This is a genomic window from Allokutzneria oryzae (assembly GCF_042429765.1).
In the GTDB taxonomy this organism is placed as follows: domain Bacteria; phylum Actinomycetota; class Actinomycetes; order Mycobacteriales; family Pseudonocardiaceae; genus Allokutzneria; species Allokutzneria oryzae.
This window is the reverse complement of the sequence record NZ_JBHLZU010000027.1, coordinates 525134-609609: the sequence shown is the minus strand read 5'-3', so window position 1 is coordinate 609609 and position 84476 is coordinate 525134. Positions and strand designations below refer to the sequence as shown.

The following is an 84476-nucleotide window of genomic DNA, read 5'->3' as shown; positions in this document are numbered from 1 at the left end:
GGGGTGACACCACCTCACCACCCCTGGCGCCCTCACCCACGTGCCCCTCTTTTCGCGTTTTGTCACCTTGATGCGCAAGAGAGCGCTCTCATTTCGCATCAAGGTGACAAAACGCGAGAACACCGACCACGCCAGCCAGTCCGCGCGCACAGCGATGCCCCCGAGGCGGCGTGCCGCCTCGGGGGCATCGGACGACTTGCAGGACGGCGCTAGAGGTTCTCGCCCCAGCCGCCCTGGACCATCGTCTGGAACAACCACTTCCCGCCGACCTTGACCAGCAGGTCGGCGTAGCGGACGTCCTGCGCGCCCTCAACGGTGGTGAAGGTCGCCTCGGTGATCACCACGACCAGGTTCCCGGTCAGGAAGATCGGCGTCCGCACCGACTCCATCCGCACGTCACCGCCGTCGCCGACGACGTGCTTCATCGACTCGACGTAGGACTCCCGTGACCACTGCGCCGCCGCACCGCCGCCCTCGGAGTCACTGACCACGTTGAGCGGGTACATCGCCATGTCCGCCATCTTCTCGATCTCGCCCTTGGCGGCGTGGGCGTCGTACTCCGCGAACCACGCGTGCACGCTCGCCACGTCCTCCTCGCTCGGGCGGAACGCGCTGCTGCTCGCCACGGACTCCGGCACAGCCGACATCTGCTCTCCTCCTCGTTGCCGTACAACATACGGTACATCATACGACGAATACTGGGGGTGGTTTTGTTCCCCGAACGGGTTCCGGGGTTGTGATTGCGGCTCACGCCGACGAAGGACCCCGTGCAACCATGTGTGCTCCCCCGTGTTCGGTTCGCACCCAAGTGGAGGAGCGTTCGTGGTCCTGCCGACGGTGAGCGGCTCGCATCCGCTGAGCACAGCCCGCTGACGACGCCGAGACCACGTCCCGGGAAGGCAAGGCAATGCGCGAGCGACTCGGTTTCGACATCGAGGTCTCGCACAACGGGCACCTGCCGCCCGGGGCCCGCGAGCTGCACGCGGTGCTGTCGGTCACCGCGAGCCCGCTGCCCGACACCGGGGACACCGAGCTGCCACCACCGGCCGAAGTGATCATGTTCGACTGCTCCGCCGCTGGCCCCGGCATGATCAACCACATCAAACGGGGCGTCATGGCGGCCATCGACGCACTGCCGGACGGCGTGGAGTTCGCGGTGATCGCCGGGCGGGGCGGGGCGCGGATGGTCTTCCCGGTGGGTCGCCAGCTGTGCCCGTCGAGCCCGGAGAACCGCGCCGTGGCCAAGGCCGCGGTGTCCGTCGTGACGCCGAGCACGGGATCGACCACGCTGCGCGACTGGATCTCGTTGGCGGACCAGCTCTTCGTCGAACACCCCGGAACGGTGCGGCACGCGTTGCTCGTCACGGCCAGTGACAGCGGCGAGGACGTGCGCGAGCTGGAGAAGACGGCCGACTCCTGCGCCGGGCACTTCGTCTGCGACTGCGTCGGGGTGGGCGAGGGCGGCGACATCGGCGGACTCCGGGCCATCGCGGCGCGCCTCGGTGGCTCGGTGGAGCTGGTCGCCGACCCGGCCCGGTTGTCCACCAACCTGGTCAGCGCGGTCACCGGCGTCCTGGCCAAGTCGGTCACCGACACCGCGTTGCGGCTGTGGCTGCCGAAGGGCGTGCGGGTGCGCTTCCTGGAGCAGGTCTTCCCCGTGCGCGACGACCTCACGGAGCGGCGCGGCAAGCTCGGCTACCGCACCGACGCGTGGGGCGCGGAACGGCGCGACTACCACCTGTGCGTCGATCTGGAGCCCGGCGACGTCGGCCAGTCGATGATCGCCACCAGGGCCCGCCTCGTCCGGCCCGCCGCACTGGGCGAACCGGGTGAACTTGTCCCGCTGGCGGCAGGCCTGGTCACCGCGACCTGGACCGACGACGTCGCGCGCACGCTGCCGCTCGATCCCCGCGTCGCGAAGGTGCTAGGAAAGGCCGAACTGGCCGAAGCCGTGCACGCCGCGATGACCGCTCGCGGGGAAGGGAACTCAGTGGCCGCCAACGAGCAGTTCAGCGAGGCCGTCAGGCACGCGGCGGAGGCCAACGACGCCGAGACGCTGAGCCAGCTGGACCGAGTCGTGGAGTCAGACCCGGTCACCGGGGCGGTCCGGCTCAGGGAACAACCGGCGGCCAACGGCACGTCCGTGCTGCCCAAGCCGCCGAAGCCGGTCCGGCGCAGGCGCGCGGTGGTGGCGGCGATCGAGTCGGCCGCGCCGGCGCCGTCGAGCCCGCGCCCCCGGGGCAGGCACCGCCGCGACGACGAGGTCCTTGACGATCCCTCGCCCGAGCCCACCGGCGCGGAACCCGCTGTGGCGCAACCCTTTGCACCCGAGCAGCCGCCCGCCGACCAGAGCGCGCCGGAACCCGCCGAGCCGTTCGCCGCCGACCTGCCGATGACGTTCCTGCCGCCGAGCCTGGAGCCGGAGGGCTTCGACCTCGCTCCGGTACCTGATCCGTCCACAGTGGACGATGCCGGGGCCGCGCCGGTGCAGGAGCCCGTGCGGACGGCAGCGCCCCGGCCGGTGGCCGCCCGCGAGCCGGAGCCGACCCCCGAGGCGAGGCCGAGGCCGGAGCCACCGCGACAGCCGCTACCAGCCGAGCCCGTGCCGGTCCCGCTGCCAGTGTCGCTCCCGGAGCCGGTAGCGGAACCGGAACCAACGCCACAGCCGGTGTCGACGCCCGAGCCCGCTGCGGAGCCGACGCGTCAGCCGCTGCCCGTGTCACTCCCGGAGCCGGTGGCGGCGCCGGGGGACGCCGAGGAGCCAGCGCCGGGGGACGCGCCCGCCTCGCGCCGGGCGGCCGCCTCCTGGGGTGGCTGGCCGACCTTGCCCGCGGCCCCCAACGGTCGTGCTCCCCGGCCGGACAGCAACGGTCACGCCACCCGGCGCGAGGCGCCACCGGTCGTCCTGCCGACGATCGCCCTCACCCGGCAGCCCGCCGCGGCGTCGGAGACCACCGTCATCAAGCGCGGCGGCAAGCGGCGGCTGCCCACCGGGGAGACGCCCCGCATCAAGCCGGCGCGACCCGCACCGGAACCGTTACCGACGACGGTCCTGCGCCGCGAGGACCCGCCGACCTCCATCGCGCTCACCCCCGTCGCCGCCCGCAAGCCGGACGCGCCGCCGGAGCCACCGACCGCCATCGCCGGAGCGCCCGCGGCCGTCACCGGCACGGATGCTCCGGCGAACGGCTCGGGGTCGTTCCCCCGGCCGGTGGCGGTCGCGCAGCCCGCTCCCGCGCCGCCGCAGGGCACGCCGTCCCAGCCTGCCATCCCCCGCCCGGCGGTGCCGCAACACTCGGCGCCGCAACCCGTTCCGCCCACTGGCGCTCTGCGGTCCGGCCCCTGGCCCGCGCCGCACCCGCCCGCCGCGGTGCGCGCCGGGTTCGCGCTGGCCACCGACCCCCGCAAGGACCTGGACCCCGGACGTGGTGTCCCCGGCGCGCAGAACTTCTGGTTCTGGGTGGAGATCCCCGCGACCGCACCGGTCCCGGGTGCCGAGGACGCGGTGCTCACCGTGTCGCTGTTCGAGTTCCCCGGCGAGTTCGCGATCAAGCAGGACGCCGCGCTCGGGCAGATCCGGCTCGGCGCCGACGGCAGCTCCTCCGTGCTGCGCCAGCCGTCGATCGTGCAGGACGGGGCGCGGCTGTGCTTCCCGGTGACCACGCCGTACACGCTCGGCCCGGCGCGGTTGCGGTGCAACGTCTACTGGCGGCAGACGCTGGTGCAGTCGCTGCTGGTCGAGGTGCACGTCACCGACAAGCCGACCGCGCGACCGGGCTCGATCACCACCACGGTGGACTACCGGCTCACCGATCCGGCCGAGACGCTGGGGATGCCCCAGGTGCCCGAGCACTCCGCGAGCCTGATGCTCACCGGCGACGGCCGGGGCAGCCAGTCGGTCCGGCTGCTCACCTCCGACGGCAGGCAGCCCCTTCGCGCGGAGACCTCCCTCGGGGAGCACCAGCTGGCCGAGGAGATCCGGCTGGCGCGTGGCGCGCTCAACCGGGTCGCGTGGGCGAGCGCGGAACCCTGGCGCGAGGGCCTGGAGTACCGCTACGCCCAGCCGCCGACGGTGGAGCAGTTCACCCTCGACCTCGGTCTGCTCGCCACCCACGGCCGCAGGCTGCACCAGCTGCTGATGAGCGGTGTCCCGGAGCACGTCGGCGCGGCGCTGGCCAAGCCCGGCTTCGTGCAGATCCCGCTGACGGCGTCGGCCCGGCACGTGCTGCCCACCGCGATGATCTACGACCTGCCGCTGGACCTCGGCTCGCCCGTGCTGCGGCTGTGCGCCGACTTCCTCGGCGCGGTCCAGCGCGGCACCCTCTACGGCAGCCCGTGCTTCCTGCGCACCTGCGGCCACGCGCGCCACCCCGACCCGACGACGGTGTGCCCGGGTGGTTTCTGGGGCTTCCGCCACGCTCTCGGCCTGCCCGTCTCGCTCGGCCCGGGTCCCGCGCAGCCGCCGACGCTGCCCTCCGACGGCGGGGTGCGGCTGGCCGGAGGCCTCCACCGCGGCTTCCCCTCCGCGGACGAGCACAGCGCCGCGCTGCGCAGAATGCTTCCGTGGCGCGGTTTCCAGCTCGCCGAGGACCGCGCGGGCGCGCTGTCCGAACTGGAAGGTGATCCGCAGGTCGTCTACTTCTACGCGCACGGCGGCGTCGACGGCGACACCCCGTTCCTGCGCGTCGGGACCGAGGGTGACGAGCCGATCACCGCGGCGAGCCTGCGACAGCGGCGGCTGAGGTGGGAACGGAGCAGGCCGCTGGTGTTCCTCAACACCAGCAAGGTCACCGGGCCGATGCCGATGGGCCTCGTCTCCTACTTCGTCGCCGAGGCCATGGCCAGCGGGGTGATCGGCACCGAGACCACCGTCTTCGAGGAGCTGGCCGACGAGTTCGGTCAGGAGGTGCTGCGCTCCTTCCTGATCAACCGGGACGCCATCGGGGTGGCGGTGATGCGCGCCAGGATCTCCTTGCTCGCGAAGGGAAATCCGCTTGGCCTGGCCTATGTGCCGTTCGTCTCCCCCGCGATCGGACTCGCCGAGAGGTAGCCTCTGCCGATGCGACAGCAGGCCATCGGCAACCTCATCGGCGCGACGGGCGGGACCGCGTTCGTCCTGGCCAACGCGAACGAGCCGCTCAACACCACACTGGGCGCAGTGCTGAAGGTGCTCGCTGTGCTCGCGTTGGCCGCGCTGGTCGCGATAACGATTCGGCTGGGGAAGAAGCCCGCGGCGCAAGGGGATGGCACCGCGGGCGGCTTCACCAAGGGCTACTGGCTCGTGGTCGCGGGCGAGGTGGTCGCGCTGTTCGGCGGCTTCCAGGTGCTGCGCGCGCTGGACGCACCGGTGCAGGCGAACGTCGCGTGGATCGCCGTGGTGGTCGGCATCCACTTCATCGCGTTCGTCATGGTGTGGAAGACCTGGACCATCGCGATCCCCGGTGTGGTCATGACAGCGCTCGGCGCGATCGGGCTCGCCATGACGCCGACGTCGGCCCTCGCCTGGGTGCCGATCGTCAGCGGCATGCTCTCCGGCGTGACCCTGCTGGCGTGCAGCCTGTTCTTCACCGTGCGCGCACTGAGGTCCTGACCCCCGTCTCCGCGCGCTGGTGCGGCACGTCCACCCGCCCTTCGACCATCGACAGGTCGCCGTCGGTGATCGGCACCCGCAGCACGTCCTCCGGCAGCTCGAACGCGTCGAGCAGCAGTGAGAGATGCGGCGTCACCTGCTCGCACAAGCCGTTGAGCCGCAAAGGGATCGACCGGACCTGCTCAGCGGTTAGCAGCCCTTCGCAGAGGTACCAGGCCGCCGCGTCGTTGATCTCGTTCAGCGCGTGGATGCCGCACAACGGCTCCAGCGCGGCCGCCGCATCCGGATCCTCCACTGTGGACACAGCTTCGAGCAGGCTCTCCGTGATCAGCCTGCTGCCGTGCGCGGTGACGAGCTCGGCGGCCTCGGTGAGGTGGTCGTTCCAGACCTGGAACGCCCGCGAGTCCTTGGCTGTCGCCTTCCAGATCCTGTCCTTCAGGACGCGGTGGAGCTCGCGCTCGCGGGCGTGGGCCAGGCCGAGCCACAGGTCCCGGTCGAGCAGGTCCTGCCCGGCGGGCTCACCGGTCGGCGGGGTGTAGTGCACTCCGCCGACCATGGACTTCGCCGCGTCCAGGCACAGCATCAGGTTGTCGCCGCCCGCCGCGTTGGAGACGATCGCCAGGCCCTGGTAGTCCAGCAACCGGTTCACCGCGAACACCCCGCGCGCGCCGCAGCGCTGCCTGCACTCCGCCGTCAGGCGCTCGGTCGCCCAGACCGTGACCGCCTTGGTGAGCGACAGCGTCCTCGGCAGCGGGTCCAAAGCAGACGGTGGGACCGGGCGGTTGGTGGAGTTGTGGATCATCGCGTTCGCCTTGGCCGCCTTCGCGCGGTTGGCGTGGCAGGTGAGGGCGTAGGCCGTCGCGAGCGCTCCGTAGAGTGCCCGTTGCTGGCTGCGGTAGCGGATCACCGGGACCCACGGGCTGTGGTGTTCCATCGTCTGGCGCCGGAGGGAGTAGCGCAGGGCGATCTGGGCACTGGCCCTGGCGACCGACGCGAGCGCCGCCGTCTGGGCCGTGCGCACGCTCTGCGCGACCGTGAGGGAACGGGTCAGGCGTTGCACCGGGTCATCGATGGGGTCGTGGAAACCGTTGTCGGTGAAGGAAGCGCTGTCACGGAGCAGGCTGCGCATCGGCACCCGGACGTGGTCGAAGGAGATCACCGCGTAGTCCATCGGGACCTGGGTCGCCTCCGGCAGCTGGGTGATCGTCACGCCGGAGAGCAGCCCGTCGGCGTCGCGGAGCTGGACCACGAACAGGAACACCCCCCGGTCCTCACCGCCGATGTCGAGCTGGGCGGCGACCGTGGCGAGCTTCGGCACTCCCGGCAGGCCGACGTTGGGCATGAACTTGCGGGCGGCGGGGTCCGGCGTGTGCAGCACGAAGTCCTGCCGGTCCGGGTCATAGGTGGCCCTGGTGCGCATCGCCACGTGGCTGTTGCCGTAGCCGAGCTCGGTGATCAGCAGCGCGCCCGTCGTCGACATCTGCTCCAGCGCGGAGATGTACTCGGCGAGGTCCTCACGACCGGCTCCTAGCTCGCGGATCGCCGCGAGCGCACCGCAGTAGTGCGTGACCATCCCGATGAACAACGACGGGCTCACCACCGCCGACCACTCCAACAGCGCGAACAGCCGGAGCGGGTGCTCGACCAGTTCCTCCGGCCGGACCAGGTCGTTGGCGAAGCGCATCCGCTCGTAGGTCAGCCGCAGCTCTTCCTGGTACGTCAAGCCTTCGCGCGGCGCGAACAGCTCGTGCCGCAGCAGTTCGCGAAGCTCCTCGCGGAACTCCGGCTCGCAGTCACCGTGTACGAGACCCGCCAGCGCGTGCCGGGTCTGCTCCTCTACGCCCACCGGGTTCTCCTCGTCTCGTTTCCACTCCGGAGACCACCGCGAGTGTGGTCCCGTCCGCCGTGGTGGCGACCGCGGTGCCGGTCGTGCTCGCGGTGAGCACGACCCCGTTGCCGTACCGGGAAAGCAGCTCGACGTCGTTGTGTTCGGTGTGCAGCTCGATCCGGCCGATGCGGACCGGGACCTCGGCGCGTGGCAGCAAGGTCATCTGCACCAGCGCGTCCACGAGCAGGACCGGGATGCGGAAGCGCGAGAAGTCCTCCTCGTTCAGCTCCGGCCCGAACCGCGCCGTGGTGTGGCCCCCGGCAACGCGTACGTCACGCAGCGAGGCGAACGGACCACTGAGCTCGACCTCACCACCTGGCCGGTAGAACGAGGGGGTCAGCGGCTCCCCGACCGGCTCACGCGAATCCGCCGCCGGAGCCGTGAGCGGTCCAGAGTGGACAGTGCAGCTCATGTGCAGGCGGTCGGCGCGGAGCAGCCTGCCGTCCGGAGCAGTCAGGTCGCTGAGCACCCGCACACTGCCATCGACACCGTTCACCACGCGGTAGTCGAGATCGGAGCCCGGGAGGAACGCGACCGGCGCGTGGAACTCCAGATCGGTGATGACCGAGGCGCCCTGCCGCGCGGCCAGTTCGGCGAGCATCGCACCGGGAACGACGGCCTGGCCGCGAATGCGGTGATGGGCAAGGAAGTCACCCGAGGGCCGCCACCGCGTTCCGACCAGTTGGAGTTCGGCCGCGCCGAGGTAGGTGACCTCCGGACCACTGTCCACACCGGACAACTCGGCCTCGAACAGCGCAAGACCGTCGGCATCGGAGAGTCCGGTCAACGCGTTCTGCCGGAGCAGGAGGTCGCGAATGACCGGCTGGGAGGCGAAGCCCGACTCCGTCCACAGCGCCCAGGACAACGTGGTCTCGGTGGTGCCCGCGAAGTGCCGCTGCCAGGAGGCAGCCGCGTTGAGCACGTCGTTTCCCGAGCAGTAGTCCGCCTCCCCCGGCCAGCCCAGCACGGCGAGCAACGAGCCGAAGTTGAACCACCGCACCGGTTCCCTGCCCGCGAAGGCCCGCCGGAGGTTGAGGTAACCGAGCAGCTTGGTGTCGCGCACCGCCCGCGCCCGATCCAACGGCACCGAGCGGACGACGCCACCGTTGTGCAGCCCGGCCGCGTTGATCAGCAGGTCCACGCGGTCGTGCGCCGCGTGCACCTGGTCGATCGCGGCCAGCACCGCCGCCTCCTGGGTGACGTCGCACGGCACGTGGTGCACGCGGTCGGGGCCGCACAACGTGCTCAGCAAGTCGATCTCACGCCGGGCATGGGCCCCGGCGAGCACCCGGTCGAACTCGGCGGAAGCCTCCTTGAGGGTCCACTGTGGATTCGCCGAGATGAACTCCTGGCGCGTCCCGACCTCAGCGCGGCCCCCTGGCGCGGTGCGGCTCAGCACGTAGATCGTCGGCCGACGGGTCCGCGCCAGCCCAGCCAGCAACCGCGCGGTCAGCCCCCGCGCGCCCCCCACGGCGACGACCACCTGAGGGGCGTCGGGGCGGCCTGGCCGAACGGCCGTCGGCCGCAACACGTGCTCCCGTCGCCGTCCTCCGGAGTAGACCGCAACGGCCAGCTCACGCGCCAGGCCCGACTCCGCCGCCAGCAGATCGAGTCCTTTGTGGACATCTGAGTCCTCGGTCAGCACCGCGAACGCGAACCTCTCCCTGGCGAGACTCTTCACCAGGCCGGTGAACGGCGCGGTCGCCGGGTGGACCACCCCGTCCCGGACCGCGTCGACCAGCAGCACGGCGAACGAGCCCTCGTCCTCCCACCGCTGCGCGGCCAGGTACGCGAGGTCGTGCAGCCTTCGCAGGCGCCGCAAGGCGGACAGGTCATCCGGGTCGGTCGTGGAAGCGCCGACGTTGGCGATCACCCGGACGTGCCGGACCGGGCCACCGTTGGACAGGTCACGCTCCTCGGAGTCCTCGGTGATCACCAGCGCGCCGTCCGGGATCGCGGGCAGCTCGGGCCGCACGGAGCGCGCGGGCACCGGCACGAGCTGCCGCTCCATCCGCTCGACCTGGCCACGTGGCGTGGTCTTCGCTGCGACGACGACCTGCGGCCCCCACTCCTCCGCGCTGCCGATCCGGCAGTCCCGTTCAGCGGCGAGCGCGGACACCACGGCCAGCACCGGATCCGCGCCGAGGTAGGTCCTGCCGAGGCCCGCGAGCGGGCGCAGCGCCTGCGGCCTGGTCGCAGGGTCGGTCTCGCCCAGCTCGGTGCGCAGCGTGCCGAGGACGGGGAGGTCGTGCCGCTCGGCGGTGGCGCGACGGGCGAGGACCACCATGAACGCGCCCTCGGCGACGGGTGGCACACCGGTCAGCACCTCGGCGAGCTCCGGTCCGCTGTTGCCGCTGATGCCCGCGACCACGGCCACGTCGAGATCTCCGTGCCGCAGATACCTTTCCGCGCAGCGCAGCGCGTCGATACCGGCGTCGAAACCGGTGTCCACCGTGAGGTTCAGCCCGTGCCAGTCGGCCAGCGCGGACAGCCGGGCGGGGATCAGGTTGGGCATGATCCCGGGGAAGGCGTCCTCGGTGCTGGCCGGGACCGCCGCGCGGACCTCCCGCTCCAACTGGTCCAGCCCCGGGTCGTCGCCTAGGTGACCGCGCAGGTCGCCCAGGTAGCAGCGCAACGCGTACTGCACGGCGCGGCGCGTCGGCCCGGTGTGACCGACCACGACACCAGTGGAGTCCTTCAGCTCCTCGCACACGGCGCGCACCCGGTGATCGAGCTGGGCCGCGGCGCGCAGGATCATGATCTGGCCACGGTCCATGGTGCGCAGTGTGGCCGGAGGCAGCCGCACCTCGGTGAAGTCCGGCAGCGGGTAGTCCGCTCCGAAGCTGGGTTCCGGCGCGGCACGCCCACCACTGAGCCACGCCTCGGCCTCGGCACCGCTGAGCCCCGGCAGATGCGCCGACCAGCCGACGACGACCAGCTCGTCGTCGTTCACGGCGTCGTGCGGGGTACCGCTCGCCTGGCCGTCGGAGAGAACCAGATGCGCGTTGGTGCCGCCGAAACCGAACGACGAGACCGCGACGCGGCGGGTTTTCCCCTGCGGCAGCGGTGACTCCGTGGTCATGGGCCGGAACCGGCTGCCGTCGAGCGCTGGGATGGGGTTGCGCAGATACCGTTGGGCGGGAACAGATCCGCGCTCCAAACCGACCAGCGCCTGCACGAGCGACACAGCACCAGCGCTCCAGCCGGTGTGCCCGATGATCGGCTTGTTCGAGGACAGCAGCGCGGGCGGCCCCGACCCAGCGACGCGGTGCAGCGCGGCCAGCTCCGTGCTGTCGCCCGCCTGTGTCCCGGTCGCGTGGCCGATCACCCACTGCACGGAGTCGGGCTCGGTCGCCGCGCGGTCGTAGGCCCGGCGCAGCGCGAGCACCTGGCCCGCTTCGTTGGGGGCGTAGATCGCCTTGCCCCGCCCGTCGCAGGACAGGCCGACGCCCTCGATGACGCCGAGCACCCGGTCGCCGTCCGCTCGCGCCTTGTCCAGGAGCTTGAGCACCACGACACCAGCGCCGTCGGAGAACAGCACGCCGTCGGCGTCACGGTCGAAGGACCGCACCTGACCGGACCTGGACAGCCCGGAGAGCTTGGAGAACAGCACGAGATTCCTGGCGCTGTAAGCAAAAGTGCCACCGCAGACCGCGAGGTCGCACGTGCCGTCGCGCAACGCCTTCATCCCGAGGTCCACCGCGTACAGCGACGACGAGCACGCGGTGTCGACCACGACCAGCTCGGTCCGCTTCGGCAGCAGCCCGTCCACCGCGTTGCGGCCGATGCGGTGCGGGAGGTACTCCCCCGGCGCGCTCGACTCCTGTGTGTAGCGCGCACGCAGGAGGCTTTCCGCCTTGTCGCCCAAGAACTTCCTGGCACCCGCGTAGACCAGGTACTCCTCCAGTTCCTGGCTTCCGTCCGCGGTGGCGCCGATCGCGGCGAAGCACCGGTCCTCCGCCGTCCTGGCGACTCCGGTGAGCGCGGTGTGCAGGCTGTGCCGCAACCACAACGTGCTCCGCTCCGCGCCGAGGACCTTGCCGTCGGCGAGTTCGGCGGCGAGCAGGGGATGCGGCACGAAGCCGGTGACGAATCCCGAGCGCGAGGTGTAGGAACGGTCCTCGGTGTTCGGGTCCTTCGAGTGGAACGAGGAGATGTCGAACCGCTCCGGCTCGACGAAGACGTTGTGCTCGCCGGAGAGCACGCGCCACAGCTCGTCGGGGTCGTTGGCTCCCGGCGCGACCACGCCCATGCCCACGACGGCGATCGCCCCCCGAGCCGGTTCCCGCTCCCGGTCCGGCTCACGTTCACTGACCTGCGTGAGTGGCTTGGGGGACAACGCCATCGAGCCGAGGGAGAGCCCGCCGTCGGCCACGACGGTCTGGCCGGTGATCCACGACGCTGCCGGCGAGGCCAGGAACACCACCAGCTCCGCCAGCTCCCGCTCGGTGCCGAGGCGGTGTCCCAGCGGGGTCGCCGCCCGGACGCGGTCGGCGAGGGCGTCGGCCCCGGGGAACATCCCGGCGATGGCGTTGTCCAGCAGGCCGCCTGACGCCGTGTTCACCCTGATCCCGCGCCCGGCGAACTCCACAGCCAGGTAACGGGTCAGCGCTTCCACCGCGGCCTTCGTGGTCCCGACCGTGGCGTAGTCGCTGATCACCAGGTTGCTGCCGAGCGAGGACAGGTTGACGATCGCGGGATGCTCGCCCGTCATCAGCTCGGCGGCCCGCTGGGCGCACCACAGGCTACCGCGCAGGTTGGTGTCGAAGGCCCGCTGCCAGTGCGAATCGTCTACTTCGGACAGTGGGAGGAGCGCGCCGGACGCGGCGTTGTTGACCAGCACGTCCAGCCGCCCGTGGCGCGCGGCGATCTCGTCGAACATCGCGTCCACCTGGCCACGGCTGGCCACTGACGCCCTGATCAGCTCGACCGGAAACCCTTGCGCCGCAAGCTCGGCCTCGAACCCGACCGCCTCCTCCCGTGCGTGGAAGTAGTTGGCGATCAGCCGCGCGCCCCGGGTGGCGAAGGCGAGCGCGATCTCCCTGCCGAGCCCGCGCACGCCACCGGTGACCAGGACGAGGCGCCCGGCGAGCTCGCCGCTCACGACGGGACCCGCGCCGAGGACTCCAGCACGTGCCTGGCGATGGCGCCCAGCGACGGCAGCTCCCACACCCGCAGCTCGCCGGGCTGGTCGGGCAGGCCGAACTCCTCGACAACCCTGGACAACAGCGCGGTCTGCTTGAGCGAGTCCACCCCGAGCTCGGCTTCGAGCAGCGCCTGTTCGGTGAGCGCGTCCTCCGGGTACTCCAGCGCGGTGGAGTAGAGCGCGCGGAGCTTCGCCAGCACGGCCTCCTTGCCCAGCTCCGGCTCGCGCGCGGCCGGGATCTCCACGGGAGCGACGACCACGGAGGCGTTGTCCGCGCGCGGCTTCGGCGGGTCCGCCTGGCCGACGAGCGCGCGGCGCAGGCCACCGGTCTCGTCGGCGGGGTCGAGCAGCGGGGCGATCGTGCGCACTCCGGGAACCGTCAGCTCCACGCAGCGCGTGAGCGCGTTGAGCGCACCGGCCTCCACGAAGACCGTGGTGTCGGCCGCGTGCAGGTCACGAACGGCGTCGGTGAAGCGGACCGGCAGCACCATGCACTCCGCGACGGCCAGTTTGAGGTCGTCGGAGTCGCTGTACCAGCGACCGTGCACCGGCGAGTAGACCCTGTGCTCCAACGGTTTCTGCTCGATCCCGTCCATCAGCCCGAGGAAGCGCCCCACCGCGGCGCGGGCGCTGGGGTGGTGGGAGGCGTAGGGCAGGTGGAGCTTGGCGTAGAACAGGTCGAGGGCCTTCGCCGCGCGTCCGGCCCGCTCGATGGCCTCGACGGGACCGCTGATCACCGTCTGCTTCGGCGCGTTGAGGCAGCCGATCACCAGCTCCGGCTCGTCCAGCGCGCCGATCAGGTGCCCGGTCACCGCCTCGTTGGCGCCGATCGCGGCCATCGCGCCCTTGCCCTCCCAGTCGGCGAGCGCCTCGGCCCTCGCGCACACCAGCCGCACCCCGTCGGCGAGGGAGAACGCCCCCGCGGCCACCAGCGCGGCCATCTCCCCGAAGCTGTGGCCGAGCAACGCGTACGGCCGCAGCCCCGCCGCCGTGAGCACGCGGTGGGTGACCACCGACGCGCCGAAGATCGCCAACTGGAGGATCTCGGTGGGCAGCGACAGCATCTCCCGGATCGGCCGGGGCTCGCCGTGCAGGACCACCTGGGTGACCGAGGAGACACCGTGGTGCGCGGCGGCGCGGTCGATCTCGGCGAAGGTCTCGGCGACCTCCGGGTGCTCGCGGGCGGCCTGCCTGAGCATCCCGGTGGAGTACGCGCCGAGGCCGGGGAACAGCAACGCGGTCCGGTTCTTCGTCACGCTCATACCTCGATCCGTCCCATCGCGAGCAGGTCGACCAACGTGGGGCCGCCGATGGTGCTGGTCATGCCGCCGTCCAGGGTCAGACAGGAGCCGGTGGTCAGCTTCGCGGCGTCGGAGGCGAGGTAGACCGCCGCGCCGACGACGTCCTCGGGGTCTCCCCACCGCCCTGCGGGCACCGCGCGCAGCAGCCCGTCGGAGATCTCCTGCTGCCCCGACATCGCCTTGGTCAGCTCGGTGGTGATCCACCCTGGCACCACGCAGTTCACCCGGACCCCGCTCGCGGCCCACTCCGCTGCCAGCGACCTGGTCAACGACGCCGTCGCGGCCTTCACCGCCGCGTAGTGCGAGAGCATCGGCACGCCACCGACCCCGGACACCGAGCCGATGTTGATCACCGAGCCGCTGCCCTGGCGCACCATGACCCGGCCCGCCGCGCGGCAGAAGTAGACGACCGAGTCCAGGTTGAGCCGGATCGCCCGCGCCCAGTCCTCGGCGCGCAGGTCCAGGAACGGCCCTGCGAAGCCGAACCCGCCCGCGTTGTTGACCAGCACGTCGAGCCGCCCGAGCTGGGAGACGGTGTCGGCGACGGCGGCGCGGACCTGGTCCTCCTCGCCGACGTCGCAGGTGAGCACGACCGCCTGGCGGCCGAGCTTCTCGACCAGCTCGGCGACCTCGCGCAACGCGTCGGTGCTGCGCGCCAGCAGCGCGACGTCGGCGCCCGCCTCGGCGTAGGCCAGCGCGATGGCCCTGCCGATCCCTCGCGAGGCTCCGGTGACGAGGGCGGTTCTGCCCTCAAGACTGAACAACGACAACGGAACGGACATGACTGGGCCTTCCTCCTTCGACCGGGACCAGCGCAACCGCCTCAGACCTCGCCGAAGAGCGCGTTGCCCGGCGAGCCCGGATCGGTGCTGACGTAGAAGTCGCGGAGGGCGTCGAGGATCTCCTCGACCGAGAGCCTGCCGTCGCCGCTGGTGTCCAGCTGGTCGAAGATCCGCTCGGCCTCGGGCAGCGCCGCCGCGTTGAACAGCCCGAGCAGCCGGGCGAACTCCTCCCGGTCGAGCACGCCGTCGCCGTCGGCGTCGCACAGCTGGAGGTTCGTCCTGGCCAGCGGCTCGATCATGCGCGCGAACCCGGAGCGGTCCCCTGCCACCCTCGCCATGCCGGTGACGAACTCCTGTCGCGAGATCCGGCCGTCACCGTCGGCGTCGATCTCGCGCACCAGTGCCGCGTGCAGCTCCTGGTAGCCCTCGTGCACCCGGCGCGCGAGCGCCGAGTCCGGCTCGCCGCCGAGCGCGCCGACCAGCCGCGCCGCGAGCTGCTCGAAGTCCTCGGCTTCGAGCTGGCCGTTGCCGTCCACGTCGAACATGGCGAACCGCCGCGCGTACTTGCGGTCCAGCAGGCTCATCGTCTGAGAGGTCATGGCGAACACGTCCCATCGATTCCCGAAACGCGAAAATGAACGAGAAAATACGAAAGAATGGCGAGTCTCGACCAGCGGGCGGGAACATCGCCACAGCCGGGCCGACGCCGAATTGACGTTAGCCCCACCCCCGGTGCCACGTAAGTCGCCCATTGGGGAATCATCCGAGCGCCGCTTCGCCGAGCACTCCGACTACCGTCCGTCAGCCGGGAGAATGCATGCCCGAGTCATCCGATCCACCCCGTCCGCCCACCCGAAGTACTCGTTCTCCCCAGGAAATCGGTCACGCTCCGCGCACCCCGGCCCACCGGGAGGAGGCGGGGAGAACACGGTGATCTCAATCCGAACGGGAAATCATCACGACCCGCGAGAGAACGGGAACTAGCCCATACGGAAAGAGAGCTGGAGAACTTCGCGAGCGTTATTCAGCCTCCGGTGAAGCACTTCCGGACAACGACGATTTAGCCGATGTTGAGCGGCGGTCCCTACCCTGCCGCCTGTGAGATTCCGGGTACTCGGCGCGCTGGACGTGCGGGACGACCGCGGTGGGCCGCTCGTGCTCAACCGCCGCAAGCAGCGCGTGGTGCTGGCGATGCTGCTGATGCGGGCGAACCGGCCGATCAGGACGGCGGAGTTCGTCGAGCAGTTGTGGGGCGACCGTCCCCCGCAGTCCGCGGCCGCCAACCTCCAGTCCTATGTGGCCGGTCTGCGCAAGGCGCTCGGTGGCTCCGCGGAGTCACGGCTGCCCGCGAACCGCAGCGGGTACGTGCTGCGGGTGGAGCGGGACGAGCTGGACGTGGAGCGCTTCGAGCGGCTGGCCGTCGCCGGGCGGGCCGCGCTGGCGGCGGGCGACCCCGTGCGCGCGCTGGACCGGCTCACCGAGGCGCTGGGCCTGTGGCGCGGCGGCGTGCTGGAGGACCTCCCGCTGCCGGAGGCGCTGCACACCGAGGCGACCCGGCTCACCGAGGTCCGGCTCGACGCGCTGGAGGACCGCTACGCCGCGTGCCTGGCGCTGGGCAGGCACGACGTCGCCGCCGCCGAACTGCCGCAGCTCACCGGCGACCACCCGCTGCGGGAACGGTTGTGGGAGCTGGAGATGCTGGCGCTCTACCGGAGCGGGAGGCAGGCGGACGCGCTGGCCACCTACCGCCGCGCCCGGACGCTGCTGCACGCGGAGCTGGGCGTCGAGCCGGGCGCCGCGCTGCGCGACCTGCACCGCCGCATCCTCAACGGCGACCTGTCGCTGAGCCCCGCGCGGGCCAGCTCGGTGCTGCCCCGGCAGCTGCCGCTCGCGGTGCCGGACTTCGTGGGGCGGGCCGACGAGCTCGCCCGGCTGGACGGCGACCCCGGCCCGCTCACCGTGGTCACCGGCGGGGCCGGGGTCGGCAAGAGCGCGCTCGCCCTGCACTGGGCGCACCGCGCCGCGGAGCTGTTCCCCGACGGTCAGCTCTACGCGGACCTCGGCGGCGAGACCGCCCCGTTGGCCGTGCTGACCGCCTTCCTGGTCTCGCTCGGGGTCCCGGTGACGGAGGTGCCCACGACCGAGGAGGCGGCCGCCGCGCTGTACCGGTCGACGCTGGCCGACCGCAGGATGCTGATCCTGCTCGACGACGCGGCCGACGCGGCGCAGGTCCGGCCGTTGCTGCCGGGGACAGCGCCGAGCTCGGTCCTGGTGACCAGCCGCGACCGGCTCAACGGGCTGGTCGCCGCGCAGGGGGCCACGCGGGTGGAGCTCGGCCCGCTGCCGGTGGCCGACGCGGTGGCGCTGCTCGGCCGCGTCGCCGGTGAGCCGCTGGTGATGGCGGAGTACGGGGCGGCGGAGGAGCTGGCGCGGCTGTGCGGCGGGCTGCCGCTGGCGGTGCGGATCGCCGGCGTGAACCTGTGCGGCCAGTCGCTGCGCGAGTACGCCGACACCCTGGCCACGGCGGACCTGCTCGCCGCGCTGACCGTGCCCGGCGACGAGCGGGCATCGGTGCGGGCCGCCTTCATGCGCTCGTACGAGCGGCTTTCGGTTGCCGCGCAACGACTTCTGAACCTGCTCGGGCTGCTGCCGTACTCGTCGTTCACCACCGACGACGCGGCGGCGCTGTTGCGGACGTCGGCCCCGAACGCCAGGGGTCCGCTGGTCGAGCTGGTCACGCTCAACCTGGTGGACGCGTCAGCGGAGGGGTTCTCGATCCCCCCGCTGACCCGGCGGTTCGGGGCCTCGCTGATGGCGGAGCGGGGCGGGGTCCCCCACCCCGCCCCGTCGCTCAGCTGCTGGCGGCCTTGACGATCAGGTCCACGACCGCGCCGGGGTGGGAGATCCCGACGGAGTGCGAGGCGCCGCCGATCTCGGCGATCTGCCGCGCCTTCGCCCGCTCGGCCATGAACCGCTGCGCGGCGAGGGGGATGTTCCTGTCCGCGCCCGCCAGCAGGAACCAGGACGGGACCGACCGCCACGCCGGGTCGCCGGAGCCCTCGGCGAGTGCGGCGTCGCGGATCGGCCGCTGCGTCGCCGCGTTCAGCGCCGCATCGGCCGGGGACAGGTCGGCGGCGAACTGCTGCCGGAAGCGGTCCTGGCGGATGGAGAGGTCGGCGGTGCCGTCGCCGAGCGGGACCTGCTCCAGGGTCTCGCCGAGGGTGCTGCCGGGGAACTTCGAGGACAGCCCGAGCGCGGTCTCCCCCTTGTCCGGGGCGAAGGCCGCGACGAACACCAGCCCCTTGACGTTGGCGTTGCCCCTGGCGGCGTTGGAGATCACCGAGCCGCCGTAGGAGTGACCGGCGAGGACCACCGGGCCCTTGACGTTCTTGACGATCCTGGAGACGTGCTCGGAGTCGCTGGCCAGGCCGCGCAGCGGGTTGGCCGCCGCGATCACCGGATAGCCGCGCTTGTGCAGCCTGCTGACGACACCGCTCCAGCTGGCGGACTCGGCGAAGGCGCCGTGCACGAGCACGACGGTGGGCTTGGGCTCGGGCTCGGCGGCGGGAGCGGCGGTCGCGGCCACCCCGGTGACGGCGAGCAGGGCGGCGGCAGTGACGGCTGCGATGACGCGCATGACAACTCCCGAAGTAGGCAACTTGATTGTGTGCGATGAACCTAGCGAGAAACATCGTGCACAATCAAGTTGCCTACGTTGTTGCTGGGGTCACACCCCGGTGAGCGCCTCCGGCAACCCGAACGCGGCGAACAGCCGCGTGTCGAGGAAGGTCGCCGCGTGCGACACGCCCTCCGGCCCGATCGTCAGCACCTGGATGTTGAACGCGCGGAACTCCCCGGACTCGTCGCGCATGTAGGTGGCGAACCCGGGCTGCCCGTTGGCCCGCACCGGGACGAGCCGCAGCCCGTCCGGCTCTGCGGGGCACCGGTCCCGCAGGTGCCGCGCGATGTCGGCGCGCCCCTGGTACCAGGCGGTGAACGGCGGCATCTCCCACACCGCGTCCTTGGTGAACAGCTCGACGATCGCGGCGACGTCCTTCGCCTCGAACGCGCTCACGTAGCGGTCGAGCAGCCGCCGCTGCTCCCGCTGCTCGATGACCTGATCCTCTTGCGGGGCAACCTGTTCCAGCTGGGCACGGGCGCGCTGGAGCATGCTGTTGACGGCCGCGACGGAGACTTCGAGCGACTCGGCGACCTCGGCCGCGCGCCACTTCAGCACGTCCCGCAGCACGAGCACCGCGCGCTGCCGCGCGGGCAGGTGCTGCAACGCGGCGGCCAACGCCAGCCGCAGGCTCTCCCGCGCGGTGACGATCGCGGCGGGGTCGCTGTCGACCATGGTGTCCGGCAGGGGTTCCAGCCAGCTGATCTCCGGCGGGCTCTCCAGGTCCGCCGCCGGGTCGCAGCGCGGCCCACCGAGCCCGGTCGGCATCGGCCGCCGGTCCCGGCCCTCCAGCGCGGTCAGGCACACCCGCGTGGCGATCTGGTACAGCCAGGTCCGCAGCGACGACCGCTGCTCGAACTTGTCGAAGGACCGCCACGCCCGCAGGTAGGTCTCCTGCACCAGGTCCTCGGCGTCGTGCACGGACCCGACCATCCGGTAGCAGTGCGCGAGCAGCTCACGGCGGTACGGGTCGGCCAGCCGGGGGAAGTCCTCCACCACCGCGTTCCCAGTCATCACACGCCTCCTCCGCGCCCAGGAGGAGAAAGTAACCCGCAGGGCTGACAAAACCCGTCCCGCGAGCCGTCAACGGCCTACGCGAACACGTCGTGGAGCCAGGTCCGCCACGCCTCGACGTGGTCGGCGGCGGGGATCTCCGTGCCGTACAGGTGGTGGCCGACCGCGGCCACCATGCCCAGCGCCGACCTGCCGTGGAAGCGGTAGAGGCCGTCCGCCGTGCGCACGCCCACGAAGGTGGGGAGGAGGTAGTCGACCACGCCCTCCACCTTCGGCACCCCCGGCACGTCCAGGCTCACCTCGTCGCCCACCGCGGACACGCCCAGCACTGCCTCCAGCTTCGCCCACGCCTCCGGGGCGGCCGAGGACCGAGGGCCTTCGGCCTCCACGTAGGTGGCCGGGCGGCCGGGGAAGTGGGTCAGGTACTCCGCCAGCGTGTGCAGGTACATGGTCCAGCCCTGGGCGGTCATGTCCTCGTAGTCCTCGCTCCACTCGTCCGTCAGGACGCCGCTGTGCACGAAGCGCAGGACCGTGCTGCCCTCGCGGCCCTCGATCAGGTACTCGAAGGCGTGGAAGGAACCGTCCTCGGCGATCGGGGTCTTCGTCGCGAAGCGCTTCGGCGGGTCCCAGGCGGTCGCGTTCTCCGCGCCGATGTCGTCGACGGACATGAACCACGCCGCGTGGCCCTCCGGGGTGGCGACCGCCGCCCACACCTGCTCCGGGGTCGCCGGGAGCACGACCTCCTCGCGCACCTCGAACTCTCGGGACATCTCAGCTCTCCTTGACACTGGGGTGGACCGCGACGACGACGCGGTGGGAGCGGCCGCCTTCGGCCTTCTCGTCGTGGTACTTGCCGACCAGTGCGCGCACCGCGCCGCCCAGCTCCTCGGCGAAGGCGGCCCGGTCGGCGGCGGAGGCGAAGCGGACCTCGCCGTCGACCGCGAAGGTCGCCAGGCGCTTGCGGGCCCTGGTGGCTCCGGTGATCAGCGAGCCGACGTCGCGGACCAGGCGGGCCGCCACCGCGAGCAGCCAGCGGGCCGAGAGGTGGTCGGGCGCCCGCGCCGGGTCGGGCTGGACGGCGGCCAGCGCCGCGGGCGAGATCACGTAGGAGGTGGCCGTGGCGCGCAGCACGCGTTCGGTGAAGTTGCCCCGGGGCCGCTCCTCGACCAGCTCCACCAGACCGTGCCGCTCCAGGGCTCGGAGGTGGTAGTTCACCTTCTGCCGGGTCAACCCGACCTTGGCGGCCAGCGTGGTCGCGGAGCCGGGTTCGGCCAGCTCGGCGAGCAGGCGGGCGCGCACCGGGTCCAGGGACGCCTCGGCCGCCGCCGGGTCCTCGATCACCGCTACCTCGAACATGGGAACCAGGCTCACACTGACAAATAAAGTTGTCAAGGAAGGTTCATCTCGACGGACCCCCGTGAGAGCGCTTACCATCTTGCGCGACAACACTGTTGCGGATGGCTCCTGCCGCCGGTTCTCCTCCGCGATCCCGCCGCCAACGGGACAACGCCCAGCACCGAGAACCGAAAGGGACCCCTGCATGGCCACCACCATCCGGGGCAGGGTGACGCGTCTGCTCGCCCTGTTCGTCGCGTTCCTGTTCCTGACCACCCTGCCCGCACAGGCCGCTCCGCGCTTCAAGGTCCTCGCGCTCTACAGCGGGACCTGGGACGCCGCGCACATCAGCTTCGTCAAGGAGGCGAACGAGCGGTTCCCGCAGCTGGCCGCGCAGCACAACTTCTCCTACACCGCCTCCACGAACTGGAACCTGCTCAACGCCAACGACCTCGCGCAGTACCAGGTCGTGATGTTCCTGGACAACCTGCCGCAGACCGCGGCGCAGCGGTCGGCCTTCCAGCGCTACATGGACAACGGCGGCGGCTGGCTGGGCTTCCACGTCTCGGCGTTCACCACCGCGCCCAACGACTGGCCCTGGTACCACAACACGTTCCTCGGCACCGGCGCGTTCAAGTCCAACACGTGGGGACCGACGACCGCTGTGCTCAAGACCGAGGACCGCTCGCACCCGTCGACCACCAGGCTTCCCGCGACGTTCACCTCGGCGGTGAGCGAGTGGTACAGCTGGAACAACGACCTGCGGAACAACCCGAACATCAAGATCCTGGCCTCGGTGGACCAGTCCAGCTTCCCGCTGGGCACCGACCCGAACCAGACCTGGTACAGCGGCTACTACCCGATCATGTGGACGAACAAGAACTACAAGATGCTCTACGCCAACTTCGGCCACAACGCGATGGACTACCCGAACAACCGGCCGCTGTCCTCGACCTTCGCCAGCGAGGTGCAGAACCGCTTCCTGATCGACGGCCTGTCGTGGCTGGGCGGGGGCGGGACCACCACGCCGCCGGAGGACATCTCGCCGACCGCGTGGTACTCGATCACCAACCGCGCCAACGGGAAGTGCGTGGACGCCAAGGGCGCCGCCACGGCCAACGGAACCGTGGTCCAGCAGTACGGCTGCAACAGCTCACAGGCGCAGCAGTACCAGTTCCAGCCGACCAGCAACGGGTACTCCCGGATCAACAACCGCAACGACAGCGCGCAGGCGATCGACGTGAGCGACGTGTCCATGCAGGACAACGCCGGGCTCCAGCTGTGGAACTACACCGGCGGCACCAACCAGCAGTGGCAGGCGAGCTCCGAGGGCGGCGGGAACTTCCGCTTCATCAGCAGGCACAGCGGGAAGTGCCTCAGCGTCCCCGGTTCGTCCACTTCGGACAGTGTGCAGCTGGTGCAGGCGACCTGCGACGGCAGCGCCGCGCAGTCCTTCCGGCTGACCCAGCAGTAGGTGGAGGGCCCCACCCCGTGCGGGTGGGGCTCTTCCTCACCAGGCGACGCACGGCTACGCGAGCCGCAGCGGGGAACGCGAAGCGGCGAGGACTGCCGGGTCGCGGTTGGTCGCGCGCAGCGAGATGGTGACCGGATACCGCCGCTCCCCTGGGTGACCCGGCACGCAGCGGTGCCCCGCATCTGCACAGGATCTCCACAACTCCGCCCCACGGTCCGCACAGCAGCTGCCTAGAGTCGTTCGCATGCAGCGAGTGCTGGTCGTCGAGGACGACATGACCATCGCCACCTCGGTCGCGGACCGGCTCCGCGCCGAGGGTTTCGTGGTCGAGCTGGCGCACGACGGCCCGACCGCGGTGCGCCTGGCCGAGGCGAGCGAGCCGGACCTGGTGGTGCTCGACGTGATGCTGCCGGGCTTCGACGGCCTTGAGGTGTGCCGCCGCATCCAGGCGCGGCGGCCGGTCCCGGTGCTCATGCTCACCGCCCGCGACGAGGAGACCGACCTGCTGGTCGGCCTTGCCGTGGGCGCGGACGACTACCTCACCAAGCCGTTCTCCCTCCGAGAGCTGGTCGCACGCGTGCGCGTGCTGCTACGCCGGGTGGACCGCGCGGCCCAGCTGAGCGCGCGGGAGCTCGGCGACCTGGTCATCGACACCGTCGAGCGGCGGGTGCACCGGGCGGGGGCCGAGGTCCACCTGACACCGACGGAGTTCGACCTGCTGGCCTGCCTCGCGGAGCGGCCACGCGCGGTCCTGCCCCGCGAACAGCTGATGGGCGCGGTGTGGGGCTGGAGCGACCCCGCGGGCAGCCGCACCGTGGACAGCCACGTGAAAGCGTTGCGGCGCAAGCTCGGCGCCGACCTGATCCGCACCGTCCACGGTGTCGGCTACGCGCTGGAGGTGCCGAAGTGAGGCGGGTCCGCGCGTGGCTGGACGCGGTGCCGAGGCCGCTGGACCCGGTGCCGTCGATCAAGTTCAAGCTCGGCGTCGTCATGGTGGTCTCGACAACGGCCGCGCTGATGTTCTTCTGGTACCAGATCGGCTGGCTGCCGCCGAGGACCGCGGTGACGGCGGTGCTGATCGCGCTGGTCGCCTCGCAGGTGCTCGCGCACGGGATGACCCGGCCGCTGCGCGAGATGACCTCGGCGGCCACGGCGATGGCGCGCGGCGACTACGACCGCCGGGTGCGCGCCACCGCCCGCGACGAGGTCGGCAGGCTGGCAACGGCGTTCAACCGGATGGCGGGCGACCTCGCCGCCGCCGACCAGCAGCGCAGGGACCTGATCGCCAACGTCTCGCACGAGCTGCGGACGCCGATCACCGCGCTGCGGGCGGTGCTGGAGAACGTGGTCGACGGGGTCACCGAGCCGGACTCGGCGACCATGCGCACCGCACTCGCGCAGACCGAGCGGCTCGGGCTGCTGGTCACCGAGCTGCTCGACCTGTCCCGGATCGACGCGGGAGCGCACCGGCTGGACCGCGAGGTCTTCGAGATCGGACCGCTGCTGGCCGAGGTCGTCGCCGAGGCCGAGGTGATGACCTCGGGCATCCGCTTCACCACGACGGTGCGCCCGCCGGAGGCGACGGTGTTCGCCGACCGCGGCAGGCTGCACCAGGTCGTGGTGAACCTGCTGGACAACGCGGCCAGGCACGGTCCGCCGGGCGGCGAGGTCCGGCTGGTCGCGGAGCTGAGCGGGGACGACCTGGTCATCGAGGTGCACGACGAGGGCCCCGGCATCGCGCCGGAGGACCGCGACCGCGTCTTCGAGCGCTTCACCCGCGGCGAGCGCGCCGGGGGCGGCGGCACCGGCCTCGGCCTGGCCATCGCCCGCTGGGTGGTGGACCTGCACGGCGGCACGATCGCCGCGATGGGGAGCCACATCCGCATCACCCTGCCCGCGCGCTGAGCCCCCTCCCCCCCAGCCTTCGACCCGTTCCGGTCGCGGGCCGCTCACCCCTGCCAGGAAGAAGGAAGGTCCACTATGGACAGAGCTGGCCACCACGCCCCACCCGCCGTCCTCGCGGCCACCGGCGCCGCCGGACTCGTCGCCGCCACAGTGCTGCCCGCCGACCGTCCCGGTATCGGCTGGTTGGTCGCGGCGTTGTTCGCGGTGGCCGCGGTGATCACGACCGCGCGCCGGGTGGAGACTGTTGCCAGGAAACGAAACCTCGGCTGGGCGGTGCTTGCCGTGGCACTGGTCGCGGTCGGCGCGTTCCGGGACGCGCGGTGGCTGTTCACCCTGTGCGCGCTCACCGCGCTGCTCGCGGCCTCGCTCGCCGTCGCGGGTGGCCGCAGCACCGTCGAGATCGTGCGCGGAGCCCTCGAAGTCCCAGCGAACGCGGTGCGGCGACTCGGCTGGCTCACGGGCGGCGTACGCGCGATCCGGCCGCATGGCAACACGAGGACACTGGCGACGGTGGTCGTCTCCTTGGCGCTGCTTGTGCTCTTCGGCGCGCTCTTCGTCCAGGCCGACGCCACGTTCGCGGCCTTCGCCAGCTCCCTCGTGCCCACAGTGGACGGTGTTTCGACGTTCACCTCTTCGGCACTGTTCATCGTCATGAGCGCGTTGGTGTCGGGCGCGTTCTGGGTGCTGACGCGACCGCGGCCGGACTTCTCCTTGGAGCTGCCGCGGATCCGGTTGCGGCGGATCGAGTGGCTCATGCCGATCAGCGTGCTGGTGGTGTTGTTCGCGGTGTTCTCGTACTTCCAGCTACCCGTTCTGTTCGGACTCGTCGGCGACGTCCCGGTCACCACGGGACTGTCCTATGCGGAGTACGCGCGGCGAGGGTTCTGGCAGCTGCTGGCGGTCACGGTGCTCACCCTCGGCATCATCGCGGTCGTCTCCCGCCTGGCACCGAGGGACGACGTCGCCGACCGGACCTGGCTGCGCGCGTTGCTGGGCTCGCTGTCGGTGCTGTCCCTGGTCGTGGTCGCGGCGGCGGTCGCGAGGATGTGGCTCTACCAGCAGGAGTTCGGGTTCACGGTGCTGCGGCTGCTGGTGATGACGTGCGAGCTGTGGCTGGGCCTGGTCTACCTGCTCGTGCTGGCCGCCGGAGTACGGCTGCGCGGGACGTGGCTGCCGGGCACCGTGGTGGCGACCGCCATGGTCACGCTGCTGTTGCTTGCCGTGCTCAACCCGGAGCGCATGATCGCCGACGGCAACATCACCAGGTGGGAGCGGACCGGGAAGATCGACATGGGCTACCTCTACCCGATGTCCGCGGACGCCGTGCCCGCGCTGACGCGGATGCCCGAGCCGCGGCGCGCCTGCATGCTGAGCTGGATCACCAACAAGCTCGCCGACAACCCGGACGACTGGCGGGAGTGGAACCTGGCCCGTTCGACGGCACGTGCGGTCCTCGTCCGGCGTCCGACGCCCTGCCTGGGTGTCGTCATGCAACGGAATTGAGTGGCGGGTCGACCGGGACGCGGCGATCATCGGCGCATGCGGGTCTTCCTGGAGACGGACCGTCTGGTGCTGCGCCAGTTCACCGAGGCCGACGAGGACAACCTGGTCGCGCTCGACGGCGACGCCGAGGTCATGCGCTACCTCACCGGCGGTGCGCCCACTCCCCGCGCGGAGGTGCGCGAGCAGGTCCTGCCCCGTTTCCTCTGGTACTACGAGAACTTCCCCGGCTACGGCTTCTGGGCGGCCGAGAACCGCGAGAGTACCTTCCTCGGCTGGTTCCACTTCCGCCCGAACGACGGCGCCCCCGAGGGCGAGGTCGAGCTGGGCTACCGGCTGCACCGGGCCGCGTGGGGCAAGGGCTACGCCACGGAGGGCTCACGCGCGCTGATCGACAAGGGCTTCCGCGAGCTCGGCGTCCAGCGGGTCACCGCGAGCACCATGTTCGTCAACTCGGGCTCGCGGCGGGTGATGGAGAAGTGCGGGCTCACCCACGTCCGCACCTACCACGAGGAGTTCGAGGACCCGATCCCCGGAACCGAGCACGGCGAGGTGGAATACGCGCTCACCAGGGCGGAGTGGCTCACTTCAGCAGCAGCTGGATGATCGCGCCGACGCCGACCACGACGATCACCCCGCGCAGCATCGTCGGCGAGAGCTTCCTGCCGATCCTCGCGCCGAGCACCCCGCCGAGCACGGACCCGACGGCGAGCAGTCCGACCACCGGCCAGCTCACCGGCGCGACGAACGCGTAGATCGCGCCCGCGACGACGTTCACCACGGCGGAGAGCACGTTCTTGATGCCGTTGAGGCGTTGCAGCGGCTCGGCGAGCAGCATGCCCATGACCGCCATCAGCATCACGCCCTGCGCGGCGGTGAAGTAGCCGCCGTAGATCCCGATCAGGAAGATCAGGAACAGCAGCAGGGCCGAGCCGCCGCCCGCCGTCCGCTGGCGGGAGGCCACCCACCGGGACACCCGGGGCTGGATGATCACCAGGACGACCGCGAGCCCGACCAGGACCGGCACGATCGTCTCGAAGGCGTCCTTGGGCAGCGACAGCAGCAGCACGGTGCCGCCGATCGCGCCGAGGAACGAGGCGATCCCGAACCGCACCAGCCGCGGTCCCTGTCCCCGCAGCTCCTCGCGGTAGCCGATCGCCCCGCTGATCGTGCCGGGCGCCAGGCCGATGGCGTTGGACGTGGTGGCGGTGACCGGCGGGTAGCCCAGCGCGACGAGCACCGGGAACGTCACCAGAGTGCCGGAGCCGACCACGGTGTTGATGGTCCCCGCCCACACCCCGGCGACGAAGATGACGACCGCATGCCACCAGATCACCGGGCATCCTTAGCATGCTTACGGTCGCGGTGGCTGCCCGAGCGGTACCCTGCGCGAGCAGGATCACACCGCCACCGGGGTAAAGAACTTGCTCGTTCGGCGGAATGGTTCGCCACCCGTGCGCGTTGGGTAGGGAGAAGCACGCGGCAGTCACGCACCTGGGAGGCAGCGGTGGGTCAGGATCCGGAGCAGTTGGTCGAGGTGGACTCGGACGTCCCCGACCTCGACGGCGCCGTTCTGCTGCACAACCTCGACGGCTTCATGGACGCCGGCGGCGCGGGCCGGGTGCTCGCCGAGCACCTGGTGAACAGCCTGGAGAGCCGGGTGATCGCCCGCTTCGACGTGGACAGCCTGATCGACTACCGCTCCCGGCGGCCGACGATGACCTACGCCACCGACCACTGGGCCGAGTACGAGGCCCCCGAGCTGGTGGTCCGCCTGCTGCACGACACGGTCGGCACCCCGTTCCTGCTGCTCACCGGCCCGGAGCCGGATCTGCAGTGGGAGCGCTTCATCGCGGCGGTGCGCGGCCTGATCGAGCGCTGGGGCGTGCGCCTGACGGTCGGCTTCCACGGCATCCCGATGGGTGCCCCGCACACCAGGCCGCTCGGCGTGACGGCCCACGCGACCCGCAGCGAGCTGGTCGCGGACTACCCCCAGGTCTTCAACCGCATCCAGGTCCCCGGCAGCGTCGAGGCGCTGCTGGAGCTGCGCCTGGGCCAGGCGGGCCACGACGCGATCGGCTACGCCGCGCACGTGCCGCACTACCTGTCGCAGGCGACCTACCCGGCGGCGGGGCTGCGCCTGCTGGGCGCGGTGTCCTCGGTGGCGGCCCTCGACCTGCCGGAGCTGGCGCTGCGCGAGGCGGCGGACCGCACGAACACCGAGATCGACCGCCAGGTCGCGGACTCCGACGAGGTCGCGGAGGTGGTGCGCGGCCTGGAGCGCCAGTACGACACGTTCACCGAGGCGGTCGGCGGGCGCAGCCTGCTGGCGGAGTCGAACGAGCGCATGCCGACGGCCGACGAGCTCGGCGAGGAGTTCGAGCGTTTCCTCGCCGAGCAGTCCGACCCCAAGGGCAAGTGAGCCGGGAGTACCGCTAGCTCGTGGTCCAGTCGGGGTGGCCGGGCATCGCGGGGGTCTTGGCGTCGTAGAGCCAGGACCTCAGGAAGGCCGTCAGGTCCGTGCCCGCCTCCCGGGAGGCCACGGCGATGAAGTCGGCCGTGCTCGCCGACTTGTCGCGGTAGTCCGCCACCCAGGCGCGCTCGATCTTCTCGAACGCCGCCGCGCCCACCTTCTGCCGCAGCGCGTAGAGGACCAGTGCCGAGCCGTCGTAGACCATGCGGCTGAACAGCTTCGGCTCCGTGGGCTTGGCGGGCGGGCCGTAGGTCTTGCGCCACTGGTCGTGCTGCGAGTAGGTCTCGCGCATCTTCGTCTCCAGGTTCTCCCAGCCCTTCTCGGCCGCGTAGACGCGCTCGTAGAACCGCGCGTGGCCTTCGGAGAGCCAGAGATCCGACCACGTCCTCACCGTGACGCTGTTGCCGAACCACTGGTGGGCCAGCTCGTGGACCATGTCCTTCTCCGCGGACACCTCGGTCCCGGTGACGTCGCCCTCCGGGAACATCGACAGGGTCTGCGTCTCCAGCGCCACCCCCAGATCCGTGTGCGCCACAACGATTCCGTAGTTGTCGAAGGGGTATTCGCCGACCCGCTTCTCCATCCACTCCAGGTGGCCCGGCGTGCGCGTGCGGACCTTCTCCACCTTCTGCACCAGGTCGGTGGGGATCGCGTCACGCAGCGGCAGGCCGTTGGGGCCGGTTCCGTTCGTGACCGTGAACTTGCCGATCGCGATGCCGACGAGCTGCGTCGCGATCGGTTGCGGCGAGTCATAGGACCAGCGGACGCGGTTCCCGGCCACCTCGGTGCGGGACTTGAGGGTTCCGCTCGCCACCGCGGTGATGTCGGCAGGCGTGGAGACGGTGATCGCGATCGGTGCCTTCTGGCTCGGGTGGTCGTTGTTGGGGAAGACCAGCCGCGAGCCGTTGGGCTGCGGGTAGAGCACCGTTCCGTCCGGGGTGGGGATCCAGCCGTAGACGCTGATCGCGTCGCTGCGTCTGCGTTGCAGCGTGGGATCGGCGGTGTAGCGGATCACCACCTGGAAGCGCTGCTTCGCGCCGAGTGCCTTGGCCGGGGTGATCGACAGCTTGTCGCCGGTGCGCTTGGTGGTCGCGGCAGCGCCGTCCACCTTGACCTCGCGCAGCTGGTTTCCGCCGAAGTCCAGGGTGAAGCTGGTCAGCGCCTCGGTGGCCTCGGCATCGACCGTGGTGGTCGCGTCGAAGGGCTTCTTCGGGGCCTGCCAGTCGAAGTCGAGCGCGTAGCGGGTGACCTTGTAGCCGGTGTTGCCGTCGGCAGGGAAGATCGGATCGCCGAGTCCGCTGGCGGCCAGCGACGGCGTCGCGCCCAGGGACAGGGTCAGTGCGACCGTGACGCCCAGTGCGACATAACGGGGAATCTGCTTCACACCGGCTAGTACGAGGCAGCGTCGCCGGGAGTTGCTCGAAGCCGGGTATTCGTCCCAGGCGGCAAACAATCACTCGCCACCGCAACGACATTTCGGCCGCACCCGAACTTTCCTCTTCGGTACCAAGCACTTCTAGACTGGTGAGCGGGTCACCGAAGCGACATGGCCGTCCGGGCGGATGACCGCGGCGGTCACTCCCTCCCAGCCAGTCGGAAGATCGGCGTCAGTGAGGTCCAGCTCGACGGCCTTCCCCCTCGGCAGCCTGGCGAACACCGGGGACCGGCTCCCCACGATCTCGCCGTACGACACGTCCACAGCGGACAGTTTGCGCGCGAGTTCGAGCGACAGACCCGGTTGCGTCGCGATGAGTTCCGAGAGCAGCCCCCGCAAAGCCTGCCCTTCCGGCGTGAACGCCGTCATCAACGCCGTCTGCGCCGCCGTGTGCCGCAACAGCTGTTCCCCGACGGGGTGCCGTTCCGCGTGATAAGTGTCCAAAAGGGACTCTTCTGCTTCGCCGTTGAGGACCGCGGCGAGCTTCCACCCCAGGTTCATCGCGTCCTGGAGCCCGACGTTGAGCCCGACACCGCCTGCGGGGAAGTGGACGTGCGCGGCGTCTCCGGCGAGGAAGACACGACCAACGCGGTAGGACTCCGCCTGCCGGGTCGCGTTGCTGAAGGTGGACAACCACACCGGGTCCCGCATGCCGAAGTCGGTGCCGAAGACCGTGTTGCTCAACGCCCGCAACCGTTCCAGCGTCAGCCTTCCCGAGAACCCCGGTACTGTGCCGACGAAGCGGTGAGTCCCGTTGGGCAACTGGACAACCATCAGCCCACCGTCGATGCCGAACCGCGTCTTTCCCGGAGGCGCGGGTGGTTCGTCGAGCACCACGTCGCCGAGCATGCCGTAGACGGTCGCGTCCGTTCCTGGAAACGCGACGCCGATCTGCTGCCGAACAAGGCTTCTCGCGCCGTCGCAGCCGATCACGTACTCCGCGCGCAGCGTCGAGCCGCCGATGCCGACAAGCACACCATCCTCGTCCTGGGCGATCCCGGTGACCTCTACACCGCGTTCGATCCGAACTCCGAGCGCGAGCGCGTGTGCTTCGAGGAGCTCCTCAGTCCTGGTCTGCGGCAGGAAGAGCGTGAACGGGAACGGCGAGTCCAGCGACCGGAAGTCCAGGCGGGTGTCGAGTCCGGCGAAGTGACCGGACGGGATCGGGGTGCCTTCCGCGAGGAACGGGGCTTCCACCCCGCGCATGGCCAGCACTTCGAGAGTCCTCGGATGCAGCGTGAGGGCCTTGGAGTGCGGGCCGCGCTCGGTGTCGCGCTCCAGTAACAGCACGTCGATCCCGGCCAGCCTCAGCTCGCTCGCGGCCCACAGGCCCGTGGGCCCACCCCCGATGACGATGACCTGACTCATCTCAACCTCCTTGGTCAGTGACCAACACCTGCCCTCCAGTAGACTTGGTCACTGACCAAGACGCAAGGGGTGTGATGTGGCCAACACGGAGCGGCGGAACGAGATCGTGGCAGCCGCGCTGGAGCTGCTCGACGAGAAGGGCGCGGACGCGGTCAGCCTGCGCGCGGTCGCCGACCGGCTCGACGTGCGGCTGAACACGGTCTCCTGGCACGTCAAGACCAAGGCGCGGCTGCTGGAGCTGATGGCCGACGCGATCGTGGCCGCGGTCACGCTGGAGAAGCTGCCGAGGAGGTGGGACGCGCGGCTGCGCGAGCTCTCCCGCCGCTACCGCGCCGCGCTGCTCGGCCATCGGGACGGCGCACGGATCGTGGCCGGTACCTACGCGGCCGAGGAGCACACGCTGCGGATGAGCGAGGCGTTCGTGGCGACGCTGCTCGACGGTGGACTGTCCGAAAAGGACGCCGCGTGGACGACGTGGACCATCTCCTACTTCGTACTCGGGATCACACAGGAAGAACAGAACGCGCCTACGACCGAGTTCCCGGCAACCCTTTCCCCCGCAACGCATCCCGCGCTCAGCCGGGTGTTCGGCCACCTCGTCGGGGGCACGTTCGACGAGCGGTTCGACTACGGGCTGAGCCTGATCGTGAACTCACTGCGACCGGAGTGAGTGCCTCACCTCGGTCGGCCTCCGCGAGGCGAAGCAGTTGCGCGGCTGCATCCGGGTGGCGTTCCAGGACACGTTGCCGTCGTTGAACCCCTGACCGCAGGTCCGATGTGCACAGACGAGTCGACGGGCCGCTCACGACGACGTCTGCGGCCTCCCCGGCGGAGCAGCGCCTGCGCAGGGAGGCGTGCCGCGCCCCGGAGGCGTGACGGTCGCTAGGACGCTTGTCGTGGCGTGGGTGAGCCGAGGAGCCGGTGCGCGCCCACGGTGATCCGACCGCTGTCGGAGTCCGTGGGTTCGCCCGGCACCACATCCGCGACCACGCAGGTGATGTTGTCGGGGCCGCCCGCGCGCACGGCCAGGGTGATCAACCAGTGCACGGCCTCGGCCGGGTCGGTCGCGTTGAGCAGCGCCTCGCGCACGGCCTGGTCGCTGACCACATCGGTCAGCCCGTCCGAGCACACGAGGTACCGGTCCCCGAGCCGCGCGTCGACTCGGAACAGGTCCAGTTCGTAGGCGTTGCCGCTCTGGAGGGTGCGCATCAGCACCGACCTGCGCGGGTGCCGCTCGGCCTCCGCCCTGGTGATCCGGCCCGCGTCGACCAGGGACTGGACCATCGTGTGGTCGTGGGTGAGCTGGCCGAGCAGGCCGTCGCGCAGCACGTAGGCGCGCGAGTCGCCGACGTGGGCCACGGCGAAGCCGACCCCGTCCCAGAGCATCGCCGTGACCGTCGTGCCCATCCCGCGCAGCTCCGGATCGGCGTCGGCCAGCTCGTCCAGCCTGCGCGCGGCCTCGGCCACCCCGGCGCGGACGAGCTCCAGCGTATCCCGCTCCCGCAGGTCCACGCCCGCCGCCCAGGCTTCGAGATCTCCGAGGGCGGCGATCGTGGCCGCGCTGGCCACCTCGCCGAACACGTGGCCGCCCATGCCGTCGGCGACCGCGAGCAGGCACGGCGCGACCAGCGCGGAGTCCTCGTTGCCGGTCCGGTGCGGCCCCGGGTCGGAGCCGATCGCCGTCCGCAAGCTGTTCGTCATGCCACCAGTAGAGCACCTGTGAAGTCAGTTCACAAGCAACTCGGTTGTGGATGGACGCTGATACGGTGAGCGCATGAGCCAGGACGCCACCGTCAACGCGGGCGAGATCGCCAGGCTGGTCGACGTCGGCCGGGCGGCGGTCAGCAACTGGCGGCGACGCCACGAGGACTTCCCCCGCCCCGTCGGCGGCACGGCCACCAGCCCGCTGTTCTCCCTCCGCGAGGTCGAGGACTGGCTGCGGCGCAACGGCAAGTCCTACCGGCTCTCGCTGGCCGACCGTGCCTGGCAGCGGCTGCGGGCGGCGGGCGAGGACCTCCGCCTCGGCGAGCTGGTCGCGTCCGCCGCGGTGTTCCTGCTCCACCGCGAAGGCCTGTCCGCCGAAGGCTTGCCCGCCGTGAGCGAAGAGCCCGCTGACACGGAGCTGCTCGCCGCCCTGGCCGAGGAGCACGGCGCCGCCGAAGCGCTCGACCTGCTCTGCGAGCGCTACCTGGAGGCGCACTCCCGGCAGCTCGCGGTCACCCCGCCCGACGTCGCCGAGCTGATGACCCGCCTGGTCGCCGCGGACGGCGGCACGGTGCTGGACCCCGCCTGCGGCCTCGGCACCCTGCTGCTGACCGGCGCTCCGGCCCGCGCGCTCGGCCAGGACGTCAACGCGGCGCAGGCCACCATCACCTCGGCGCGCCTGCTCCTGCGCGATCGCACTTCGACGGTGGTCTGCGCGGACTCCCTGCTGCAGAACGGTTTCTCGTCGGTCCAGGCGGACGCGGTGGTGTGCGAACCTCCGTTCAACGACCGCGCGTGGGGCTACGCCGAGCTGACCGGCGACCCGCGCTGGGAGTACGGCCTGCCACCACGCGGCGAACCCGAGCTGGCGTGGGCGCAGCACTGCCTGGCAGGCGTGCGCCCCGGTGGCCTGGTGGCGATCCTCATGCCCAGCGCGGTCGCGAGCCGTCGGCCCGGCCGCAGGATTCGCGGAAACCTGTTGCGCGCCGGAGCTCTGCGCGCGGTGATCACGCTCTCCACCACGGGCTCGGACCTGTGGCTGCTGCGGCGCCCCGAACCCCACGACCGGCCGCCGTCGCACCTCGCGCTCGTGACGGCGTCCGATCCCTCCACAGTGGACATCGCGATGGACGGCGACGGCGTGCGGCGGGTGCGGATCATCGACCTGCTCGACGACGACGTGGACCTCAGCCCGGCGCGGCACCGCGGCCAGGGCGGCAGGGACCTCGGCGGCGAGTTCTCCTCGGCGCTCGACCGCTTCCGGCGGCTGGCCCCGGCGACCGAACCCGCGCTCGACGTGCTCGCGGAGCGCCGGGTCCTGCCGACGACCACCCTCGGCGAGCTGCTGAAGGCCGGGCTCGTCTCGGTGCGCCACTCGCCAGCCAGGATGCCCGACGGCGACGTTCCCGTGCTGACCGTGGACGACCTCGCGCACGGCCGGGCCCCGACCGGCACCGCCGGTGGCCCCGACCTGGTCACCGCCACCCCCGGCGAGGTGATCGCCTCGCCGCTCGGAGTGGCTCGGGTGGCCACCACGACCGTCACCCTCGGCGCGCACCTGGCGGCCTACCGGGTCGATCCCGCGCGGATGGACGCCGACTTCCTCGCCGGAGCGCTGCGCTCCGGGGACCAGCGCGGCACCCTCGGCTCCAGCCGGATCGACGCGCGCCGCACCCAGCTGCCCCGGCTCTCACTCGCCGAGCAACGCGTCTACGGCGCGGCGTTCCGGCGGCTGACCGAGCTGGCCGACACCCTGCGCGAGACTGCCGAGGCGGGGGAGGCGCTGGTCAGGCTAGGCTTCGACGGACTTGTCGATGGCAGCCTGGAACCGAGGAGCTAGCGGATGCTCGTCGCCGACCGGTACCTGCTCGACGAGCTGCCACTCGGCAGGGGCGGCATGGGCGCGGTCTACCGCGGGCACGACAAGCACCTGGACCGCAGGGTCGCGGTGAAGTTCCTCCAGCTGCCAGGAGGCCCCGACGACGAGCTGGAACGCCGCTTCGTCCGCGAGGCGCGCATCCTGGCGCGGCTGGAGCACCCGGGCGCCCCGGTCCTCTACGACTTCGGCACGGTCGACCACCGGCTGTTCCAGGTCATGCAGTTCATCGACGGCGTGACCGTCGCGGACCTGGTCGGCGAGCAGGGGCCGGTCCCGGTGCCGTGGGCCGCCTCGATCGCGGCGCAGGCGTCCGCGGTGCTCACGGCGGCGCACGCCCTGGCGATCTGCCACCGCGACCTCAAGCCCACCAACCTGATGCTGTGCCCGGACGGCAGCGTGAAGGTCCTCGACTTCGGCCTGGCCATGCTCCGCGAGAGCGACGTCGCCCAGTTCACCCGAGCCGGCCAGCTCCTGGGCACCCCGTCCTACATGGCACCGGAGCAGATCCAGCGCGGCGTCGCCGGACCGCTCAGCGACCTCTACGCACTGGGCTGCGTGCTGCACGAAATGCTGACAGGACAACAACTCTTCACCGGTCCCACGGCATACGCGATCTTCGAGAAGCAGGTGAAGGAACGACCCCCGGCGGTGCTCGGCGTGCCAACGGAGCTCAACGCGCTCGTGCAGCAGCTGCTGGAGAAGGACCCGGAGCGCCGCCCCGCCGACGCCACGGAGCTGTACGAGCGTCTGCGGCCCTTCGCCGTGGACCTGCCCGCACTGCCGGGTTTCCTGACCCCGCCGACCACGCCGAGCCCCGGACGGATGTACGCACGAATGGTGGGCCAGGCCGAGCCAATAGTGCCGTACCCCTACGGACCAACGCCCTGATTGTTCCGCACCGGGACTCATCGGACAGTGATGACGTCGCTCCCCCTGCGAGCGAAACCACCGTCCTGAAAGGAATCCCCGGTGAAGAGACCACACGCGCTGAGCGTCCTGCCGCTCGCCGTCATCGCCAGTCTCGTTGTCCCCCAAGCCCATGCAACCCCGCACTCCCCCGCCGCGAACTTCGAGGGCTCCACGGTGCCCACGCGCGGCGACGCGAGCGCGATGTTCTCCAACGGCGAGGACGCCACGGTCGAGGAGTTCCCCTCGATCATCGCGGGCCTGCGCGCGGGCGGCTCCCGTCCCCAGGGCCAGTCCTGCACCGGCTCGGTGATCGCCCCGCGCAAGATCCTGATCGCGGCCCACTGCGCGGACGCCCAGGGCGACAAGAGCTTCCTCTACGGCCTGAACGACCTCAACGCCGGAGGTGGCTTCCGCACCAACGTCGTGGAGTACAAGAAGCACCCGAAGTACGTGAACTTCGACCAGGGCTACGACGTCGCCGTGGTCACGGTCGCCGACGACATCCCGGTTCCCGGCGGCGAGTACGCCCGGTTCGCCACGTCGGCGAACGCCGGCCTTGAGGCTCCGGGCAAGAACGGCCTCGGCTTCGGCTACGGCAAGAAGGACTTCGACGACGTCCAGAAGGACGTGACCCTGGACAAGGCGACCCTGCCGATCGTCGACGGTGACCGCCAATGCCAAGGGGTGGGGGCGGGCTTCAAGTCCGCCACCATGATCTGCGCGGGCTACTCCGACGGCAGGGTGACGATCCTGCCGGGCGACAGCGGCGGCCCGTTGGTCGTTGACGGCACCATCATCGGCGTCGCCTCCTGGAGCCGCAGCGACTTCAAGTGGTACGGCGTCTACGGCCGCCTCACCAACGACATGGGCGACTGGGTCAAGGAACAGCTCGGCACGACCTCCAGCATCGCCGTCACCCCGACCTCGCTGGCAGTCGACAAGGGCAAGCACGCCTCTGCGACGGTGACCGCGACAGCGGGACCACTCGAACTCAGCGCCGCCGGATTGCCAAGCGGCGCAAAGGCCGTGTTCCAACCGAACTCGGTGCGGCCGGGCTCGGCGGCGAAGCTGACCATCGAGACCGCCCCCTCAACCCCGGCGGGCACGTACAACGTGAAGATCAACGGCACGGACGGCTCGGGTGCCGTTTCCTCGGCAACACTGTCCCTGGTGGTCGCGGGAGAGGTCCGCGTCACGGCAAGTCCCAGTGAAAGCGTTGTGCCGCAAGGTTTCTTCGCGCAGACATCGGTGACAGCGACCGGCGGTTCGGGAAACCTGACGTTGTCGGCGAGCGGGGTTCCGGCGGGCGCACGCGTCCAGTTCAGCCCCGCCGTGATCGAACAAGGAGCTAGCACACAAATGCTGGTATCAACCAGTTTCCAGACCCCTGCGGGGAGTTATCCGATCACGGTGACAGCGACCACAACTGATGGAAGCGCTGGTAGCACGACGTTCACGATGACCGTGCGACCCCTTACTTCCCCCAACTAGGCGACGTCGCCGAATCCCTTACACACCAACGATTTCACCCGCTAGTGCTTTGACAGGCCGAGGTGGTCGAGTTTCAATCGAGGTGAAGAAAGGAGGTGATTCCCCTTGGACACCCACGACTACATCACCCACCTCACCGACCACCTCGCCACCGGCCGCTCCCACCAGATGCCCGAGACCGAGATCCTGCCCATGTTGCAGGCCCTGGAGAAAGCCTCCCGGTTGATCGCGGCGGTCTCCCAGGAGTTAGCGACCCAGGCGGAGCAGCGCAGCCTGCACTCGCGGCACGGCTGCCGTGACATCGCCGCGTTGTTGCGCGGGGCGTTGAACCTGACCCCGCACGAGGCCCGCCGACGTGGGCGCCTGGTCCACGAACTCCCCGCCCTCCCTTCGACGCGGCAGGCGTTGCGGGAGGGTGCGATCACCCTCGACCACGCCCTCGCGGTCTCCGACGTCCTCCGCGCCCTCCCCGCAACGCTCCCGGTCGAGGTCACCGACGACGCCGAGAAGGTCCTCGCGGAGCAGGCCCGCTTCCTCAACCACAAAGAACTCCAGAAGGCCGGAAAACATCTCCGGGCGGTCCTGGACCAAGACGGGACGCTGGCGGAGGAGAACGAGGGCATCGCCAAGCGCTTCCTCCGGGTCTCCCAGGACGCGAAGGGGTGGGTGCACCTCACCGGCTGCCTCGATCCCGAGGGTGGCGAGGCGTTCCGGACGGCCATCCACGCGTTGTCCAAACCCCAACCCGCCGACGGCGACGTGGACCTGCGCTCGACTGACCAACGCCAGGCGGATGCGCTGGTCGCCTTGACCACCCAGGCCCTGCAAGCCGGTGACCTGCCCAAGGTCGGGGGAGAGCGTCCGCATATCAGCGTGACGATCGACTACGCCGACCTGCGCGATGGCCTGTCCTCCGGGTGGGCGTCGTGGGGTGGGCCGATGACGGCGAAGACGATCCGGCGGATGGCCTGCGACGCCAAGATCATCCCCGTGGTGCTGGACACCATGGGTATTCCCTTGGACGTGGGCCAGGCCCAGCGCACCGTCACCGGACCCCTCCGCACCGCCCTCGCCGTCCGCGACAAGGGGTGCGCGTTCCCAGGCTGCACGATGCCCGCCGCCTGGACCGACGCTCACCACGTGATCCACTGGTCCGAAGGCGGCCCGACCGCCCTGCACAACACGGTGTTGTTGTGCCGACATCACCACACGGTGATCCACGAGGGGGACTGGGAGATCGAGTTCGAGAACGGGTTGCCGGTGTTCATCCCACCTTCCTGGGTTGACCCAGCTCGACAACCTCGGCGCAATATCCGGACGGCGTGGCAGACGGTGCTGCCGACCGGCGGTGGTCGGTATGAGGTGCCGGGGTAGTGGGCTGGCGGGTCCCGGATCGTTCTGCCGCACGTAAGTGCCGTCGTCCTGGACGGGTGACCACGCCTGCCCACCGCCCGGTTCCCAGGTGGGTTGGCCTGCCGGGGCTGAGTTCAAAGATCGGTTTTCTTCAACAGCTCGTTTCACACCAACGGCGTGCCTGCCGTCGGCGGCTGATCAACTTCTTCACCGAGATCAACCACCAGGAGACCAGCCCAGGTTTCCATCCTGTCGATGCAGTACAAAGGGGTGGCCGGGCCGGTGATCGCGGTCAACGGTCCGCACTGGCCGGAGCCGAATCGGGATCGGCGGTCAGCTCCACACCGGTGCTGCGGATGTGGCGGTATTCGGCATGGGCGAGGATCAGCGCTGTCGCCAGGCCGAACAGGTTCAGCACCAGCCACAGCGAGTAGGGCACACCCTTGCTGTCGCCTTCGAGGGTCTCGTTGACCGTCACCAGTGCTGTGAGAACCGCCGACCCCAGCGGCCCGAGGAGCGGGTGGACATCGCTGATCCACAAGCACGTCCGGGCCGCCCAGTAGACGACGCACAGCGCGTGCACGAGGAGCCAGAAGAACGGCAGGAGGGCCCAGAACACCCCCGAGCCCGTCACCTCTGGTCGAAGGTGCGCGCCAACGGCGTAGAGGCCGACGGACAGGAAGACAAGCGGAAGGATGAAGATCGCCAGCCCTGCCGACATGATCCGAACCACCACGCGGACCGTCCTGCGGACGATCCGGGCCCGGCCTGGGTTGATGGCGCAGATGCCCAGCCAGAGCACCACGGCGACACCCAAGCTGAGGAAGGCCGTCTGCGCGACCTTTCCGTAGGTGTCCAGGAGCACGTTCTCCGGCAACCGCCAGTCAATGGTCGCGAAGACGACCACGAGCAGGCCGACCACCGAGCGCCAGAACGCGAGCCGGTCCAGCAGCTCGTCCCGCCGGCCGCTGCCGACGAGGGGCTTGAACACGGCCTTGGCCGTGTACCAGGGAAGCACCATCCTGATGCCGCTGACGATGCGAGCGATCGACAACCGTTGCGGCAGCATGAATTCCCCAAGTACGACGGTGATCCTCCCCTGTTATCACGCTACCGATGATCACAGTCGGGGGCAACGGGCACCTGGATGAAGCACCTTGCGGAACCACAAGAGGACGGCGTGCCGGAATGTGGTGGTCGGTCAACTGTCGGCATGCATGCTGTTCGGGTGATCGAGGAGCTGGTGCCAGAAAGCTTGTGGGAGCCGGTAGAACCGTTGTTGCCGCCACGTCCGCTGCGTCGCCATAGGCATCCAGGGCCGTTGCCAACCGACGATCGGGCCGCGTTGGCGGGCGTTGTGTTCGTGCTCAAGACCGGGATTGCCTGACGGGAACTGCCGCGCCAGGTTGCCGGATGTTCCGGAGCGACTTGCTGGCGCAGGTTGCGGGAGTGGACCGAGACCGGGGGCGTTCACGGCGGTGCACGAGCTGCTTCTGCACCGGCTCGATCTGGACACCGTGGGGGTGAATGCTTCGCATGTTCGGGTGCTCAAAAGGGGGCGGCGACGGGACCCTCGCCCGTCGATCGGGCTCGCACCGGCTCGAAACACCATGTGATCATCGAGGACGGCGATCCCATTGGCGGTCACAGTCACCGGCGGCAACCGTCACGACGGCACCCAACCGATCCCGCTTATCGAAGCCCCGCCGACGATCCGAGGCAAACACGGCTGGCCGTGGCAGCGGCCCCGTTGGCTCGACGGTGACCATGGCTACGACTACGAGCACCACCGAAACGCCTTGCGGGCAAGGTGAATCACTCCGGGTATCGCCCGCAAGAACACCGATCACGGATCAGGTCTCGGCACGGTCCGCTGGGTCGTGGAGCGCACTTTCGCCTGACTGCACCAACGCCTCCACATCCGTTAAGAACGACGAGCCGACGTCCACTATGGACTCCTCCGACTCGGATGCGTCCTGAACTGCTACCGACAACTCACAACATCATTCTGAAACGTGCCGATGCTCAGCGCGCTGAAAGGACGGGGCACAGCCCAACGAAACCCCTCACGGAGCCAGGAGGTGCCTCCACCGACGAAGACACCTCCCGGCCCACAACCAAGCGGTCAGAAGCTCAACGACCACCCGTCAAGCGACCCGACGTCGTACCGGTAGACATCCCGGACCTGGAGCTTCCAGGTCCCGTTCCGTTCCTCCCCAACGGTGTTCACGGTGAACGTCCGGTGCACTCCCTCCGGCGAGCCGACACCGCCGGAGGCGCGCAGCGGGTACTCCGTCCCACTCGGACCGATCAGGTCCACCGCGAGATCCGCCGAGTACGGGTGCACGATGTCGACCTTGACCGACGTCGTGGCCGAGCCCTTGCCCTCGCAGCCGGAGACGACCACGGAGCTGGTCACCGCCTCGCCCGCGTCCGGGATCGCCACGTCGTCGCCGTTCGCTCCGCCCGCACAGGTCGATGGGCTGCCGAACAAGGTGTGGAGCAGCTTGTTCGGCGACCCGGAACCCGGGTTCTTCACCACGTTGCTCGTCGCGTTGTCCACCAGGCCCTTCGACGCCTGGTCCGGCGTCGCCGTGGGGTTGGCCGACAGGTACAGCGCCGCGCCTCCCGCCACGTGCGGGCTCGCCATCGAGGTGCCGCTCATCGTCGCCGTGCCCGTGTCGCTGGAGTGCGAGGCCGACGTGATGTTGTTGCCCGGCGCGAAGAGGTCCAGGCAACGGCCGTAGTTGGAGAACGACGCCCGGTTGTCGGCGTTGTCCGTCGCACCCGTGGTGATCACCGCGGGGAGGCGAGCGGGGCCGGTGTCGCAGGCGTCCGCCGAGCTGTTGCCCGCCGCGACCACGAAGGTGACCCCGGCCTGCGTCAGCCTGCCGATCGCCTCGTCCCCGATCGCCGGGGTGTCGAAGGTGAAGCTGCCGTTGACCACCGCCGGTCTCTTGGCGTTCTTGGCGATCCACTCGATGCCCTCGACGCCGTCGGAGTCCGGGGCGCTGCCACCGCACCCGAGGATGCGGACCGCGACCAGCTTCACCTTCTTCGCGATGCCCCAGGTCTTTCCGCCGACCGTGCCGGACACGTGGGTGCCGTGGCCGTTGCAGTCCTGGGCGATCGGGTCCTCGTCGACGAAGTCGTAGCCGTCGGCGGCGCGGTCCTCGAACTCCGTGTGGGTCTTGCGGATCCCGGTGTCCAGGATGTACGCGGTCACGTTCGACGCCGTGGTGTTGTAGGTGTACTTCTTGTCCAGCGGGAGGTTCCGCTGGTCCACCCGGTCGATCCCGTAGGTCGGGTTGACCTGGGTGTCCGCGATGCGTGCCGTGCCGTCCTGGAAGACCTTGCGCACCAACGGGTCCGCCGCAAGGCGACGGGCCGCCGGCTCGGACAGGCCGCGGACCAGGAAGCCGTGCATCGCCGCCGTGAACACCGTCTTCACGGTGCCGCCGTAGCGCTGGGCCAGCGTCGCCGAGGACGCGGCGGCCGCCGCCGGGCCTTCCTTGAGCGAGACCAGGAAGCTACCGGGGACCGGGTTCTTCGCCGGGACGAAGTCGGCGGAGGCCGCCGCCACGGCGGGAACGCCGAAGGAGGCCAGCGAGGCCAGCAGCACCGCGATCGGGAGACGTCTCATCTTGTCCCTCCACAGTGGACTTAAAGGGCCGGGGTCCTGGGTCAGAACGCGATGGACCAGGAGTCGATCGTGCCCTCGTCGAAGCGGTAGTGGTCACGGACCTGGAGCTTCCAGGTGCCGTTGCGGTCCTCCGCCGTGGTGTCCACCGTGAACGTCTGGTGGATCCCGTCACGGGAGTTCGCGCCGCCCACCTTCTTCAGGCTGGTCACCGCACCGCTGGGGGCGATGAGGTCCACCGACAGGTCGGCCGTGTACGGGTGGGTGATGTCCACCTTGACCGCCGCCGTGGCCGAGCCCTTGCTGTCGCAGCCGGAGACGACCACGGAGCTGGTCACTGCCGCGCCCGCGTCCGGGATCGCCACCTTGTCACCGTTGGCCGCGCCGTCACAGGTCGGGGTTCCGCCGCCACCGCCGATGAAGCCGGTGTAGAGCAGCTTGTTCGGCGAGCCGGAGCCCGCGTTCTTCACCACGCCCGCCGTGGCGTTGTCGGTCAGCGCCTTGCCGACCTGGGCAGGCGTCGCGGAGGTGTTGGCCGACAGGTAGAGCGCGGCCGCGCCGACCACGTGCGGGGTGGCCATCGAGGTGCCGCTGATCGTGTTGGTGCCGCCGTTGTTCCACGTCGAGGTGACGCTGGAGCCCGGAGCGAAGATGTCGAGGCAGGTGCCGATGTTGGAGAAGGAGGACCTGGTGTCCTGGCTGTCGGTCGAGCCGACGGTCAGCGCCTCCGGCGTGCGCGCCGGGCTGGTGCCGCAGGCGTCCTTGCCGTTGTCGTTGCCCGCCGCGACGCCGAACGTCACACCGGACTGGATCGCCCTGCGGACCGCGTCGTCCACCGACGAGCTCGCGCCGCCGCCGAGGCTCATGTTGGCGACAGCGGGCTTCACCGCGTTCTTGGCGACCCAGTCGATGCCGCCGATCACCTGGGACCACTGGCCCTGCCCCTGGCAGTTGAGCACGCGGACGCCGACCAGCTTGACGCCCTTGGCGACGCCGTAGGTGGCGCTGCCGACCGTGCCAGCCACGTGGGTGCCGTGGCCGTTGCAGTCCTGGGCGACGGCGTCGTTGTCGATGAAGTCGTAGCCGTCCACCGCCCGGCCGCCGAAGTCCGGGTGCGTCTTGTGAATCCCGGTGTCCACAATGTACGCGGTGACGTTGGACGCGGTGTTGGCGTAGCTGTACTTCTTGTCCAGCGGCAGGTTCTTCTGGTCGATCCGGTCCAGACCCCAAGTCGGGTTGGTCTGCGTGCCGTAGCCGTACGCGTAGCCGTCCTGCTCCACGTAGGCGACGGCCGGGTCGGCGGCGAGGCGCTTGGCGGCGCGCTCGTCCATCTTCGCGGAGAAGCCGCGCAGGGCGGCGGTGTAGTCGCGCTGGACCTGGCCGCCGACCTTCGCCGCGAGGTCCGCGGAGCTGATGCCGGGGCCGTCCTTGAGAACCACGATGTAGCTGCCCGTGACCGAGCCGGGCTGGTTGGCGTTGCGGATCGGGCCTTCGGCCGGGGCCGCTGCCGCCTGGCCGGTTGTGACAGCCAGCACGCAGACACTGCTGGTCAGGCACGCGGTGAGGACTCCGCGCAGGGTTTCTCGTCGCATGGGGATGTTCTCCGTTTCGCGCCGGAGGCGGATGGCTGCCGGGCAGGGAGGTGCAGGGAGCTAACTGACAGCCACGTAGGCATCACCATCCGGCGGGTACTCCGGTCCGAACAATCCGGGTAGGCATACGTAGGCCTACCCAACTTTCGCTACCTACTGATTCCGCCCGCCCGGAGGTGGACCGTGACGACGCTGCTGCGGACAGGATCGCCGGTGTTCGTCGGGCGTGGCCCCGAGCTGGACGCGCTGGGGCGTGCACTGGGCAGCGACGGTGCGGCGCTCGCGGTGGTCGAAGGCGAGGCCGGGGTGGGCAAGAGCCGCCTCGTGCGCGAAGCACTGAACGCACAACAGGACCACACGGTGCTCATTGGTCATTGCCAGCCGTTGCGCGAGCCGTTTCCTTACGGGGCGGTACTTGATGCCCTGCGTGGAGCAACTCTCGCGACCGTTCGGCCCAGTGCGATCACTGGCGTGCTGCGGCCGCTCGTGCCCGAGCTCGCGCACCTGCTGCCGCCCGCACCCGAACCCACCGGTGACGCACGATCGGAGCGGCACCGGCTGTTCCGTGCGGTGCGCGAGCTCCTCGCCGCGCTCGGCCCTGCGACGTTGGTGATCGAGGACCTGCACTGGGCCGACAGCGGCTCGCGCCACCTGTTGCGGTTCCTGGTCACCGATCCGCCACCGGAGCTGACCGTGGTCGTGACCTTCCGGCGGGCGGAGATCCCCGGCGGGATGCCCTTCGGCAGCGCCTGCCGGCCACCGGACGGGATTCCCAGCGCGCTGATCGCGTTGCGTCCCTTCGACGTCGCGGAGGTCCGCGCGCTCGCGTCGGCGATCCTGGGCGAGGACCGGGTCTCCGCCGAGTTCGCGGCGACGTTGCGCGAGCGCACGGCCGGAATACCTTTCGTGGTGGAGGAAGTCCTGCGCGCCAACCCAACGGGAACCGCGCTCGAAGTTCCCGCGCTGCTCCGGGAGGCGATGCTGGAGCGGCTGGCCGACCTGCCGATCACCGCGACCCGGATCGCCCAGGCCGCCGCCGTGCTCGGGGTGCCGGAGACCGCCGAGGTCCTCGGTGAGGTCGCCGGACTGACGCACCAGCGCTGCCGCACGGCCTTGACGCACGCGCTCGGCGCCGGAGTCCTCCGAGAGGTGGGCGAATGCCGCTACGGGTTCCGGCATCCACTGGCACAACAGGCGGTCTACGACACGCTCGCCGGACCGGATCGCCACGAGCTGCACATCCGGGCGTTGCGCGTCCTGCGGACCCGTGAACCTCAGCCGTTGGTGCGCCTGGCGGAGCACAGTCGCCGGACCGGGCGGCTCGCCGCCTGGCTGCGCTACGGCGAGGCCGCCGCCGAACAGGCGAGCGAGTCCGGCGACCACGCCACCGCGACGGATCTGTTGCAGCGCTTGCTGGAGGAGCCGGACCTGGCCGCCGAGGACGTGAACCGGCTCGCCGTGCGGCTAGGTCAGGCCGCGCACGTCGGCATCGACCAGGTGGACCCGATCGCGACGCTGCGGCGGCTGCTCGGCGACCGCAGGCTGGCCACGGCCGTGCGTGGTGAGGTGCGGTTGTTCCTCGGCATGCTGCTGATCCGGCAGGCGAACGACCTCGCCGCGGGCCGGGCGGAGGTCGAGCTCGCCGTGGGTGAGCTGACCGAACGGCGCAACCTCGCGGTCAAGGGCGTAGCCGTTCTGGCGCAACCGTTTCTCGGGTCGGCACCGCTGGAGGCGTTGCTGCCGTGGATGACGCAGCTGGAGGAGGCGTCCGCCACGTGCGAGGACGGTGAGCTGCGGATGTCGTTGCTGGCCAGTCAGCTCGGCGCTCGGCTGCACACCGGTGAGGCGCGCGTGGCGGAGTCGCTCGCCGCGTTGCCCGACGACGCCGCCACGCACGGCGAGCAGCGGCAGCTGGCGCGGGCGCACTGCAACCTCGCGGACGCCTGCGCCTCGATCGGCCAGTACGAGTGGGCCGGGCAGCTCCTGGTCAGCGGACTCCGGTTGGCGGTGGACTGCGGCGCCCCGTTCATCGCCAGCACCGCCCGCGCCACCCGCGCCCGGCTGGACTGGTTCACCGGGGAGTGGTCGGGCCTGCGGGAGCGCTGCACGCGGCTGCTCGACGAGTACCACGACCTGTTCCCGGTGGCCAGCGAACTGTCGCTGGTGCTGGGGTCGCTCGCGGTGGCGCGCGGGGAGTGGGACGAGGCCGCGCGGTGGTTCTCCGCGACCGGGGTGGCGCAGCCGCGCGACGCCATCGGGCCGGTCGCGATCGACGCCTTCGCCGGTCTGGTCAGGATGTGGCTGTCGCGTGGCGAGCCCGACCAGGCCGTCCGCGTGGCCGACGACGGGCTGAAGCTGTTGCGGGGCAAGGGGATCTGGTCGTGGTCCGGGGACATCGCCCCGGTCGCGGTCACGGCGCTGCTGGCCGTGGGGCGCGAGCACGAGGCGTACCGGTTGGTTGACGACCTGGAAACCGGGCTGAGCGGTCTGGACGCTCCGCTGCCCGCGGCCGCGCTGGTCACCTGCCGCGCGCAGCTGGCGGAGTCGCGGGGCGACCGGGCGACCGCGATCGCGCTGCACCGAGAGGCGACGGGGCTCTACGAGAAGATCGGCGCGCCGTACTTCGCCGCACTGGCAACCGAACGGGAGCTGGTGTGCCGCGTCGACGCGGGCTCGGCGCCGGTCGACGAGGAGCTGTCGGCGCTGGCCGACACCTTCGACGACTTCGGAGCGACCAGGGACGCGGCCCGGTGCAGGCACCTGCTGCGCGCTCTCGGCGGCGGCAAGCCGTCGCGGCGCGGTCGGCGTGGCTACGGCAACGAGCTGTCCCCGAGAGAGCAGGATGTAGCTCGGTTGCTGGCCCAGGGCAGGACGAACAGGGAGATCGCCGAGGTGTTGTTCCTTTCCCCACGAACCGTCGAGCAGCACGTCGCGCGGGCGCTGCGCAAGCTCGGCGTCAGTTCGCGCGGGGAGCTGCTGACGTGACCGACGGGCCGCGCATGGTGCGGATCGACCAGTGGAACGCGTTCGGGGTCAACAGCATCGGCGCCGACGCGGCCCCCTTCCCGTTGTCGATCGAGGTCGTGCCCGCCGGTCCTGACGGCACGTGGACGGTGCACGGGACGGCGGCGACGACCTACGACCTGGTGGACGCGCTGCCGTGGCGGGAGACGGTCGCGGTGCTCAACATCGGCCAGAACAGCTGGATGGACGAGGAGCTGCGCAGCCTGCCGCCGAGGGAGATCGCGCGAGGGCAAGGGGTTCCGGCGCAGGCGCACGACGTGAGCTGGACCTCGCGCCGGGGCGCCCCCGCCAACGACCTGCTGGTGCTGGCCCGGCGGGACCTGCGCCAGTTCTTCGCGGACTGGAGTCTCTACGACGTCGACATCCTGGACTGGGACGGCGTGCTGACCGAGCAGGACGCCGAGGAGCTGGCCCTGGCGGTCAACTCCCGCGACGACGACGCGGCGCTGCTGCCCGCGCTTCCCCGCTGCCGCACCCATCTGCGCACCCACGACGACTGCTACCTGACCGTGCGGAGCCTGGACTCCTCCGTCCCCGCACGGGTTCTCGCCCGGCTGCTGGCGTTGTTCGCCGCGAGCGCGCTCGGCATCGAGGACGGCGGGACGATCACCGAGCCGCCGAGGGAGCTGGCGGCGGGGCTGCTGGAGCGCAGCCCGTTCTGGACCGGGCGGATCACCGGGACGGAGCAGTACGGGGTGGAGATCGGCCTCGCCCCGCAGGGCTGGCGGCCGAACGGCCCAGTGCCGAGGGCCTTCCCCGTCGGCGTGCGGCTGGACCGGGTGACGGGGCTCTGGACCCAGGAGTGGAACGGGGCCGGTGACTGAGCAACCACCAGTCACCGGCCCCGGGTCGTGCCGGGCTACTTCAGCCCGTTGCTCATCGAGGTGATCAGCTCACCGTTGGCGGTGTCACCGCTGAGCTCCCAGAAGAAGGCGCCACCGAGGCCCTGGTTCTTCGAGTAGCTCATCTTGCCGCCGATGGTGGCCGGGGTGTCGTAGCTCCACCACTCGTTGCCGCACTTGGCGTACGCGGTGCCACCGACCGTTCCCGTCGCGGGGCAGCGGGTCTTGAGCGTCTTGTAGTCGGCGATGCCCGCCTCGCCCTGGTCACCGGGGGCCGGTCCGGTCGCACTGCCACCGGGCGCGTCCTGCGTGACACCGGTCCAGCCGCGACCGTAGAAACCGATGCCCAGCAACAGCTTCGCGGACGGCACGCCCTTGCCCTTGAGCTTCTGGATCGCCGCGTCGGAGTTGAAGCCGTCGGCGGGGATGCCCGGGTAGGCGGTCAGCGGCGAGTGCGGGGCGGTCGGGCCCTGCGGGGTGAAGCCGCCGAAGTAGTCGTAGGTCATCACGTTGTACCAGTCGAGGTACTGCGCGGCCCCGCCGTAGTCGGCCTTGTCGATCTTGCCGTTGTTGCTGCCGTCGGCGGTGATCGCCGCGGTGACGAGGTAGTTCTGGCCGAAGCGGGCGCGCAGCGCCTGCGCGAGGTTCTTGAACGAGGAGAACCCGCTGGTGTCGCAGGTCAGACCGCAGGCGTTGGGGTACTCCCAGTCGATGTCGATGCCGTCGAAGACATCGGCCCAGCGCGGGTCCTCAACGAGCTTGTGGCAGGACTCGGCGAAGGCGGCGGGGTTCTGCGCGGCCTGGCCGAAACCGCCGGACCAGGTCCAGCCGCCGAAGGAGTACAGGACCTTGATGTGCGGGTACATCTTCTTCAGCTTGCGCAGCTGGTTGAAGTTGCCGCGCAGGGCGCCGGTGTCCCAGGTGTCGGCGACGCCGTCGACGCTGGCGTTGGCGTCGTAGAACTTGCCGGTGTCCGCGTCGGCGTCACCGAGCACGCACTGGCCGTTGCTGACGTTGCCGAAGGCGTAGTTGATGTGCGTCAGCTTGGCGGCTGAGCCGGAGGTGTGGATGTTCTTCACGTGGTAGTTGCGGGCGTAGACCGTCCACTGCGCGAAGTACCCGAGGTTGATCTTGCTGCCGGGACCGGGCGGCGGGGTGCTGGTCGAGGTCACCGGCGGCGGCGTGGTGGTCGTGGTCGGGGTGCCGCCGGTGCCGTCACAGGAACCGCCGTCGATGCGGCAGTAGATCGGCGAGCCGGAGTCACCGGTGTAGCTCACGTTGAAGCCGAAGCTGACCGACGCGCCGGGCGCGACGTTGCCGTTCCAGGTGTTCTTCACGGTGACGCGGGAGCCGTTGGTGGTCTTGTTGCCGTCCCACACCGAGCCGACGGTGTGCCCGGCTGGCAGCTCGAACTCCACGCTCCAGGAGCTGATGGCCGAGGTCCCGCCGTTGCTGATGGTGTACTTGCCCTCGTAGCCCGAGCCCCAGTCGGAGGACTTGGAGAACGTGGCTTTCACCCCGGTCGCACCACTGGCGGGCGCGACCACGACGAGACCGAGGACCAGAGCGGCTACCGCCGCGAACAACGCTGTCAGATGCCATCGAACCTTGGACATCGTTCTCCTCATCACGGCCGGGCGGCGGCGCGGATGGGTAGCAACATGTGGTTTGGACCACTGCCGGGTCAAGGTCTAGACCACTGCCATCACTCGAATGGAGCAGCGCGAAGAAACGGCGCTGGTCAGCCCGGAGACCCCCGGGTTACTCCATCTGCCCGAACGGTCCGGCCAGCCCCGCGCGAAAACACCGCGACAGGGCGGGTTAACCTTGAGAAAAGGCGCTGATCCGGCCATCACCGGGGAGCCTCCGGAAGAACAGGGCGCCTCGGCGCCCCCAGTAGAACCGGACGGGTGGGCCCGTCACAGCCTTGCCAAGAGTGGCCCCGCCGCACGCGGGGCAAGCGGGGTGGTACCGCGGAGCCCGCCGGAGACGGCGCCTTCGTCCCCGCGGTTTGTGCGAGCGAGACGAACCGCGAGGAGCGCGACCCGTGGCCTACCCGAAGGCGACAGCCGACCCCGACAGCACCGGTGGCGTGCCGTCGCAGCCGTCCTTCCCCGAGCTGGAGAAGCACGTCCTGGCGTACTGGGAGTCCGACCGGACCTTCCAGGCCAGCATCGACGCGCGCGAGGCGGGGGTCAACGGCGCGAACGAGTACGTCTTCTACGACGGCCCGCCCTTCGCCAACGGCCTGCCCCACTACGGCCACCTGCTCACCGGCTACGCCAAGGACGTCATCCCGCGCTACCAGACCATGCGGGGCCGCCGGGTCGAGCGGCGCTTCGGCTGGGACACCCACGGCCTGCCCGCGGAGCTGGAGGCCGAGCGGCAGCTGGGCATCACCGACAAGTCCCAGATCGACGAGATGGGCATCGCCGCGTTCAACGCCGCCTGTCGCGAGTCGGTGCTGCGCTACACCGGCGAGTGGCGGGAGTACGTCACCCGGCAGGCGCGCTGGGTGGACTTCGACAACGACTACAAGACCCTCGACGTCAGCTACATGGAGTCCGTGCTCTGGGCCTTCAAGCAGCTGTGGGACAAGGGTTACGTCTACCAGGGCCACCGCGTCCTGCCGTACTGCTGGCGGGACGAGACGCCGCTGTCCAACCACGAGCTGCGGATGGACGACGACGTCTACAAGAGCCGCCAGGACCCGGCGGTCACCGTCGGGTTCCGCCTGGCGGGCAACGACTCCGCGCTCGACGGCGCGCACGTGCTGATCTGGACCACGACGCCGTGGACGCTGCCGTCGAACCTCGCCGTCGCCGTGCACCCCGAGGTCGACTACGTCGTGGTCAAGGCCTCCGAAGACTCGCTTGCGGGGTCGGGCGTCGACGCTGACGGAGGGCGGTTCCTGCTGGCGGAGGCCAGGGTCGCCGCCTACGCGAAGGAGCTCGGCGAGTCCCCCGAGGTCCTCTCCCGGCACACCGGCGCTGAGCTGCTCGGCGTGCGCTACGACCCGCCGTTCCCGTACTTCGCGGGCCACGAGGGCGCGCACCGCGTGCTGTCCGCGGACTACGTCACCACCGAGGACGGCACCGGTGTCGTGCACATCGCGCCCGCCTACGGTGAGGAGGACAAGGCGGTCACCGACGCGGCCGGCATCACGCCGGTCACGCCCGTGGACGCCAAGGGCCGCTTCACCTCCGAGGTCCCCGACTACGCGGGCCAGCAGGTCTTCGACGCGAACCCGAACATCATCAAGGACCTCAAGAACGGCACCGGCGCCACGGCCTCGCAGGGCGCGGTGCTGCTGCGGCACGAGACCTACGAGCACCCGTACCCGCACTGCTGGCGCTGCCGAAACCCGCTGATCTACCGCGCGGTGTCGTCCTGGTTCGTCAAGGTCACCGCGTTCAAGGACCGGATGGTCGAGCTGAACCAGGAGATCACCTGGTACCCCGAGCACATCAAGGACGGGCAGTTCGGCAAGTGGCTGTCCAACGCGCGCGACTGGTCGATCTCGCGGAACCGGTACTGGGGAACGCCGATCCCGGTGTGGGTCTCTGACGACCCCGCCCACCCGCGCACGGACGTCTACGGCTCGCTGGACGAGCTGGAGCGCGACTTCGGCGTGCGGCTGACCGACCTGCACCGCCCGTTCATCGACGAGCTGACCCGGCCGAACCCGGACGACCCGACGGGGAAGTCCACCATGCGCCGGGTGCCCGACGTGCTGGACGTGTGGTTCGACTCGGGGTCGATGCCCTTCGCACAGGTGCACTACCCGTTCGAGAACGCGGACTGGTTCGAGCACCACTACCCCGGTGACTTCATCGTGGAGTACATCGGCCAGACCCGCGGCTGGTTCTACCTGCTGCACGTGCTGGCAACGGCGCTGTTCGACCGGCCCGCGTTCCGCACCTGCGTCTCGCACGGCATCGTGCTGGGCTCCGACGGCCAGAAGATGTCGAAGTCGCTGCGCAACTACCCGGACGTCACCGAGGTCTTCGACCGCGACGGCTCGGACGCCATGCGCTGGTACCTCATGGCGAGCCCGATCCTGCGCGGCGGCAACCTGGTCGTCACCGACCGAGGCATCCGCGACTCGGTGCGCCAGGCCGTGCTGCCGCTGTGGAACTCCTACTACTTCCTCAGCCTGTACGCGAACGCGGCGGGCGTGGAGGGCAAGTGGCGCACGGACTCCACCAACGTGCTCGACCGCTACGTGCTGGCCAAGACCAACGAGCTCGTCGCGGACGTGGGGCGCGGTCTGGACACCTACGACGTCGCGGGCGCGTGCCAGTCGGTGCGCGAGTTCCTCGAGGTGCTGACGAACTGGTACGTGCGCCGCTCGCGGGACCGGTTCTGGGCGGGCGAGCAGGACGCGGTCGACACGCTGCACACGGTGCTGGAGGTGACCTGCCGGGTCATCGCGCCGCTGCTGCCGCTGACGGCGGAGTCGGTGTGGCGCGGCCTGACCGGCGAGCGTTCGGTGCACCTGACCGACTGGCCCGCCTCGGACGAGCTGCCCGCTGACGACGCCCTGGTGACGGCGATGGACCGGGTGCGCCAGGTGTGCTCCTCGGCCTCGTCGCTGCGCAAGGCCAACAAGCTGCGCGTGCGGCTGCCGCTGGCCCGCCTGCTCGTAGCGGCCGAAGACGTCGCGGCGCTCGGGGACTTCGTCGACATCATCCGCGACGAGGTCAACGTCAAGGCGGTCGAGCTGGACACCGACGTGGCCACCCACGGCGCGTTCGAGGTCGCGGTCAACGCCCGTGCGGCGGGCCCGCGCCTCGGCAAGGACGTGCAGAAGGTGATCAAGGCGGTCAAGGCGGGCGAGTGGAGCACCGCCGACAACGGCGCAGTGGTCGCGGCCGGGATCGAGCTGCTGGACACCGAGTACGAGCGGCGGCTGGTGGCCAAGGACTCCGGCGCGGCGGCGGAGCTGCCCGGCGGCTCCGGCCTGGTGCTGCTGGACACCGAGGTGACCAAGGAGCTTGCCGACGAGGGCGTCGCCCGTGACCTGGTGCGGCTCGTGCAGCAGGCGCGGCGGGAGGCGGACTTCGAGGTCTCCGACCGGATCTCGCTGACCGTGGACGCGCCCGCCGACGTGGTCGAGGCGGTCAAGGCGCACGAGTCCTTCGTGGCCTCGGAAACCCTTGCCACGTCGGTGTCCTACGCCGCGACCGACGGATTCGCCGGCACCGTCGGCGACAGCGTCAAGGTGACCGTGGCGGTCGCCAAGCAGTAGCTGTTCCGGTTGGCCCACAACGCTTTTATGGAGAAGGCGTTGTGGGCCTTCCGCGTTTCTGTGTCGTCCGTTCGCGGTGGATACGGCGCCGATAAAGGACGTTCCTACGGTGCGCCCATGCGAAAAATCCACACGGTCCTGGCTGCGGCCGTCCTGCTGCTGCTCAGTACCGCGACCGCGAACGCGGCGACCGCACAGCCATGGAACTTCAGCATCCCCGGCGCCGGCGGCTCCGGCACGGTGGGGACGGAGGGCGGAGTCGCCACGGCGACGGGAACGCTGACCGTCACCGACCCGGACCCGTCGCTCTGCTTCTTCCTCCAGGTCGGCACTCCGTGGTGGGGGCCGTTGAAGGGCCACGACTGGACGTCCTCCCAGCGCCAGTGCGGCCCCGGTACCCGGCAGGTCACCGCCACCGTCAAGGACCCCGGCTACGGCCCGCCGACCGCGCGGCTGTGCAGTGACGTCGACAAGTGCGACCGCCTGGCGTTCAGCAACCACACCGTGCCCGCCGAGGTGCGCTCCGGCGTGGACGTGATCAGCGCGGGTGACACGTTCAGCCTGGCGCTCAAGAACGGCAAGGTCACCGCGTGGGGCACCAACCGGTACGGCCAGACGGACCTGCCTCAGGAGACCGCCTCCGGGGTCTCGGCGATCAGCGCGGGCGCCAACGTCGCGCTGGCCCTCAAGGGCGGCAAGGTCCTCGCTTGGGGGCTGCCGGAGTACACGAAGGTGCCTGCGGAGGCACGGTCAGGGGTGAGCGCCATCGCCGCGGGCGGCGTGCACGGACTGGCGCTGAAGAACGGGAAGGTCATCGCCTGGGGCGCCACCCACAGCGGCCAGACGGACGTGCCCGCGGAGGCGCGCTCGGGTGTCTCGGCCATCGCGGCGGGCGGGAACATCAGCGCGGCGGTGAAGAACGGCAAGGTCATCGTCTGGGGTCACACCAAGGAGAACGGCGTGAAGGACGTGCCCGCCGAGGCGCTGTCCGGTGTGAGCGCGATCTCCGTGGGCGAGACGAACGTGCTGGCGCTCAAGGACGGCAAGGTGATCGCCTGGGGCAGTGACGTCGGCGGGCTCAACGACGTCCCCGAGGCGGCGCGGTCCGGGGTGCGGGCCCCGGTGGCCGGGCCCTTCTGCAACTACGCGCACAAGGGCGACGCCGTGCTCGGCTGGGGCACCATCGGCGCCCTGTGCGCGGTCCCGGAGCGGGCCGCGTCCGGGGTCACCGGGTTCAGCGCCGGGCGGGTGCACAACCTCGTGCTGAAGGGCGGCGAGGTCTTCATGTGGGGCCAACTGGTGCCGTGACCGAGGCGCGGTAGGTTCGCCTGAGACGAGCAACCGGAAGGAGGGCGAGGTGGACGAACACGGTGACCTCGCCCTGCCCGGCCCGGGCGCGGACGTCGCGTCCTGGCCGACGGGGCGGCTGCTGTCGGTGGCGGCGCGAATGGTCGAACACCGCTGGCACGCCTACTTGGAACAGCACAACCTCACCCACGCCGGGCTGATCGCGTTGCACGGCCTGGAGCGGGAGCCGCTGACACAGCGCCAGCTGGCCACGGCCTGCCGGGTGACCGACCAGACCATGAGCCGCACGACCGAGCGACTGGAGCGGGCCGGTTATGTGCGGCGCGAGCAGGACAGCCGGGACCGCAGACGCACGACGGTGACGATCACCGACGCGGGCCGCCAGGTCCTGGCACAGGCCCGCGAGGCGGAGCGGGAGTCCGAGGCGCTGCTCGGCTCCCTCGGCGACTACGAGAACTTCCGCCGCGAGCTGGTCCACCTCATCGAGCTCGTCGGGCCCTCCACCGACCGGTGAGGCGCGTCGGTCAGGTCCGCCTCGGCGGTGCGGGCTTCGCGGTGCTGGTCACTGTGACGGTTCTGGCGCGCCGCGCCGCCTCGCGAGCACGCCGCTGACGACCACGGCGACCGTGCCGAGCAGCAGCACGCTCACCGGGCCGATGTAGACCCGTGCGGAGAGCCAGAAGACGTCCAGCTGCTCGAACTGCTCCGCGGTCAGGACCTGGAACCCCGCCTGGTAGTCGAGCGTCCACTGTGGCCACCACGCCACCACGAGGTACACAGCGCCGGTGAGCGCCAACAGGGCGCTGCGTTCGACCACGGCGTAGGCCGTCAGCACCGCGAAGAGCACGAGCATGAACCCGTCGATCGGCCGCAGCGTCACCGCGACGACGCTCATCCCGAGCACACCCACGAGCCCCCACAGCTGGTTCCTCCGGTAGAGGTACAGGCCAACGCAGACCAACAGCACACCGGCGACGACAAAGCCCATGGCGACCGCGATGTCGTTGTAGGACAAGGCCTTCACCGCTGTCACGACAACGAGGAAGAGGTAGAAGCCCAGCGGCCAGAGCCAGGCGCTCCCCCGCCGGGTCCACCAGTGGCAGACGGCGGCGACCGCGAACACCAGCGCCGCCAGGCCGAGGTAGCTCCATTCCAGCGGATGCACGTAGCTGTCCTCAGTGCCGCCGAAGACGTCCAGGTTCAGCACGGCCCACCACAGGCCGCTCTCCTGCCGGCTCGGCGGAACGGGTTGGCTGAAGTCGTGCAACCCCGGGATGTTGCGCAGCAGCGCGTAGGCCACCAGGGCGAGCGCCGCGGTCAGCGGGGGGATCCAGGTCAGGGGCCGGGCTCCTCGGTTCACCCGCTCACCGTAGTTGGCGGCGCATGTGCTCCGGCAGCACGCACGCGTTCGCGGCGAGCGTCTCGATGAACGCGCCGGTCAACGGGTCGGGGGCGCCTCGGGTGTACGCGGCGAGGGCACGCCGGATCGGCGGCTCCGGGCGCAGGACGTGGCCGTCGAAATGCGGTGGGATCACGTTGGCCGGTGCCAGGGTCGGCCCCAGCCCGGCGGCGGCCAGGATCGGCGCCGCTGCGGTCTGCTCCGTCCGCACGGCGGCGCGGGGCTGGAACCCGACCGCCGCGCAGCTCTGGTCGAGCACGGTGGCGAGCCCGTGCCCCGGCGCGTAGTGCACCCAGCTCCGCTCGGCGAGCGCGTCCAGCCGGACCCGGTCGGCGCCGTCCACCGCGCACGGGTCGTCCGGCGGGACGACCACCACGAACTCCTCCTCGCCGATCGTCCTGACCGGGCCGTCCCACTCCGAGGGCACCGGCCCCACGGCGATGTCGGCCTCACCGGTGGACATCGCCTCGCGGAGCTCGTCGGCGTGCCGGTGCTCGAAGAGCCTGATGTGGACGTCCGGGTACTCCTTGCGCCACGCCCGCAGCACCGGCGGGAGCACACCGAGGCTGACCGAGTGGAGCGTGGCGAGCTGGAGCTCGCCGCATTCCAGCCCGGAAGCCTGCCGCGCGGCGCAGCGCCCCCGTTCCGCCGCCGCGAGCGCGGCCCTGGCGTGCGGCAGCATCGCGCGGCCCATCGGCGTCGGCCGCACCATCCGGGGCAGCCGCTCCAGCAACGGGCCGCCGACCGCCCGCTCCAGCGCCCGGACCTGATGGGACAGCGCGGGCTGGGTCACGTGCAGCAGCTCCGCGGCGCGGGTGAACGACCCCTCGTCCACCACCGTGACCAGGTACTCCAGCTGACGCAGGCTCGGCATGAACACATCTTATGACTTTGATGAGAACGAAGCCTTGGACTTATCAGTGGTGGTCGGCGCAGGGTTGTGCCATGAGCAACGAACGCAAGGTCGCCCTCGTGGTCGGCGCCAACGGCGTCATCGGCCGCAACCTCGTCGAGCACCTGTCCACGCTGCCGGAGTGGGAGGTCATCGGGCTGTCGCGGCGCGGCGGCACGGACTCCGACCGGGTCCGGCACGTCGCGGTCGACCTGCTCGACGCCGAGGACACCAGGGCGCGGCTGAGCGGGCTCACCGAGGTCACGCACGTCTTCTACGCCGCCTACCAGGACCGGCCGAGCTGGGCGGAGCTGGTGCCGCCGAACCTGGCGATGCTGGTCAACGTGGTGGACGCGATCGAGCCGGTGGCCGAGAACCTGGCGCACGTCAGCCTGATGCAGGGCTACAAGGTCTACGGCGCGCACCTCGGCCCGTTCAAGACCCCGGCACGCGAGGACGACGCCGGGCACATGCCGCCGGAGTTCAACGTCGACCAGCAGCAGTTCCTGGAGCGGCGGCAGCTGGGCAAGCGCTGGACCTGGTCGGCGCTCCGGCCTTCTGTGGTCGCCGGGTTCGCGCTGGGCAACCCGATGAACCTGGCCATGGTGATCGCGGTCTACGCGTCGATCTCCAAGCAGCTGGGGCTGCCGCTGCGCTTCCCCGGCAAGCCAGGGGCCTACGACTCCCTGCTGGAGATGACCGACGCGGGACTGCTCGCCAGGGCGACGGTGTGGGCGGCGACCGACCCCCGCTGCGCGAACCAGGCGTACAACATCAACAACGGCGACCTGTTCCGGTGGAGCGAGATGTGGCCGAAGATCGCCGCGTTCTTCGAGCTGGAGGTCGCGCCCCCGCTGCCGATGTCGCTGGAGGTGGTGATGGCCGACAAGGAGCCGCTGTGGGAGGCCATGGTCGCCGAGCACGGCCTGGAACCGCACTCCTACTCCGAGGTCTCCTCGTGGGGCTTCGGCGACTTCGTCTTCTCCTGGGACTACGACATGTTCGCCGACGGCTCGAAGGCGCGGCGGGCGGGCTTCCACGAGTTCGTCGACACCGAGGCGATGTTCCTGGACATCTTCGCGGACCTGCGGAAGCGGAAGGTCATCCCCTGACCCTTCGAACCGCCGTACCACCGCTCGACCGGACTCCGGCAGAGTGCTGGGGACGCCCCGTCCCTAGGAGAGAACTTGGTACCTCACAAGGCATTAAGCGTCGCGCTGGGGGTCGCGCTGCTGGTTCCGACCGGTGGCGCCGCCTCCGCGGCCGAGCCACCGGCGGGCGGCATGCCCGGTGTCGCGGTGCCGGTGCTGGCCTGGGCCGACTGCGGCAAGGGCTTCCAGTGCGCCACCGCCCAGGTCCCGCTGGACTACCGCAGACCGGGCGCGGGCACGATCGGGCTCTCGGTGCTGCGCAAGCCCGCCGCCGACCCGGCCCGCCGCATCGGCTCGCTGTTCGTCAACCCCGGCGGCCCCGGCGGCTCGGCCGTGAGCACCGCGCGGTCGCTGGCCACCACCGGCCCCGCCGAGCTGCGCGAGCGCTTCGACATCGTCGGCTTCGACCCGCGTGGCGTCGCGGCCAGCGGCGCGGTGCGCTGTCAGGACCCCAAGACCTACGGCGCGGCTTGGGCGAGCGCCACCACCCGTCCCGACAAGGACGCCTTCCCCCGGGCCGTCCACAGTGGACGCGAGTTCGCCCAGGCGTGCCAACGGGAAAGCGGTGGCCTGCTGCCCTACATCGGCACCGAGTACGTGGCCCGGGACATGGACCTGCTGCGCGCGGCCGTGGGTGACCGCAAGCTCAGCTACCTGGGCTTCTCGTTCGGAACCTACATCGGCACGGTGTACGCGAGCCTGTTCCCACGGCGCACGCGCGCGCTCGCGCTGGACGGCGCCTACGACCCGAACCACTACGCGAACCAGCCCTACTCCTACGACATCACGCAGTTCGACGCGGTCGACGCGACCTTGAAACGGTTCTTCACGTGGTGCGCGGCGACTCCGGCGAAATGCGCGTTCGGCAACGGCAAGCCGGAAGCCGCATTCACCGAGCTGCAAGCCGCGCTGGACGCGAACCCGGCCAATGGAGCCAATGGAGCGACGATGACACTTGCGGTCGTTTTCGCGCTCAACGGCGGGAAATCGACCTGGGTCCGCCTAGCCGACAACCTGGTGAAGGCGCAGCAGCGCACCGGTCCACTGATGAAACCCGCCGACGCCAACACGGAGTTCTTCGCGGCGAACGTCGCGGTGGAGTGCGCGGACCGCGCGTTCCCGAAGAGCATGTCGTTGCTGCGCGAGCGGTTGGCCTACGCGGCGCGGAAAGCACCACTGGCGGGGCCCGCGCTCGCCTACGCACCGCCGAACTACGACCACGCCCATGCGACCGCGTGCGTCCAGTGGCCCGCAGAGCAGCGCAGCCGCTACGCCGGACCGTTCCACGCGTGGGGCTCCGCGCCGATCCTCGTGGTCGGCACGACCGGCGACCCGGACACGCCGTACCGCGACTCGGTGGCGCTGTCGCGAACGCTGGTCAACTCGCGTCTGCTGACCTTCGACGGTGAGGGCCACACCGGCTTCCAGCACAGCCCCTGCGCGAAGTCGGCGATCACGAGCTACCTCACCGACCTCCGCCTCCCCCGGCCCGGCGCCGTCTGCTCCGACGACGTCACGCCCGGATAGCGCGAATCGTTACCAAGAATAGGCCAAAAAGAACACTCGCATCTTTCGCAAAAGTTGCTTCGCTTCACCCCGAAGAATTCCAGGCATATTCCACGGTCGCCGCTTTTTTCCTCGCGGAACACTTCCCAGCACGGGTCTTTATCGTGCAAGAATCCCGCGACCGACTCGAAGGGATGATCCGTGCGCAACTCCAGGAAATGGGCGGCGACCGTCCTGCCCTTGATGATCACCTCAGCGGTGCTCGCCGTGGCCCCGTCCGCGTCAGCGGCCCCGGCCGGTGCCGCCGCGTGCACCAGTCACAGGTGGTCCGCCAAGGACTCCAACTGGGGCACCACGAAGGACAACACCGGGGGGCCGATCCGCTCCGGCCCGCACAGCTCCTGCAGCGTGGTGATCTGGCCGACCATCCACACCAAGCTCTTCTACCACTGCTACGTGCGCAACGAGGCGGGCAACACCTGGACCCACGTCCGGCCCGACCAGCCCAACGGCACCACCCTGCAAGGCTGGGTCTACGACGGCAACCTCGACGACGGCGGCTCCTTGAAGCCCTGCTGAACTGCTTCAGGGCCGGTGGGACAACGACCTCGGTAGCTCGAAGCCGCCATCGGCGTTGAGCGGGAAGTCGTGCACACCGACGACGAGCGCCACCGGCAGCTCCCCGTACAGGTGCGGGAACCACGGGCCGCCGGGGGCGTCGCCGTCGCCCGGCTCCCACCGCAGCGGGACGACCACCGTTGCCGGGTCCACCTCCAGCAGCACCAGGTCGGTGCGGCCCGGGAACAGCGCGTTCGCCGGGAGGTGCACCGTCCCCGGGTCGGAGAAGTGGATGAACCCGACCTCGTCGAGCGAGGGGTGCCGGTAGACGCCGCGCTCCAGCGCGGCGTCCCAGTCGGCCCTCGGGCAGAAGTGCAGGATCACTTCTTCCGCTTCTCGCGCACCCGGACCGAGACCCGGACCGGGCTGCCGGTGAAGCTGAAGCTCTCCCGGAGCTTGCGCTCGATGAACCTGCGGTAGCCCGCCTCCAGGAAGCCGGAGGTGAACAGCACGAAGGTCGGCGGCCTGGTGCCCGCCTGGGTGCCGAAGAGGATCTTGGGCTGCTTGCCGGAGCGCACCGGCGGCGGGGTGGCCGCGGTCAGGTCGGACAGCCAGGTGTTCAGCTGGCCGGTCGGCACCCGGTAGTCCCAGGAGTTCAGCGCGGTGCGCAGCGCGGGCGCCAGCTTGGCGACGGCGCGGCCGGTGCGGGCCGAGACGTTGATCCGCTCCGCCCACGGGATGCGGGCCAGGTCGCGGTCCATCTCCTTGGCCAGCTGGAGCCTGCGGTCCTCGTCGACCAGGTCCCACTTGTTGAACGCCACCACCAGGGCGCGCCCGGACTCGGCGACCATGGTGATCACGCGCTGGTCCTGCTCGGTGATCGGCTTGCTGGCGTCCAGCAGCACGATGCCCACCTCGGCGGACTCGATCGCAGCCTGGGTGCGCAGCGAGGCGTAGTACTCCGCGCCCTGCGCGTGGTTGACCCGGCGGCGCAGGCCCGCGGTGTCGACGAAGCGCCACACCTGCCCGTCCAGCTCCACCAGCGAGTCGACCGGGTCCACCGTGGTGCCCGCGACGTCGTGGACGACCGAGCGCTCCTCGCCGACCAGCTTGTTGAGCAGGCTGGACTTGCCCACGTTGGGCTTGCCGACCAGGGCGACGCGGCGCGGTCCGCCGGTGCCGCCGAACGCCTCGCGCGGGGTCTCCGGCAGCACCTCCAGGATCTTGTCGAGCAGGTCACCGGAGCTGCGGCCGTGCAGCGCGCTGACCGCGTACGGCTCACCGAGGCCGAGCGACCACAGCGAGGCCACCTCGGCCATCAGCCGCTGGTCGTCGACCTTGTTGGCCACCAGCAGCACCGGCCGCTTGGAGCGCCGGAGCACCCGGGCGACGGCCTCGTCCGTGCTGGTCGCGCCCACCGTGGCGTCCACGACCACGAGAATGGCGTCGGCGGTCTTCATCGCGAACTCCGCCTGCAGCGCCACCGCCGCCTGCAACCCCTTGGCGTCCGGCTCCCACCCACCGGTGTCCACGACGGTGAAGCGGCGTCCGCTCCACAGCGCGTCGTAGGAGACCCGGTCGCGGGTCACGCCGGGCACGTCCTGCACGACGGCTTCCCGCCTGCCGAGGATGCGGTTCACCAGGGTGGACTTGCCGACGTTCGGCCGGCCGACGATCGCCAGCACCGGCTGCGGCGGCTCCGCCGCGTTGTCGGATCCCGCCTCGGCCGCGGCGTCGATCGCCGCCCAGTCCGCCTCGTCGGTCCACGTGCCGTCCAAGCCGGTCACGCCCGTTCCCCTTTCGCCTTCTTCGGTGCGCCGAGCCCGCCGGCGCGAAGCCGGTCCAGCTCGGTGACGAGCTCGGAGAGCTCGGAGCGCACCCGTTCGGTCGCGGCGGCGAGCACCACCCGACCCTTGCCCATCGGCACCGCGAACGGCTCGCCGACCAGCACATCCACCCTCGGGCGGAAGCGCCTGCGCGAGCCCGGGGGCCGCCGGATCCCCCGACAGGCCACCGGCAGCACCAGTGCCTCTCCGGAGCGGGCCAGCCAGGCGGCGCCGTGCTGTGCCTGGGCGACCTCTCCGGTGCCCCTGGTGCCCTCCGGGAACACGGCGACCACCCCACCGGAGCGCAGCAGGCGCACAGCGGTGAGCAGCGGCGTGCGGTCCGGCGTGCCGCGCCGCACCGGCAGCTGACCGAGGCGACGCAGGAACCGGCCGAGCAGGCCGCGGTAGTTCTCGTGTTTGACCAGGAAGACCGAACGCCGCCCCACGACGCAGAACAGCACGGGGCCGTCCAGGAACGCGGTGTGGTTGGACACCAGGACCAGCGGGCCGGTCCGCGGGATCAGCTCCCTGCGGTGGACCCGCAGCCTGAATGGTACGTGCACGACCGCCGAGCCCAGACGGCGGCAGGCATCGTGGAACAGCGGCCACGCGCCCTGCGGCAGCCCGCTGGCCTTGCTGGGCTCGCCCACGGTGCTCACCCGGCCCGTTGCGGAGCCGAGGGCAACCCGCGGAGCTCGGCCAGCTCCAGCAGCCGCGCCAGCACCCCGTCGATGTCCAGCTCGGTGGTGTCGACCTCGACCGCGTCCTCGGCCTGCCGCAGCGGCGAGACCGCGCGGGTGGAGTCGTAGCGGTCGCGGCGCTGCACGTCGGCCAGCGTCGCGTCCACAGTGGACGTCCGGCCGGATGCGGTGTCCTGCGCGGTGCGGCGCCGGGCGCGGGCCTCGGCCGAGGCGGTGAGGTAGATCTTCAGCGGCGCGTCCGGGGCGACGGTGGTGCCGATGTCGCGGCCCTCCACGACGATGCCCAGCCCCGCGGCGGCAGCGTCGGCGATGATCGCCCGCTGCTGGCCGACCAGCAGCTCGCGCACCCGGCCGACCGCCGAGACCGGCGAGACGGCCGTGGTGACCTCCTGACCGCGGATCTCCGCGGCCACGTCGTCGCCGTCCAGGCGCACCGTCGGCGCGGTGGGCTCGGTGCCGATCTCCAGCCGCGCCCGCTCGGCGACCTCGGTGACCTTGGCGGCGTCGGTCGGGTCGATCCCGGCGCGCAGCACGGCGAGCGTCACCGCGCGGTACATCGCCCCGGTGTCCAGGTAGCGGGCGCCGATGGCAACCGCGAGCCTCCTGGACACGGTGGACTTGCCGGTGCCGGAGGGGCCGTCCATCGCAACGACTCCAGGCGCCTCGTGTCCCACTGCCCAGTCCTCCTCACACCGCCACCACGTCGCCGACATTCTGCCCCGTCCCCCCACCACCGCCATTCGCGGGCTTATGGACGCCTCCGGCGCGCGAAGGAGGTCCATAAGCCCGCGAATGGCGGTCGGCGGAGCGGGGTGAGGGGGTTAGAGCTTGCGGGCGAGGGTCACGCCGTCGCGGACGGGGAGCATCACCGAGTCGACGCGGTCGTCCTCCACGACGATCCGGTTCATCCGGCGCATGGCGATGTCGCCCTCGTCGGTGGAGGAGTCGTCCAGCACCCTGCCGTCGCGCAGGACGTTGTCCAGCACGATGAGGCCGCCGGGGCGCAGCCGGGGCACCAGCTCCGCGTAGTAGTCGGGGTAGCCGACCTTGTCTGCGTCGATGAAGGCCATGTCGAGCACCGGGTCGGCGGGCAGGGCGCGCAGGGTCTCCAGCGCGGGCGCGATCCGCAGCTCGATGCGGTCGGCGACGCCCGCGCGCTCCCAGTACTTCCTGGCGACGGCGGTCCACTCCTCGCTCACGTCGCAGGCCAGCAGGTGGCCGTCGGTGGGAAGGCCGCGCGCGATGCAGATCGAGGAGTAGCCGGTGAACACGCCGACCTCGACCACTCTTCGCGCGCCGATGAGGCGGACGAGCATGGTCAGGAACTCCCCCTCGTCGTGGGAGATCTGCATCACCGAGGCGTCGGGCAGCGTGGCCCTGGTCTCCTCGGCGAGCTCGCGCAGCAGGTCGTCGGCCGGGGTGCAGTTCTCCAGCAGGTAGTCGCTGACGGCAGGGTCGATGATCTTCACAGGGGTCCTCCAGGGGAACTAAGTGTCGATTATCCTAGACACTTTTCTTGCCTTGGTGGCGGGATTCCCCGACGCTTGCGGGATGGACGAGAAACCGCTGGTACTGCGCTCACCGGAGCAGTTCAAGGCGCTCGGGCACCCGCTGCGGCACCGCCTGCTGACCATGCTGCGGCAACGCCCGGCCACCCTCGCCCAGCTGACCGAGGCGCTCGGCTCGACCAAGGGCACCGTCGGCTACCACGTGCGCGTGCTCCAGGAGGCCGGACTGCTGCGACTGTCCGGCACGCGCACCGTCCGCGGCGGCACCGAGCAGTACTACGCGCCGGTGGGTTCCGGACTGCGGGTGCACGCCGACGCCGAACCGGGTATGGGAACCCGCGTGATGATCAGCACGGCGCTGGAGGAGATGCTGCCCAGCGCGCCAGGGCAACCGGAGCTGACGGTGCTCCGGCACCTGCGGATCAGCCCGGAGCGGGCGGGCGAGCTGGTGGGGCTGGTCGAGCGGCTGGGCCGCGAGGCCACCCCGCCCGACGAGCCGGACGGGCTGGCGTACACGCTGCTGCTGAGCCTGCACCGAGCGGACGTCCCGGCACTGCCGCCGGAACCCGCTGATTCGGAATTTTCCGATAATTCAGACACTTGTGAGCGCAAAGGTTAGGGTGGAAAACGTGCATGTCGAGGTCACGCCGCTCCCGGGAATCGGCACCCGCCAGGACTTCCAGACCCGTTCCGGACGCCGGATCGGCATCGTCAGCTACCGGGACGGCCGGTTCGAGCTGATCATCTCCAAGACCGACGACCCGGACGCCTGCGTGGCCTCCATCCCGCTCAGTCCCGAGGAGATCAACACCCTCGCCAACCTGCTCGGCGCGCCGCAGCTGGTCAACCACCTGGAGCGGCAGCACACCGAGGTCGGCGGGATCTCCACGACGCAGCTGCCGATCACCCCGGCCTCGCCCTTCGACGGCCGCACCCTCGGCGACACCGAGCTGCGCACCCGCACCGGCGTGTCCGTGGTCGCGGTGATGCGCGGGGCCGCCGCACACCCCTCCCCCACTCCCGACTTCCGGTTCCTCGGTGGTGACCTCCTCGTCGTGGTGGGCACTCCCGACGGCATCGCCAAGGCAGCAGACCGGCTCGACAGAGGCTGAGGTACCTGGGTGCACAACGTCGCACTGTCCCTGATCGAACTCGGCGCGGTCTTCTTCGGCCTCGGTCTGCTCGGCAGACTTGCCTGGAAGATCGGGATCTCGCCCATCCCGCTCTACCTGGTCGGCGGCCTGGCCTTCGGCCACGGCGGCGTGCTGCCGCTGGACGGCATCGAGGGCTTCACCGAGATCTCCGCCGAGCTCGGCGTCGTGCTGCTGCTGCTCTTACTCGGGCTGGAGTACTCGGCCGCCGAGCTGGTCACCGGGCTGCGCCGGTCCTGGTCGGCGGGGCTGATCGACCTGGTGCTCAACGCGCTGCCGGGCGCGCTGGTCGCGCTGATGCTGGGCTGGGGCCCGGTCGGCGCGCTGGTGATGGCCGGCGTCACCTACATCTCCTCCTCCGGCATCGTCGCGAAGGTCCTCGGCGACCTGGGCCGGCTGGGCAACCGGGAGACCCCGGTCATCCTGTCGGTGCTGGTCTTCGAGGACCTGGCGATGGCGGTCTACCTGCCGATCCTCACCGCGCTGCTGGCCGGGGTGAGTTTCGTGGGCGGCCTCACCACCGTCGGCATCGCCCTGGTCACCGTGACCGTGGTGCTGGTGGTGGCGCTGCGCTTCGGCCGCTACGTCTCCGCGCTGGTGGACTCCCCCGAGCCCGAGGTGTTCCTGCTGCGCGTGCTCGGCGCGGCGCTGCTGGTCGCGGGCATCGCCTCGCAGCTGCAGGTCTCGGCGGCGGTCGGCGCGTTCCTGCTCGGCATCGCGATCTCCGGCTCGACCGCGGAGAACGCCACCCGGATGCTGGAGCCGCTGCGCGACCTGTTCGCCGCGGTCTTCTTCGTCGTCTTCGGTCTCAACACCGATCCCAAGGACATCCCGCCGGTGCTCGGCGTCGCGGTCGCGCTGGCGCTGGTCACCACCGCCACGAAGATGGCGACCGGCTGGTTCGCGGCGAAGATGCAGGGCATCGCCCGCCTCGGCCGCCTGCGCGCGGGCGCCGCGCTGGTGGCGCGCGGCGAGTTCTCGATCGTGATCGCGGGCCTCGCGGTCGCCAGCGGCGCCGTCGACCAGGGCCTTGCCCCGCTGGCGACGGCCTACGTGCTGCTGATGGCGGTCTTCGGCCCGGTCGCGGCCCGAGTGGTCGAACCGATGGCCCGCTGGGCGTGGTCCGTGCGCCAGCGCCGCCTCGCCGGCGTGGAGTCCTGACCGCGCCCCCGGCGCCCCTGACCCGGCGGCACGCGTCGAGCGAGTCGCCGGGTCAGGCGCCCCTTCGTCCCGCATTGTGGGTGGCTGTCGGCGGCGTCAGGCAAGATGCCCGGCATGCGTGCTGTTACTGGGTTGTTCGTCGGGGCGCTCGTCGTCCTGGCCGGGTGTGCTCCCATCGAGGAGCAGGCGCCCGCCGCCTCTGGTCCCGCCACCGCCGGCGTGGGTGACTGCGGCAAGCAGGCGTTGCGCACCAGGACGCCGGGGAAGATCACCTTCGGCACCGACCAGCCGGTGTACGAACCGTGGTTCTCCGGCGACGCCCCGGCCAACGGCAAGGGGTTCGAGTCCGCCGTCGCCTACGCCGTCGCCGGGAAGCTGGGCTACACCAAGGCCGAGGTGGAGTGGGTGCGGGTGCCGTTCAACGCCGCCATCCAGCCGGGGCCGAAGACCTTCGACGCCAACCTGAACGAGTTCTCCATCACCGAGGAGCGGCGCAGAGCGGTCGACTTCTCCACCCCGTACTACGACGTGACCCAGGCCGTGGTCGCGCTCAAGGACTCCCCCGCCGCCAAGGCCACCACCGTCGCCGCGCTCAAGGACCTCAAGCTCGGCGCGCAGGTCGGGACCACCAGCTACGACGCGGCGGCGAAGCAGGTCCAGCCGACGCAGCAGGTCGCCGTCTACAACACCAACGACGAGGCCAAGCTGGCGCTGCAGAACGGCCAGGTGCAGGCGATCGTGGTGGACCTGGCGACCGCGTTCTACATCACCTCCGCGGAGCTGAAGGACGCCGTCATCGTCGGCCAGCTGCCCGCGAGCGGCGGCAAGTCCGAGCAGTTCGGCATCGTGCTCGACAAGGGCAGCTCGCTGACCAGGTGCGTCTCCGCCGCCGTTGACGCGCTGCGCGCCGACGGCACGCTGGTCGCCGCCGAGCAGCAGTGGCTCACCGACGCGGGCAAGGCGCCCAAGCTGACGTGAGCGACGGTATCCGGGCACTGAGCCCGCTCCAGGTGGAACGCCTGGCGTACAAGCGTTCCCGCGCACGAAGGTCCACACTGGTCGCGCTCGTGTCCACTGTGGTCTTCGCGGCCGCCGCATGGCTGACGATCACCAACGCGCCCGGCTGGCCACGGGTCCGGGAGTCCTTCTTCGACCTCGAAGCGGCGAAGAGCTCGCTGCCCGCGGTGCTGGAGGGCTTGTGGCTCAACGTCCGCGTGCTCGTGGTGTGCGCCGTCCTGATCCTGGTGATCGGGCTGGGCATCGCCGCGCTGCGCACGCTGCGCGGGCCGGTGTGGTTCCCGCTGCGCGCGCTGGCGACCGGCTACGTGGACCTGTTCCGGGGTCTGCCGCTGATCATCTGCCTGTACCTGGTGGGCTTCGGCCTGCCGGGGCTGCGGATCTCCGGGGTGCCCACCGATCCCGTCGTGCTCGGCGCGATCGCGCTGGTGCTCATCTACTCCTCCTACGTGGCGGAGGTCTTCCGCGCGGGCATCGAGTCGGTTCACCCGTCGCAACGCGCCTCGGCGCGGTCGCTCGGGCTGACGCACGCGCAGACGATGCGCATCGTGGTGCTGCCACAGGCGGTGCGGCGCGTGCTGCCCCCGCTGCTCAACGACTTCGTCGCGCTGCAGAAGGACTGCGGGCTGATCTCGGTGCTGGGCGCCGTCGACGCGGTTCGCGCGGCGCAGATCGAGTCGGCCAGCTCCTACAACTTCACCCCGTACGTCGTGGCTGGGCTGCTGTTCGTGGTGCTCGCGGTGCCCTCCGGCCGGGTGGCGGACTGGGTGTCCCGGCGCGCGGCGCGGCGGCAGAACGCGGGAGGGACCCTGTGACCGGCAAGCCAGTGCTCCAGGTGCGCGACCTGGTGAAGCGCTACGGCACGCACACGGTGCTCAACGGCATCGACCTGGACGTCGCCGAGCACGAGGTGGTCGTGCTGATCGGCTCGTCCGGCTCCGGCAAGTCCACGCTGCTGCGGTGCGTGAACCTGTTGGAGGAGCTGGACGACGGCCAGATCGTGCTCGACGGCGTCGACATCTCCGACCCGCGGGCGAACCCCGACCACGCGCGGCGGAACATGGGCATCGTCTTCCAGGCGTTCAACCTGTTCCCCCACCTGAACGTGCTCGACAACGTCACGCTCGCGCCGAAGGTGGTGCACAAGGTCCCCGAGGCGCAGGCCCGCGACCGGGCGGTGGAGCTGCTGGCGAAGGTCGGCCTCGCGGACAAGGCGCAGGCGTACCCCGACCGGCTCTCCGGCGGCCAGCAGCAGCGGGTGGCGATCGCGCGCGCCCTCGCCTACGACCCGAGGCTGCTGCTGCTCGACGAGATCACCAGCGCGCTGGACCCCGAGCTCGTCGGCGAGGTGCTCGCCCTGGTGCGCGAGCTCGCGGCGGGCGGCACGACGCTGCTGATGGCAACGCACGAGATGGGCTTCGCCAAGCAGGTCGCCGACCGGGTCTGCTTCCTCGACGGCGGCGCGCTCATCGAGTCCGGCCCGCCGTCGCAGATCCTGGAGGACCCGCGACATCCACGCACACAACAGTTCCTGTCCAGGATCATCCAAGCAGGACGGTTGTAGCGAAGGCGACACCGCCTGTGGGGGTGCTGAATCCCTTGCGGAGGGGGAGGATCGCAGCGTCAGCTCATTCCTGGCCGTCGAAGCTGGAGGAGGCGTTGTGACCACGATCCACCCGCCGGGGCCCGATATCGTCCGCTGGCCGGGGCTGGCCGCTCCCCCACCGTCGCCGTTGCGAGCGGGCATCGCCGAGCGGCTGTTCCGCCACGCCGTGCGCACGCTGCCGGTCCAGGTCCGGATGCCGGGCGGGCAGCGGCTCGGCGCGGGCGGCCCGGACTCGCCGGTGATGCGCATCCTGCGCCCCACCACGTTCTTCCACCGCCTAGGGCTGGACGCCAAGATCGGCTTCGGCGAGTCCTACATGGCGGGCGACTGGACGAGCACCCGGCTCGCCGACCTGCTCACCCCGTTCGCGCGGCGGATGGCGACGCTGGTGCCCAAGCCGCTGCAAGCGTTCCGCCGCGTGGTGGAAGGACCGCAGCCCGGCGCGGAGCGCAACACGGTCGACGGGGCGCGGCAGAACATCCACCGGCACTACGACCTGTCCAACGAGCTGTTCGCCACGTTCCTTGACGAGACCATGACGTACTCGTCGGCGTGGTTCACCCCGAGCTCCACCGACCTCGCGCAGGCCCAGCGCCGCAAGATCGACGGCATCCTGGACTACGCGGGAGTGCGCGGGGGGACCCGCGTGCTGGAGATCGGCACCGGCTGGGGCGAGCTGGCGATCCGAGCCGCCCAGCGCGGCGCCGAGGTGACGTCGCTGACCATCTCAACGGAGCAGAAGGCACTGGCGGAGCAGCGGATCAGCGCCGCGGGCGTCAACGACCGCATCCAGGTCCAGCTGCGGGACTACCGGCACGCCGAGGGCCGCTACGACGCGATCGTGTCGGTGGAGATGATCGAGGCGGTCGGCCGCGAGTACTGGCCGACGTACTTCGGCGCGCTGGACCGGCTGCTGGTGCCGGGCGGGCGGATCGGGTTGCAGGCCATCACGATGCCGCACGACCGGATGCTCGCCACCCGCGAGACCTACACGTGGATCCACAAGTACGTCTTCCCCGGCGGGCTGCTGCCGTCGCTGCGGGCGATCGAGGACAACCTCGCGAAGACGAGCCTGCGGCTGGTGGAGCAGCGCTCGCTCGGGCCGCACTACGCGCGGACGCTGCGGGAGTGGCGGGACCGGTTCACCGCGCGGTGGAGGCAGGTCGCCGACCTCGGCTTCGACACCACCTTCCGGCGGATGTGGGAGTTCTACCTCGCCTACTGCGAGGCGGGTTTCCGCGCCCGCTACATCGACGTGTGGCAGCTGGGCATCACCAAGGCGGCATGAGCGAGGGCCCGGCCGTCACGGCGGACGGCCGGGCCCCTCCGCTCGTGCTCAGTCGGCGATCTTGACGAGCATCTTGCCGGTGTTGGCTCCGCGCAGCATGTCGATGAACGCGGTCGGCGCGTTCTCAAGGCCCTCGACGACGGTCTCCCGCGCGACGAGCTTGCCCTCGGCGAGCCAGCCGCCGACCTCGGCGAAGAACTGGTCCTTGAGGTCGCCGTACTCGTTCACCAGGAAGCCGCGCAGGTTGATGCTCTTGCCGATGGCCGCCATCAGGTTGCGCGGGCCGACGGCCTCGCCCTTCTCGTTGTACTGGGAGATCGCGCCGCACAGCGCGAAGCGCGCGCCCCGGTTGGCCACGGACAGCGCCGCCTCCAGGTGCTCGCCGCCCACGTTGTCGAAGTAGACGTCGATGCCGTCGGGCGCGGCCTTCTCCAGCTGCTCCAACACGGGGCCGTCCTTGTAGTTGAACGCCTCGTCGAAGCCGAGCTCCTCGGTCAGGTGCGCCACCTTCTCCGCGCTGCCCGCCGAACCGATCACCTTGGCGGCGCCGCGCAGCTTGGCGATCTGGCCGACCAGCGCGCCGACCGCGCCCGCCGCGCCGGAGACGAACACCACGTCGCCCTCGCGGAAGTCGGCCGCCTTGAGCAGGCCCGCGTAGGCGGTCAGGCCCGGCATGCCCAGCACACCGAGGAAGGCACCGACCGGGGCGAGCTTCGGGTCGACCTTGACCGCGTTCGCGCCGTCGACCACGGCGAACTCCCGCCAGCCGAGGCCGTGCAGCACGACGTCGCCGACCGCGAAGTCCGGGGACTCCGAGGCGACGACCTCGCCGACCGCGCCACCCTCCAGCGCCTTGCCGACCTCGAACGGCGGCACGTAGGACTTCGCGTCGTTCATCCGGCCGCGCATGTACGGGTCCACGCTCATCACCAGGTTGCGCACCAGGACCTGACCGGCGCCGACGCCGGGCAGCTCCGCCTGGGTGACGGTGAAGGTCTCCTGGGTCGGCCAGCCATCGGGGCGGGCGGCGAGCCGGACCTCGGTACCGGTGGACGGAAGCGTCATCGCGGACTCCTCGAAAATTCTGTCATCGACTGACAAAAAACATACCATGACATCTCTGGGGACGCGAAGTGGCACACTGGGGAGGTGACAGCGGCGACGGACGACCTGGGGCTTCGCGAGCGCAAGAAGCGGCGGACCCGCGCGGCGCTGATGGACGCGGCCCTGGAGCTGTTCTCCGCCAAGGGATACGACGCCACCACGGTCGAGGAGATCGCCGCCGCGGTGGAGATCTCCCCGCGCACGTTCTTCCGCTACTTCGACGGCAAGGAGGACGTGGCGCTCGGCCAGCTCTCCGCGATGGACGACGACACGGTCACCGCGCTGGCCACCCGCCCGGCGGACGAGCCCCCGCTGCCCGCGCTGCTCGCGGCGTACCGCGGCATGCTCGACCGGCTCTACGACGACGAGGGCGGGGCGGAGCGGTTCCGCGCCACCCACCGCCTGATCGACCGCAGCCCCACCCTGCTCGCGGGCTCACTGCGCCGCTCGGCGGAGACCGAGGACCGGCTCGCGGTGATCATCGCGGAGCGCCAGGGCGTTGACGACGCCAGGGACCTGCGCTGCCGCCTGCTGGTCCGGCTGGTCTTCACCAGCGGCCGTCTCGGCGTGGAGGCGGCCTGCCGCCGCGGCGAGACCTGCGACGTGGCCCAGCTGCGCGCCACCGTCGACAAGGCCCTGGAGCTGGGCACGGCCGGACTGCCCACCGAGTGGTCCACCTCCGCCTCCCGCTGGTAGCCCACCGCCCCAGCCCACTCGCACCGGGGTTCGCGTTTTGTAGGCTTAATGCGAATTGGGAGCGCTTTCTGGCGCAACATGCCTACAAAACGCGAAAACCCTGACCACGCCAGCGCAGGCGCAGCGCGGTGCGGTGATGTGCCGGCCAGGTGCTACGTGGCCGCGGGGAGAGGGGCCGCGGGGAGGGGCGTGGTGGGCAGGTCGGGCGGCGGGGTCGCCGGGAGGACCAGGCGGAACGCCGCACCCTGCTGACCCGGTGGCGGCTCGACGCACGCGAGGTCGCCGCCGTGCGCACGCGCGATGCCTCTGGCGATGGCCAGGCCGAGGCCCGCTCCCGCCTTGCCCGTGGTGCGCGCGTTGTCCAGGCGCACCAGCCGGTTGAAGATCCGCTCGCGCTCCGCCGGTGGGACACCGGGGCCGTCGTCCAGCACCAGCAGCTCCACCCGCGAGCCGACGCGGGCGATGCGCACGCGCACCGTGCCCTCCGCCGAGGCGTGGCGGCGGGCGTTGTCCAGCAGGTTGCCCACCACCTGGCCCAGGCGCAGCGGGTCTCCGGCCAGCACCGGAGCGTCGCCCTCGACGTGGACCCCAACGGCAGGGGCCAGCAGGCGCAGCCGCTCCACCTCCGCCTCGGCGAGGGCGCGCAGGTTCACCGCCTCGAAACGCAGCTCCAGGCCCGCGTCGATCTGGGCGAGGGAGAGCAGGTCCTCGACGAGCCTGGTCGCGCGGCGGGCCTCGCGGACCATCATCACGTGCATCCGCTCCACGTCGTCCTGGTCCGCGCCGGGGCCGAGGCGCACCAGGGTCTCCGCCGCCGCCTGCACTCCGGCCAGCGGCGTGCGCAGCTCGTGCGCGGCGTCGGCGACGAAGCGGCGGGTCTGCTGCTCCGAGGCGCGCGCGTGGGCTTCCGCGCCCTCCAGCGCGTCGAGCATCTGGTCGAAGGCCACCGCGGTCTTGCCGAGCTCGGTGTTCGGCCGGATCGGGGCCAGGCGGCGGCCGCGGTCGCCGAGCGCGATCGAGCGGGACAGGCCCGCCATCACCTCCAGCGGGCGCAGCGCGAGCCGGATCGTGATCACCAGGACGAGCACGGTCAGGCCGAGGGTGCCGAGCCCCACCAGGAGCAGCACGTTGCGCAGCCGGTTCTGCGCGGGCTCGGGGGAGTCGGTGAGCAGCACGACGCTGACGCCGTGGCCGACGGGCTTGTCCAGCTGCACCGTGCCGCCGAGCTCGGCGAGCGAGTCGATCCTGCCGTTGTAGTAGTACAGCGCCCCGTTGGGCTGGCGCACCACCACGGTCACCCCGCCGAAGCTGTACTTGGCGGAGAAGTCGCTCGGGTTCATCGGCCGCCCCTTGGCGGCGCGCTCGACCTGCGCCAGCTTGGCCTCCACCTTGCGGTCGAGCTCGCGCTCGGACTGCAGCTGGAAGGCGGTCTGCACCGCGAAGGCCATCGCCAGCAGCGCGACGCCCACCACCACGATCACCATCATGGTGACCCGCCTGCGCAGCGAGAACGTGCGCAGCCCGACGTCGCGGGTTCTCACGACTCGTCGGCCCGCAGCACGTAGCCCAGGCCGCGCACGGTGTGCAGCAGGCGGGGACCGTGCGCCTCCAGCTTCCGCCGCAGCGCGCTCACGTGCACCTCCACCAGGTTCGGGTCGTAGTCGTCGTAGCCCCATACTCCGGTGAGGATCTGCATCTTGCTGACCACCCGGCCACGCTGCGCCGCGAGGTAGCCCAGCAGCCGCAGCTCCGTCGCGGTCACCTCGATCTGCTCGCTGTCGCGCAGCACCACTCCGGAGTCCGCGTCGATCACCAGGTCGCCGACCTGCACCACCGACGGCACCCGGCGCAGCCTGCGCAGCACCGCGCCGATCCTGGCGACCAGCTCCTCCAGCTCGAAGGGTTTGACCACGTAGTCGTCCGCGCCGCCGTGCAGGCCGCGCAGCCGGTCGGACACCGCGTCCCGCGCGGTCAGCAGCACCACTCCGGCCTCGCTGCGGCGGCGCACCACGTCCAGCAGCGCGAAGCCGTCACGACCCGGCAGCATCACGTCCAGCACCACCAGGTCGGGCCGGAAGCGCAGCAGCTCCTCCTCCAGGGTGGAGCCGTCGGCGTGGCCCGCGACCGCGTAGCCCGCGTCGGCCAGCGCGGCGAGCACCGCGACCCGGATCGTCTCCGCGTCCTCGACGACAAGGACCCTCGCTGGCTCGCTCACCCTGCCATTTTGCCGGGCAGCACTGAAGACTCGCTGAAGGCCTGCCGGAGACCTCACTCGTTCTTGAGCACCAGCACGCCCGGCAGCGTCAGCACTCGGCGACGATCTCCCCGGCGAAGGCCCGCGCCCGGCCGACGCCGTGCTCCGCATGCCAGACCACGCCGAGCACCGACTCCGGCAGCCCGGTGACCGGCACGAAGACGACCGAGCTCCGCCGTCCTTGGTGCTCGGCCGTCGAGCGGCACAGCAGCATCCCGCCCCGGCCCGCCGCGGCGAGGCCCAGGCCTTCCTGCAGTGTGCCGGCGGTCGGCCCGCGCGGTATCCGACGGCCGCCGGGAGTGGTGTCGGGGGCCTGGGCGCGGCGCCAGTACTCGGGGGCGGGGCCGTGGATCCCGATCAGCGGGCACTCCGCCAGCTCCTCGGCGGTGACGAGCTCCTTGCCCGCGAAGGGATGCCGGGGCGAGACGGCGAGCATCTGCGGCTGGCGCGAGAAAACCGGGCCGAGCACGAGATCCTGTTCCTCCACCGGCAGCAGCACCACCGCGGCGTCGACCTCCCGTCGGCGGAGCGAGCCGAACGGGTCGGCGAGCGGGATCTCGGTGAGCTCCACCGCGCGGTCCGGATGCCGCTCCTCGAACCCGGCGATGGCCTTCGCGAGGTGGTCGTCGATTGTGCCCTGGAAACCGATGCGCAGCACACCGCCGACCCCCCGCGCGGTGGCCCGCGTGTGGTCGACGGCGGCCCGCAGCGCGCCGTAGGCCGGGCGCAGCTCGGCGAGGAACTTCTCCCCCAGCGGAGTCAGCTCCGCCCGGCGGCTCGTGCGTTCGACCAGCGGCGCGCCGATCCGCCCCTCCAGGGAGCGGAGCAGCTGGCTGACCCGGCTCTGCGACACGTAGAGGCGTTCTCCGGCGCGGCCGAAGTGCAGCTCCTCGGCGAGTACCAGGAACGCCTCCAGTTCGCGGATCTCCAGGCCGCTCATCGTTCTTCTTCCTCCACCGTGGATCCAGTAGTCCCGCTCATAGAAGGATGAGACATCGGCCGTTGTTCCCTGCCCTGCGCGGCGGTTGCCTGAAACACATGGTGCAAAGGGAAACAACGCACAGGACAGGCGGCTGGCCCGCGGTGAGCGCTGCCGCGGGGGCGACCTTCACCGTGGTCACCTCGGAGATGCTGCCGGTGGGGCTGCTGACCCCGATCAGCCGTGACCTGGCGGTCACCGAGGGCACGGCGGGCCTGACGCTCACGGTCACCGGCCTGGTCGCGGCGGTCTCCGCGCCACTGCTGGTCCCGGCGCTCGGGAGGTTCGACCGGCGGGTCGTGCTGTGCGCGCTGATGGCGGTGCTGGCGGCCGGGAACCTGCTGGCGGCGTGGTCGCCCGGTTTCACCGTCATGCTGGTCGCGCGGGTGCTGGTGGGAGTCGGCATGGGCGGGGTGTGGGCGATCGCGGCGAGTCTGGCCGTGCGGCTGGTCCCGCCGAGGTCCACGGGATCCGCGACCTCGCTGATCTTCAGCGGCATCGCCGTCGCGTCCGTGCTGGGCGTCCCGGCAGGCGCCTACCTCGGGGAACTGGCCGGCTGGCGTGCCGCCTTTGCCGGCACCGGCGGCCTGTCGCTGCTGGTGCTGGCTGCGCTGGCGATGTCACTGCCGTCGTTGCCCTCGGAAGGGGACGTCCGGCTGGGCGCGATGCTGCGGCTGGCCGGTGCGCCGCGGGTGCGAACCGGGCTGATCGTGGTGGCGCTGCTCGTCATCGGGCATTTCGCCGCGTACACCTACGTCCGGCCGGTGCTGGAGGAGGTGTCCGGGGTGGGCGCGGGGCTGATCGGCACGCTCCTCCTGGTCTACGGGCTCTTCGGGATCGCGGGCAATTTCGCCGCGGGCGCCGGGGCGGCCCGATCGCCACGGGGGACGCTGCTGGTGCTCGGCGGGACGTTGTCGGCGACGATGGCGCTGGTTCCGATCTTGGGGCTGACCACGCTGGCCGCGGCGGCATTGTTGGTGGTCTGGGGCCTGGCGTACGGCGGCGTCTCGGTGGCCGCCCAGTCGTGGATGCTGGCGTCCGCACCGGAGGCCCGCGAAGCGGCTTCGGCGCTGTTCGCCGGGGTCTTCAACGCGGCGATCGCGCTCGGTGCGCTGACCGGTGGGCTGGCCGCCGACGTAGCCGGGACCACCACGGTGATGTGGCTCGGCGGGGTGTTCGCGGCAGGGGCGGTGCTGGTTCTCGGTGCCGCCGGTGCCCGGTCTTGGCGAGGAAACCGTCCGGGACGGGTGCGGGATGGCTCGCGACTCGGCCTGAAGACTCGCTGAAGACCTGCCGGAACACGCGAGATCCGGTACCCGTGTCGGCGACCCTGACCGAATGGACCAGCAGGCACAGAGCAGCAGGAAGCGCCGGGCGCTGCTGGGCGCCGGCCTCGCGCTGACGCTCGGCCTCGGCACCGTGGGCGGCGTCGCGCTCGCACAGGGCTCGGACACCCCGGTGAACGCCGTGCACGGCGAGGCCAAGCCCGGCAAGCACAAGAACCGGCAGAAGCAGGCGAAGGGCGTGCTCGTCAGTGGCACCCTGGCCGCCGTCGGCCAGGGCACGCTGAAGATCACCAAGGACGGCGGCGGCGAGGTCTCGCTGACCACCGACGACGCCACCAAGGCGCGCGGCATGCGCACCCTCGGGGACTTCAAGGCGGGCCAGCGCGTCACCGTGCGCGCCAAGGACGGCAAGGCTCTCGCGGTGGTGCTGACGAAGGCGCACGCCAAGGGCACGGTGACCGCCCTCAACGGGCAGCGCGCGACCCTGGTGACCACGGGTGGCCTCACCCAGGCGCTCGACCTCACCGCGATCGCCGAGAAGCCGAAGGTGGGCGACGTCGTCAACGCGGTGGGCGAGGCGATCGAGTCCGGCTCGGTGCTGCGCGTCGAGCGGCTCCGGCAGCTGCCGAAGTAGCCCCCGCCCCACACAGGCCGCCGCGACCCCGGCACCCCCCTGACCGGGGTCGCGGCCCCACCCAGAATGAGAGCGCTTCCAAGCAGGTAGAAGCGCTAAGCTGAGCGCCTTCGTCGAGGACGGAAGGCGGACGAGGCGTGCAACTACCGGGACCACCACCCACCCTGGAGGACGTCGCGGTCCGGGCCGGGGTGTCCAGGGCGACCGTGTCCCGCGTGATCAACAACCAGCCGCGGGTCAGCCCGGAGACCACCGCGGCGGTGCTCGCCGCGGCGGCCGAGCTGGGCTACACGCCCAACGCCGCGGCCCGCTCGCTGGTCACCCGGCGCACCGGCGCGGTCGCGGTGGTGCTCTCCGAGCCGGAGAACATGATCTTCGACGACCCGTTCTTCGCGGCGGTGGTCCGCACCTCCTTCCGCGAGCTGGCCCGGCACAACCAGCAGATGCTGCTGCTGCTCGCGCACCGCGCCGAGCAGGCGGAGCGGGTCGGCCACTTCCTGCGCACGGGCCACGTGGACGGCGTGCTGATGTTCAGCCCGCACCGCGGCGACCCGCTGCCCGAACTGGCGCGCGAGCTGCCGTTGCCGGTGGTCTTCGGCGGGCGCCCCTGGCTGGCGGAGGACGGCGACAGCCTGCACATCGTCGACGCCGACAACCACGGCGGAGCGGAGCTGGCGACGCGGCACCTGCTCGCGCGCGGGCGCGGCAACACGGTCACGATCACCGGGCCGATGGACCACCGGGCCGCGGTCGACCGGCTCGAAGGCTGGCGCAGTGCGACGGACTCCGACCGGACCGCCACCGAACTGCGCAGCGCGGCGGGCGACTTCACCAGGGCGGGCGGCGAGCGCGCCATGACCGAGCTGCTCGCGCGCGTCCCCGACCTCGACGGCGTGTTCGCGGCGAGCGACCACATGGCGGTCGGAGCCCTGGCCGCGCTGCGCAAAGCGGGCCGCGAGGTGCCGCGTGACGTCTCGGTGGTGAGCTTCGACGACCACCCGGCGATCGCGGCGTCCGCACTGCCCGCGCTGACGGCGGTGCGCCAGGACCCGGTCGGCATGGTCGCGGAGATGGTGACGAACCTGCACGCGCTGCTCGACGGCGAGGACCTCGCGCCGAGCTGCCGCATCCTGCCGTCCACCCTGACCGAACGCGCCTCCGCCTGAGCCGTCCACCAACCGGTTTTCCCGTGCCGCACTGCGCCGTACTGCACCGTGCGCCCGGGCTGGCGTGGTCAGGGTTTTCGCGTTTTGTAGGCATGATGCGCCAGAAAGCGCTCCCAATTCGCATTATGCCTACAAAACGCGAACGAGGGGGGCACGGGTGGAGGCCGCGGGTGATGTGGTGGCGCTTCCTGCACGGCACCGCACGGTTCACCGCTTCGGGGGCTTGGGGCGAGCGCCCGTGCGCGTTCGCCCGGCGCGCGGGCAGTCGGTGGGCACAATGCCGCGGTGCCCCTCCCCCGACCTGACCGGCGCGCACTGTTGCTCGGTGTTGGCGCGCTCGGCGCACTGGCCGCCTGTTCCGCGCCCGCGGCGTCCCCGCGCGCGAACGCCCCCGTCAGCACCGAGCCGCTGGACGCGGTCCGCGCGGACGGTCCCCGCCAGGCGGGCATCGCCGATCCGCCCATCGCCCAACGGCATTGCGATCTGTCCATTTGGGACGTTCCAGACTGGCGGTCGACGCTGCGCGCGCTGCTGGCGGGCTGGAGCGAGCTGATCGTGTCGCTGGCCAACGGCTCCGCGCCCGCGCTCGCCGGACTCGCCCCGAGCGCGCTGACGGTCACCGTCGGTCTCGGCCCGCGGGTGGTCGCGGCGATCGACCCGGCGCTGCCGGGAGCGCAGGACCTGCCCGCCTTCGCCGGCGAGCGGATCTCCGAGCAGCACCGGGGCGGAGACCTGATGCTCCAGGTCTGCGCGAGCGACCCGCTCGTGGTGTCACTCGCCGTCGGGGAACTGACCCGAGCCGCCGGAACCGCGCTGCGATCCCGTTGGCGGCAAACGGCTTTCCGAGGTCCCTCACGGCCGGACGGCGCGGCGCGCAACATGCTCGGCTTCGTCGACGGCATCGTGGTCCCGCGCGGTGAGCAGGAGATGAACCGCGAGGTCTGGCTGGAGGGGCCGGAACGGGTGCGGGGCGGCTCGATCGCGGTGGTGCGCCGGATGCGGCTGGACGCGACCGGGTTCCTCGGCCTGCCGACGACCGAACAAGAGCAGATCTTCGGCCGCCGCCGGGACACCGCCGAGCCCCTGTCCGGGGGCGGCCCGGAGGCGGAGGTGGACCTCGGCGCGAAGACCGCGGACGGCCAGTACCTGGTGCCCGCCGACTCCCACGTGCGGCGGGCGCACCCGCTCACCAGCGGATCGGGCATCATGCTGCGCCGGTCCTACAGCTTCGACGACGGTCCGGCGGACCGCGGCCTGCTGTTCATCGCCTTCCAGCGGGAGCTGCGCACCTTCGTCGCCACGCAGCACCGCCTGGACGAGGGTGACCGGCTGATGCGCTTCGCCGTCACCACGGCCTCCGGCACCTTCCTGGTCCTCCCCGGCCTCCCTCTGGGCCGCGCCCTCCTCCGCTGACCCTGTCGAACGAAGACCGGGGGCGTCACCTCGTGGGTGACGCCCCCGGCCGCTACTCAGTTGTCAGGCGTCCTCTCGCCTGCACCTCCTCGTGAACAGCAGCAGCACTCCGCCGCCCGCCAGCGAGAGCAGGCCGATCACCACCAGCCAACCGGTGTCGGCACCGGTGTCGGCGAGCTTGCCGGTCTGCGACGGCGCGGTCCAGGAACCCTTGCCCGGCTTGCCGGGCACGACAACCGGGGTGGTCATCGGCGGCGTCAGGCCCGCGTCCACGGTGAGCACCTGGCGGTTGGCCGGGCCGACCGTCACCGGCTTGGAGCAGCCGGTCGCCGGGTCGGCGTCGGAGTCCGTGCCAGCGTCGCCCACCCAGGCCTTGGTCAGCTTGTGGCCTTCCAACGCGGCGGGCAGCTGGCCGACGACGAAGCACACCGTGTAGCTGCCGTCGCGCACCCCGTCGAAGAGGTACTTGCCGTCAGCGTCCGTGGTGACCCGGGCGACCTCAGTGCCGTCCTTGTCCTTCAGCACGACGGGAACTCCCGAGGCACCGGGCTCACCCGGGTCCTGCACGCCGTTGCGGTTGGTGTCCACCCAGACGAGGTCGCCGATCCGGTTGGCCGGTTCCACGACACCCAGGTCGACGTTCAGGTTGTCCCGCTTGCCGGGGCCCGCGGTGATCGGCTTCGAACACCCGGTCGCCGGGTCGGCGTCGGAGTCCTTGGCGTCGTCACCCGCGTTGGGCTTGGTGAGCAGGTACCCGGAGTACTTGGTGGGCAACGACTTCACGTCCACGCACACCTGGTACTCGCCGTCCGGCACGTCCTTGAACAGGTACTTGCCGTCCGGCCCCGTCTTGACCGTGGTCTCCTTGCCGTCGGGGCCGCGCAGCACCACCGGCACGTCGGGCACGCCCGGTTCACCCGGGTCCTGCACGCCGTTGCGGTTGGTGTCCACCCACACCAGGTCGCCGATCCGGTTGGCCGGGGCGACCAGGCCCGCGTCCACCGTCAGGTCCTGGCGCTTGCCGGGCCCGACGGTCACCGGCGCAGCGCATCCGGTCGCCGGGTCGGCGTCGGAGTCCTTGCCGTCGTCGCCCGCGTTGGCCGTGGTCAGTACCGAGTCCGAGACCGCGGCGGGCAGGTTCTTGACGTCGAAGCAGACCTTGTAGGAGCCGTCGGGCATGCCCTCGAAGAGGTACTTGCCATCCGGACCCGTCGTGGTCTTGCCGACCTCGCCGCCCTTCTCATCGGTGACGGTCACGGTCACCCCGGGAACGCCGGGCTCGCCGTCGTCCTGGAGACCGTTCTTGTTGGTGTCACTCCACACCAGATCACCGATGCGGTTCACCGGAGGCGCGAGACCCGCGTCAACAGTCAGGTTCTCCCGCTTGCCGGGGCCGAGCGTGACGGGCTGCGAGCATCCGGTCGCCGGGTCGGCGTCGGAGTCGATCCCGGCGTCTCCGGCGCTCGGCTTGGTGAACTGGAGATCACCGGTCACGGCGAAGCAGACCGTGAACGTCCCGTCCGGCAGCTTGTCGAACACGTACTTGCCATCCGCACCCGTGGTCGTCTTGCCGACCTCGGTGCCCTTGGCATCCTTCACCGTCACCGGAACATTCGGGACGCCAGGTTCACCCGGGTCCTGGACACCGTTGCGGTTGGTGTCGTTCCACACGAGGTCACCGAGCTTGTTCGGCGGGCTCACGATGCCCGCGTCCACAGTCAGGTTCTCCCGCGCACCCGGACCAACCGTGACCAGCATCGTGCACCCAGTCGCCGAGTCGGCGTCGGAGTCCTTGCCGTCATCGCCCGCGTTGGCCTTCGTGGCCGCATAACCGGCGTAGTCAGCGGGGAGCGACTTCAGATCGAAGCAGACCTTGTACGAACCGTCCGGCACACCCTCGACGAGGTACTTGCCATCGGGACCCGTGGTGGCCTTGGCGACCTCCGTCCCGTCCTCCTTCTGGACCGAGACGCTGACGCCCGGGACACCCGGCTCGCCGTCGTCCTGCAACCCGTTCTTGTTGGTGTCACTCCACACCAGATCACCGATGCGGTTCACCGGTGGGGACAGCCCCGCGTCGACCGTGAGGTCCTCGCGCTTGCCCGCACCCAGCGGCACAGCCGAAGTGCATCCGGTCGCGGGATCGGCGTTGGAGTCCTTCGCCGAGTCACCCGCATTCGGCTTGGTGAACTGGAGATCACCGGTCACGGCGAAGCACACCGTGAACGTCCCGTCCGGCAGCTTGTCGAACACGTACTTGCCATCCGGACCCGTGGTCGTCTTGCCGACCTCGGTGCCCTTGGCATCCTTCACCGTCACGGTCACACCCGGCACACCGGGCTCACCCGGGTCCTGGAGGCCGTTCTTGTTGGTGTCGTTCCACACCAGGTCACCCAACTTGTTCGGCGGGCTCACGATGCCCGCGTCCACAGTCAGATTCTCCCGCGCACCCGGACCAACCGTGACCGGCGCCGTGCACCCAGTCGCCGGGTCGACGTCGGAGTCCTTGCCGTCATCGCCCGCGTTGGCGTCAGTCGGCGTGTACCCGGCGAAATCGGTCGGGAGCGCGTTCAGCGCGAAGCAGACCTTGTACGAGCCGTCGGGCATGCCCTCGAAGAGGTACTTGCCGTTGGCATCGGTCGTGGTCTTCGCGACCTCAGCACCATCCGCCTTCTGCAGCGTCACGGAGACACCGGGAACACCGGGCTCGCCGTCGTCCTGCAACCCGTTCTTGTTGGTGTCACTCCACACCAGATCACCCAGCCGGTTCACCGGCGGGGACAGACCCGCGTCGACCGTGAGGTCCTCCGGCTTGTCGCCGTTGAGCGTCACGGGCGCGGAGCACCCGGTCGCTGGATCGGCGTTGGAGTCGTTCGTCGCGTCGCCCGCATTCGGCTTGGTGAACTGGAGATCACCGGTCACGGCGAAGCACACCGTGAACGTCCCGTCCGGCAACTTGTCGAACAAGTACTTGCCATCCGGACCCGTCGTGGTCTTACCGACCTCGGTGCCCTTGTCGTCCTTCACCGTCACGGGCACACCCGGCACACCGGGCTCACCCGGGTCCTGGAGACCGTTCTTGTTGGTGTCACTCCACACCAGATCACCCAGCTTGTTCGGCGGACGCAGCCCCGCGTCCAGCGTGAGGTCCTCACGCTTGTCCGGCCCCAAAGTCGTTGTGGCCGTGCACTTCGTCGCCGGATCGGCATCGGAGTCCTTGCCGTCATCGCCCGCGTTGGGCTTTGTCAGCTGGTACCCCGCGTACTGACCGGTGAGGCCGCTGAGGTCGAAGCAGACCTTCACAGCGCCGTCGGGCAGCGGAGTGATGCGGTACTTGCCGTCGGGACCGGTCGTGGCCGGAGTGCCGATCGGCGTGCCGTCCGGACGTTGCGCGGTCACCTTCACCCCGGGAACACCGGGCTCGCCGTCGTCCTGGACACCGTTTCCGTTGGTGTCGGCCCACACCAGGTCACCGACGGAGTTCGGCGGGCTGCCGACCACACCGGCGTCGACGGTGTTGACCACCGAGCCCGGCTTGCCCAGCTCCACCTGGGCGGTGCCGGTCGAGTCCACATCGGAGTCGGCGCTGCGGCTGGGACCGGCTTCCTTCGTCGTCCACGACAGCTGTGAGATCGGTGGTTTGCCCGGCAGGCTGCCGGTGTTCACGCCGGAGTAGTCGAACTTCAGCGTGTAGCAGGTGTTCGGCTTCACGCCGTCGGCGGCGTTGAAGTAGTACTCGCCCTTGGCGTTGGTGGTCTTCGTCGCCAGCGCGGCACCACCGGCGCACGGCAGCAGCTGCACCTTCACACCGGGCAGCGCGGGCTCCCCGCCGTCCTGCACACCGTCGCTGTCGGTGTCGAACCACACGCGGTTGCCGATCTGCACCGGAGCCAGGTCGCACAGCGCTTCGAGGTCGGCGAGGCCGTTGGACTTGGAGAAGCCCTCACTGCCGTAGTCGCCGATCTCGTATCCGTTGGTGCGGTCCGGATTGGCCATGTTTCCGTCGGTGCGGTCGAACCAGCCGACACCACCGGAGTTGATGTCGATCGGGTCCATCACGGTCGAGGGCATCCGCTGCTGCTGGAGCAACAGCGCGAGACCGCCCTGGGCCGTCTCGTTGTGCGAGTTGCGATCACCCCGCTTGAGGAACTCGCCGGGGTAGTACTCCTTGACGGCGTCGGTCTGACCGCCGCCGCTCGCCGTCGCGCTGTTGTTGTTCTTGCAGGAGCCGGTCCCCTCCCACTCATAGGAGTTCCCCTTGCGGCAGACCCGGTTCACGTCACCGCCGGACATGCCGTTGTAGAGCGGCTTGGGGTCGGTCGAGCCGTTCGGCGCGTCCGCGGCGGCCGCCGTCTGGTCGCCCCAGCGGTCGCGGAAGCCCAGCACCAGGTCGCCGTTGGCCTCGACCTCGATGTCGGACAACATCGGCGACGGGTAGGTGACGTTCATGGCGTTCGGGTTGCCCGACACGTGCATGTTGTCGTCGGTGAGCGCCCACTTGTCGGTCCAGGGGTACCACTTGTCGCTGCCAGGGTTGGAGATGAACGCCGTGCCCCGTGCGAAGTTGAGCACCTTGGTCAGCACGGTGGCGAACGCGCCCGCCTTGAACGTCTGCACGACGGCCTTCACGTCGGCCTGCTTGTTCGTCGACTGTCCACTGCAGACACCACCGACGTAGACGACGCCGTCGCGCACACCGAGCCCGAACGGCCGCCAGTCTCCCGCCGCGGCGCAGCCGGGGTTGGGGATCGCGTAGGACGCCTTGGGAGCGCTCGCGGTGGCCTGGCGCGCGTCGTAGACGTAGAGCTTGCGGTCGCCGAGGTTGACGACGTAGAGCTCGGAACCGTCCTCCGACAGGTCCACGTCGCCGAGCCCCTGCTTGCCGGGGACCGCGAAGAACGGCCCGTCGTGGTGCTCGGACATCTTGTGCGCCGCGCTGCCCGCACCGGGAACCGTCGCGAAGAGCGTGGTCTTCTGCGTCGCCCGGTCGGTCACGTAGATCGCGCCGGCTCCGTTGGGGCCGTAGGCCGCGAGCCGCTTGGCGTAGGCACCGGAGAAGATCCGCTTGTCCTCGCGCTGGTACGCGAGGCCGTAGACGGTGCCGGTCTGCGTCTGCGTCGCCGCCTTGGCCGGGGCCGTGGTCCCCCGGTTGCTCGCCGGGAAGGTGACCAGGGACCGCGCGGCCGGGTCCTCCTTGGCGAGCCGCGGGTTGCGCTGGCAGGCGGTGACCATCGTGGGGTTGGCCTGGCAGTAGTCCGCCGGGTTCCACACGCCCATGGTCAGCGCGACGTTCTTGC

Annotated in this window: 64 protein-coding genes and 1 pseudogene (1 of these 65 cut by a window edge); 35 read left to right on the top strand and 30 right to left on the bottom strand. The window is 70.8% G+C overall.

Annotation, left to right across the window (positions count from 1 at the left end; all coding sequences use genetic code 11):
- Positions 1-209: 209 nt before the first annotated feature.
- Positions 210-647 carry a nuclear transport factor 2 family protein gene (locus ACFFQA_RS33035; RefSeq protein WP_377860796.1) on the bottom strand — a complete coding sequence of 146 codons (438 nt, stop codon included), beginning with the start codon at positions 645-647 and terminating at the stop codon, positions 210-212.
- Positions 648-907: 260 nt separating this feature from the next.
- On the opposite strand from ACFFQA_RS33035, the gene ACFFQA_RS33030 reads away from it, so the two are divergent.
- Positions 908-5050, top strand: coding sequence for a vWA domain-containing protein (locus ACFFQA_RS33030; RefSeq protein WP_377860794.1), 4143 nt, complete (start codon positions 908-910; stop codon positions 5048-5050).
- Positions 5051-5059: 9 nt separating this feature from the next.
- Positions 5060-5590, top strand: coding sequence for a hypothetical protein (locus ACFFQA_RS33025; RefSeq protein ID WP_377860792.1), 531 nt, complete (start codon positions 5060-5062; stop codon positions 5588-5590).
- Here the strand turns inward: ACFFQA_RS33025 and ACFFQA_RS33020 are convergent.
- Genes ACFFQA_RS33020 through ACFFQA_RS33000 form a run of 5 tightly spaced genes read right to left on the bottom strand, consistent with a single transcriptional unit; the run spans position 5565 to position 15306 of the window.
- Positions 5565-7436, bottom strand: coding sequence for an acyl-CoA dehydrogenase family protein (locus ACFFQA_RS33020; protein ID WP_377860790.1), 1872 nt, complete (start codon positions 7434-7436; stop codon positions 5565-5567). The genes ACFFQA_RS33025 and ACFFQA_RS33020 overlap by 26 nt on opposite strands.
- On the bottom strand, positions 7384-12582 hold the full coding sequence (locus ACFFQA_RS33015; RefSeq protein ID WP_377860788.1) for an SDR family oxidoreductase: 5199 nt from the start codon (positions 12580-12582) through the stop codon (positions 7384-7386). The genes ACFFQA_RS33020 and ACFFQA_RS33015 overlap by 53 nt, the downstream gene beginning before the upstream one ends.
- Positions 12579-13880 (bottom strand): acyltransferase domain-containing protein, encoded by a 1302-nt coding sequence (locus ACFFQA_RS33010; RefSeq protein ID WP_377860786.1) that lies wholly within the window; start codon positions 13878-13880, stop codon positions 12579-12581. Before ACFFQA_RS33010 ends, ACFFQA_RS33015 begins: the two co-directional genes overlap by 4 nt.
- A 2-nt stretch (positions 13881-13882) precedes the next feature.
- Complete coding sequence (locus ACFFQA_RS33005; protein WP_377860784.1) at positions 13883-14707, bottom strand: SDR family NAD(P)-dependent oxidoreductase; 825 nt, start codon at positions 14705-14707, stop codon at positions 13883-13885.
- Between the two features lie 41 nt (positions 14708-14748).
- The gene (locus ACFFQA_RS33000) at positions 14749-15306 is read right to left on the bottom strand and encodes an EF-hand domain-containing protein (RefSeq protein WP_377860782.1); all 558 of its coding nucleotides are present in this window, start codon (positions 15304-15306) and stop codon (positions 14749-14751) included.
- A gap of 499 nt (positions 15307-15805) precedes the next feature.
- On the opposite strand from ACFFQA_RS33000, the gene ACFFQA_RS32995 reads away from it, so the two are divergent.
- Positions 15806-17578, top strand: coding sequence for an AfsR/SARP family transcriptional regulator (locus tag ACFFQA_RS32995; RefSeq protein WP_377860780.1), 1773 nt, complete (start codon positions 15806-15808; stop codon positions 17576-17578).
- Here ACFFQA_RS32995 and ACFFQA_RS32990 read toward each other — a convergent pair.
- The 4 genes from ACFFQA_RS32990 to ACFFQA_RS32975 all read right to left on the bottom strand — a co-directional run bounded on the left by ACFFQA_RS32990 (position 17559) and on the right by ACFFQA_RS32975 (position 20756).
- Entirely contained in the window at positions 17559-18344 is a 786-nt protein-coding gene (locus ACFFQA_RS32990) for an alpha/beta fold hydrolase (protein WP_377860778.1), read from the bottom strand. The genes ACFFQA_RS32995 and ACFFQA_RS32990 overlap by 20 nt on opposite strands.
- A gap of 90 nt (positions 18345-18434) precedes the next feature.
- Entirely contained in the window at positions 18435-19400 is a 966-nt protein-coding gene (locus ACFFQA_RS32985) for a sigma-70 family RNA polymerase sigma factor (RefSeq protein WP_377860776.1), read from the bottom strand.
- A gap of 77 nt (positions 19401-19477) precedes the next feature.
- Complete coding sequence (locus tag ACFFQA_RS32980; RefSeq protein ID WP_377860774.1) at positions 19478-20170, bottom strand: SRPBCC family protein; 693 nt, start codon at positions 20168-20170, stop codon at positions 19478-19480.
- A gap of 1 nt (position 20171) precedes the next feature.
- Positions 20172-20756, bottom strand: a complete 585-nt coding sequence (locus ACFFQA_RS32975; RefSeq protein WP_377860772.1) for an ArsR/SmtB family transcription factor — start codon at positions 20754-20756, stop codon at positions 20172-20174.
- Positions 20757-20940: 184 nt separating this feature from the next.
- On the opposite strand from ACFFQA_RS32975, the gene ACFFQA_RS32970 reads away from it, so the two are divergent.
- The 5 genes from ACFFQA_RS32970 (at position 20941) to ACFFQA_RS32950 (ending at position 26220) form a co-directional block, all read left to right on the top strand.
- On the top strand, positions 20941-22209 hold the full coding sequence (locus tag ACFFQA_RS32970) for a ThuA domain-containing protein (protein ID WP_377860770.1): 1269 nt from the start codon (positions 20941-20943) through the stop codon (positions 22207-22209).
- 253 nt (positions 22210-22462) lie between these two features.
- On the top strand, positions 22463-23119 hold the full coding sequence (locus ACFFQA_RS32965; RefSeq protein WP_377860875.1) for a response regulator transcription factor: 657 nt from the start codon (positions 22463-22465) through the stop codon (positions 23117-23119).
- Between the two features lie 17 nt (positions 23120-23136).
- Positions 23137-24114: a HAMP domain-containing sensor histidine kinase gene (locus ACFFQA_RS32960; protein ID WP_377860873.1), complete on the top strand. Its 978-nt coding sequence runs from the start codon at positions 23137-23139 to the stop codon at positions 24112-24114.
- Positions 24115-24189: 75 nt separating this feature from the next.
- A complete protein-coding gene (locus ACFFQA_RS32955; protein WP_377860768.1) occupies positions 24190-25617 on the top strand; it encodes a DUF4153 domain-containing protein in 1428 nt (475 codons plus the stop codon).
- Between the two features lie 36 nt (positions 25618-25653).
- Complete coding sequence (locus ACFFQA_RS32950; protein ID WP_377860766.1) at positions 25654-26220, top strand: GNAT family N-acetyltransferase; 567 nt, start codon at positions 25654-25656, stop codon at positions 26218-26220.
- Here ACFFQA_RS32950 and ACFFQA_RS32945 read toward each other — a convergent pair.
- A complete protein-coding gene (locus ACFFQA_RS32945) occupies positions 26198-26950 on the bottom strand; it encodes a sulfite exporter TauE/SafE family protein (protein ID WP_377860764.1) in 753 nt (250 codons plus the stop codon). The two genes, ACFFQA_RS32950 and ACFFQA_RS32945, sit on opposite strands and share 23 nt — an antisense overlap.
- A gap of 171 nt (positions 26951-27121) precedes the next feature.
- Between ACFFQA_RS32945 and ACFFQA_RS32940 the strand changes: the two genes are divergently transcribed.
- Positions 27122-28036: a proteasome assembly chaperone family protein gene (locus ACFFQA_RS32940; RefSeq protein WP_377860762.1), complete on the top strand. Its 915-nt coding sequence runs from the start codon at positions 27122-27124 to the stop codon at positions 28034-28036.
- Between the two features lie 13 nt (positions 28037-28049).
- Here the strand turns inward: ACFFQA_RS32940 and ACFFQA_RS32935 are convergent, their stop codons facing one another.
- Positions 28050-29471, bottom strand: coding sequence for a M1 family metallopeptidase (locus ACFFQA_RS32935; RefSeq protein ID WP_377860760.1), 1422 nt, complete (start codon positions 29469-29471; stop codon positions 28050-28052).
- A 132-nt stretch (positions 29472-29603) separates the two neighbouring features.
- Positions 29604-30890, bottom strand: coding sequence for an FAD-dependent monooxygenase (locus ACFFQA_RS32930; protein ID WP_377860759.1), 1287 nt, complete (start codon positions 30888-30890; stop codon positions 29604-29606).
- A 76-nt stretch (positions 30891-30966) separates the two neighbouring features.
- Between ACFFQA_RS32930 and ACFFQA_RS32925 the strand changes: the two genes are divergently transcribed.
- Entirely contained in the window at positions 30967-31560 is a 594-nt protein-coding gene (locus ACFFQA_RS32925; protein WP_377860757.1) for a TetR/AcrR family transcriptional regulator C-terminal domain-containing protein, read from the top strand.
- 212 nt (positions 31561-31772) lie between these two features.
- Here the strand turns inward: ACFFQA_RS32925 and ACFFQA_RS32920 are convergent, their stop codons facing one another.
- The gene (locus tag ACFFQA_RS32920; RefSeq protein WP_377860755.1) at positions 31773-32591 is read right to left on the bottom strand and encodes a PP2C family protein-serine/threonine phosphatase; all 819 of its coding nucleotides are present in this window, start codon (positions 32589-32591) and stop codon (positions 31773-31775) included.
- Between the two features lie 73 nt (positions 32592-32664).
- Between ACFFQA_RS32920 and ACFFQA_RS32915 the strand changes: the two genes are divergently transcribed.
- The 4 genes from ACFFQA_RS32915 to ACFFQA_RS32900 all read left to right on the top strand — a co-directional run bounded on the left by ACFFQA_RS32915 (position 32665) and on the right by ACFFQA_RS32900 (position 38247).
- Positions 32665-34434, top strand: a complete 1770-nt coding sequence (locus tag ACFFQA_RS32915) for an N-6 DNA methylase (protein ID WP_377860753.1) — start codon at positions 32665-32667, stop codon at positions 34432-34434.
- 3 nt (positions 34435-34437) lie between these two features.
- The gene (locus ACFFQA_RS32910) at positions 34438-35361 is read left to right on the top strand and encodes a serine/threonine-protein kinase (RefSeq protein ID WP_377860751.1); all 924 of its coding nucleotides are present in this window, start codon (positions 34438-34440) and stop codon (positions 35359-35361) included.
- Positions 35362-35442: 81 nt separating this feature from the next.
- Positions 35443-36873 carry a trypsin-like serine protease gene (locus ACFFQA_RS32905; RefSeq protein WP_377860749.1) on the top strand — a complete coding sequence of 477 codons (1431 nt, stop codon included), beginning with the start codon at positions 35443-35445 and terminating at the stop codon, positions 36871-36873.
- A 105-nt stretch (positions 36874-36978) separates the two neighbouring features.
- Positions 36979-38247: an HNH endonuclease signature motif containing protein gene (locus ACFFQA_RS32900; RefSeq protein WP_377860747.1), complete on the top strand. Its 1269-nt coding sequence runs from the start codon at positions 36979-36981 to the stop codon at positions 38245-38247.
- 271 nt (positions 38248-38518) lie between these two features.
- On the opposite strand, the gene ACFFQA_RS32895 is transcribed toward ACFFQA_RS32900, so the two are convergent.
- Complete coding sequence (locus tag ACFFQA_RS32895) at positions 38519-39295, bottom strand: hypothetical protein (RefSeq protein ID WP_377860745.1); 777 nt, start codon at positions 39293-39295, stop codon at positions 38519-38521.
- A gap of 144 nt (positions 39296-39439) precedes the next feature.
- Here ACFFQA_RS32895 and ACFFQA_RS32890 point away from each other — a divergent pair.
- Positions 39440-40238: pseudogene (locus ACFFQA_RS32890) on the top strand (IS5 family transposase).
- A gap of 113 nt (positions 40239-40351) precedes the next feature.
- On the opposite strand, the gene ACFFQA_RS32885 reads toward ACFFQA_RS32890, so the two are convergent.
- Positions 40352-41869, bottom strand: coding sequence for a S8 family serine peptidase (locus ACFFQA_RS32885; RefSeq protein WP_377860743.1), 1518 nt, complete (start codon positions 41867-41869; stop codon positions 40352-40354).
- Positions 41870-41910: 41 nt separating this feature from the next.
- Positions 41911-43458, bottom strand: a complete 1548-nt coding sequence (locus ACFFQA_RS32880; protein WP_377860741.1) for a S8 family peptidase — start codon at positions 43456-43458, stop codon at positions 41911-41913.
- A gap of 183 nt (positions 43459-43641) precedes the next feature.
- On the opposite strand from ACFFQA_RS32880, the gene ACFFQA_RS32875 reads away from it, so the two are divergent.
- Positions 43642-46443 carry an ATP-binding protein gene (locus ACFFQA_RS32875; protein ID WP_377860740.1) on the top strand — a complete coding sequence of 934 codons (2802 nt, stop codon included), beginning with the start codon at positions 43642-43644 and terminating at the stop codon, positions 46441-46443.
- Positions 46440-47306, top strand: a complete 867-nt coding sequence (locus ACFFQA_RS32870; RefSeq protein ID WP_377860738.1) for a hypothetical protein — start codon at positions 46440-46442, stop codon at positions 47304-47306. The genes ACFFQA_RS32875 and ACFFQA_RS32870 overlap by 4 nt, the downstream gene beginning before the upstream one ends.
- Before the next feature lie 35 nt (positions 47307-47341).
- Here the strand turns inward: ACFFQA_RS32870 and ACFFQA_RS32865 are convergent, their stop codons facing one another.
- The gene (locus tag ACFFQA_RS32865; protein ID WP_377860736.1) at positions 47342-48940 is read right to left on the bottom strand and encodes a glycosyl hydrolase family 18 protein; all 1599 of its coding nucleotides are present in this window, start codon (positions 48938-48940) and stop codon (positions 47342-47344) included.
- A gap of 431 nt (positions 48941-49371) precedes the next feature.
- On the opposite strand from ACFFQA_RS32865, the gene ileS reads away from it, so the two are divergent.
- From ileS to ACFFQA_RS32850, 3 genes are all read left to right on the top strand, one after another.
- Positions 49372-52575, top strand: coding sequence for an isoleucine--tRNA ligase (ileS, locus tag ACFFQA_RS32860; RefSeq protein ID WP_377860735.1), 3204 nt, complete (start codon positions 49372-49374; stop codon positions 52573-52575).
- Positions 52576-52692: 117 nt separating this feature from the next.
- Positions 52693-53883: an RCC1 domain-containing protein gene (locus ACFFQA_RS32855; protein WP_377860733.1), complete on the top strand. Its 1191-nt coding sequence runs from the start codon at positions 52693-52695 to the stop codon at positions 53881-53883.
- Between the two features lie 49 nt (positions 53884-53932).
- Positions 53933-54397 carry a MarR family winged helix-turn-helix transcriptional regulator gene (locus ACFFQA_RS32850; protein WP_377860731.1) on the top strand — a complete coding sequence of 155 codons (465 nt, stop codon included), beginning with the start codon at positions 53933-53935 and terminating at the stop codon, positions 54395-54397.
- Positions 54398-54445: 48 nt separating this feature from the next.
- Here the strand turns inward: ACFFQA_RS32850 and ACFFQA_RS32845 are convergent, their stop codons facing one another.
- Together ACFFQA_RS32845 and ACFFQA_RS32840 are read right to left on the bottom strand one after the other, a co-directional pair.
- On the bottom strand, positions 54446-55243 hold the full coding sequence (locus ACFFQA_RS32845; RefSeq protein WP_377860730.1) for a hypothetical protein: 798 nt from the start codon (positions 55241-55243) through the stop codon (positions 54446-54448).
- A 4-nt stretch (positions 55244-55247) separates the two neighbouring features.
- A complete protein-coding gene (locus ACFFQA_RS32840) occupies positions 55248-56156 on the bottom strand; it encodes a LysR family transcriptional regulator (RefSeq protein ID WP_377860728.1) in 909 nt (302 codons plus the stop codon).
- A 71-nt stretch (positions 56157-56227) separates the two neighbouring features.
- On the opposite strand from ACFFQA_RS32840, the gene ACFFQA_RS32835 reads away from it, so the two are divergent.
- From ACFFQA_RS32835 to ACFFQA_RS32825, 3 genes are all read left to right on the top strand, one after another.
- Positions 56228-57286 (top strand): SDR family oxidoreductase, encoded by a 1059-nt coding sequence (locus ACFFQA_RS32835; RefSeq protein ID WP_377860726.1) that lies wholly within the window; start codon positions 56228-56230, stop codon positions 57284-57286.
- A gap of 75 nt (positions 57287-57361) precedes the next feature.
- Positions 57362-58852, top strand: coding sequence for an alpha/beta hydrolase (locus tag ACFFQA_RS32830; RefSeq protein ID WP_377860724.1), 1491 nt, complete (start codon positions 57362-57364; stop codon positions 58850-58852).
- A gap of 180 nt (positions 58853-59032) precedes the next feature.
- Positions 59033-59410, top strand: coding sequence for a hypothetical protein (locus tag ACFFQA_RS32825; protein ID WP_377860722.1), 378 nt, complete (start codon positions 59033-59035; stop codon positions 59408-59410).
- 6 nt (positions 59411-59416) lie between these two features.
- Here the strand turns inward: ACFFQA_RS32825 and ACFFQA_RS32820 are convergent, their stop codons facing one another.
- The 5 genes from ACFFQA_RS32820 to ACFFQA_RS32800 form a co-directional block, all read right to left on the bottom strand.
- A complete protein-coding gene (locus tag ACFFQA_RS32820) occupies positions 59417-59773 on the bottom strand; it encodes a DUF952 domain-containing protein (protein WP_377860720.1) in 357 nt (118 codons plus the stop codon).
- On the bottom strand, positions 59770-61176 hold the full coding sequence (gene der / locus ACFFQA_RS32815; RefSeq protein WP_377860718.1) for a ribosome biogenesis GTPase Der: 1407 nt from the start codon (positions 61174-61176) through the stop codon (positions 59770-59772). The genes ACFFQA_RS32820 and der overlap by 4 nt, the downstream gene beginning before the upstream one ends.
- A complete protein-coding gene (locus tag ACFFQA_RS32810; RefSeq protein WP_377860716.1) occupies positions 61173-61865 on the bottom strand; it encodes a lysophospholipid acyltransferase family protein in 693 nt (230 codons plus the stop codon). Before ACFFQA_RS32810 ends, der begins: the two co-directional genes overlap by 4 nt.
- 5 nt (positions 61866-61870) lie before the next feature.
- Positions 61871-62560, bottom strand: coding sequence for a (d)CMP kinase (gene cmk / locus ACFFQA_RS32805; RefSeq protein ID WP_377860714.1), 690 nt, complete (start codon positions 62558-62560; stop codon positions 61871-61873).
- Between the two features lie 177 nt (positions 62561-62737).
- On the bottom strand, positions 62738-63385 hold the full coding sequence (locus ACFFQA_RS32800; RefSeq protein WP_377860713.1) for an O-methyltransferase: 648 nt from the start codon (positions 63383-63385) through the stop codon (positions 62738-62740).
- Positions 63386-63467: 82 nt separating this feature from the next.
- Here ACFFQA_RS32800 and ACFFQA_RS32795 point away from each other — a divergent pair, with 82 nt between their 5' ends.
- The 7 genes from ACFFQA_RS32795 (at position 63468) to ACFFQA_RS32765 (ending at position 69647) form a co-directional block, all read left to right on the top strand.
- The gene (locus tag ACFFQA_RS32795) at positions 63468-64043 is read left to right on the top strand and encodes a helix-turn-helix domain-containing protein (RefSeq protein WP_377860711.1); all 576 of its coding nucleotides are present in this window, start codon (positions 63468-63470) and stop codon (positions 64041-64043) included.
- A 10-nt stretch (positions 64044-64053) separates the two neighbouring features.
- Positions 64054-64536, top strand: coding sequence for a cation:proton antiporter regulatory subunit (locus ACFFQA_RS32790; protein WP_377860709.1), 483 nt, complete (start codon positions 64054-64056; stop codon positions 64534-64536).
- A gap of 9 nt (positions 64537-64545) precedes the next feature.
- Complete coding sequence (locus ACFFQA_RS32785; protein ID WP_377860707.1) at positions 64546-65736, top strand: cation:proton antiporter; 1191 nt, start codon at positions 64546-64548, stop codon at positions 65734-65736.
- A gap of 114 nt (positions 65737-65850) precedes the next feature.
- Positions 65851-66714: an ABC transporter substrate-binding protein gene (locus ACFFQA_RS32780; protein WP_377860705.1), complete on the top strand. Its 864-nt coding sequence runs from the start codon at positions 65851-65853 to the stop codon at positions 66712-66714.
- Positions 66711-67568 (top strand): amino acid ABC transporter permease, encoded by an 858-nt coding sequence (locus tag ACFFQA_RS32775; RefSeq protein ID WP_377860703.1) that lies wholly within the window; start codon positions 66711-66713, stop codon positions 67566-67568. Before ACFFQA_RS32780 ends, ACFFQA_RS32775 begins: the two co-directional genes overlap by 4 nt.
- Positions 67565-68317: an amino acid ABC transporter ATP-binding protein gene (locus ACFFQA_RS32770; RefSeq protein ID WP_377860701.1), complete on the top strand. Its 753-nt coding sequence runs from the start codon at positions 67565-67567 to the stop codon at positions 68315-68317. The genes ACFFQA_RS32775 and ACFFQA_RS32770 overlap by 4 nt, the downstream gene beginning before the upstream one ends.
- Positions 68318-68414: 97 nt before the next feature.
- On the top strand, positions 68415-69647 hold the full coding sequence (locus ACFFQA_RS32765; protein WP_377860699.1) for a class I SAM-dependent methyltransferase: 1233 nt from the start codon (positions 68415-68417) through the stop codon (positions 69645-69647).
- A 48-nt stretch (positions 69648-69695) separates the two neighbouring features.
- Here the strand turns inward: ACFFQA_RS32765 and ACFFQA_RS32760 are convergent, their stop codons facing one another.
- Positions 69696-70712 (bottom strand): NADP-dependent oxidoreductase, encoded by a 1017-nt coding sequence (locus ACFFQA_RS32760; protein ID WP_377860697.1) that lies wholly within the window; start codon positions 70710-70712, stop codon positions 69696-69698.
- 84 nt (positions 70713-70796) lie between these two features.
- Here ACFFQA_RS32760 and ACFFQA_RS32755 point away from each other — a divergent pair, with 84 nt between their 5' ends.
- Entirely contained in the window at positions 70797-71447 is a 651-nt protein-coding gene (locus ACFFQA_RS32755; RefSeq protein WP_377860695.1) for a TetR family transcriptional regulator, read from the top strand.
- 152 nt (positions 71448-71599) lie between these two features.
- Here the strand turns inward: ACFFQA_RS32755 and ACFFQA_RS32750 are convergent, their stop codons facing one another.
- The 3 genes from ACFFQA_RS32750 to ACFFQA_RS32740 form a co-directional block, all read right to left on the bottom strand.
- Entirely contained in the window at positions 71600-72988 is a 1389-nt protein-coding gene (locus ACFFQA_RS32750; protein ID WP_377860693.1) for a HAMP domain-containing sensor histidine kinase, read from the bottom strand.
- Positions 72985-73662: a response regulator transcription factor gene (locus ACFFQA_RS32745; protein WP_377860692.1), complete on the bottom strand. Its 678-nt coding sequence runs from the start codon at positions 73660-73662 to the stop codon at positions 72985-72987. Before ACFFQA_RS32745 ends, ACFFQA_RS32750 begins: the two co-directional genes overlap by 4 nt.
- Positions 73663-73750: 88 nt before the next feature.
- Positions 73751-74641: a LysR family transcriptional regulator gene (locus ACFFQA_RS32740; protein ID WP_377860690.1), complete on the bottom strand. Its 891-nt coding sequence runs from the start codon at positions 74639-74641 to the stop codon at positions 73751-73753.
- A gap of 143 nt (positions 74642-74784) precedes the next feature.
- Between ACFFQA_RS32740 and ACFFQA_RS32735 the strand changes: the two genes are divergently transcribed.
- The 4 genes from ACFFQA_RS32735 to ACFFQA_RS32720 all read left to right on the top strand — a co-directional run bounded on the left by ACFFQA_RS32735 (position 74785) and on the right by ACFFQA_RS32720 (position 79179).
- The gene (locus ACFFQA_RS32735; protein ID WP_377860689.1) at positions 74785-75966 is read left to right on the top strand and encodes an MFS transporter; all 1182 of its coding nucleotides are present in this window, start codon (positions 74785-74787) and stop codon (positions 75964-75966) included.
- Between the two features lie 52 nt (positions 75967-76018).
- On the top strand, positions 76019-76600 hold the full coding sequence (locus ACFFQA_RS32730) for a hypothetical protein (protein WP_377860687.1): 582 nt from the start codon (positions 76019-76021) through the stop codon (positions 76598-76600).
- Between the two features lie 137 nt (positions 76601-76737).
- A complete protein-coding gene (locus ACFFQA_RS32725) occupies positions 76738-77766 on the top strand; it encodes a LacI family DNA-binding transcriptional regulator (RefSeq protein WP_377860685.1) in 1029 nt (342 codons plus the stop codon).
- A gap of 285 nt (positions 77767-78051) precedes the next feature.
- Positions 78052-79179 carry a Dyp-type peroxidase gene (locus ACFFQA_RS32720; RefSeq protein WP_377860683.1) on the top strand — a complete coding sequence of 376 codons (1128 nt, stop codon included), beginning with the start codon at positions 78052-78054 and terminating at the stop codon, positions 79177-79179.
- Between the two features lie 63 nt (positions 79180-79242).
- Here ACFFQA_RS32720 and ACFFQA_RS32715 read toward each other — a convergent pair whose 3' ends face one another.
- Positions 79243-84476: the 3' portion of an SdrD B-like domain-containing protein gene (locus tag ACFFQA_RS32715; protein WP_377860681.1), read on the bottom strand. 385 nt of this gene lie beyond the right edge of the window; the window shows 5234 of its 5619 coding nt (coding positions 386-5619); the start codon falls outside the window, past its right edge; it ends in the stop codon at positions 79243-79245.

Excerpts from the sequence above, each read along its gene's own strand:
- ACFFQA_RS33035 (WP_377860796.1), bottom strand. The coding sequence starts at position 647 with ATGTCGGCTGTGCCGGAGTCCGTGGCGAGCAGCAGCGCGTTCCGCCCG.
- ACFFQA_RS33030 (WP_377860794.1), top strand. The coding sequence starts at position 908 with ATGCGCGAGCGACTCGGTTTCGACATCGAGGTCTCGCACAACGGGCAC.
- ACFFQA_RS33025 (WP_377860792.1), top strand. The coding sequence starts at position 5,060 with ATGCGACAGCAGGCCATCGGCAACCTCATCGGCGCGACGGGCGGGACC.
- ACFFQA_RS33005 (WP_377860784.1), bottom strand. The coding sequence starts at position 14,707 with ATGTCCGTTCCGTTGTCGTTGTTCAGTCTTGAGGGCAGAACCGCCCTC.
- ACFFQA_RS33000 (WP_377860782.1), bottom strand. The coding sequence starts at position 15,306 with ATGACCTCTCAGACGATGAGCCTGCTGGACCGCAAGTACGCGCGGCGG.
- ACFFQA_RS32990 (WP_377860778.1), bottom strand. The coding sequence starts at position 18,344 with ATGCGCGTCATCGCAGCCGTCACTGCCGCCGCCCTGCTCGCCGTCACC.
- ACFFQA_RS32985 (WP_377860776.1), bottom strand. The coding sequence starts at position 19,400 with ATGACTGGGAACGCGGTGGTGGAGGACTTCCCCCGGCTGGCCGACCCG.
- ACFFQA_RS32980 (WP_377860774.1), bottom strand. The coding sequence starts at position 20,170 with ATGTCCCGAGAGTTCGAGGTGCGCGAGGAGGTCGTGCTCCCGGCGACC.
- ACFFQA_RS32975 (WP_377860772.1), bottom strand. The coding sequence starts at position 20,756 with ATGTTCGAGGTAGCGGTGATCGAGGACCCGGCGGCGGCCGAGGCGTCC.
- ACFFQA_RS32970 (WP_377860770.1), top strand. The coding sequence starts at position 20,941 with ATGGCCACCACCATCCGGGGCAGGGTGACGCGTCTGCTCGCCCTGTTC.
- ACFFQA_RS32955 (WP_377860768.1), top strand. The coding sequence starts at position 24,190 with ATGGACAGAGCTGGCCACCACGCCCCACCCGCCGTCCTCGCGGCCACC.
- ACFFQA_RS32950 (WP_377860766.1), top strand. The coding sequence starts at position 25,654 with ATGCGGGTCTTCCTGGAGACGGACCGTCTGGTGCTGCGCCAGTTCACC.
- ACFFQA_RS32930 (WP_377860759.1), bottom strand. The coding sequence starts at position 30,890 with ATGAGTCAGGTCATCGTCATCGGGGGTGGGCCCACGGGCCTGTGGGCC.
- ACFFQA_RS32920 (WP_377860755.1), bottom strand. The coding sequence starts at position 32,591 with ATGACGAACAGCTTGCGGACGGCGATCGGCTCCGACCCGGGGCCGCAC.
- ACFFQA_RS32915 (WP_377860753.1), top strand. The coding sequence starts at position 32,665 with ATGAGCCAGGACGCCACCGTCAACGCGGGCGAGATCGCCAGGCTGGTC.
- ACFFQA_RS32910 (WP_377860751.1), top strand. The coding sequence starts at position 34,438 with ATGCTCGTCGCCGACCGGTACCTGCTCGACGAGCTGCCACTCGGCAGG.
- ACFFQA_RS32895 (WP_377860745.1), bottom strand. The coding sequence starts at position 39,295 with ATGCTGCCGCAACGGTTGTCGATCGCTCGCATCGTCAGCGGCATCAGG.
- ACFFQA_RS32885 (WP_377860743.1), bottom strand. The coding sequence starts at position 41,869 with ATGAGACGTCTCCCGATCGCGGTGCTGCTGGCCTCGCTGGCCTCCTTC.
- ACFFQA_RS32880 (WP_377860741.1), bottom strand. The coding sequence starts at position 43,458 with ATGCGACGAGAAACCCTGCGCGGAGTCCTCACCGCGTGCCTGACCAGC.
- ACFFQA_RS32865 (WP_377860736.1), bottom strand. The coding sequence starts at position 48,940 with ATGTCCAAGGTTCGATGGCATCTGACAGCGTTGTTCGCGGCGGTAGCC.
- ACFFQA_RS32855 (WP_377860733.1), top strand. The coding sequence starts at position 52,693 with ATGCGAAAAATCCACACGGTCCTGGCTGCGGCCGTCCTGCTGCTGCTC.
- ACFFQA_RS32840 (WP_377860728.1), bottom strand. The coding sequence starts at position 56,156 with ATGCCGAGCCTGCGTCAGCTGGAGTACCTGGTCACGGTGGTGGACGAG.
- ACFFQA_RS32835 (WP_377860726.1), top strand. The coding sequence starts at position 56,228 with ATGAGCAACGAACGCAAGGTCGCCCTCGTGGTCGGCGCCAACGGCGTC.
- cmk (WP_377860714.1), bottom strand. The coding sequence starts at position 62,560 with ATGGACGGCCCCTCCGGCACCGGCAAGTCCACCGTGTCCAGGAGGCTC.
- ACFFQA_RS32795 (WP_377860711.1), top strand. The coding sequence starts at position 63,468 with ATGGACGAGAAACCGCTGGTACTGCGCTCACCGGAGCAGTTCAAGGCG.
- ACFFQA_RS32780 (WP_377860705.1), top strand. The coding sequence starts at position 65,851 with ATGCGTGCTGTTACTGGGTTGTTCGTCGGGGCGCTCGTCGTCCTGGCC.
- ACFFQA_RS32760 (WP_377860697.1), bottom strand. The coding sequence starts at position 70,712 with ATGACGCTTCCGTCCACCGGTACCGAGGTCCGGCTCGCCGCCCGCCCC.
- ACFFQA_RS32740 (WP_377860690.1), bottom strand. The coding sequence starts at position 74,641 with ATGAGCGGCCTGGAGATCCGCGAACTGGAGGCGTTCCTGGTACTCGCC.
- ACFFQA_RS32730 (WP_377860687.1), top strand. The coding sequence starts at position 76,019 with ATGGACCAGCAGGCACAGAGCAGCAGGAAGCGCCGGGCGCTGCTGGGC.